The sequence below is a fragment of the Actinomadura sp. 6N118 genome (assembly GCF_044326415.1).
Lineage (GTDB): Bacteria > Actinomycetota > Actinomycetes > Streptosporangiales > Streptosporangiaceae > Spirillospora.
In genome coordinates, this window is sequence record NZ_JBIRAZ010000006.1 from 1 (window position 1) to 115,343 (window position 115,343).

Below are 115,343 nucleotides of genomic sequence, written 5' to 3' on the forward strand. Positions count from 1 at the left end.
GCTGATCAACGCGCTCAGCGAGGGGATGGTGCGCGGCGGCGGGGGGCGGGGGCGCCGCCCCACCCTGGGCCGGCGCCCCCGGCACGTTCAAGATCGGCTTTTGGATCAACGGGGTGACCAGCTCCACCTGGGTTCACCGGGGTGACGGCTCCACCTGGAAGGACGGCGACGCGCAGGCACCGTCTGCGAGACTGGGCGGCGTGACCTCCCCGCCTGCTGACGAACCGGCCGACGGCGGGCCGACCCGTGAGGAGCTCGATCAGCAGGTGCGCGACCACTACGGGACCTGGCGGGACCAGCCCAAGGGTCTGGCCTGCGCGGTCATCGTCGCGTTCCTCGTGCTGACCACCGTGGCCTTCGGTCTGGCCGTCCTCGCCGTCGTGCTCGCCGCCGGCTGACATCTTGTGCGGCCCCGCCGTACATCTTGTGCGGCCCTGCCGTACTCCGCGCGTTCTCCGCTGGGCTATTCGGGGAAGCTCGGGTGCGGGCCGAGCGCCCAGTATTCGTAGAGGCCGTAGCCGGTCCCGGCGGCGGTCGGAGCCGCCCCGTCCACGTACTCGTAGCTCGCCACGGCGTCGACCAGCCCCCACATGCGGGCGGCGTCCTCCTCCTTGCGGGTGTCGTAGGTGACGCCCTGCACCTTGAGCTCCGGGCCCTGGTACATGCCGTGCTTCCAGTCGGGCTCCAGGCCGTACCCGGTGCCGACCATCAGGTGCACGGGCAGGATGGGCGTCGCCCGTATCTCGAACGGTTTCCCGCCGGGTGGGTTGAACGCCAGCGTCGCGGTGACGACGTCCCGGGTGCCCTCCGCGTAGACCGGGGCGTAGTCGATACGGCCGAGGTACTCGGGGTCGCGTGACTCGTCCGGCCAGACGCGGACGGCCTCCTCCATGAGCCTGCGGCCCTTCTCATCCTCCTGGATCATGCCGAGGATCGTGTGGTCCTCGAACTGGATCGGCGTGTAGAGCCAGTAGAACGTCCCCGCGTTCTTCACCTGGATGCCAGGTGGTTCCGGCTCGCCGACCGGCCGGACGCCCCATGAACGATCCCGGGAGCCCCACCAGCGGTCGGGGGTGACGTCGATGCGCTCACCGTCCATGACGATCGTTCCGGTCCAGCGCCCGGTCTGGGCGAGCCGCTGGGTGTTGAACGTGAGCCGTTCCTGCCAGCGCAGGTAGTGCCGCGGTTCGAGCTGCGCCGGGATCGCGCCCTCCCAGGTGAGGTCGAACGCGAGGCCGTGCTCGTTGTCGTCCAGGACGACCCGCAGCTTCTTGAGGCCCTCGATCACCTCGACGTGGAACGGGCCGACGTTCGTGTCCATCCGGTCCAGTCCCAGCTCGCGCGAGGCCCGGACGACCTTGTGCGCCGGCCCGCGCCGCACGACGGCGAACGCGTCCATGACGCCGAGGTTCGGGTACTGACCGATGCCGATGATCAGCATCAGCTCGTCCGAGCAGGCGTGGACGTTGAAGTAGTAGCGGTCGTAGAAGTTGCGGTCGGACGTGGTGACGTGCCGCATGACCTCCGGAGCCTGGTGGATCGGGTAGTCGTCGAGCGGGGAGAGCGTCACTGGAGTCCTCCGAGGATCTGCGCCAGGAGCCGGGTGCAGTTGTTGTTGTAGGGGAAGTCGTTGTCGCGCTCGATCCAGCCGAAGTCGATCATCGCCTGCCCGACCCGGGCCATGATGACCGAGAACTTGAAGCCCGAGAGCACCTCGTAGTAGTCCATGTGCCGCAGCGGCCGACCGAGCAGCGCCTCGTACCGCGCCACGGTGTCCTCGTAGGACGGGAATCCCGCCAGCCGCGGCACGCCGATCCCCTCGGAGTGGTGCCGGTCGAGGAACATGTACCAGGCCAGATCCTCTTCCGGAGCGCCCAGCATCGCCGTCTCCCAGTCGAGGACCGCGCGGGGCTCGCCCTTGTGGAAGATGACGTTGCCGATGCGGGCGTCGCCCCACAGCACGGCGGGCGGGCCGGACTCGTCGACCTGGTTGGCCCGCAGCCACTCCAAGGCCTGGAGCGCCGTCTCCTGCGGCCCCTCGTACGCCCATTGCAGGTAGTGCTCGTAGTAGTTGAGGCGCTGGTCGAGCCCCGTGGCGCCCCAGGCCGGCTGGTCCAGGAAGCCGAGGCCCAGCTCTGCCACGTCCAGCTTGTGGAGCTCCGCGAGGATCTCCAGCGGCGACCACCACATCGCCGCGCGTTCTTCGGGCGGGACCTCGGTGACCCAGCCGTCCTGGTGGTAGGGCGGCATGTCGGTCGGCACGTCGCCGTCGATCCGGCCCATCACGAAGAACGGGGCGCCGAGCGGCTCGGACGACGGCTCGTACCACCGGATGGGCGGCACCGGGATGGTGGTCCGTTCGTCGAGGATCCGCATCAGGCGGTACTGCTCCTCGAATCGCGGCTCGGGGAAGATCTGGTAATGCGCGGGCGCCACGCGGACGACGAACGGCTCGTGCCGCTCGGTGCCGCCCTGAGAGCCGCCCTCTGCGTCTCCCCCCGGACCGCCCTCCGTCCAGGACGCGTCGAACATCAGGGTCTCGCTGGAGAACCCGCTGGTCTTGGGCGTCTCGATCGTGGGAATGCGGACGCCGGGCAGATGCCGGTCCAGCCATTCGGTGAGGATCCGCCGGGTGAGCTCGGGATCGCGCTGGTCGGGAACGGGCATCGCCGCCTCCAAGACAGAAACTGAAACGTGTTCTATCAACCGGGCGTTGGCGGGTCAATTGGCCAAGCGCTCGTTTCGTCATGGGCCGTGGCAGTGCCGCCGCGGCGACGTGAAAAAATCGGTCAATGCGCCTCACCAAGTTCGGACACGCGTGCGTACGGCTGGAGAAGGACGACCGGACCCTCGTCATCGACCCGGGGGCCTTCAGCGAGTCCTCCGCCCTCACCGGCGCCGACGCGGTCCTGATCACCCACGAGCACTTCGACCACTTCAATCCGGACGTACTCCGCAAGGCCATGGCCGACGACCCGCTGCTGGAGGTGTGGACCTCCCGCGTCGTCGCCGAGAACCTGGCCGACCTGGGGAGCCGCGTCCACCAGGTCGGGCACGGCGACGCCGTGACGGCCGCCGGCTTCGAGATCCACGTGTACGGCGAGGACCACGAGATCCTCCACCCGGACGTCCCGCCGATCCCCAACGTGGGCTTCCTTGTGGACGGGGAGGTCTTCCACCCGGGGGACGCCCTGACCGTTCCGGCCGAGCCCGTTCCGACGCTGTGCCTGCCCGGCAACGCGCCCTGGATGAAGATCCCGGAGCTGTACGAGTACGCGCGCGCCGTCCGTCCCGAACGCGCCTTCGTCATCCATGACGGGCTGCTCAACGACAACGGCCTCATGGTGATGGAGACCCACGTCGGCAACGCGGGCAAGGAGGCCGGCAAGGACTTCCGCCGCCTCACGCCGGGCGACTCCGTCGAGCTGGGCGCCGCGTGAAGATCGAAGCCGTCTTCTTCGACATCGGCGAGACCCTCGTCAGCGAGGGTGAGATCTACGGCCGCTGGGCCGACTGGCTCGGCGTGCCCCGGCACACCTTCCTGACCAAGCTCGGCGCCGTCCTGGTCACCGGCGGCACGCACATGGACGTCTTCGAGTACTTCCGGCCGGGCTTCGACCTGGCTGTCGAGGAGAAGAGGCGGGCCGAGGCGGGCATCCCCAACGGCTTCGGGGCAGACGACCTCTACCCGGACGCGCGCGACTGCCTGGCCCGCCTCCGCGCCCAGGGTCTCTACGTGGGGATCGCCGGCAACCAGCCCGCCGAGGCCGCCGAGCAGTTGGAGGCGCTCCACCTCGACGCCGACGTCATCGGAATCTCCGATATCTGGGGCGTCGAGAAACCCGCTCAGGAGTTCTTCGAACGCTGCGCACAATTGGCGGACCTGCTTCCCGAACGCGTGCTGTACGTGGGTGACCGCATCGATAACGACGTACGCCCGGCCCTCGCGCTCGGAATGCAGGTGGCCTTCCTCCGGCGCGGGCCGTGGGGGCACATCCAGGAGGACGACGAGGCCCTCGCACGCTGCCGTTTCGTGCTCGACGACCTGACCGGACTCCCCGCCCTGGTGGTCCCCTAAGGGTGATCCCCTAATCCCGGAGTATGGGATCAGAACAGGCCGTTCGGCCGATACATGTCTGCCTTTCCGATTCGTACCGTGGAACACGTAGCCGCTGCTCAGCGGATACCTACGGAAGAACCTGAAATGGGGAGAACGACATGAACGGCCTTTACCGTCCGCGCAACGGCCGGATGATCGGCGGGGTCTGCGCGGGCCTCGCACGGCGGTTCGGGATGAGTGCCTGGGCCGTCCGCCTCCTCGCGCTGCTCTCCTGTGTGCTGCCCGGCCCGCAGTTCGTGATCTACCTGGTCCTCTGGGTCATGGTGCCGAGCGAGGACAAGTACCGCGCCCGCACGTCCTACTGATCAAAGGACCGCAGACCCTCTTGGAGTAGGGCATTCCGGGGTGTTAGATCGGTGCACAGAGTTCGCTCAGGCGAGAGGTGTCACCGTGCCGGACCAGGGCCCGCTCCGCGAGCCTCCCAGGCCGCACTCGCGGCCGGGGGGCGGGGGGCGGCGTCACCGCGACATGCCGTGGCCGCCCCCCGGAGCGCCGGAGGCCCCGCAACAGCTTCCTGAGGCGCCTCCAGCGGCCGCCAGGCCGTTCTACAGGGCGGGCACAGCAGGCCGGCTGCGCCGGGCCGAGGGCGCCCGGGCTGAGGGCGCCCAGGTTGAGGGTGGCCGGGCTGAAAGCGGCCTGGTCGAGGGTGGCCAGGCTGAAGGCGCCCAGGGCGAGGGCGGCCCGCCGTCCGGGTCGTATGAGCCCTCCGGGCCGTATGAGCCGTACGGCATGTCCGATCAGGCCGCCGAGAACGAAGGGACCGTCGCGCCGTCGCGCGATGCGGTCCGGGCGCCGCGCGACGGCGTCCGAGGGCCGCGTGAGACGGGTGTGGGACTTCACGGCGGGGCCGGGGTGGCCCGCGAGGAGAACGGGCCGCTGCAGGAGGCCACAGCCGTCCTGCGGTACCTGCGCGAGCTGTCCCGGGCACGGCGCGGGGTCGCACGCGATGTCGACGCGTACGGGCAGGTCCACTGGCTGGCGGAGCTGCCCGGGGACGTCTACGTCGAGGCCGAGGCGGCTCCCGGAGACGTGCTGTTCAGCATCCCCTTGATCCCGCTGGCGCCGCCCGCCGTGATCGAGGAGTTCGACGGCTGGCTGGCGATGCGGCACTGGTACCGGACGCTGCGGGATCTGGCCGCGCAGGGACAGGAGGTCGTGCTGGCCACCGGACTGCTGACCTGGCAGCCCGGGGAGGGGCCGGCGGTCCGCGACCATCTGCTGACCACGCCGGTGCGGATCGTGGTGGACGAGCGGACCGAACGGGTGGACGTCGTCCTCGCCGGCCATACGTCGCTGCGGGATCGCGAGCTGCTCGGGGGAGTGCCGGGCTTCCGGCCCGCGCGTACCGACTGGGTGTGGGACGCCGTCCAGGCCGGGCAGGGATTCGGGCTGCGCGCCTCGGTGTCCGACGTGCTCCGCAAGTGGTGCACGGTCGCGTTCGCCGGCAGCGATGTGGCGGCCGTCTTCCGCGAGGACTGGATGCCCGGACAGGGCGCGGCGCCCATACCGCAGCTCCGCCTGGCGCCCGCGATCGTCGTTCGGCCGCCTGATCGCGGCGGGCTGGCGGATCACTACGAGGCGCTGCTGGCCTGGCTGGCCAGGCCGGGCGCGCGCGTGCCCGGCGGGATCGCCCGGCTCCTGGAGCCGGGCACGGGAGCACGGATCCTGCATGTCCCCGAACGCACGCCACGTACGGCGGCGGACCTGCTGACCGGATTGCTGACGCGCGGGCGCCGTGTGCTCGTCGCCAGCCCCGAGGCGGACCGGTTGCACGCGGCGTTGCCGGCGGAGATCGGGATGTTGTGCGCGACGACCGACGAGGCCGATGTCCTCGAGCGGCTGCGGTCGCGGGGCGTCGCGCACGACACGGGACGCCACCGGGCATGGCAGGAGAACCTCGCCGAACGCGGCGCCGCCGCCGACCGGACCGTGGCCGAGCTGCGCGAGCGGCTGGCGCTGACCGAGGCGACCGACGTGGTCGATCTCGCGCCGGGCTACCGCGGGGCGCGCGCGGAGCTGGAACGGCGGCTGGCCGCCGAGGCGCCCGAACACTCCTGGCTGCCGCCACTGAAGGGGATGCCGGAGAAACCTCCGATCAACAGGGCTCAGGCGGCCGAGCTCCAGCGGCTCCTGGGCGAGGAGACGCCCCGGCGGCGCGCCCGTACCGGTCAGCGGGACGTCGATCCCGGCTCGCTGCCGAGCGCCGCGTACGTCCGGACCCTGATCGACGCCGAGGCCGCCGCCGCCGAACGGGCGGAGCGGTCGCAGACCGAGCTGTCGCGGCGGTTGCGGCAGTGCGACGTCACGTTCCTCGCCCGGCTCGACGGATGCGCCGCCACCGTGACCGGCGCCCTCGAACGGCTGGGCCTGGCGGGCCATCCACGTGACTGGGACCCGGGGGATCCGGCCGCCCGCGCGTTCAGCGACGCGCTGAGCAACCGCCGCCCGACGGTCTGGGCACGAGTCGCCGAGATGGCGCCGCAGGCCGAGTGGGCGCGGCACGCGCTCGCGTCGATCGCCGGTCGCGACATCCGGCTGCCACCCGGCGAGTCGCATCTCAGGCAGCTCGCGGCCGCGGCGCAGGAGCTGCGCAACCATCTGGCCGACGGCGGCACGCTCAAACGCGGCCCCATGCGTTCCGCAGCGCAGCGGCAGGCCGAGCCGCTCCTGACGGGCGCGAGGGTGGACGGCCGGCCGCCGACCACGCCGGAACTGCTGGACGTGATCTTCGTCCATCTGATGGTCCGCATGTCGTGCCAGGAGCTGCAGTACGTGTGGGAGGCGGCCGGCGCGACGTTCCCCGATGTGCCGGAGGAGGAACGGGTCACGTTCTTCGCACGCGCGCACGACCGCCTCGCCGTCATCAGGGAGGTGCTGCCCGCGATCGAGGAGTCGTGCGGGCTGCTGGCCGGCATCGGCGTCCAGGTTGCCCACCCGCTCCAGTGGCACGGCTTTCTGGTCGCGCTGGACAACGCGCTGCTCGGCCTCAAGGTCAACCGCGCCACCGCCGACCTGACCGCGCTCCGCGACTCGATCGGCAACATTCCCGAGGGTGCGCCGCCCGAGCTGGTCGCCGCCGTGACCGCCATCGACAACCGCGACGCCGCCGCGTACGCGTCCGCCTTGGCAGCGCTGGCCGAGGTACGGCATGAACGTGCGCTCCAGGTCCGCTGCGAAGGATTGTACGAACGGCTTCGCGCGGCGCACCCCGAGCTCGCCGGACTCCTCGCCGGAGGCCCGCCCGTACGGCGCTGGGAGGAGGCGTGGGCGTGGGCGTACGCCTCGTCGCGACTCGCCGAGCTGCCCCGGTCAGCCGCCGAGAGCCGCCTCCGTACCGCGCTCGCGGAGGCGGAGGCGCAGCTGGAAGGCCTCACGGACGCGCTCGCCGGCGCACAGGCGTGGGAGGCGTGCCTGGCGCGCTTCGACCCGGCGGCGCCGGCCGTCCCGGCCTGGATCGCTCCCCTCTGGCAGATCCCCGACCTCGTCTCGGTCGAGCCCGACGCGTTCGACGTCGTCATCATCGACGGCGAGCACGAGGCGGGTGCCGAGGCGCTCTTCCTCCTCTGGCCGGCGCCCCGCGTGATCCTGGTCGGTCAGAGCGGTGACCCGCTGCCCGCACCGGAGGACGAGGTGCCCGCCGTTCTCCTCCCCGAGGACCTGCGCGAGCTCATCACGCCGACGGCACCGCTGTTCGAGATCCTCCTGACGCGCTTCGTTCCGCCGACGCCCGGTGCGCTGGGGCCCGCCCCCACGCCGCCGCCCGAGCCGGAGCCACCGGCGCCCGCCGGGCCGGTCACCGTGGAACGCGGCCGGTCGATCGTCGCGTACAAGAGGCCGGAGCTCATCCAGATCGTGGGCCAGATCGCCGCGGCCGAGCCGGGCCTGTCCGATGACCAGCTGCTCGAACGGGCACGGGACACGCTCGGCTGTCCCGAGGACGAGGACCTGCTCGTGGGGGCGCGGCTCCGGTACGCGGTCGAGGCCTACCGGGAATCGTCCTGATCTGGCCTGCCTGGGGTGGATCAAATGGGATGCCCGGTGTCGGAGGCATAAGGCATGATCCGTGCCGTGGAGACGATCGAGATGGTGGACGTGTGGCGTCGCGTCATCGTGGGCGACGAGAAGTCGTGGGTGTTGTTCGAGAACGGGACGTGCGTGATCCTCATGGACCCCGAGGACGATCTGGCCGCGCAGGCCATCGAGATCCTGCGGGAGTACGGGCCGGTGCACCCCGGCAGCCCGGCCGCCGACTTCGGCACCATCGACCTGGAGGCGGCGCCCGGCTGGGTGGTGTACGGGCACCACAACGACGTGCTCAACTACGTCTCTCCCGAAGAGATCGAGGCGCCGGAGGACGTGGTGATCGGGCTGCTCGGCAGGTCCAAGCGGGACCAGGACGGCAAGGGGCTCACGGTCGTCCACGTCGAGGACAAGCGGCCGGATCGGTGATTTCTCCGCATACGTCAGCGTCCATCCCGAAGATTTAGTGTCCATCCCGAAGATTCAGCGTCCGTCACAGGGGTTCTGTACAAAGGACTCGTGACCGACTGGGACGAAGGCGCGCTGGGGGCACTGCGCGGTGCGGCGAGTCTGGGGCGCGGCGCGGCCGGGGTCGAGCTGTTGCAAGTCCGGCCGCTGGAGCCGGTGTTGCAGTACGCGGGCGACGTCCTCGTGGCCGCACTGGGCCAAGCCGTTCCGGGCGCGTCGCCGTTGGCCGAGAAATGCCTGCAGGCGCTGAACGCGCGTGGCGAGGCGGGCGACCGCGAGCTCGCGATGGAGCTCGTCCATGCACTCGGCGGCGGTGCCGGCGACGTGCTCGGGCGGGTGCCGGTCGATCTGGGTGAGCTCGCGGGGGCGCTGCACGGGCGCCTTGGTGACGGCCCGTTCGTCATCGATCTGGCGCGTGGCGACATCCTGCCGATCGACGAGGCGCCCGCGGAGGCCGTGGACGGGGAGTGCGGCGAGCCGAGTCCCGGCCAAGACCACGAGCGATGGCTGATGGTGTCGCCCGAGGCCGCAGCCCCTGCGGCCCCTGAAGTCCCTCGCAGCCCTGATGCCCCTGCGGTCCCAGCTGACGAGTCGCCGGGCGCCGACTTCGTCCGTGAGGAACGGGAGCGGGGCAGGGCCCGGCTGTGGCTGGCCGCCTACGGTCTCAGCCCAGCCCCGCGCCACCTCTGAATCCGGGAGCCTCCGGTCAGGAGCCTGGGCGTACGAGGGGGAACGGGATCGTCTCGCGGATGCTGCGTCCCGTGAGCGTGATCAGCAGCCGGTCGATCCCCATGCCCATGCCGCCCGCGGGGGGCATCGCGTATTCGAGGGCCCGCAGGAAGTCCTCGTCCAGTTCCATCGCCTCCGGGTCGCCGCCCGCCGCCTGGAGCGACTGCTCGGTGAGGCGCTGGCGCTGCAGCACCGGGTCGATGAGCTCCGAGTAGGCGGTGCCCAGTTCGAGGCCGAAGACGATGAGGTCCCACTTCTCCGCGAGGCGGGGATCGTCACGGTGCGGGCGGGTGAGGGGAGAGGTCTCGGCGGGGTAGTCACGGACGAACGTCGGCGCCTTGAGGTCCTCTTCGACCAGGGCCTCGAAGAGCTCCTGGACGACCTTGCCCTGGCCCCACTCAGGGGCGAAGTTGAGCCCGGCCTTCTCGGCCAGGCGATGCACGGCCGGGAGGGGGGTGTCCGGCGTGACCTCCTCACCGAGGGCTGCGGACACCGAGCCGTAGACCGTGATCTCCTGCCAGGGCTGGGACAGGTCGTACTCCACACCGTCGTGCACCACCACGGTCGTGCCGAGCGCCGCCTTGGCCGCGTCGACGACGAGGTTGCGGGTCAGCTCGGCCATGGTGTCGTAGTCGCCGTACGGCTCGTACGCCTCCAGCATCGTGAACTCGGGGTTGTGCTTCTGTGAGACACCCTCGTTCCGGAAGTTGCGGTTGAGCTCGAAGACCTTGCCGACGCCGCCGACCAGCAGCCGCTTGAGGTAGAGCTCCGGCGCGATCCGCAAGTAGAGCTGCATGTTGTAGGCGTTGATCCGCGTGGTGAACGGACGGGCCGTCGCGCCGCCGTGGATCGGCTGCAACATCGGCGTCTCGACCTCAAGGTAGCCGCGGTCGCGCAGCCCGTCCCGCACGGCCGCGACGGCGTCACCGCGCATCCGCAACATGTTGCGGGAGTCGTTGTTGACGATGAAGTCGACGTACCGCTGCCGGACCTTGGCCTCGGGGTCGGACAGGCCGCTCCGCTTGTTGGGGAGCGGCCGCAGGCACTTGGCGGTCAGAAGCCAATCCGACGCCAGCAGAGACAGCTCGCCGTGCTTGGACGTGACGACCTCGCCGCGCACCCCGACCTGGTCGCCGAGGTCGATCAGCGACCGCCAGGACTGGAGGGATTCGGTGCCGAGCGCGTCGGCGGTCAGCATGACCTGCAGGTCGGCGGTCTCGTCGCGCAGCGTCACGAAGATCAGCCTGCCGTGCTGGCGGGCCAGCACCACCCGGCCGGCGATCGCCGCCGTGGTGCCCGTGCGGGCGTCGGGCTCCAGACCGGCGAACTGGGCACGGATATCGGTGGCGAAGTCGGTGCGCTTGAAGCCCAGTGGATAGGGCTCCATGCCCGCTTCGCGGATCTGCGCCAGCTTGGCGTGCCGGACCCGCTCCTGTTCCGACAGCCGGCGCTGCGGCGCGCGGGCGGCGTCGGCGGCCTCCTCGATCTCCTTGATCTTGGCGATGAGGGAGGCCGGCGGCGCGGCGTTGGCCACCCGCTCCAGCTTGGGGCGGTTGAGAGAGGGCACGAAGCCCTCGGCGCGCGCGTACGCCAGGCCGAGCCGCACCAGGTCGCGGCTCTGCATGTAGCAGATGTAACGCGGGTACCAGTGCGGGTTGTACTTGGAGTTGGAGATGTAGAGCGACTCCAGCTGCCAGAACTTCGAGGCGAACGACAACATCCGGTAGTAGCCGCGGGCGACCGGCCCGGCGCCGATCTGCGAACCGCGTTCGAACGCCGACCGGAGCATCGCGAAGTTGAGCGACAGCTGCTGGGCCCCGACGGTCGCGGCCCGCTCGGCCAGCTTGGCGACCATGAACTCGTTGAGCCCGTTCTCCGCCGACCGGTCCCGGCGCATGAGGTCCAGCGACAGTCCCGTACGGCCCCAGGGCACGAAGCTGAGCAGGCCGCGCAGCTCGCCCTTGGCGTCGAACGCCTCCAGCATCACGCAGCGGCCGTCGGTCGGGTCGCCCAGCCGGCCCAGCGCCATGGAGAACCCGCGTTCGGTGTTCTCCCCGCGCCAGGCGTCGGCGCTGCGGATCAGCTTGGCCATCTCCCAGTCGGGGATCTGCGAGTGCCGCCGGATCCGGACCGTGTAACCGGCCCGTTCGACTCGCCGCACCGCCTGACGGACCTGCCGCATCTCGCGGCCGTCGAGGTTGAAGTCGGTGAGGTCGATGATCGCCTCGTCGCCCAGCTCCAGCGCGTCGAACCCGTGCCGCCGGTAGATGTGGGCGCCGCGCTCGCTGACGCTCACCGCGCCGGGGATCCAGGCGTGGTTGCGGCACTCGCCCAGCCACGCCTCGATCGCCTGGTCCCAGGACTCAGGATCACCGAGCGGATCACCGCTGGCGAGCGAGACCGAACCCTCTACCCGGTAGGCGAGGCCGGCCTTGCCGTTGGGTGCCGTGATGAAGTCCTTGTCGCGGCGCAACGCGAAGTAGCCCAGCGAGTCCTGGTCGCCGTACTCCGCCAGCAGCGCCCGCGCCGGAAGCTCCTCCTCCGGGCTGAGCACCGCGTCGCGGCTGCCCGGTTTGAACAGCGCCCAGAGCGTGATCAGCAGCAGGCCCGTGCCCAGCACCCACAGGATCCCGTCGACCCAGTCCGGGACGCGGACGGAGATCGGTGCGCCGGTGACCCGGGGGCCGAGGACCGTCTGCGCCAGCACGTACAGCGGATGGGTCCAGAAGCCGCCCTTGGGATCCTTATCCGTCAGGGTGACGAGCATGGTGCCGATGCCACCGGTGACGATCAGCAGCAGGGAGAAGACGATCGCGGCCATCCGCCGGTTGGCCCGGTCGGGCACCGTGGTGAACTGGCCGCGCGCCGCGACCAGCAGCCCCACGACCGACCCGTAGAGGACCGCGGTGATGAGCAGGGCCACCAGTTTGGGCTGGCCGGGGTCCTGGTTCCCGCCGAGCAGGCTCGACAGCACCCCGAGGAGGCTCACGGCCGCCAAGAAGCCGTACAGCAGCATCAGGATCCGCCAGGCGGCCTTCTTGCGCCGCCGCACGCCCATCGAGAGCAGGATCCACATCAGCGCGACCGGCACGCTCGGCATGATGAAGAGGAAGTTGAGCCACTTCAGGGCCCAGAACTCCAGCAGGTCGACGATCAGACCGTACGAGATCCACGAGATCAGCGACAGGATCCCCGACAGGCGCGTGTACCAGAAGAAACCGGTCGGCACCGCCTCGATGAGGCGCCGCCAGCCGTCACGCAGGCCCGTCTCCGCCATCGTCCCCCCGTTGCGGTTCTGCCTTGCTCTTCTATTTGTACCGGGTGTCACGGGCATCACGCTTCTGTCGATCTTCAGTGCCCGCGAACCTCTGCGGTAGTACGGGCGTCGTAGTGAAAGAGTTGAGGTGAAAGAGTTAGGGGACTCGGCCAGCGGGCCGGGTAAAAGGTTGACACCAAAAGTCGGTATGGTCGCGGATATGCCGAATGACACCACCGGGGAGCGGTTGCTCGCTGGCCGCTACCGCCTGGGGACCCAGGTCGGTCGCGGTGGCATGGGCACGGTCTGGCAGGCTCACGATGAGGTCCTCGGTCGTGACGTTGCGGTGAAGGAGGTCATCCTGCCGCATGGTCTCACCGATGAGGAACGCAGCGTCCAATACAAGCGCACTTTCCGTGAGGCGCGCACCGCCGCCCGGCTCGGCCACCCCGGCGTCGTCACCGTCTACGACGTGGTGGAGGAGGACGGCCGGCCGTGGATCATCATGGAGCTCATCCATGCCCGCTCCCTCGACCAGGTCATCAAGCAGGAAGGACCGCTGGAGCCCCGCCGTGCGGCCGAGATCGGCCGCCAGATGCTCGCGGCCCTGCACGCCGCCCACGACGCCGGCGTGCTGCACCGCGACGTCAAGCCCAGCAACGTCCTGATCACTCGCGGTGACCGCGCCGTCCTGACCGACTTCGGCATCGCCACCGCGTCCGGCGACGCCACCCTCACCCAGACCGGCCTGGTCATGGGTTCGCCCGCGTACATCGCCCCGGAACGAGCCCGCGGCCGCATCGCCGGGCCCGCCTCCGACCTCTGGTCCCTGGGCGTCACCCTCTACGCGATGGTCGAGGGCAAGTCCCCCTTCGAACGCGCCGAGCCCATGGCCGCCCTCGTCGCGATCATCTCCGACGACCCGACCCCCTCGGCCAACGCCGGCCCGCTGACCCCCATCATCGAGGGCCTCCTCAAGAAGAACCCCGACCTGCGCATGGACGCGATCGAGGCCGGCGCCCTCCTCGACGAAATCGTCCGCCGCGAGACCGTCGACACCCAGCGCACCCTCGCCGTGGAGGTCTCCCTAGAAGACCTCATGGCCGAGTATTCCGCCGCCGCCCCCGCATACGACGAGCCTGCATACGACGAGCCCACGTACAACGAGCCCACGTACAACGAGCCCACTTACAGCGAGCCTGCGTATCCCGAGCCTTCGTACGCCGAGCCTCCCCCCGAGCCGAAGACCCTCCTCACGCCCAGGCCGGAGCAACCGGAGATCCCCCCAGAGACCGAGCCGGTCTCCAAGCCCCCCGCCCTCCGCGGCCCCGCCCTCCCCCTGAGCCGCAACGCCCTGATCGTCATCGGCGTGGTCGTGGTCGTCCTGGTATTCATCATCGGCTTCGCCCTGGCCCAGTCGGGCGACAAGGGGACGCCCTCCGTCACTCCGACGACCAGCAAGGGCACGCCCACGCAGTCCGCCCCGTCCAACACCCCCACGGCCACCAAGGCGGCCAGCGGAATCCCCGCAGGCTTCCAGCGCCACAAGGACGACTCGGGGTTCAGCATCCTCATCCCAGACGACTGGAAGGGCCCGAACAAGCGTGGTTCCTCCTCCAGCAGCGTCTTCTTCGACGCGCCGGACGGGATCAGCAGCATCCAGGTCGACCAGACCTCGAAGCCCAACCCCAGCGCGCTCGAGGATTGGGAGAAGCAGGAGCCGATGAGCCGCGGGAACTTCGACGGCTACGACAAGGTCACGATCAAGCCCGTCGTCGAGGGGAAGCCGGTCGCCGACAAGACCGGTAAGAAGGCCGCCGACTGGGAGTGGACCTACAACGGCAAGGGCCGCCGCATGCACGCGTTGAACCGCGGCTTCGTGATGAACGGCATGGGCTACGCGATCGTGCTCTACGCGCCCGACAAGGACTGGGACAAAACCCTCGCTGATCTTGCGCCGGTCTACGAGTACTTCACGCCCGCGAAGTGACGGTCCGTAAGCCGTATCTGTTCCGATCTGTTGTCGCTGGTCGGTATGGTCGCCATTCATGGCGGCGGGGACGCTGGTGCTGCCGGACGAGGTGGAGTGAGTACGGGCTGATGAACCTTGGGACAGGCGAGGGCGTCCCAGATACGACAGTTGCCGGTGAGGTGTGCGCGGGGCGTTCCTCTAGGCAACGCTCCGTGCGACGGGGGACCATTTAGCCATGAGAGAGGGACATCTGCTCGGCAACCGCTACCGCCTGGAGGCGGTGGTGGGCCGTGGCGGGATGGGCACGGTGTGGCGCGCGTACGACGTCATGCTGGACCGCGAGGTCGCGGTCAAGGAGGTCGTGCTCCCGCCGGGGCTGAGCGATTCCGAGCGCGATGTCCTGTACGAGCGCACGTTCCGGGAGGCGCGGGCGTCGGCGCGGCTCAGCCATCCGGGTGTCGTCACCGTGCACGACGTGGTCGAGGAGGGTGGCCGGCCCTGGATCGTGATGGAGCTCGTCCGCGCGCGTTCGCTGCAGGACCTCATCGAGGAGGCGCGGCTGACTCCGAGGCGGGCGGCCGAGATCGGGCTGCAGATGCTGGCGGCGCTGCGGCACGCGCACGAGAAGGGCATCCTGCACCGCGACGTCAAGCCGAGCAATGTGCTGATCACCGAAGCCGGGCGGGTGGTGCTGACCGACTTCGGCATCGCGCAGGTGGAGGGTGACGCGACGCTCACGCAGACCGGCCTGGTGATGGGCTCTCCCGCCTACATCCCGCCCGAGCGGGTGCAGGGCGAACGGGCGGTGCCCGCGTCGGACCTGTGGGCGCTGGGGGCGACCCTGTACGCGGCGGTCGAGGGCCGCTCGCCGTACGAACGGTCCGACGCGATGTCCTCGCTGTCCGCGGCCCTGAGCGAGGCAGTGCCGCCGCCGCGCAACGCCGGGCCGCTGTCAGCCGTTCTGGAGGGCCTGCTGGCGCGCGAGCCGCGGCACCGGATGACCGGCCCGCAGGCATTGCCGCTGCTGACCGAGGTCGCCACGATGCCGGTGGCGGCGCCGCGACCGGTGGACGAGACCGTGCTGGACGAGCCGCCGAGCCGGCGTCCGGCGGATATCGCCGCGGAAACGGTGCTGGACTCGAAGGAGTTCGAGGCCATCACACGCGAGGACGGGTCAGGTGGACATCCGAGCGGAGGCCAGTGGCCGGGCTCTGGCCCGCAACCGAGGTCTGGCCCCCAGCCGGGATCTGGCGCCCGGCCGGGATCTGGCCCCCCGCCCGGAGCTGGGCCGCAGCCCGGAGCCGGGCCGCAGCCGGGGCCTGGATCCCAGCGGCGATCTGGCGCGCAGCCGGGGCCTGGCGCGCAGCCCGGATCTGGCGCCCAGCGGGGATCTGGCTCGCAGCCGGGGTCTGGCGTGCAGCGGGGATCTGGCGTGCAGCCGGGATCTGGGTCGGAGCCCGGAGCTGGGCCGCAGCCAAGGTCTGGGTCCCAGCCGGGATATGGGGCACAGCCCAGGTCTGGGTCGCAGTCGAGTGGGGGTTCTGGCGCGCCTTATCGAACGGGGCCCGATCCCGAAGCTCAGACGCTGGCTGAGACCGACTGGGCACCGCCGCCCGATCCTGGCGCGCAGCCGGGATATGGGGCACAGCCCAGGTCTGGGTCGCAGTCGGGCGGGGGTTCTAGCGCGTCTTATCGGACGGCGCCCGATCCGGAAGCTCAGACGCTGGCTGAGACCGACTGGGCACCGCCGCGCGATCCTAGCGTGCGGTCGCCCTGGGAGGCGCAGCCCGCACAGTGGTCACAGCCGATCGACCCCTCGCAGGAGCGCCGGCGTGAGCGTACAAAGACGATCGTCATCGTCACGATCGCGGTGATCCTGGTGGTGGCGGCCGTTCTCGCCGGAGCGTTCATCCTGCGCCAGCAGCGGACGGCGTCGATGGCGGTGCAGAGCCACGACTCGGCCCTGGTCCTCGAGTCGACGCCCTAGGCCTGGACGCGTTCAGGCGCCGGCTACGAGGGCGTCCAGGGTGCTGCGGAGCTCGGCCGCGTGGGATTCCAGCCGTTCGATCGAGCCGGAGGGCAGGTCCGGTGGTGTCTCGGCGCGCACGCGCGCCAGATCGTCCTCGATCAACGCGATCTGCTGGTGGAGGTTCTTGAGCAGCTGCTCGCAGGAGGGCAGGCCGGTGTCTTCGGCGATGGCGTGGCGGAGTGCCGCGGCCTGCCGGTGCAGCTGGAGGTTGCGCTGGTGCAGCTCGACGAAGACGGACACCTTGGCGCGCAGGAGCCACGGGTCGAACGGTTTGGTCAGGTAGTCGACGGCGCCCGCCTCGTAGCCGCGGAACGCGTGGTCGCCGTCCGAGCCGGCGGCGGTGAGGAAGATGATCGGGATCTCGCGGGTCCGGGCTCTGCTCTTGATATGCCCGGCGGTCTCGAAACCGTCCATGCCAGGCATCACGACGTCAAGCAGGATCAACGCGAACTCGTCCCTGAGAAGCTCTCGCAGGGCCTGGTTGCCCGAGGTCACGGGAACGACCGTCACCGGCAACGAATCGAGTACGGCGGTGAGCGCCACCAGGTTTTCCTCGCGGTCGTCGACCGCCAGGACCTTCGTGTTGTGCGGCACCGAGTTCCTCCTCTCGCTGCCGACAGTGTGCATTTCGGAATCCACCCTGTCATGTCCTTGCCGTACGTGACAGTCAATCCTCGCAGAGTCACGGCGTTTCTGCGCAGGATGAGAATTTTCAGGACAGCCAGCCCGGCTTGACGAGCCCGGACTCGTAGGCGAAGACGACCAGCTGTGCCCTGTCACGGGCGCGGAGCTTCACCATCGTCCTGCTGACATGTGTCTTCGCGGTCGCCGGGCTGACGACCAGTCGTGCCGCGATCTCCTCGTTGGTGAGTCCCTCGCCGACAAGGGTCATGACCTCGCGTTCACGTTCGGTGAGTGCGTTGAGCCGCGGGGAGGGTGCGGGTTCCTTGGCCCGGGTGGCGAACTCGGAGATCAGCCGCCTGGTGACGCTGGGCGAGAGCAGCGCGTCGCCCCCCGCCACCGCCCGGACGGCGTGGATCAGCTCGACCGGCTCGGTGTCCTTGACCAGGAACCCGCCGGCGCCGCCGCGCAGCGCCTCGAAGACGTACTCGTCCAGCTCGAACGTGGTGAGAATCACGATGCGCACCCCGTTCAGGCGTTCGTCGGCGGCGATCTGCCGGGTCGCGCTGAGCCCGTCCAGACCCGGCATCCGGATGTCCATGAGGATCACGTCCGGACGCAGCCGGCGGGCCTGCGCCACGGCCTCCTCGCCGTCGCTCGCCTCCCCGACCACCTCGATGTCGGGCTGGGCGTCCAGAAGCGCCCGGAACCCGGCCCGGACGAGGACCTGGTCGTCGGCCAGCAGCACCTTGATCATTGTGCTTCCCTCTCGGGCTCGTCCGCGATGGGCAGCGTCGCACGGACACGGAACCCGCCGCCCGGCCGGGCCCCCGCGGTGAACGAACCACCCAGCGCCGTGGCCCGTTCCCGCATGCCGCGGATGCCGCTCCCGGTGCCGGCGTGGTCGTCCAGCAATGAGACGCCTCGCCCGTCGTCGTCGACCTGTATGGAAATTTCATGCTCACCGTAGGCGATCCGGACCTCGGCCGTCACTGGCCCGGGCCCGGCGTGGCGGCTGACGTTGGTGAGCGACTCCTGCACGATCCGGTATGCCGCCAGGTCCGTCCCGGCGGGCAGCGGCCGTTGGTCGCCCTCGGTCTTGGCCGTCACCGGCAGCCCGGCGTTCCGGGCACGGTCGAGCAGTTCCTCCAGGCGGGACAGCCCGGCGGTGGGGGAGCGGGGTGCGGTCTCGCCCTGGGCGCGCAGCGCCCCGATCACCGAGCGCATCTCGGTGAGCGCCTCCTTGCTGGCCTCCTTGATCGCTGCCAGCGCCGTCCTCGCCTGCTGCGGGTCGTCGTCCATCAGATGCAGGGCGACCCCGGCCTGCACGTTGATCATCGAGATGTTGTGGGCGAGGACGTCGTGCAGCTCGCGCGCCATCCGCAGCCGCTCCTCGCTGGCCTGGCGCCTGGCCTCCTCGGCCCGCGCCCGGGCCCGTTCGGCAAGCTGGGTGCTCCGCATCCGGACCAGCTCCGCACCGGTGAGCACCACCAGCGCCCATCCGACCACCATCGTCGAGCCGCCCCACTCAGGCTTGCTCACGGGCAGCGGATCATCTCCGCCGAGCAGCCACGTGATTCCCAGCATCCCAGCGAGCGTCACGACCGTGCCGGCCCAGGCTAGAAGCCGATGCCCGGCCACGACCGCGGCGACGAGTGCCACGCATAGCGACAGGAAGACCGGTCCGGGGGCGTGGTCGGCCAGTATGTAGGTTGCCGTGACGGCCGCGACCGCGACGAGCGTCTGCCGCGGATACCGGCGGCGGAACAGCAGCAGAGCCGGCCCGGCGATCAGAAGCGCGATGCCCCAACCGTTCAGGGGAGCGAAGGCGGAGTTGACAGCCTCCTCCTGGAGCCACGGCGGCCCGTGGTCGTCCCGCCCACGCTGCGCACCGAACGAGCCGATGATCTGGATCGGCTGGATCAGCAGCGGGACGACCCAGACCGGCCATTCGGCGGGCCGCGGCCAGCGTGGGTGGTGGGGCGACGAGGTGCTCATTCCTGCACGTTAGGTCACCGGCACCCGGCACGGCGTCGGCTCAGAGGCGCGTTCGCGGATACTCCTCCGGGCGTACGCCGTATCGGTTCACAGCATCCGATTCACAGCATCCGGTTCACTGCTCGGCCCGGAGGTGGCGGGCCAGCCAGTCCGCGACATGCGGGAGGTGGCCCTGCCAGCCCTTGAGGGTCTCCGGGGACGCCGCGAGCGCCAGCTGTTCGGCGCTCATCGGTGGCCGGACGAGCTTCACGAACTGAGCGGCCTCCTCCGTCGTATGAGGGTCGTCCTTGCCCACGGCGGCCAGGAACGAGATCGGCGGGGCGGGCAGGTTCTTGAGCCGCCACAACAGGTCGTTGTCCTGCTGGTAGGCCTTGCTGCCGCCGTAGTAAGGCCCCTGTGCGGGCGTGAACAGCCCGGAGACGCTCGCCGCCGCGGCGAAGCGGTCCGAATGCAGCATCGCCAGCCGGGCCGCGCACTGGCCGCTCTGGCCGAAACCGGCGATGCCCCACCCCTGGCGTCCCTGCGGCAGCCGGTAGGTGTCGCCGAGCGCGACCGGAAGGTCCTGGGCGAAGAACGTCTCGGCGCGGCCTCCACGCTGCCCTGGCACGTCCAAACAGGCGTTGGGGCGGCCGGGTGCGGGTTTGCCCGCATGCGGGAGGCCCTTGGCGCCCTCAGGCCCGGCAGGCGGTTGCTTCACCGGGGAGAGGCCCCGCGTTGAACGGATCATCACGGAGATCATGGGCGGGCCGGCGGCGCCGTCGGCGGTGCTCCGGGGCAGCCGGGCCTGCTTGATCCAGGCCAGCCGGTCGTCGGACGGCGCGCCGGACATGAAGATCGTGACGGGCAGCCGCCTGGCCGTGTGCCCGGGCTTGAAGTACTCCGGCGGGAGGTAGACGTACGCCTCGCCCTGCAGGCCGCTCCGCGCACCTGTGATCTCAAGCCGGTCGACCTGGCCGTCCTTGACCGGGTCGTGCTTCCGGCCGCGGCGCGAGGGCCCGAGGTCCGTTGAGGTCCGCCGGACCAGCGACGCCGGGTCCGCCTCCTTGCCCTTGCTCTGCTGCACCTGCTTGACCTGGACGTTCACCCGGTCGCTGCCGAGCAGGTCCTTCCAGGTGGCGTAGAAGACGAAGTACCGGTTGGAGATCAGGATGATCGCCGCCGTCAGCGTCACCTGGCAGGTGAGCAGCAGTCCGGCGCGGCCCAGCAGTGGCCCTGCCCCGCGTCCGGTCAGCCGCGGCCACCGCCGTACCGACAGCACGAAGACGGCTGCGGCAAGCAGGCACACCGGGAGAATGAGTCCCGCGCTCGTGGGCTCCAACGAGGTCACTGGCCTTCTCCTCGCAGGTGCGCGCTCAGCCATTCGATGGTGGGCGGGATGTATTTGCGGAACGTCTTGAAGTTGTGGCCGCCGGTGGGCAGCAGCACCTTGTCGACCAGCAGCGGCGGTCGCGCCGCCTGCATGAACAACTTCGCCTGCGAGTAGGTCTTCTCGCCGATGCTGGCCGAGGCCACCAGGACGGAGACCGGCGGCTGGGGCAGGTTCCGCAGTCGCCAGAGCAGGTCGTTGTCCTGTCGCAACTGCTTGCTGCGGTCGTAGAGCTGCCGCGTGGTGGTGTCGAGGATCGCGCGGAAGTGCCCGGCCAGGCTGGCCGAGGCGGTGAACCGGTCGGAGTGCAGCATCGCCAGCTTGACGGCGCAGTAGCCGCCCGCGGAGTAGCCCGCGACCCCCCAGCCGTGGCGGGACCGTGCCGTGCGGTAGGTGTCGAGGATCGCCTCGGGCACGTCCTGGGAGAAGAACGTCTCGACCTTGGGGCCGCCCGGCACGTCCGCGCACTCGGTGTCCCAGCCCGGCTCGACCGTCGGCCGCATCATCACGTAGATCATCGGCTGGATCCGGCCGGCCGCCCGCTGCCGTGCGGCCTCCTCGGGCAGGTGGCCCTTCTCGATCCAGGTCAGCCGGTCCCGCGAGGGGTAGCCGGCGATGAAGAGCGCGACAGGGAAACGTTTGGCCGCGTACTGCGGCTGGAAGTACTCCGGCGGCAGGTAGATGTACGCCTCGGAGGTGATGCCGCTCCGAACCCCGCTGATCTCCAGGTGCTGCACCTGCCCATCGCGGGTGGGCTTCGCGCCCTTGCGCGGGCCGAGCTTGGCCTGCACCGTCTTGACCACCCGTGTGGCCGCAGCGGCGTTCGGGCCGGCCCCTGGCTGCGGGTGCTGCCGCACCTGCGCCTTGCCGCCGGCCGCCCCCATCAGGTCGGTCCAGGTGCCGTAGAAGAGGTAGTAACTGTTCACCCCGACCAGCAGGGTGAGAATGATCATCAGCTGGCCGCCTGCCAGCAATCCCGCCCGTATCGCCGTGGTCTTGAACCCGGCGGACGCCAGCCGTGGCCAGGCCCACACCGTGCCTGCCAGGCAGGCGGTGGTGATCAGGGAAAGCAGTCCGAGCAGCCCCCAGCTCGTCAGTCCCAAACCGTGCACTCCTTGTCCGGTCCGTTTGTCCGATCCGACCCGGCCCCCGACGGCCAAGGCGCACCACTCAGCTGATCGACCCAGCTGACAATGAGAATTCAGCTGACATTCAGGAGAGTTCCAGCGAACGTGTGGCAAACGGTCAAGAACCTAACGGACAGGGCGTCGCCGGATCGTCTTCGGAATGTCTGTGTCTCGTCACGCCTGGGCATTTCAACTGGTTGCGCACCCTCTGCTGTGAGGTACGTCTCACACGCCGCGGAGGGATCAGGCGTCCGAAGCCGGACTGACGTCAGACGGGTGCCCAGCGGACGTCAGACGGGTGCCCAGCGGACCGGCAGGTGCTCGAAGCCGTGCCGGGAGGTGGAACGGAGCAGCACGGGCTCGCCGGCGAGCTCCAGCCGGCCGGGCCGTTCGAGGATCGCGGCGATCATCGCGCGCAGATGGACGCGCGCCAGGTGGCCGCCAAGGCAGGCTCGGGTGCCGTAGCCGAAGCTCAGATGCTGCTCGCTCCCGGTGACGAACCGTTCAGGGAAGAACCGCCCCGGCTGGACGAAGACCTCGTTGTCGTGGTTCGCCGCGGTGAGCCACAGCGCCACCTGCTCGCCGGTCCGCAGCGGCACGCCGCCCATCTTCGTGCTGCGCCGGACGAACCGCCGTACCTGCATCACCGGCGTCCACCAGCGCAACATCTCCTCGATCGCGCTGTCGATGAGAGTCTCGTCGCCGGAGCCCGCCCGCAGCCGTGCGTACTCCTCGGGGTGCCGGAGCAGTGCGTACGCGCCACCGGCCACGGTGTTGCGCAACGTCTCGGGCATCCCTTTGAGGACACCCGCGATGAGATCGATGCTTTCCTGCCCTATCCGGCTCAGCAGGGACCGGGCAGGCGGGTCCATGTCGATCGTGAGGCCCGCCGCTTCGGCCTCGTCCGGAATCGCGACGGGACCATGCAGGGTCTCCAGGGGGAGAGGGCAGAACAACTCGGGCCGGGACAGCGCGCGCCGCACATCGGCGTATCTCAGCACCGCCCACGACCCCGGCTCGCCCGCGAAGCGCCCGTCCAGCCACACCACCGGCGTCCTGGCGCGCAGGCGGTCGAGGCAGTCGTACGGCACGCCGCGCGCGTAGGTGTCGGGGCAGCTGAGGACCTCAGCGTCCGAGATGGGCAGGGCGCCTCGTCGTTGAGGCATGGGACCTCCTCTTCCTATGCGGAAGTTAACGCGTCCCGGCTCTCCCCTCCATGTCCGGTTTCGGTCGTGGCAAGCATGCAACTCGACCGATGCTCCAGGCGTCGTCTCAGCCGACCAGCCATTCGCCGGTCTCCACGCTCACCAGGCCGTGCCGCGCGGCCTCGATCACGGCCTCACGCTGGGAGTGCACGCCGAGCTTGCTCAGCACGCTCTGCACGTGGCTGCGCGCGGTGCTGCGGGTGACGCCCATCGCCTTGGCGAGCGCCTGGGTGGACTCGCCGCGGGCGAGCCGGGTGAGGACCTCACGTTCACGCGGGGTGAGGAACTGCGCGACCTTCTGTGCCTGGCTGCGCGGCCGGACGTCCAGCACGTCCCGGCGGGTGCCCTGGTCGATCACCACCTCGCCCCCGGCGACCCGCCGCAACACCGTCAGGATGTCGCGGCTCTGCTGGCCCTTGTGCGTGAACCCACGGACGCCCAAGGCGAGACCGGCGTCCAGGACCTCCTGATCCAGGTAGCCGGTCAGCACCACGAACATCGTCTCGGGTGACGCGGCGCGCAGCCGCGGCATCCAGTCCAGGACCGTGCCGCCTGGGAAGTGCAGGTCGATCAGGCATACGTCGGCCCGCCTGCCGCGCAGTACGGGAAGCACGTCGTCGGGGGAGTACGCCACCCCCACGACGACGTGTCCTGCGTCGGTCAGCACCAGCGACAACGAGTCGGCGAACACCGCGTGGTCGTCGCAGACGATGACCCTCACGGATGGAGCTGCCAGTCGTCGGTGGGCAAATGTGTTGTTTCCATGGGATCGGTCATCTCCACGGGCGGGGCGGAGGGCAGCAGCATGCGCACACTCGCGCCGCCCATCTCACATGTTCGGATCTCCAGGCTGCCGCCGTAGCCCGAGATGAGGTCGTGCACGATGCCCAGCCCGAGTGAGGCCAGCCCTCCCGTGCCCGCGCCGAATCCCGGCCCGTCGTCGTCCACCTGGATGGTCACCCAGCCCTGGTCCACGCTGACATGGACGTCGACGCGGCTCGCCGCCACCCGGCAGGCGTTGTCGAGAACGTTCCGCAGCGCCCGCCAGAGCGCCACCGGGTCCATGTGCGCCCAGGCCGCGGTGCCCTCGAGGCCCACCGCGTGCGAGGTGGCGAGGCGCATGCCGGTGACGACCTCGGCGGTGAGGTCGTCGACCCGGATGCGCTCCGGGAGGGCCATCGGCTGGGTGGTGATGTCGTCGTCGTTGTCCTCGTCGAGCTGGCGGATCAGGTGGTCGAGCCACCGGGTCTCGCCGAGCAGCTGCTCGATGCGCTCGCGGCTGCCGGCGCCGATGTCGTCGGCGACGACCACCGCTGACGCGAGCATGATGATGGTCCCCAGTTCGTGTCTGATGTCGTGCCGTAGCCGTCGCCGCCACAGGGCCGAGTCTCCAGGCTCGGGTTCCTGCGGGCTCACACCGGTGAGCGTCGCGACGTATTCGGGCGTGTCCATCGGTGATGACCGAGACTGCCCGTTGTTCATGGAAGGACCCCCGTCCGTATTACCAGCACCATGATGACCGTCGCCCTTAAAGTCATCTCTGTCCAGACAATTGACCGCAACCGACCTGGGCATGGCCGGAAGTGGACATGGCCGAGTTGGGGTAAACCCTCCCCTTTGTTGAGGCGTCCAAGCCAGGATTGTCGGTTTCGCTTCCGTTCGCTTCCGCCATTTCTTTCATACCTACGGCGTAGCCACCTTGCGCATTCCGGTGGGTGTGAACACCATGCCCTGGAGCGACAGTCTTGGTATGCCGACGGTCACCTTTCTCGGACACGCCGGGCTGGCGGTCAAAGGAAGCACGTTCAACCTGCTCATGGACGCCTGGCTCGCACCGACGGGCGCCTTCCTCGGGGCGTGGCACCAGTACCCGAGAAACGATCATCTTGACGTTCCCGCGGTGCTCGATGCCGACTGGGTCGCGGTGTCTCACGAGCATCTAGATCATTTCGATCCCTGGGTCATCGCGCGCCTTCCCGAGCGGACCAGAATCCTCATTCCGCGCTATCCCGGTCCTGCCTTCCTGGAACGGATGCGGGAGGCAGCTGGAGCCCGTCAAGTAATCGAGATACCGGCCTGGGAGAAATTCCCTCTCGACAATCGCGGATCGTGGATCACCGCGATTCCTGAGCTGTCCCCGATGTGTCATGACGCGGCTTTTCTGGTGGTTGCTGACGGGCGCGGGATCCTGCACTGCAACGACGCCCGGCTCACCGCCGCGCAGGCCCGCCGCGCCAAGCTCCAGGCCGGTGGACGGCTCGACATCATGGCCCTGCAGACCGCGGGGGCCTCGTGGCATCCGATCTGCTACGAGTACCCGCCGGAGGAGATGGCCAAGATCTCCATGGACAAGCGTGTGGCCAAGCTGCGCGCCGCCCAGCGGCTCGTCCGGCAGACCGCACCCGAACTGGCGGTCCCGTTCGCCGGGCCGCCCTGCTTCCTGGGTCCGGAGGTCGAGCACCTCAACTGGGTGCTGGACCAGGCGGACGGCGCGTTCTGTGAGGCGTCCGTCGCCACCGAATGGCTGCGCGAACATCTTCCGGCGCAGCGCTGGGAGTACTTCAAGCCGGGCGACGCCATCGATTTGGACACCGGCGAGGTCACGCTCGACCCGACCTCGGCGGAGTTCGAGTTCAGCGACGCCACCCGGCCGGACTACCTCGCTCGCTACACCGCTGACCGCGCCGCGCACATCGACCAGGTCCTCGCCGAGTACCCGGTGCCCGACGAGGGGTTGTTCGACCGTTTCGTGGCCCACTTCGAGCACCTCGGCGGCCTGAGCGACTACTTCCTGCGCCAGATCAGCATGGTGGTCCGCTTCGAGATCACCGGTCCGAACGGCGGCGTCTGGGACGTCGACTTCTCGCCGGACGGGCTCACGGTGGGCGAGGCCCGCCCGGGCACCCGGCCGCACTACCGCATCACCACCGCGGGCCGCTGGGTGGACGGCATCCTCCAGGGCAGGCTCGCCTGGGAGGATCTGCTGATCTCGTTCCGGCTCAGCCTCTACCGCGATCCCGACGTCTACAACGACTATCTGGTCGGTCTCCTCAAGCACGCCAACGCGCCCGCGCTCCAGGCCGTCGAGGAGTACGAGACGGGCCGCGACGAGTCGGAACGCATCGTGGTGGAGTCGGCCGGGCACTCCTACGACATCCCGCGTTACTGCCCGCACGCGGGCGAGGACCTGTCGGTGGGCGCCGTCATCCGGGACGGGCAACTGCACTGCCTCGCCCACAACTTCGCCTTCGATCTCGCCACCGGCGTGTGCGTCAACGCCCGGTCGGCCAACCTGACCAGCCGCCAGTTGTCGTGATCGCGAGGTGACCCCAAGTCGCTTCCCCTGTTCCCGTACCGGTATCGTTTGCCCCTGCTTGAAACGGGTTTCAGGGGGAGTGTCAGGGGATGGCGGGCAAGAAGGCCGCGCCGGCGACCACGCTGGTGGGCACGTTGGTGGGCACGATCAGGAAAATCGATGTACTGAACACGCCGAAGCGGATCGGCATGCTGATCGCCGCGTTCGTCGTGGTGGTCGGGCTGCTCGAGGTGGCCGCGCTGCAGTTGGGTCACGTGGAGGTGCCGATTCTCGGCAGCGTGGACAAGGGCACCGCCGCCGGCGGTCGATGACGCGGGTTTGACGACGCGGGGATGGACAACGCGGGTAGACGACGCGGCTCCGGCCACGGTCAACTCGCGTTGTGCTCCTTGAGGAGCGTCTGCAGGTCCGGGCGTCCGTTACGCCCGTCGGCGTCGGCGAGCGTGGGGCAGGCCCACTCGCCCTGGTGACCCCACGAGTACGCGATGTCGAACGGCGGGCGCGGGACGAGCCGGTCCCAGCGCCGCAGCAGTTCCCGGAACTGGTCCGCCGTCGGCAGCCAGTAGTGCCGAGGGCCGTTCGAGCATTCCGTGCCGAACGCCTGGAAGACCGGCACGATGGCGCGGCGCGGGATGCCCGCGTCGTCGGCCATGCGCACCATGCGGTCGATCGCGTCGATGTTGCAGTCCGCGCGGGCCTTCGAGGCGCCCTTGCAGGGGTACGGGTCCAGGCCGACGAGGTCGACGTTCACCTTCTTCGGCGTGACCGGCTTCATCGGGAAGTCGGTGAGCGAGATGAACGTGACCTGCCCGGGGGCGTGCTGCTTCACATAGTCGGCGCGGCGGCGGATGTCTCCAGCGATCTTGGGGCACGTGCCCGGATCGGGTTCGTCCGACAGGTACCAGCCGTACACCTTGGGGTGGCTGCTGTACTTCCTGACGGCGGCGGTGAACGCGTCGTACGAAAGCTCGAACTCGTCACACTGGAAGTTGCCGACCCAGAGCAGGGCCCGCATCCCCGCCGGGAGCGCGGCGAGGTCGCCGTCGTCGGGCTTGACGTCGGCTAGGTCGTATCCGAGCTGTTGCAGCCGCGGAAAGTCGGCCGGCGTGGTGTTGAGCGTGATGTGCATGGTCGTTCCGGGCTTTGCCGCGGCCAAGCCCGGACTGGCGAGAGGGCCGCGGTACGGCTCGTGGCCGTCGGACGCGCTGCGCTGTATGTAGAAGAGGAAGCCCGCTACGAGTACGAACGTGGCGACCACGGCCGAGACCTTGAAGCGGATGTCCATCGACGATGTCCTTCCCCGAGACCGAACCTTCAGGCGGCTGAGCCCGGTTCCTCCACCCGCTGGGTCTCGGCCTTCGGCGGCTGCGCGGGCGGTTCGGTCACGGTGCCTTCCGGCGTGACCCGCAACGGCGGGATCTTGAATCCGAGAACGTGCCGCACGGTGTCCCAGAGCGCCCGGAAGGTGGCGCGCATCGACGGATCGTTCAGGTAGAACGCGTCGACCTGGACCCGGGCCGGGACGATCCGTTCGATGTAGTTGGCCAGGTCGACCTCCTCGCCCGGCGGGAGCACGTCGAAGTCGCGGAAGCGCACCTCCGAGACGCCCGTCAACCCGGGCCGGTGGTCGAAGATCCAGCGACAGCGCGCGTCGTAGTGCACGGCCAGGTCGTACGTCTCGGGCCGCGGGCCGACCAGCGTCATGTGGCCGCGCAACACGTTCACCAGCTGCGGCAGCTCGTCCAGCGACCATTCCCGCATCAGCTTGCCGACCTTGGTCAGCCGCGGGTCGCAGTTGGCTGTGACGGTCAGCCCGCCAACGCCCTGCCGCATGGTGCGGAACTTGTACATGACGAAGGGCCGTCCGCCCTGCCCGACGCGCTTCTGCTGGAAGATCCCCGGTCCGGGGCTCGTCACCCGTACGAGCAGGTAGAGGAGGAGCAGCGGGACGCTCAGCAGCACCAGACCGGCGAGCGCTCCGGCGATGTCGAGGACGCGGCGGCCCGTGGAGGGTGCGATGCCCTCCGACGGGTCGATGGAACGGGTCTCAAGGCCCTTCTCGGCGGACATGCCCTCACCCCTTCTGCTCGGGGAGCTGCTTGTGCGGGGGACGCGCGACATTTGAGGACGCGACATGGAAGAACCACGCCAGCAACGCGGCGGTGGTGGCGACGAAGGACAGCGCGGTGGCGATCGCGGCACCCTCGGCCTCGAACGGCGGGATCAGGAACACGCCGGAGACGACGACCACCACGAGACCGATCGCCTGGCCGGTGGAGGCGGCGCCGGGCCGTCCGACGCCGTACAGATAGGCCATGATGAGCCCGGTGACGCCGAAGGTGACGACCCCCGCGAGCCGGATGTAGGTGGGCACCACCGCGTCCTCGAAGACATCGCCGAACACCCACGGCAGCGCCGTTCCCGCGATGGCCGCCAGCGGCAGTGCGGCCAGGACGGACACGGCGAACGCGGGGAGAATGAGCTTGCGTGTGCGGCGGGTGGCCTCCGCCCGGTCCTCCTTGGCGAAGTCGGGATAGAGGACGTAGTTGACCGCCAAGCCGGGCAGCTGCACGAGTTCGGCGAACTTGCTCGCGACCGTGTAGACGCCCAGCACCTTGGGCCCCGCGAGCGCGCCGAGCAGCGCCATGTCGAAGCGCAGCTGCAGCAGGTCGATGAGCTGGCCCAGATAACCGCGGAAGCCATAGCCGGAGATGGTGCGTGCCAGCCGCAGGTCAGGGCGGCCCCATCCGGCGAAGAACCCGCGCCGTGCCAGCCGTACCGCGATCCAGGCGGCGGCGGCCACGTCCGCGAGCACCAGCCCGGTGATCAGCGCGCCCGGCCCGTACCAGCCGAGCAGGATCACCAGATAGATCGGCAGGAAGATGAACTCCTCGACCGCGATCGCCAGGCTCGCGCCGCGCATGTCGTCGGTGCCCTGCAGCAGCCCCTTGCCGACCGAGACGAACCCTTGGGTGAACGCGGGGACCGTCGCGGCGAGCGCCACCCAGTAGCCGAACGACGTGAAGAACCCCAGATAGATCAGCGGACTGAGGGCCAGCCAGGAGAGCCCGCCGATCAGCGCGCCCACGACGGTCAGCCACGCCAGCGTCGGCCGGACCCGCGACTGGTCGTACTCCGGGCCCGCGAGGAAATACGGCGCCGCCCCGGGCAATCCCGCGTTGGACAGATGGCAGAGCAGGCCCGGCAGGATCCGTACGAGCGTGAACGCGCCGACCAGGGCGGGCCCGCCGATCCGGGCGACCATGACGGTCGCGATGCCGAGCGAGGCGAGCGCGCCGATCCGGCCGGCCATGTTCCCGGCCATCAACCGGGCGAGCCTGCCGGTGATCGTACGGGCCGGGGCCTCGACCGGTGGAGTGCCTGTGCCCGGCATACGGGTGTCGGTCATGCGGACTCCCTCCGGCCGAAGAGATCCAGTGCGGCGATCAAGCCGAAAACCGCCCAGCCGTGGCGGTAGTGCAAGGTCTCGTAGAAGAGCCCGGAGATGAGGAACACCGCGACCAGGGCGCCGAAGAGCTCGGGCCTCGGCACCAGCCGCGCGTACTCGGGTTTGAGCACGTCGCGCCGGGCGATGCGCGTGCACTTGAGCAGCAGCACGAAGACCAGCACGATCAAGGCGATGCCGCCGAGGAAGCCGCGTTCCAGGACCGCCGCGATGTAGTCGTTGTGCGCCTCGCGGACGTAGGTCTCCTGGTTGATGAGCATCGCCTTCTCGGTGTGACCCGGGCCGATGCCCCACGGATGCGGCTGCTCCTCCATCATCCGGACCGTGGTGCCGAAGACCGTGCTGCGCGACTCGGTGCTCTCGCCGGTGGTCCGGCCGATCGAGTCGCGCAGGATGGGCGAGGTGGCGCTGGCCCGGTCGAGGAACGGCTGGATGTCGACGACCGAGAGCAGGGTCACTCCTCCGCCGCCGAGGAACACGGCGAGCGTGCCGGTGGCCAGCGCCTGGTGCACCTTGCCCTCACGGAACAGGCGGAAGAGGTGACCGAGCACGATCGCGCAGCCGAGCGCCAGCGCGCCGCCGTTGGAGCCGGTCAGCACCTCGGCGACGAGGAGGATCCCGCAGACCGCGTACCGGTGCACGTTCTTCTCCGGGAACCGGCACGCGCGAGAGATGAAGAAGATGCAGATGAACCAGTTCGAGGCGTAGTTGGCGTCGCCGAACGTGAACATCGCCCGCTCGCCGTCGATCTGCTTGCCCGACAGCGTGTCGTTCCCGATCACGAAGCCGAAGATCATCACCAGTGCGTAGAACGTGCCGATCCAGACCCAGGCCTTGATGGCGGTGCGGAGCAGCGCCGGGTCGCGGCCGACGTTGGCGAGGCTGACCGCCCACAGCAGGACGAACAGGTCCTTGATGAGGGTCAGCGCGCCGATGCCCTCGTTCGCGAGCGAGGCGATGCCGCCCGCGATGATGGTCAGCAGGGTGGGGATGAGGAACGGCCAGCGGATCGCCTGCTTACGCGAACCGGCCCACAGCAGCACGACCGCCGTCACCACGATCAGTGCGGCGTCCGGCAGGCCGGTGTTGCCCGGCCCCGGGCCCATCCCGAACGGCATCAGCATCGGCAGTGACGCGATGCCGAGCACCGTGACGATGCCGGCCAGTGACCGGCGCCGCCGCAACTCCGGCTGCGGGGCGGGCTCCGCTCCGGGGGGCGCTGCGGGCAAGGTCGTCGCCGCCGCGGTCGGCGGCGGTGTGACCCGCGGAGCCTTGGTGGTCGGCGACATCGTGCCTCTCTCCGTCACTTTTGGCGGTGCGTCACTTCTGGTAGGGCCGCGTGGAGCTCCCTCGATAGGTGTCGTCGAGTGCGCCGCCCAGGTACTCCGGTGAGAACCAGTCGCCGACCCGGTCACGGGCGCGTTCGGCCATCCGGGCGGCCGTCACGGGGTTGTCCAGGAGGTGCCCGATGGCCAGGGCGAGTTGCCCGGCGTCCTCCGGCGGCACGAGGAGGCCTGTCTCCCCGGCGAGCACGAGGTCCTGGTTGGACGGCACGGCGGTGGCGACCAGCGGGATGCCCGCACTGATCGCCTCGACCAGCACGCACGGCAGGCCCTCCCAGCGGCTGGCCATCGCCATGAGGTCGAACGCGGGCAGCACGTCGGCGACGTCGTCGCGGTGGCCGAGCCAGCGCATCCGGTCCTCGACGCCGAGCTTGGCCGTCAGGTCGGCGAGCTTGCCGGCCATCGGCCCGCCGCCGACCCACAACCCGAACACGTCGTCGGGCAGATCGGCCAGCGCCCGGACGAAGATGTCCGGGCCCTTCTGGAACGTGAGCCGGCCGACCGAGCCGACGACCTTCACGCCGAGGGGCAGGTCGAGGCGGCGGCGTGCCTGCGCACGCGAGCCCGGCGCGGTCGTGTACGCGGAGGTGTCGACGGCCGGCCAGGACAGCCGTACCCGCTCCGGCGTCGTCAGGCCGAGGCGCAGCGCGGTGGTGATCGTCTCTGAGCCGATCGCCAGGAAGGCGTCGGTGTGCTTGGCCGCGACGCGTTCCAGCGCGATGTAGGCGCGGCGCCGGGCCCACGACTGGAACTCGTTGAAGGGAAAGCCGTGCCAGGTGTGCACGATCCGCGGCACCCCGGCGCGAGCCGCCGCGACCCGGCCGATGACGCCCCCCTTGGCGCTGTGCGTGTGCACCACGTCGTACCGGCCCTCGGCCAGAACGTGGGTGAGCGTGCGCAGTGCGGCCAGGTCGTCGCGCGGCGAGATCTGCGGGACGAGGGGCTTCACCTGGACGATCTCCATGCCGGCCGCGTGGGCCTGCGGGGTGAGGTCGCCGGCGGCCGCGTTGGCCACCGCCTCGTCCCCGTACAGCACCTTGTCCGTCGCTTCACCGGACCTGTTGGTCTTGCTGTCGATGCCGACGCCGCCGGTGATGACGGCGCGTTCGTAGTCTCCTGGCGGCAGGGCGAGGGCGCCGTTCAGCGCCACCTGACCGGCGCCGCCGTTGAACCTCGTGATCACGGTGGCCACTCTGAGCTTGCGGCTTGTACCCATCGAGCACCTCACAGGCCGGGCGGATCGGGGCTGCACCCCGCGTCGCAGAGCGGCGTGTCGCCGCCCGGCTCACGTTGGGGGCGCGGGCGTCGTACGGGGTGGTACTCGGGGAGCAGCCGCCGCAGTTGCAGGCGCACCTCGTCGTCGTCGCCGCTGCCCGCGGCGTCGCAGAGGGCGTCGAGCAGTTGCGGGAGCCCGGCGGGAGGGGGTGCGGGCCGGGTGGCCCAGATCTTGGGATGCGCGGTGCGGATGCGCCGCTCGGAGTCGGCGAACGTCTTCTCGGCCAGCTTCTCGCCCGGCCCGAGCCCGCTGAACCGGATGGTCACCTCGGGCAGCCGGAGTTGTTCGGCGTAGCGGTGCACGAGCTCGATCACCGGGACGGGACTGCCCATGTCGAGCACGAACGTCTCCGCCTCTTCGGCGAGCGCGGCGGCCGCCAGGAGCAGCCCGGCGGCCTCGTCCACGGTCATGAAGTGGCGCGCCACCTCCGGATGGGTGATGGTGACGGCCTTGCCCGAGGAGATGCGGTGCGCGAGCGTGCTCAGCAGCGCGCCCGGCTCGCCGATGATGTTGCCGATCCGGACGGCGGCGAAGCAGGTCGGGCCGCCGGTCGCGCTCTGCGTGAGCAGCTCGCCCAGCCGCATCGTGGCGCCGAAGACCGACGTCGGGTCGGCAGCCTTGTCGGACGACACGAACACCAGCCGCGCCACCTCGTGCCGGACGGAGGCGTCCACCACGTGCCGGGTGCCGAGCACGTTGGCGGTGATACCTCGGCACGGTTCCACCTCGAGCTTCGCCAGCTCGTTCTGCCCGGCGATATGGAACACCAACTCGGGATGGACAGCACGGAAGACGTCGTCGACGGCTTCGCGGTCGCTCACGTCGGTTTCGGCGAGGACGATCCGTTCCGTGTCGAGATGGCCGGTCATCTCGTGCCCCAGCCGGCGCAGCCGCGGGCCGTCCCGGTCGACGAGGCACAACGCGGCCGGATCGAGCTCCTTCACCTGATGGCAGAAGGCCGAGCCGACCGTCCCGCAGGCGCCGGTCACCAGGACCCGTCTGCCCGAGATGAGCCGGTGGCCGCGCAGCCCGGTCAGGACCACCTCGTCCCGGCCCATCAGCCGGGCCAGCGGGCTCGTCTCGGCGGGCGCAGCCGGGGTCAGCGACTCACCCCCGCGGCGGAGTCGCCACGGGGGGCGCGGGGGAGCGTCCCCCCTCGGGAGGTTCTGCGCGCCGCGCCGGAGGAATCTGGGCACGGTCAGCCTCGGGTCCGCAGGGCCTCGGTGATCGCGGTGATGACGCGGTCCTGGGCGGCGGCGGACAGACCGGGATAGAGAGGCAGCGAGAGCAGTTCGTCGGCGACCCGGTCGGTGACCGGGACCGCCGCGCACTCCTTGGGACCGAGGATCGACTGGTATGCGGTCATGTGACTCGCCGGGATGAAGTGCACCGACGTCCCCACGCCCGCCGTCTCCAGCTCGGCGATGACCGCGTCCCGGTCCGGTACGCGCACCTGATAGAGATGCCAGGCGTGCTGAACGCCGTCGAGGTCGCGTTGGGGAAGCGTCAGATTCGGCAGGCCTGCCAGGGCCGCGTCGTAGCGGGCGACGAGCTCGCCACGTTCGCGCTGCCATGCGGGCAGGGCGCCGAGCTGGGCCCGGCCGATGACGGCCTGGACATCGGTCATGTTGGCCTTAAGGCCGACGTTCTTCACGTCGTAGCGCCAGCTGCCGCCGGGCAGGTACCGGCGCCACGAGTCCTTGCTCATGCCGTGCAGCCGCATGGACCTGACCCGGTCGGCGAGCTCCTGGTCGCTCGTGGCGACCGCCCCGCCCTCGCCGATCGGCATGTTCTTGGTGGCGTAGAAGCTGAAACAGGCCGCGAACGAGTGGGCGCCGACGGGGACGCCGTCGCGGGCCGCGCCCGGCCCGTGCGCGGCGTCCTCGATCACCCGCGTGCGGTCCAGGCCCGCGGCCTCGGTCAGTGCCTCCACGTCCACCGGGTAGCCGCCCTGGTTCTGCGTGATCATCGCGGCCGGCGCGCGGCGGGCGGCTGCCGCAGCGACCGTCTCCGGGCTCGGAACGAGGGTGTCCTCGTCGATGTCGACCAGGACGGGCCGGTGCCCGGCGTGCAGGATCGCGTTGATCGCTCCGCAGAACGTCAGGCTCGGCGTGAGCACCGCCGATCCCGGCGGCAGGTTCATCGCGCGCAGGCACAACTCCAGTGCGGCGGTGCAGGAGGCCACGGCGACGACATGTGCCGCGCCCAGGTGGTCGGCGAAGTCCTGCTCGAACGCGCCTGTCTGCGGGCCGGTGGTGATCCAGCCGGAGCCGAGCACCTTCGCGACGGCGTCGGGGACCTCGCTCGCCACGGTCGGGATGGCGAACGGGATCGTGGCCTGCTCGGGTTTGTCGGCGGTTGCGCTCGTGCTCGCGGTTGCGCTTGCGCTCGCGGCTGCGGTGTCGGCGGCGGGGCTGTCGGTGGTCATGCGGCTACCTCTTCATCTTCCGTGCCGTGGCGGCGACCCCGAGCAGCGGCCAGCCGGACGCAGTGATCAGATCCCGGACCGAGTCCAGGCCCGTGACCAGGGTCACCGGCCCGACCACCGCGACCACGCCGACCCTGTCGTCGGATCCCGGGTCGATGTCTTCGAAGGCGTGCACATGGCAGGTGGCGCGCACCGGAATCTGCAGCGGCTGCGTCAGCTCGCTGGCGGAGACGGCCTCGCTGCCTGACGGCTTGGGCTTGAGCGCCGTGCTGCTGCCGGCGCGGACGACCGAGGTGCCGCTGGACGAGGACGGACCGTCACCCTTGTCGGTGCCCTTGTCCTTGCCTGCGTCCTTGACCTTGCCGTTCGCTGCGGCCTTTGAGCTGCCGTCGTCGGTGTCCGCGTCGTCGCCGGACTTCCCAGCGGGCTTCCCGGTGGGCTTTCCAGGTCTGTCCGGGTTGCCGGCCTTCGACTTCACGGTGCCGGGGCGGGCGCTCGTGACGACCTTGGTCTCGTCCCCGTACACCGCTGCGGCCACCTTGGAGACCAGCTCCGGCGGCAGCGGCTCCTTGCCGGTCCCGACCAGCGTCACCTGGGTGACCCCGGCGCGCTTGGAGGCGAGACGGATGCGGCGCCCGAGATCGACGAGCTCGGCGTCGGTGCGGTCGGCCCAGCCCAGCAGCGGCGCGTCCAGCCGCTTGGCCACCCGGCTCTGGCCGGGGATCGTGGGCCGGAACATCTCGGTCACCACCGCGATGAGGATGCCGAAGATCAGCCCGGCCAGCCCGCCGATGGCCGACATCATGACCACCGGGTTGGAGGGCGGGGCCAGCACGGCGGGCTGGACGACCGAGGCGGTGCCGGTGGTCGTGAGCTGGGTGCGCAGGTCGCTGCGGTTGGAGCGCAGGTCGGTCAGCTCGGTCTGGACGCGTTCACGCTCGTTGGCCGCGCTGATGTCGGGCCGCGGGACGGCGCCGGCCTGGCGCGACAGCGGTCCCAGCCGCTTCTCCAGCGTCCGGATGCGCTTGTCGAGCTCCTTGATCTGGCGGGTGATCGCGCCCTGGTTCGACTCGTTGATCTCGTCGACGACCGCGCTTGCGATGGCGTCGGTGAGCCCGCGCGCCACAGCGGCGTCGGCGTCCTTGATCGACATCTCGACCATCGTGGACGTGCCGAGGCCGGTGACCTCGATCTGCTTGGCGAGCTTCACCGGGTCGCGGTTCACGTTCTGCGCCTGCATGACCCGCAGCAGCAGGGTGTTGCTGGTGGCGAACGCCTTGACCTGGCTCACCACGATGCTCACGCCCGCGTCCCCGGGTGCCGCGTCGGTGGCCCGGCTGCTGGCCTGGATCCGGGACTTGGCGACGTGCGGAGGTTCCTGCCCGCTCATCACGTACCCCACGAGCAGCAGCGGGAGAACCGTCATGACCAGCAGGAGCGCCCAGTAGCTGCGGATGACGCGCGCGGCGACTTCGTCGATCTCCACGATCTTCCCTCCGAGCTGTACGTTGGCCCGAGCGTAGGAAGCGCATGCGGAGATCGAATCGCCCATCGAGACGATGGCCCGCTACGTCGTTTGCACCACAGCCCCCCGAGGCCCTGCACCACAGACCTCCAGAGGCCTGCACCACAGCCCTCCGAGGCTCTCGGCACGCGTCCTAGTCGCGGCGGCCTGGGCGCATACCGGCGCGCATCGCGAGAGTGATGGCTTCCAGGGCCGAGTGCATGTCGAGTTTGGCCAGCAGGTTCTGGGTGTGCGTGCGGACGGTGTTGGCCGACAGGCCGAGCCGGTCCGCGATCTCCGCGCGGTTGAGGCCGTCGACCATGCACTGGAGCACCTCGCGCTCGCGCGGCGTGAGTTCGGCGAGCTGCTGGGCGCCGCCGTTCGGCTCCGGATCGTCGCCGACGAGCCGCCGCAGCACGTCCCCCAGGACATCGGGCGGGATCCAGCCGCCCCGGCGGGCGGCGGTGCGGATCACCTGCGCCACCAGGTCCGCGCTCTCGGTCTTGGACAGCCAGCCGACCGCGCCGCGCCGGATCGCCTGCACGATCGCGTCCACGTCGCTCATCGCGGTGAGGACCACCACCCGGACGTCCGGATGGTGCTCGCGAACCCTGTCGAGCACGTCCAGGCCGTTCTCGGGCCCCAGCGTCAGATCGAGGACGATCACCTCCGGCCGTTCGGTCGCGGTCAGCGCGAGGGCACGCCGGATGTCGGCGGCGACCGGGAGGATCACCAGGTCGGGCTCGCGCCCGAGGCGCGCGGACAACGCCTCTGCGAACAGGGCGTGATCGTCCACGATGAGGACGCGGATGAGCTGCATGTCCATGACGATGACGCGTCCGCGGCCGAAATGGATCCCCCAAACGCTGTACGTCGTGGACAGGATCGAATCGGCCGTATCGGCCTGTCCGCAACACCCGGGCGGTTCGCGGGAACGCGCTCGCCCGACGGATCCGCGCGGACGCCCGGCAGTGCGTGCCGGTTGACGCGAGTCCGGAGCCGGTCACTTGGACGACGCGGCGTTGACCACCCGCCACTGCCTGTTGATCCTGTGCGTACAGATTCAGGGGAGCTCAACGTATTTCAGGGGAACACCGTGAAGGTCCTGATCACTGGGGGTGCCGGGTTCATCGGCAGCACGATCGCCTCGGCTTTCGCCGAGCGCGGCGTGACCCCCGTCGTGCTCGACAGCCTCATCACCGGCCGGCCGGAATTCACCGAGGGAAAGATCTTCTACCAGGGCGACATCGCGGATGGAGACCTGGTCGACCAGATCTTCCGCGACCACCCGGACATCACCGTCACCGTGCACTGCGCGGCGCTCATCGTCGTGCCCGACTCCATGACCGACCCGTTGCGGTACTACCGGGTCAACCTGGCCAAGACGCTGGAACTGGCCGGGCACCTGCACCGCAACTCCCGCGACCGGATGATCTTCGCGTCCACCGCCGGCATGTACCGGCCCGAGGCCGACCTGTCGGTGACCGAGGAGTCCAGCCTGGAACCGCAGAATCCCTACACGCGCTCGAAGATGATGGCCGAGCTGATGCTCGACGACTTCGCGACCGCGTACGGCCTGCGGGTCATCTCCCTGCGCTACCTCAATCCGATCGGCGCGGATCCGCAGCTGCGCACCGGCCTCCAGAACAGCAAGCCCACCCACGCGCTCGGCAAGATGATCGAGTCGTACCAGCTGGGCGTCCCGTTCAGGATCACCGGGGTGAACTGGGAGACCCGCGACGGCACCGCGATCCGCGACTACATCCACGTCTGGGACATCGCCCGCGCCTTCTACGAGGCAGCGGACCGCTTCGACACGATCGTGCCGCCGCTCCAGCCGGCCGACCGGCAGCGGGCCTACGAGGTCATCAACCTGGGCACCGGCGACGGCACCACGGTGCGGGAGCTGGTCACCGCGTTCCGGGACGTCGTCGGCGACGGCTTCCTGGCCGAGGAGGCCCCGGCGCGTCCCGGCGACGTGGTCGGCGCCTTCGTCAACCCGGCCAAGGCTCGTGACCTGCTCGGCTGGAAACCCGAGTACACCATCGAGGACGCCATCCGTCACTCGCTGCTCTGGGCCGAACGGCGCAGCGAACTCGACGTCGCCTAGGCAGCGAACTCGACTCGCCTAGGTAGCGAACTCGGCGTCGCCTAGGTCGATCTCGACAGCGCCTAGGTCGATCTCGACAGCGCGGCGCCTTGTGACCGGCAAGTCGTTCCCGGCAGTGGTCAGTCAGCTTCTCCCCACTGCCGGGGACGTCGGCCGCCGGGTCAGGGAGATGGGGAACGAGCTCACGCCGCGGAAGAAGGCGTTGCGGAAGATGCGCGGTCCCTCGGTGTCGGCCCATTCGGCGGTGTCGACGCGGGCGAGGTACTCCTCGAAGAAGATCTTGAGTTCGAGCCGTGCGAGCGAGGCGCCGAGGCAGAAGTGGGCACCGAGGCCGAAGGCGATGTGGTCACCCGGCGTGCGGGTCACGTCGAACGTCTCGGGCGCGTCGAAGACGGTCTCGTCTCGGTTCGCCGAGCCGTACATCAGGAGCACCTGCTCGCCCGCCGGGATGGGCACGCCGTGCAACTCGGTATCGTGCTTGGGCACGCGGCACATGTTGAGGATGGGCGTCGTCCAGCGGATGAACTCCTCCACCGCGTCCGGGATGAGCGACGGATCGTCGCGGAGCAGCCGCCATTGGTCCGGATGCCGGATGAGCGCGTCGATCGCGGTGGCGATGACCGTCCGGGTCGTTTCGGCGCCGCCGACCAGCAGCAACAGCGCCTCGTGGGCGAGGTGCTCGTCGTCGTAGGCGGGCTGGCCGGGTCCCACGTTCGACCAGATGGACAGCAGGTCGTCGGTCGGGCAGGCGCGGCGTTCCTTCGCCATCTCCAGGGCCGCGAGTGCGAACTCACCGGCCGCGATCGTCGCCGCGTCGGTGATGTAGCGGCGGCCTCCGCCCGCGAGCCCGGCCGTCTCCGACCACTGCACGATCTTGGGCCACGCGTCCTCGGGGAAGCCCAGCAGCCAGCCGATGACGCGGGCGGGCAGCGGTGCGGCCAGCCCGGCGACCGCGTCGACCGTGCCGGCCTCCAGCGCGGTGTCGACGCACTCGATCGCGGTGGCGCGGATCCTGTCCGCGTAGCGGGCCACCCCGCGCGGGGTGAAGCGGTCGTAGACGAGGCGGCGCCGCTGCATGTGCTCGGGATCGTCCTGGCCGATCATGGACGGGTCCGAGGGGAGCTGGGGCCGGTAGCCGCCGGCGCTGCTCCACAGCTTGGCGTCGCGTTCGATCGCGAAGACGTCGGCATGCCGGGAGATCCCGTACAGGCCGTTCTCCGCGTCGTGGTAGACGGGCGCCTCGGCGCGCAGCCGCGCGTACATCGACCATGGGTCGGTCGCGTACATCTCCCCGTCGAGCAGATCCACCTTGAGGTCTGTCATCAGCGTGCTCCTAGGGCTTCCAGGCTGAGGTCGGTCGCTCCTCGGGAGTGCCGTCGAGGGCGCCGGCGCCGAACATGGGCTCGAACATGGCGCGGAAGTCGGGGCCGCGGCGCAGATGGTGGCCGCCGTCGACGTTGATGACCTGGCCGGTCACCCAGGACGACTCGGGGCCGGCGAGGAAGCGCGCGGCCTCCGCGATGTCCTCCGGCTCGCCGACGCGGCCGAGCGGCATGCAAGCGAGGTAGTCATCGAGGATGGGGCCCGGCTCGGCGATCCCGGCGACGAGCTCGGTCCGGACGAGACCGGGCCGGATGCCGTTGACGCGTACGCCTGCGGTGCCGAGCTCATCGGCGGCGAGCGCGACGAGATGGTCGACGGCGGCCTTGGAGACGCCGTACGCGCCGAACCAGCGGTGGGTGTTGGAGCTCGCGATCGACGAGATGGCGACGAAGGCGCCGCCGCCCGAGCGCGCCATCTCGTTCGCGGCGTGCTTGAGGGTGAGCATGGTGCCGGTCGCGTTGAGTTCGAGGGTCGCGCGCCAGGCGTCGGTGTCGAGTGCGCCGACGGGGCCGATCGAGGTGGATCCGCCCGCGCTGTGGACGACCGCGCGGAGGGGTGCGGGCTCGGCGGCGAACGCGACGGCGGCCGCGATCTGCTCCTCGTCGGTGACGTCCGCGACGATGTGCCGGACCTTGATGTCCTTGGCGCCGATGTCTCTGCCGCTGATGTCCCTGTTGCCGATGTCCTGGGCGATCTCTTTGGCGGCCCGGGCGAGGCGTTCCTCCGTACGGCCGCAGATGGTCACGATCGCGCCGTCGGCCGCGAGGCGGCGCGCGCAGGCCAGGCCGATGCCGCTGCCGCCGCCGGTGACGAGCGCGGCGGTTCCGGCGAGGGATGTGGTCATGGAGGGCTCCTCTGTCAGTGGTCCACCGCGGTGGTACCGCCGTCGACGGTGAGGTGTGTCCCGGTGATGAACGAGGCGTCGTCGCTCATGAGGAAGCGCACGGCCTTGGCGACTTCGGACGGTTCGCCGAGACGGCCGAGCACCGCCTTGGTGGAGAAGCTCGCGATGAGGTCGCCGGGCGTGGTGCCGCGCAACATCGGGGTGTCGATGTAACCCGGGCAGACCGCGTTCACCCGGACGCCGTCGCCGCCCAGCAGGTGGGCGAGGGAGCGTGTGAGGCCCAGCAGCCCGGCCTTGGACGAGCAGTAGGCCGGGATGAACGCCTGGCCGAGGAACGCCTCGATGGAGGCGATGCCGACGATGGCGGAGCCGGGGTTGGCCTTGAGGTCGTCGAGGAGTTCCTGGGCGAGGAGCGCGTGGGCACGCAGGTTGACGTCGAGGACGGAGTCCCAGCGTTCCTCGGTCAGGTCGCCGACCGGATGCGGGCCGGGCGTGCCGGCGGCGTGCACGAGGCCGCCGATGGTGCCGAGGGCGGCGCGGGTCGCGGCGACGGCCGTGGGGAGGGCGGCGGTGTCGGTGACGTCGATGGTGACGGGGTGGGCGGCGACACCGTACGTCCCGGCGATCTCCTTGGCGAGCGGGGTGGGGTCGGCGAGGTCCCAGAGCGCGACGGGGCGACCGGCTTCGGCCAGGGCGCGGGCGCTGGCGGCCCCGATGCCGGAGGCGCCGCCGGTGACGATGACACCGGTGGTGGGGGAAGGGGTGAGGGAGGGCGTGGGGGAGGGCGTGGCATAGGGCTGCTGCTGCACGGGCGGCTCCCTGGGGTGAGACCTCGGTCTAGGCTAATGTCTCAACCAAGCAAGCGGTAGGCCGGACTTTCAGTCATCCTGACGTCACCGGCGGCAGGCGACAAGGGGCTGCGCCATCGGCCAGATGTGGTCGCGGGCGGGCCAGGGAATCCGGCATCGGTTTTCCTTTTCCGCTTGTTTCATGAGCTGTGTGCGACCGAGACGAAACAAATGTGCGAGAAGATAGGGGTGGCCACATATAGGAGGCGACTTGACCGGCGATGTGCGGATCACCGTTACGCGGACGCTGAGCAAGGATCAGCAGGCCCGGCGGGAACGGCTGCTCCAGTCCGCCCGCGAACTCGCGCACGAGGGCGGCTACCCGGCCGTCACCATGCACGACGTGGCCGACCGCGCAGGCGTCGCCAGGGCGACGGTGTACCGCTACTTCGCCACCAAGGACCACCTGCTCACCGAGGTCGCCGCCACCTGGGCGCACCGGGTCACCGACGACATCGACGCGCTGGCCATCGGGGACACCCCGGCCGAGCGGCTCACCGCACTGCTGGAGCGCATCGTCGAGGTCGCGGCCTCCGAGCTCACCCTCACGTCGGCCATCATCCAGGCGGTGACCTCGGACGACTCCAGCGTGGACGATGCCCGCACGGTGCTGTTCCTGTTCGTCCGCGACCGGCTGTCGGTGGCGATCGGCGACCCGGTGCCCGACCTCGACGACGTGGAGATCGTGCTCGGCCACATCCTGCTCGCCGCCCTGGTCAGCCTCACCGCGCTGCGGCGTCCGACCGAGGAGGTCACCCGCATGGTCCGCATGTCGGGACGGCTCGTGCTCGCGGGCGCCCTGGCAGTCGGACCCGCGCCCGCCGGAACCTGAGCCGATCGCCTGGGGCAACGTCTGGGCCGATTGCCTGCGCCGACCGCCTGAGCCGATTGGTCCACGACAGGCGGGCCGGTTTGGCTCTCCTCAAGATCCAGTGAGACTCGTAATGTCCGTGACATGACGAATCCGCTGCTCTTTCTGCTCGCGGCGACGACGCTGGTCGTCATCCCCGGGCCGAACCACCTTTACATCACCACGCGCAGCATCGCGGAGGGCCGGCGCGCGGGGATCGCGTCCGCCCTCGGCGTGGAGACCGGCACGCTCGTGCACATGGTGGCCGCGGCGGCGGGGCTGTCGGCGGTGATCGCGGCCTCTTCGACCGCGTTCGGAATCGTCCGGTACGCGGGCGCCGCGTACCTGGTCTACATGGCGATCCGCACGTTCCGCAGCCGGGGCGACCATGACGCGCCCGACCTCAAGCCACAGCCGCTCGGCCGGGTCTACCTGGACGGCGCGCTGGTCAACGTCCTCAACCCGAAGGTCATCCTCTTCTTCCTCGCGTTCCTGCCGCAGTTCGTGGACCAGAACGCGGGTGCGGTGCCCCTGCAGATCCTGGTGATGGGACTGATCACCGGCCTGATCGGGCTGGTCAGCGACATCCTGTACGCGCTCGCGGCTGACTCGATCGCCGGCTGGCTGCGGGCGAGGCCGGCGTTCCAGCGTCGGCAGCGCTTCGCCACCGGGTTCATCTATCTCGGGCTGGGCGCGGCGGCGGTCTTCGCGGGCCCGGGGCACCGGCGCGTCTGACCGGGTCTTGTCACCCGGATGACAATTCAGTGAGTTCTTTGCTTCACATGCGGTGAAGTGCTGCGGATCACGCCGAGGTAACTTCCGAAAGGCCCCCGCGTTCCTGTGCAGGGGGCAGGAGGTGCGGACGGTGACCATGGCGATTGAGGAACACTCGCCCCTGAAACCCTGGGCTGGGGTGCCGGGCGAGCTTTCCGACATCTTCCGGCCCCATCTCGCCGAGCTGGCCGACGAGATGATCGAGGAGATCCTCGCCGGGATCCCGGAGTACGACCGGCCCCAGGACGAGGAGTACGCCCGTCTGGTGCGGCTCGCGGTGGAGGGCGCCCTGCGGCAGTTCGTGGATCTGATCGTTGACCCGGACGCGTCCTGGGAGCCCGTGGCCGCGGTCTACCGGGAGATCGGCTGGGCGGAGGCCCGGGAGGGGCGCAACCTCGACGTCCTGCAGGGCACGTTGCGGCTGGGCGCCCGGGTGGCGTGGCGGCGGCTGGCCGCCGAGTCCGAGCAGATGAACGTCCCGCGCCGCCACCTGGCCAGCATCGCCGAGGCCATCTTCGCGTTCCTCGACGAGATCGCGCGTGCCGCGACCGAGGGGTACACCAAGGCGCGCGAGCAGGAGGCCGGCGAGCTCGAACACCGCCGCCGGCGCCTGCTGGATCTGCTGCTGGCCGAGCCGCCCGCGTCACCGCAGGCGATCGCGGATCTTGCGCGCCTCGCACAATGGCGCGTTCCACGGACGGTCGCCGTGGTCGTGCTGTACGAACGGAGCCAGCACCCGTTCTCCCACCCGTCGTTGCCGCCCGACGTGCTCGCCGACGTCAACCGGCGCGAGCCGTGCCTGATCGTTCCGGATCCGGAAGGACCGGGGCGCGGGCGCCTGCTCGACTCGTCGCTGCGCAACTGGGTCGCCGCGATGGGGCCCGCGGTCCGTACCGAGGACGCGTCCAAGTCGCTCCGCTGGGCGCGCGAGGCGCTGCCCCTCGCCCGGCGCGGCATCCTGCCGTCGGACCAGCTGATCCGCTGCTCGGAGCACATGCCGACGCTCGTCGTGTTCAAGGACGAGGAGCTCGTCCGCGCCGTCGCCGACCTGCGCCTCGCGCCGCTTCGCTCCGTCCGCCCGCGCCACCGCGGAAGGCTCGCCCGCACCCTGCTGGCATGCCTGCAGAGCGGGTTCAACGCCACGGAGGTGGCGACCCGGCTGCACGTCCACCCCCAGACGGTCCGCTACCGGCTGCACCAGCTGGAGGAGCTCTTCGGCGAGGGCCTCTACGAGCCGGAGAGCCGCCTGGAGATGGAGATGGTGCTCACCGTGTGGCTCACCCCACCCGTGGACCGCCCTGCGGACGCGTCCGAGCTGGACGGCCCGCGCCGGACGGCCTAGTCGGCCAGGCGGAGGAGCCGCTTGGTCACCGGCGGCTCGGTCAGCTCCGCGCCCAGCACCAGCGGCACGCGCGACGCGCCCGCCGTCACCGTGCCCAGCTGCGTGCCCTGTGCGGCCTTGTGCGGCGCGTTCGCCTCGATCTTCACCGGCACGGTGAGCCCGGGCCAGCCGATCACGGTCAGCGGGGCCTTGGTGGTCACCGGGGTGGTGCCGCCCATGCCGTCGTCGACCTCCGCGACCTGCTGGCCCGCCGGGGCCAGCGTGACCGAGACGAGCGCGCCTTCGGCGCCGGCGACGAGGTTCTTGGCCGCGTCGATGGCGCCCACCGCGCTCGCCGAGCGCTGGCCCATCACCGCGCCGACGATGAGCGTGTTGACGTCGCCGACCCGCTTGCGCGCGGCGAAGACGTAGTTGCCGCCCGCCGCGTCGGTGAAGCCGGTCTTGCCGCCGACGACGCCGAGCTGGCCGAGCAACATGTTGCCGCCGATTCGCACTGGGCCGCCGGTGTCGGGCACATACCTCCGCTTGGCGACGATCTCGGCGAACGCCGGGATGCGCATCGCCGCGCGGAGCAGCTTGACCTGGTCCGCCGCCGTGCTGACCGTGCCGGAGTGGTAGCCGCTGGGGTCGGTGTAACGGGTGTTGTTCATGCCCAGCTGCTTGGCCGCCGCGTTCATCTTCGCGACGAACGCGGCCGGGTTGCCCGCGTCCCACCGGGCCAGCTCGTGCGCCACGTCGTTCGCCGAAATGATCATCAGTGCTTCAAGGGCCTTGCGCTGGGTGAGCCGCTGACCCGCCGTGACCTCCAGTAGCGACTCACCGCGCCGCTTCTGCCCGACGAGCCGCATCGCGGCCTCCCGGGAGACGGTGTACGTGGGACCGGGCTGCCCGCTGGCGAGCGGGTGGCTCTTGAGGAAGACATACGCGGTCATCACCTTGGCCACGCTGGCCGTAGGCGTGGGAACCCCGCCGCCTGCCGCGCCCATGGTCCCGATCCCTTCGACGTACAACGCCGACTGCCCCTGGCCGGGCCAGGCGAGCAGGGGCTTGGCACCGTCGAAGGTGTGACTGGTCTTGGACAACGTCAATGAGAGCGTGGGCTCGGGCAGTGGGCGCAGCAACTGGCCCCCCACCAGCCCACCGGCCAGAAGCACCAGTACCAGCACCGCAGCGATCAGCCGACCGCGCCGCTTCTTCTTCTTGGGCGGCGCCTCGACTTCTGGCCCTGCCTGCTGCGGCGCCTGGGCTCCCCACGGAACCGCCCACTGGCCCGAGTCCGTGGATGCGGGCGGCGCCGGCGTGGACGAGAGCGGAGTCTCGACAGTCGGATCCGTACTGCGCATCGGCAGATCCGTCTGAGTGGTGGAAGCCGGGTCGTCCGCAGCCCTCCACCCTTCCTGGAAGGACGGATCGGGGTGAACGGACGGCGCGGGGGGAGCCCCCCACCCCTGATCCTGCCCAGGGTCCGTCCGAGGCGGCGCGACCGCGGCCCTCCACTCTGTGACCTGCCTGAGCGTCGGAGGCGCCTGATCGTCGGTAGTCCGATCCGGATCAACCGCCCCCTCCTGCCGCCACTCCGCCCCCGGCGCAGCCGGAGCAGGCGCCCCTGGCGTGGACTCAGGCGGTGCAGAGCGCCTCGACGCCGGGCCCGACGGTGCGGGAGCCGACGGTCCGGGCGGGGGTGAGGCAGGCGCCGCGTGCTTGGGCGCCGGTGGTGTGGGGCCATCCGCCGTAGGCGTGGGTGGGGCCGACGCCGCGTGTTTGGGGGCTGGTGGCGCGGGTCGCGTGGACTCGGGCGCCGCCGGTGTGGGTGCGGGCGGTGTGGGCGCCGGTGGCGTGGGGGGTTCCGGTGTGGGGGCCGATGGTGCTGGCGTCGGAGGTGTGGAGGCCTCCGGTGAAGGCGTGGGTGGGGCAGACGCCGCGGGTTTGGGGGCTGGCGGTGTGGGTGGCGCAGACTCAGGCGCGGCCGACGCGGGGGCCGGTGGAGAGGCAGGTGCCGCGTGCTTGGGCGCCGGTGGTGTGGGGTCCTCCGGTGTGGGTGGGGTCGGTGCCGCGTGTTTGGGGGCTGGCGGTGCGGGTGCCGTGGACTCAGGCGCCGCCGGTGTAGGTGTCGGCGGTGTGGGCGCAGAATGCGTGGATTCCGCCGCTGTGGAGGTCGGCGGTTCGGGCGCCGCCGATGTGGGCGCTGGCGGTTCGGGCGCCTCCGATGCCGGGGCCGGTGGTACAGGAGTCTCTTGTGTGGGCGCTGGTGGTGTGGAGGGCGGCGGTGACGCAGGGCCTACGTGCTTGGGAGTTGGCGGTGCGGGTGCTTCGGCGTTGGGCGCAGGCGGTAGTGAGCCGGGCGCCGCGTGCGTAGGCGTTGGGGGTGCAGGTGGCGCAGATTCGGGCGCCGCTGATGTGGGTGCGGGCGGCTCCGATGCCGGGGCCGGTGGTGCTGGCGTTGCTTCGGTGGGCGCCGGTGGTGTGGTGGCCTCTGATGTCGGTGAGGCAGGCGTTGTTTGTTTGGGAGTTGGCAGTGCGGGTGTCGGAGACTCCGGTGCTGCAGCTGCGGGTGCCGATGGTTCGGAGGTCGGCGGTTGTGGCGCTTTGGGGGCTGTGGGGGTGGGCGGCGGCGGGACGGGGTCGGTTGCCGTACGGTCCGGGTCGATCGTCTCCGGTTCCGATGGTGGCTCTGCTGCGGGCTTGGTCGGGCTGGGGTCGTCCAGGAACTCCGTCAGCGCAGCCGTGACGCCGGGGTCTTCAATGGTCCACGAACCGCGATCAGGGTCCGCGTCGGGCGCGGGAGATGGTGCGGAGGGCGTGGGCTCTTCGGAGGGGGCCTCTGCGGACTCGGCTTCCGTTGCGGCTGGGGGCTCGGGCTCCTCTGCGGGCTCGTCCTCTTCCGCGGCGGCGTTCGGCTCGTCCTCGGGTGTGGTGGGGACGCCCAGGAGGGCTGAGATCTCCTCGCCGTCCGGGGTCACCTCGTCCGGGTCCGCGGGGGTTTCTTCCTCCGCGGCGGGCTTGGGGAGGGGGAACTCGGCAGTGTCCGCACGGCTGGCGTCGTCGCCCGCCGGGTCCGTGCCGGTCTCCGTGGAGTCTGCGGGCTTGCCCGCCGACTCCGGCCCGTGCCGGGTTTCCTTCACCGCGCGACCTCCTCGACGACTGTTCCGGGACAGGCAGACGGAGCGGTCTCGCCGGCGACCCCCCGTGCACCATTGAGGATGCGCAGCTTAGCCCGAAAGTTCACCTTGTTACGCATTGGTGATCAAAGTCGGAGCTGGTCAGGGACGGCGCGGCGAGTGCGTGTCGATGGTGGCGAAACCCTGTACGGCGTGGCCGAACGCGGCGGGCTGGCTCCCGGAAAGGGCCGTTGAGCTGGACCGCTGTGAAGACCACAGAGCGACGGGCGCGGCGGAGACCAGGGCTCGGTGCGTACCGGGGCGCGATCATGGCCGTCGCCGCGGAGTCGAAGATCGCCAGGCAGGCGATGTGGACCGTGGTCATCTGTGCGAGGAGCCTTCCAGAGTGTGCCAACCGTCCGGGCCGGGCAGCCGTTCGGCCGAGGCGGGGCCGTCGGTGCCGGGCTTGTACGGCTCGGGCGGATCTCGCGGGTCGAGGATGTCCTGGATGATCCGCCAGGACTCGTCCACAAGATCGAAGCGGGCGAACAGCTCCGGATCGCCGGACACAGCGGCGCTGAGGATGTGCTCGTACGGCATCTCACCGGGCCCGAGTACGTCGGAGAAGTCGACGGCGACCGGGACCGGCACGGGCCGGTCCTCGTTGCCCGGTTGCTCGACCAGGAGGTCGAACGTCATCCCCGCCTTGGGTTCGAGGCGGAAGCGGATGAGGTTGGGCGGCGCGGTGCCCTCGGACGTCTGGAAGAGCGTGACCGGCGGCTTGCGCAGCTCGACGATGACCTCGGTGGCGGAGATCGACATGCACTTGCCGGAACGGATGTGGAACGGGACGCCCTCCCAGCGCCAGTTGTCGACGTACATACGCAGCGCGATGAACGTCTCGGTCGTGGAGCCCGGTTTGACGCCTTCGACGTCCTGATAGCCCACGTACTGCCCGCGTACGACGTCGGAAGGGGAGATGGTGCGGGCGGCGCTCAGGGCGCGCCACTTCTCGTTCAGCCAGCAGCCGGCGTCGGGCTTGGCCGGCGGATCCATGATCAGGTACGCGCACACCTGCAGGAGGTGGTTCTGGACGACGTCGCGCAGCGCCCCGACCGAGTCGTAGAACGAGCCGCGGTCGGCGACGTCGAAGTCCTCTGCGAGCGTGATCTGCACGTTGTCCACGTACGACCGGTTCCAGAGCGGTTCGAGCAGCGTGTTGGCGAACCTCGCGATCATCAGCCCGTCGACCGGTTCGCTGCCCAGGAAGTGGTCGACCCGGAACAGGTGGTCCTGGTCGAAGTACTTCTGCAGCTCGGCGTTGAGCGCGCGCGCCGATGCCAGGTCGTGGCCGAACGGCTTCTCCACCACGAGCCGGGCGTTCTCGTTCAGCCCCACCCCGGCGATCCGTTCCGCCACGGTCTCGAACAACGTCGGCGGGATCGCCAGGTAGTGCGTCAGGAACCCGTAACCCTCGGCGGCGTCGCGGAGCCGGGAGAACGTCTCGCCGTCCCGGTAGTCGCCGGTCACCATGCGCAGGCGCCCGGCAAGCCGCCCGAACACCTCGTCATCGATCTCGTGGACGGCGGCGATCGCCTCGCGCGCGTGCGAGCGGAGGGCCTCGTCGTCCCAGTCGGACCTGGCCACCCCGATGATCGGGATGTCGAGCTCGCCGCGCGCGGTCAGCCGGTAGAGCGCGGGCAGCAACATCTTCTTGGCGAGGTCGCCCGTGATGCCGAAGAGGACGAGCGTGTCGGCTTTCTCGGCGTTGGCCTCCATGTCCCCGGTCGTTCCCGGCATTCCGCTGCCGACCCGTCGGAGGGACCGAGACTTTGCCGAGTCGTGGCGTGAACCCGGATCGGGGGTTGTGGCGATACATCCCCGTACGAGATCCCCAAGTGACGGGAAGGCCGGTCTTCATGTCATGGTGTCCGCGATGACCGCTCCCCCCACCGGTGCGCGCGCCGGTGTCCCCGCAGCCACGCCGGCCGACGAAGCCGGTGCAGTCGGCCCAGTCGGTGCCGCTGATGCCCCTGACGCCGATCTGATCGAACGGTCGCGCACGGATCCGGAGGCGTTCGCCGCGCTGTTCGACCGCTACAGCGGCATGCTCTACAGATACGTCTCGCGGCGGCTGGGGCCCGAAGTGGCCGAGGACCTGGTCGGTGAGACCTTCCTCGTCGCGTTCAGCCGCCGTGGCCGGTACGACCTGAGCCACAGGGACGCGCGGCCATGGCTGTTCGGGATCATCACCAAGCTCGTCTCCCGGCATCACCGCAGCGAGGCGGCGCGCTACCGGGCGCTGCGGCGCAGCCCCGTGGACGGCCATGTCGAGGGGCCTGCGGACCGGGTCGCCGCCGGTGTGACGGCGACGGCGTCGCGGCCGTTGCTGGCCGAGGCGCTGGCCGGGCTGCCGCGCCGTGACCGGGACGTGTTGCTGCTGGTGGCGTGGGGTGATCTGGCGTACGGGGAGGTCGCGCAGGCACTCGGCATCCCCGTCGGCACGGTCCGTTCGCGCCTCAGCCGCGCCCGCCGCAAGGTCCGGGCCGTCCTGGGCGACACCAACCCGATGAACGAGGAGGAGTGACCATGGACGACCTCGACCTGCTTCGCGACCTTGGTCACGACCTCGAACACGAACCCCCCGCCACCCTCGTCCGGCAGCGGCACCGTCTCGCCGAGGCGATCGCCGGGCGGACGGGCCGCCACCGTGGCCGGGGCCGGATCCTGATCGGCGTGGCCGCGGCGGTGACGGCCGCGCTCATCCTCGTGCCGACGGTGCTGCTGCGCGGCGGCGGGAAGGGCACGGAGGGCCCGCTCGGAGGATCCACGAACCGTGCTGGAGAGACCAAGGCCCTGAACATCCTGGTACTCGGGACTGACGGTCGCGGCGACAAGTTCGCGCCGCGCTCGGACACCATCGTGCTGCTGCACCTACCGAGGGACAGCGAACGCATCTCCGCTGTCAGCATCCCGCGCGACCTCATGATGCCCTTGCCGTCCTGCAAGACGAGGTCGGGAGAGCCCACGGCGGCGCAGATGGGCCTGATCAACAGCGCGTATACGGCCGGTGGTCTGGGTTGTTCGGTCCACGCTGTGGAAAAGCTGACAAACGTCCCCATCGATCATGCGATGTCGATCGACTTCACCGGCTTCAAGCGGATCGTGTCCGGGATGGGCGGGGTGGAGGTCGTGGTGCCGAGAGCGATGAGAGACCCCAAGGCCGGGCTGAACCTCAGCCCCGGACGGCAGATGATCCGAGGTGACCAGGCGCTGGCGTACGCACGGGCACGGCAAGGCCTCGGCGACGGCTCGGATCTCGAACGCATCAAACGGCAGCAGCAGCTCATGGCAGCCATGTTGAAGAGGGCCAAGGAAAAGCAGATGCTGAGCCCGGTGCGGCTGCCGACGTTCCTCAAGATGATGGCCGGGACCATGGAGACCCACGGGCAGTTGAGCCTCCCCGTGATGAAGGAGATCGCCCGGATCCTCGAAAGGACGGAGACGGACACCGTGCGGTTCAGCACCATCCCCGTGCGGCCGCATCCGGACGATCCCAATCGGCTGGCCCTGAACGAGCCAGCCGCCCGCAAACTCCTCCAGACCTTCAGGAATTAAGGGAGCGCAGCCAGCAGGCGGTCCAGTTCGTCTTCGGTGTTGTAGTAGTGGACCGACGCCCGTACGGCGGACGGGACCGCGTGCGGGTCGAAGCGCTGGTGGGCGCCGTCGGTCGCGCTGACATTGACGCCTCGTTCGCGCATGGCGAGCTTGACCGCCATCGAGTCGTGCCCCTCCACGGTGAACGTGACGACGCCGGAACGCCGCTCGCCCCGGTCCAGCAGCCTGATGCCGGGGCGGGCGGCGAGCTCACCGCGCAGGAGGGCGGCGAGGCCGGTCACCCGTTCCTCGATCGCCTCGATGCCGATCGCGGCGGTGTAGTCGGCCGCGACGCCCAGGCCGACCTGTCCGGCCACGAAGCGTTCCCAGGTCTCAAAGCGGCGCGCGTCATCGTGCACCTCGTACGTCTCGGGCGTGATCCACTCGGCGGACTGGAGGTCGAGGAACGGCGGCTCCAAGATCTGAATGACGTCGCGCCGTACATACAGGAAACCGGTGCCACGAGGGCCGCGCAGGAACTTGCGCCCGGTCGCCGACAACATGTCACAGCCGATCTCGCGGACGTCGACGGCGAGCTGCCCCACCGACTGGCAGGCGTCCAGCAGGTAGAGAGCGCCCGCTTCCCGGGCCAGCCGTCCGACCGCGGCGGCCGGGTTGATCAGGCCGTTGTGGGTCGGGATGTGGTTGATCGCGACAAGCCGGACTCCACCCCTGGCGAGCTCGGTGGCAAGCGCCTCCAGCGAGATCTGCCCGTGCTCGTCGTCCGGGACGACCTCGACGCTCACCCCGCGTGCGGCCGCGATCTGGTGGTACGCGATGGCGTTGCTGGCGTACTCGCTCGTCGTGGTCAAGATCCGGTCGCCGCGTTCGAACGGGATGCCGTAGAACGCCATGTCCCAGGCCCGGGTGGCGTTCTCCACGTAGGCGATCTCCTCGGGGACGGCCCCAATCAGCTCGGCCACGGCGCCGTAGAAGCGGGCGATCGCGGTGGCGTTCCGTTCGGCGGCCTCATAACCGCCGATGGTCGCCTCGAGTTCGAGGTGCGCGAAGACGGAATCGGTCACCGGACGGGGAGGAAGCGAGGCCCCCGCGTTGTTGAGGTGGACGACGCCTGCGCTGCCGGGGGTGTCGGCGCGGACCTTTTCGATGTCGATTCCCATGGTCAGAGGCTGCCCGATGAGTTTCGGCGGCGCAAAGTGTCATACCTGTGGGAGACCCTGGTGAAAGCCGGGGAGTTGACCTCAATCAATGTTGAGGTTGCATCCTGACCACAGGTCGCCGGACGGCGGCCACTGAGCCCCCTGACAAGCGATGGTGTGCCATGGATATGGAAGTGACCGCGTGGATGTCCTTGCACCACGCGATGAACGCGCAGGATGACAAACGGCCGTTCTCGAAGGCCACGTTGAAGCGCATCTGGGGCTTTGCGCGCCCGCACCGCGCTTGGCTGGGCTGGTTCCTGCTCCTCAGCGTCATCACCGCCGTCCTCGCGGTGGCGACCCCGGTGCTGGCGGGCCGGGTGGTGGACGCGATCGTCAAGGGCTCGTCCTCCTCCACGGTGGTCTGGCTGGCCGTGATCATTGCGATCATCGCCCTGGCCGAGGGCGGGCTGGCGCTGCTCAACCGCTGGTTGTCGGCCAGTATCGGCGAGGAGTTGATCCTTGACCTGCGCACCGCCGTCTTCGACCATGTCCAGCGCATGCCGGTCGCGTTCTTCACCCGGACCCGCACCGGAGCGCTCGTCAGCCGGCTCAACAACGACGTCATCGGTGCGCAGCGGGCCTTCAGCGACACCCTCTCCGGCGTGGTGGGCAACCTGGTGACCCTCCTCCTGACTTTGATCGTCATGCTGGGCATCTCCTGGCAGATCACCGTGCTCGCGCTGATCCTGCTGCCCGTCTTCGTGCTGCCCGCCAGGCGGATGGGCTCCCGTCTCGCCCGGCTTCAGCGTGAGGCGGCCGCGCACGACTCGGCGATGAGCACCCAGATGACCGAGCGCTTCTCGGCGCCCGGCGCGACCCTGGTCAAGCTCTTCGGCCGCCCCTCCCGCGAGTCCGCGGAGTTCGCCAGCCGCGCCCGCCGAGTCCGCGACATCGGCGTGCGCACCGCGATGGTGCAGTACGTCTTCATCACCGCACTCACGGTCGTCTCAGCCCTGGCCCTCGCTCTCGTCTACGGCATGGGCGGCTTCTTCGCTCTCAAGGGCAGCCTCGACGCGGGCGCCGTGGTCGCAATGTCCTTCCTCCTGGTCCGCCTCTACGCCCCGCTCACCGCCCTGGCCAGCGCCCGCGTGGAGGTCATGAGCGCCCTGGTGAGCTTCGAGCGCGTCTTCGAGGTCCTCGACCTCAAACCGCTGGTCGCCGAAAAGCCAGTCACCAAGCCCGTCCCCGAGGGCCACGTCTCGGTCGAGTTCACGAACGTCCGCTTCGCCTACCCCTCCGCTGACAAGGTCTCCCTGGCCTCGCTCGAAGAGGTCGCCAACCTGGACACGCGCGGTGGCGTCGAGGTGTTGCACGACGTCTCGTTCAGGGCCGAGCCGGGCCAGATGATCGCCCTGGTCGGCTCGTCCGGCGCCGGCAAGTCGACCATCGCCCAGATGCTCCCGCGCCTCTACGACGTGGACGAGGGCGCCGTCCGATTGGGCGGAGTGGACGTCCGCGACCTGAGCTTCGACACCATCCGCGACACCCTGGGCATGGTCACCCAGGACGGCCACCTCTTCCACGAGTCCATCCGCGACAACCTCCTTCTCGCGCGCCCCGAAGCCACTGAGCCCGACCTCTGGGACGTCCTCCGCCGCGCCCGCCTGGACGACCTGATCAGGTCCCTCCCCGACGGCCTCGACACGATCGTCGGCGAACGCGGCTACCGCCTCTCCGGCGGCGAACGCCAGCGCCTCACCATCGCCCGGCTCCTCCTGGCCCGCCCCCGCGTGGTGATCCTGGACGAGGCCACCGCCCACCTCGACTCCACCTCCGAGGCCGCGGTCCAGGAGGCCCTGACCGAGGCGCTGGACGGCCGCACCGCCATCGTCATCGCCCACCGCCTCTCCACGATCCGGGCCGCCGACCAGATCCTGGTGGTCGAGGCCGGCCGCATCGTCGAACGCGGCACCCACGACGACCTCCTGGCCGCCGACGGCCGCTACACCGAGCTCTACCGCACCCAGTTCGACCAGCAAGACAGCCCGCCCAAGACCCCCACCGGAGAACCCTTGGAAGCAATCGCCTAAGACCCACCAGCGGGGCCGCCCGAAAGCGGCCCCGCCACCCGCTGGCATGCCCCTTCGCTCCGTGCGGGCTGCCGCAATGAGCCTTCGTCGCAGCCCCCAGCAGACGTTCCACCGCCAACGGCAGGTCCCTCGCTCCGCTCGGGGCTGTCCCCATTGGGGCTCCGCCCCAAGCCCCAGCAGGGGCTCCGCCTCCGCACCTCCGCCCCTTCATCGATGGCACTACAGAGGAAACGACGTCACGACGACGTTCAATTGGAGCACCCAAGCCCTCACCGTGGGATGGGTATTCCGGCGAGCGGATTGTGTGTCACGACTTGCCCTGCGTGCAGACGGCTCAGAAAGACCTTCTGGCGCAGACCCTGATGACGCCAGTGTCGCTGACTTGCCGCTGCACCGTGACCGGTGCGGTGGGCGGGCATGATGGCGTCGTATGGCCCTACACATCACTCTCCGCAGCCGCCCGACTTTCGCCGATGGCGGGGCTTGACTCTGAGCTTGACCCATGACTGAACCCGGCCATTGTGGATGGGTTTGTTGATCTCTGTGTCTGTGTACATGACCATGTAAATGCGGAATATGCGCAACGCCGCGCTCGAGCGCAAACGCATCTGGGAGCTGATCGGCGTGGCAGGTCGCACGGATGGTCTTGAGTGGCCCGAGACTCTTGACGTCGATGCGCTCCGCGCCTCCGGATGGCGGCCCGTTCCCTTCCAGCAGTTCATTTTGAAGGTGCACAGTCGCTGCAACCTCGGTTGTGACTATTGCTATATGTACGAGATGGCGGATCAGGGGTGGCGAAGCCGTCCGCGGCGTATGTCACCTGCCATCGTCGACCGCACAGCGACTCGGATTGCCGACCACGTGCATGCCCACGGGCTGACCGCGATCGAATTGATGCTTCACGGCGGGGAACCCCTGCTGGCAGGCCCCCAGTTGATCCGGCAGGCCGTGACCGCTGTTCGCGCGGCGGTCGGTGAGGGCGTGACGGTACGGGCGCTTGTCCAGACCAACGGTGTGCTGATCGACGACGACTTCCTTCGGCTCTTCGACGAACTGGATGTGTCGGTCGGGGTAAGCCTGGACGGCGATGCGGAAGGCCATGACAGACACAGGCGCCATGGAGACGGCCGGGGAAGCTACGCCGAGGTACGGGCGGGGCTCGAACGTCTTTCCGCCTATCCTCACCTGTTCGCCGGGCTGCTCAGCACGATCGATCTTCGCAACGACCCACGGACCACCTTTGAGGCGCTGGTTTCCTTCGGGCCTCCGGCGGTCGATTTCCTGCTGCCCCATGGCAACTGGGAGACAGCTCCTCCGTTCCTCGACGGCTCGTCACCGCTCTACGGGGACTGGCTCATCGCGGTCTTCGACCGCTGGTATGACGCGCCGGTCCGGGAGACGCGCGTTCGCCTGTTCGGCGAGATCATACGAATGTTGCTGGGCGGCGCCTCCGGCACCGAGGCGGTCGGCCTTTCTCCGTCAGTACTGGTCGTGGTGGAGACCGATGGAAGCCTCGAGCAGGTCGACAGTCTCAAGTCGGCGTACGAAGGCGCGGCCGGAACCGGCCTTCACGTCCTGAGGAACGGTTTCGATGCGGCGCTCGAACTTCCGTCGGTGGCCGCGAGGCAGCTCGGGGAACAGGCCCTTTCGAGCCAGTGCCGTGCCTGCACCGCACGCAGAGTATGCGGTGGAGGCATGTATGCGCATCGCTATAGAGCGGGCAGCGGTTTCCTCAACCCATCCGTCTACTGTCGAGACCTTTTCCGGCTTATCAACCATATTCATGGGCGAGTCACTGATGATCTGACGGAAGGGCGCCGATGAAACGCCACCGAATACCAAGAAAGGTGTTCGATGCGCTGGCGGCGGGCAGCGGTGGCGCTCATGCGGTGGGATACCTCCAAGTCGCGCAGTACAGCAGACGACTCCTGCTTCTCCGCGGTGTGCAGGACGCTGCGAAGACCCAGGAACCGAAGCGTGCCCGGCGAGCACGTCAAGCGTTCGCTCTGCTCGCGGAGATCCAGGAACTGGCGCCTGAAGCCGTTGAGGCGACGATCTGCTACCCCACCGTGGGTGCGTGGGCGCGCGACGTCCTGGTGGGAAAGGGTGACACGGGAGGGTTGGCCGCCTTGGCGGCGGCCGCGGCGGTGCGTGCCGGCTTTCCTCGTCCGATCGAGGTGCCCGCCTCCGATGGCGTGGTGGTGTTGCCGTCGCTCGGACGCGCGATCTTGCCGGACTGCAGGAGTGCGGTCGTGCGGCCAGATGTCGCCATGGTGACCGCGCATGGCGCGGGCGTGCGCATTCCCGCGGATCCGTATCGAGACGCGCCTGGTTGGCAGGGGCTGCGACGCCTGGAGGCCGAATATCACGGCATGGCGATCCGGTTCCTGCTCGACGAAGGCGACCCGTACCGGATGCCCGGTGCCGAGGTGCTCCATACCCGGTTGTCCCCCACCGAGGTGGAGAAGTGGCGTGCCGGAATGCGCCGGGCATGGCGTCTGCTGGTTCGCTTTCACTGGACCGCAGCCGAGGAGATCGCCGCTGCGATCTCCGTGGTGTCACCGCTCGTGCCCCACGGGGAGGAGCACACCAGCGCCACGGCACATCACACCTTCGGCGCTATCGGCCTCTCGCTCCCGCCTGACGAGCACGCTTTCGCCGTCACTCTGGCGCATGAGGTGCAGCACACCAAGCTCGGCGCCCTGATGGATCTGGTGCCGCTCACCCGCCCTGACGACGGCAGCCGTCACTATGCGCCCTGGCGTGACGATCCACGTCCAATCAACGGCCTGCTGCACGGCGCGTACGCTCATCTCGGCGTTGCCGGCTTTTGGCGCCGGCAACGCGCGCATGAGCGCGGGGCGACCACGATGCGGGCACATATCGAGTTCGCCCGCTGGCGGGACGCGGCAGCTCTCACGGCTCGCACCCTTGCGGCAAGCGGGCGCCTCACCGACGCCGGTGAGACATTCGTGGCCGAAATGGCGCGAACGCTCCGTTCCTGGTGCCGCGAACCAGTCCCGCAGGTCGCCTTGGATCACGCACGTACCGTTGCTGGACGCCATCGAGCTAGATGGCGCCTGCGGAACGGCGCTGATCCGACCGACTAGCCGGGCTCAGAGCCGGTTAGCGGGACTCAGAGCCGGTTAGCTGAGCCTAGATGGGAGGCGGGTCGAAGTCGCAGTCGAGGTGACGACCTGCTTGCGCAACGACCACATCTGGGTGATCCGCAGCGAGCACTCGCGCGTACCGGTCAAGCGTGTCCTCGAAGAGTTTCGTGCCCTCTTCTTCCGCGCCGTCCGCCTTCATGTCTGCCGCAAGGTTCGCCGCACAGGCCAGCGTCATGGGGTGATCCATGCCCAGTACGACACGCAAGCGACGCAAGGTTCCTTGTCCTAGTTGGCGGGCAGACGCCAGATCACCCAGCGCGGCCAGGTCGCTGGCGAGGTTGGTGGCGACAGTGAGCGAGTAATGGTGGTCGCGCTTCAGGTTGGTCTCGAGCCCGGCCAACGCCCCTTCGTTGAGCTGGCGTGCCTTGGCCGCTTCGCCGCGGACCCGGTGTAGGAGCGCGAGGTTCCCCGCGCAGCCGTGGTAGTACGGGTGGTCGGAGCCGTACATGTCTGGATAAAGCTCGACAGTCTCGGAGACAAGTTCAAAGGCCTCGTCGATCTGCCCGAGCGAGCGCTGAATATTGGCCAGGCACATGGCTGAGGCGAGCGAGTCCGGTTGGTTGGGGCCGAAGAGCCGCAGGTAGCGGCCATGGACCTCCGAAGCCAACTCGAGCGCCCTGTCGTAGTCCCCTGCTCGCCGAAGCGCGATCGCCAGGTCCTTGGCGGTACGAAGCGTCCACGGGTGCTCGGCGCCCAGCTCGTCCACCCCGAAGCTGTGCGCGTCCTCACCCAGATCGCAGGCCTCCTTGTAGGCGCCGCAGAGCCGAACGGCCCGGGCGAGCCCGCTCCATGAGCTCAGGACGTCGGCGCGGCCGACCCCGCGCCCGCCGGGGGCGAGCCCTTGGTAACTCCGTGCGTGCGCGTCGCGGGCTTCGCTGTAGAGACTGACCAGGCCATAGTCGAGTGCGAGGTTGTTGACTGCACGGAGGGTGCGTCGCTCATCGGGACCGTACGCGTCTTCGTGCCGGCGTACAGACTCCTCGTCGTGCTCGCGAGCAGCGATGAAGTCACCTCTCGCCCGCAAGTCGGCCCCGAAGCTGTTGAGGACGATCAGCCGTGCGTCTCTGAGCTCATCACTGCCCTGGGCCATCCCGTCCATATGGGCCGCGGTGGCCTTGTCGATCTCGTAGGCCTCGTTGTAGCGGCCCAGCTCGCGCACGATGATCCCGCGCTGTACGCGCGCTCGCAGTACATCGAGGTCGTCAGGGCCAGAGTCGAGCGTCCACCGCTCCTCGAACCGTTCGACGAACACGAGCGCGGACCGGTAGTCACCGGAGATGTAGAGATAACGAACGAAGTCCAGGGCGAGCGCGCGTACCGACTCGTCGCGGTTTTGATCCAGGGCGGAGGGCGCCACATGAGCGAGCAGGCTCGCATACCGCGCCCAGTCGGCCGTGTTGTCAGGACTCTCGGGAGTGGTCGCGACGAGGATCTGGTGCACGTCGGACCGGCAGCGCTCTTGTTCGCTCGGTGAGAGTCCGTCACGGACCAGCGCTTGAATGAGCCGATGCACCTGGATGGTCCGGCCAGGTGCATCGATGCGGGCGAGAGCGAAGCGGCCGAGCTCTCCAATGGCGCGGCTGCGTCGGATGGGGTCGCGCAGGAGAGAGGACAGCTCTGGCGCGATCCCGTCAGGCGCAGCGTTGAAGACAGCGCGAGGAATGGGCTCGGGGCCGAAGAAGGCACAGCAGCGGAGCAGCTCGATCGCTTCGGGCAGCTTCGCCATCAGACTGGCTACCGACAGTCCCCAGGCTGCGGTCATCGATTCCGGATACTCGGTCGGCTTGCCTTCCGCCAGTAGTTGCGCTGTTCGTTCCTTCAGGAGGGGGAGGTACTCCTCCACCGTCATGCCTGTCTCGGCCTGCACCGCGCCCGCCTGCTCCAGCGCGAGTGGCAGGTCGCCCAGTGCCTCGGCCAGTGCGTCGGCCTCCTTGGAGTCGATCCCGCGGACACGCTTGCACAGGAAATCCACACTCTCGGCACGGGAGAAGACGTCAATCGGGATCGCGTTCGCCTCGGCCTGCCATCGGGGATTGCGCGAAGTGATCAGCACATGTCCCGGCCCGCCGTCGGGGATGATTTCCTTGATGTCCTCCGGCTGATCGGCGTTGTCGAAGATCAGTAGCCACTTCGCGTAGGGCTCGCCCCGGCGTAGCGCGCTCAGCACCGCCTTCGCGGCGTCCTCGATGCCTGTCGCGGTCGCCGAGGGCAGGCCGAGGTGTGGAGCAAGGCCCGCCAACGACGAACGCACAAGGATGGGCTGGTCGGATGGAATCCACCAGACCAGGTCATAGTCCGACCGGTACCGCCAGGCGTATTCGACCACCATCTGGGTCTTGCCGACGCCGGCCAGCCCGTGCAGTGCCTGCGGCTCGACCCGCGACACGACGGCAGTGATCTCCCCGGTGATGCTCGCGCGGAGCTCGGCGAGAAGCTCCTCGCGGCCAGTGAAGTTCCGGTTGCGCGGCGGGACGTTCTCCCATACCTCGGGTGCTGGGCCAGGCGATCGTCGTTGATGTGGTGAATTCATCACGCGTACCGCCTTCGCGTCATTCTGTCGTCCGGCCCCCCGCGCGCCATCTTATGCCGCGAAACAGGCAATACCAGTGTCACGTGACAGAGATCGTAAAATCGGGAAGATCGACATGTAATGATCTCCTTCTCGAGTGAGGCGGGCCTCTATTACGGATGCAATAGAGGCTGTCTTTGGGGTTGTCCGTAATTGATTCCCCGAAAGATCAATGATATCTCTGCGTATTGTTGGAATCGTCTACTTGTCCGGCTGATACGTCTCTGGCGCAATCTGGACAGGTTCGCCGGTAAGGGATTGGGAAGACCCGTATCCGAGACCGGCGGACGCCGAGTGGAGGACTGGTATGCGCGAAGACGTCGAGCTCGGTGGCATCGTCCCGGATCTGTCTGAGGTCGCTCTGGGTGATCTGGACAGGATCGTTCTGGCGCAAGAGTTGTGCGAGCTCAGCGAGTCGCTGGGCGAGGAGGGCATCGCCAGGTTCAACGCCGGCCCTCCGCTGAGGCAGGACGCCAGGCCGCCGCTGAGGCAGAACGCCAGGCCCACGCTGAGGCAGTGAGTCGGCCGTGTCGAGCTGAGCCGACCGTGAAGGGGCGACCGCCATGAAACCACTTTCCGCCCCGCCCGGATTTCGGCGATCCATTCACTGGATCTTGTGGGTTGCCGTACCATTTGATGGCCCTACGATGAAAGGGCCATCGTGAATGAGGGTCGTCCGCGTGGCGAAGCCGACGCCATGAGCGTCGTCGGACGCCCGCCCGATGCGTGGTCAGGCCCCTACGTGGGTCGGCGGCCTTTCACGGAAGCTGATCGGAAGTTCTTTTTCGGGCGAGAAGACGAAGCGCGCGCGGTCGCTCACGCGTGGCTGACCAATCGGCTGACCATCCTGTCGGGCGCTTCTGGCGCAGGTAAGACCTCTCTTCTTCGGGCAGGCGTGGTCCCGGCTCTGGCGTCGGAGCCCGCGAACGTCCTCCCCGTCGGGCGCGTGTCCCATGGCTCGACCTTCCCGATGGCCGCCGTTCCGGAGCAGAATCCCTACACGCTCGCGCTTCTGGCATCGTGGTGGCCGCAACAGACACTGACCCGGGTCTCGATGTTGTCGATCGCCCGGTTCCTGCACCACCGGCAACTGACCGACCGGTATGGCCGGCGGCTTCCGATGCTGGTCGCCATCGACCAGACTGAGCGGCTCTTCCACGCCGCCGACTCGCGGCACCGCGTGCGCTTCCTCGAAGAGTTGCGAGAGGCGATCGAGGATCGGCCGCGAATCCACCTGTTGATGGCCGTACGTGAGAATCACCTCGACGAGGTCATGCGGGTCACCGAGGAACTGGCGCCGGAGAGAGGCGACCCGTACGTGCTCCGGCCATTCGATCGCCGACGTGCCCGGGCGGCTGTGACGGGCCCGCTGGAGGCGACTGGACGGACCTTCGATCCGGATGTCGCCGCTCGTCTGGTGGACGACCTGGCAGCGGGGCCGGCGGCGTCGGCTCGCGGGCGCTTCGCCGAATCCTCTGCGGTCACGGCGGACGAGTCCGAGGCCTTGGTAGAACCGGTCCTCCTGCAAGCCGTGTGCCGAAGGATGTGGGAAGACCTCGCGGACGACACCGCCGTGGTCTCTGCCGGGCTGCTCCCGGACAGCGACCGGGCGCTCGCCGATTTCAGCCGTCAGACGCTCTCAGCGGTGGCATCCGACCATGGGGTACGTCCGGACGAGTTGTCGACCTGGCTGCGGAATCTGCTCAGTGGGGCCGGGCCCGCACGCCTGTCCCTTTCGGACTCGGTGATCCGGGCAATGGAAGACCAGCATCTGATCAAACGCAGGGCTGGCGCCCGTTCCTACGAACTCCAGCATCCACGGCTGATCGAGCCCATCTGGCGGCTTGGTGAGGAGCGCTGGACCGTACGGCGTCCCGAACCCGCTGGTCTCCTGCGCGCCGCCGAGGTGGCTCTGTCAACGGATGAGCCTGATCTCGCTGAGCAACACGTCAAACAGGCAGTGCGCGCATACGGCGCGGGTGACATGCGTGAACGGGCCGAGGCGGAGTCCTTCCTTGGAAACGTCGCTCTCCAGCGCGGTCAGCTTGAAGCGGCCACCCAGCACTACAGCGCGGCGGCGGTGATGTACGAGACGCTGCAGGCCAACGAGAACGTGGGATGGATGCTCGCTGCCGTCGGCATGCTCAAGCTTGACTTGGGAGACCGCGGCGCGGCGGTCGAAAACCTGAAGGCGGCGGTCAGGCGCATCCCCAACGATGCGATGCTTCAGACGGAGCTCGGGCAGGCCTTGTGGATCGCCGGTCAGCCACAGACGGCACTGGCCGTCCTCGGCAGTGTGCTCACCCGTGAGGGTGACACTGCCGAAGCGCTACGAGCCAGAGGAGAGATACTCGCCGATCTGGGCGACGCCGAATCGGCGCTTCGTGACCTCGATCGCATCGAACGGCGTCCTCGTCCGTCCACGCGGGCGGCGCGAGCACTTGCTCTGGCCACGCTCTCGCGTGTGGAGGCGGCCAGGCAGGAGCTCAAGGAGATCGATGCCGAGGCCACCGATGACGGCTCGGTGCTCTTTCGGGTCGCGCGGGTACAGCGGCTCACCGGCGATGTCGGCGCGGCCACCGAACTGGCGTCCCGCGCGGTGAAGGCCAGTGATCCGCCGCTCCCTCCCCATCAGAAGGCAGCGGCCCTGAGACTCCTGAGTGAAATGTGACAGTGGTCACTGTATTGCGTGGAAGACTCGAATCATCCTGACGGTATGCAGGACACCGCATGGGTCGCGCTGGCGAGTGGCGTCACGCTCGCTCTCAGCGCGGGCTGGCAAATTCTGGGTGAGGGCCGGCGTGCGGCTCACGAACTCCGCCGCAAGCGGGATGCCCGGGAATTCAAGCAGATCGCCGCTCGTGAGCTGCGGCTCCGCGGTGCACTCGACGAAACGAGGTCCGCAGTGCTCCGCCTCGCCGTCACCGTGCGGGTCTGCATGAGCATGCGCGGCGTTGAGCACGGGTTCGCCAGGATGGACAACGACGATTTGAAGGTCGTGGTCAATCGTGCCCGGGCGGAGTACCTGGACGCGATCGTCGCGATCGAGGCGCTCTGGATACTGATCGGAGAAGAGGCTCGCCCCTCCGCCGACCAGTTGCGGTCCGACGTGAGCCGCGCCTATGGGCATGTGAGTTCGCTGGCCGCCCCGCTGGGTGACGCGGACGGGATGGAAGAGGCTGTGAGATCGTCGCTTCGCTTGCTGAGCGTGCAGGTGTCCGGCGCTCCGGCGGCTGCCCTGCCGGGTAAAGGGTCCGGCAGGAGGTCGTGGCTGTTCTGGCGGAGGCGATCGGCAGGGACGAACGTGTGACCCATCGGGAACTGCTCGTCCCCAGGTATCTCCTCGTCCCCAGGTATCTCTTGGACGACCTTTCCCGGCACGATCCTGGTCCGCTTCACAGGAACGTCAGGGCGATCGTCGGTCGGGGCCAGTTCGGGTCGTCCAACCCATGACGGCCGGACGGGAATTGATCGGCGGCGGACTGTGATGGCGATGGCCAGCGCGCCGATCACAGCGCAGACGACCAGTGACGCATGGAACGGGCCCATGACCGAGATGCCGTAACCCGCGCAGATCGTGCCGAGGGGGACGGCTCCCAGCGACAGGAACCTGTTGGCGCTCGTCACCCGGCCGAGAAGTTCCGGCGGAGTCGTCATGGCCTGATGCGTGGCGATCGTGACGTTCATGTGCGCGCCCATGAAGCCGACACCGGCCCAGGCGACGAACCACACAAGGGGATTCGCGGACAGGGCGATGACGCCGGTGAGACCGAACCAAACCCAGACACATGCCGTGACCACGGCCGGGGGCCTGATCCGTTTCAGCGAGGCCGGTGCCACCAGAGTGCCCACGAGCCCGCCGAGTCCTGGAGCCGCGAGGAGCACACCGATCACGAGCGTGGACAGGCCTCGCTCTCTCGAAGCGATGACCAGCAGCAAGATGATCGCCTGGAAGAGGAAATTGGTCACGAAACAGACGAACATCGCCGTCCGGAGGAAACGGACTTCCCAGAGCCACCGTATGCCTCCGCCCATCTCGTTGATCAATGATCGGGCGGTGTCGGTCCGGCTGGTGCGGGCCTGCGTGTTCTTCTGGTGCCGGGTAAAAGCCGGCCGGAGGTGCCGCGTTCGCATCAGCGCGATGGTCACAGCGGAGACCAGACAGGAGAAGGCGTCGGCTGCGAACGGCAAGACCCGATCCAGGCCGTAGATCAGGCCGCCCAGCGGACGCCCGAGCAGCAGAGCCAAATGATTGCGCGCTTCGTTCGTCGCCATGGCCTGCGGCAGCCGGCTCCGTGGAACGATCATCGGAACGACACCCACCTCGGCCACCCCGTGGAAGGTGACGCAGATGCCGCTGATGGCCACCGAGAGAAGAAGCAGCGGGATCGAGAGTTCGTCGACGAAGAGAAGCGCTCCCGCCGTAGCCGCGACCATTCCACGCACGATTTGGCTCACCAGCATGGTCCATCTGCGGTCAAGCCGGTCTGCCACGATCCCCGCGGGTATTTGGAGAAGGAGATGGGGCAATGTTCCCGCCGCCACGATCCAGCCCGTCGCGACGGCCGAGCCCGAGAGAGTGAGAGCCACCAAAGGACCGGCCAGGGTCGCGCCCATACCGCCGAGCATCGAAATGGCGCTACCACTCCACAGCAGCTTGTAGTCACGCTGCCAGGCCGGATCGTTACGTGCTTCCAGCGGAGGGCGAAATACCATGGTAGTGGTCATCGTGTCTGCGATTCCCTCCACCACACATCGATCGAATTGCGGTCCACGGAAGCGAGCAAGACCCATGCCGTGACGGGGGAGCCGCCGGGGCACGGGCCTGGGGTTTCAAAGACTGGCGGCGACCCCTCGTCGGGTCTTGATTCCCTTTGTCGTAAGGGCTAGGGGCCGCCGCACGTCAAGGTACACGGGCCCGCCCGGGCCGCGTGCGGGAACCCGCCGAACAAAGATCGCGTCACTGCCCGCCACCTGGTTCGTGTCGTTCATAGAGCCATTGGTCATGCCAGGAACTGCCCAGAAAGACGTGCGACAACGCCAGGCCGATGCGGCGGAAACCGTTCTTTTGCAAGACCCGGACCGAGCCGGGATTGTCGGTGCGCACAGAAGCCTCCACCCGGTGCAGCCCCAGCGTGCCGAAGGCCACGTCCAAGCCGAGCGCCACGGCGCTGGACGCGATCCCGCGGCCACAATGCCGTTCCGCGACCCAGTACCCCAGCTGGCAGCTCTGCAACGCGCCGCGAACGATGTGGTTGAGCGCCAGGAATCCGACGTACTCGTCACCTTCGTGGATCAGTGACGCCCAGCGTCTGCCCACCTGCCGGAGGCGCTGGGCCTCGGCGAGGAGTTCGCGCTGGTGGCCGGGTTCTAAGAACGCATCGTCGCGTTCTGGCTCCCACTTCTGCAGGTGCGAGCGGTTTTCACGGTAGAGCTGCGCCAGCGCCTCGGCTTGGCCGACGTGGAGTTCGTGCAGCGCGACATCCATGGATCTCTCCGATGAGCCCCGTGGCCGGCGTTCCATGCCCGCCTGCTGATTTAGAGCGTCGCCGGGATCCGCGGGTTCGTATCAAGGATCGATCGATATGACCGCTTCAGGCCCCGTTTTCGGGAACGCTCGAAGTCCAGGCGTGTCAGATCCAGCCCGCTTCACGGGCTATGCGGGCGGCGTCGGTGCGGTTGCGGGCGTTGAGCTTGGCGACGACGGCGGTCAGGTAATTGCGGACGGTGCCGGCCGTCAGATGGAGGCGTTGGGCTATCTCGGGGGCCTCGGCGCCCTCCGCGGCCAGCCGGAGAACGTCGGTCTCGCGCGGGGTGAGCGGGTTGTCGGTGACGTCCCAGGCGGTGAGGGCGAGACTCGGATCGAGGACCCGGCGGCCTTCGGCGACGGCGCGGATGGCGGCCACCAGCTCGTCGGGGGGAGCCGTCTTCAGCAGGAAGCCGCTCACCTGCGCGGTCAGCGCACGTCGCAGGTGCCCGGGTTTGCCGTGGCCGGTGAGGATCAGGACGCGGCAGGAGGGGAACTCGGCGTGGAGCTCCGCGGCCGCGGCGAGGCCGTCCAGGCCCGGCATGTCGACGTCCAGGACGGCCACGTCAGGGCGGTACGAGCGGGCGGTGGGGACGACCTTGTCGCCCGCGTCGACCTGCGCCACCACGGTCAGATCCGGTTCCAGGTCGAGCAGCGCGGCAAGGGCGCCGCGCACGACGTGGTGGTCATCGGCGAGCAGCACGTTGATCACGGCCCCATGTTTATCAAGCCTCAGGTCATGCCGGGGCCAGAAGGGCGCGGATCAGGGCCACCAACGGGCCGCCGGGCTCGGGCTCCTCTGCGGGCGGCGGTGTGTCTTTGGCCGGCCCTGTGTCGTTGGTTGGCCGTGTGTCCGCTTCCTCGTTCTTCGGCGGGTCCTGCGGCGCGTCCTTGGCGAGAAGTGCGTTGGTGGCGGGTGCCGTCAGCGCTTCGTTCATCAGAACGAGGTACCGGGTGGACGCCCAGGCGAGCCGGCCGTCGGACAGGAGGAGCTGCGCCCACCTGTCCTTGGTCTTGCCCGTGCCAGGGACGATGACGCCGCTCTTCAGGAAGCCGACCTGCCTGAACTTCTTGGTGTCAGGGCCGGACCGGACGTTGACCCCGGGCTTCCCCTGCACCTTGTAGACGGTGCCGGACGCCTTGGTGAGGTGAGTCGATGGAATCCAGGCGGAGCCACCGGTCGAGAGGAAGACCTCCGACCAGCCTCGCGAGTTGCGCCCGGACGCGGCCAGCAGGGCGCCCGCCTTGTGCAGGCCGGCCACCTTGAACTTGGTGCCGGGGCCGGTACGGGTGTTCACCCCGTCGGGGGTAATGCGGCTGGGGATGACGCGGTAGATCCCCGGCTTGTGGACCGGCGCGGGCGCGGCGGCCAGGGCGGACGCCGGGGTCGCGGCGCCGGTGAGACCCGTGGCGATCGCCACGGCGATGATTCGCTTTGTCGAACGCATCCTGGGACTCAACCAGCACTCCACCGCGATGGGCCCGCGTGCCGGGCGCCGTTTGCCCGAACCATTAATGATCTGGGATGAACTCGAGGGTCAGGGCATTGCTCGCTGGCGGGTAGGAGACTGTCTGGGGGACGCGCCATGATTCGAAAGGCGGTTCGCATCGCGGCCTGGGTGCTGGCTGGACTCTTCAGTGCCGGCACTACCGGTCTGCTGCTGATGTTCACGTTCTACGTCCAGCCGAACGGGGCGGTGCAGGCGTGGTGGGCGTTCGCCGTCTCCGTCGCGTCGATCGGGATCGTCCATTGGCTCGTCGCCTTGGCCGTCGGCAGGCTCAAGCCCGGAGCGCTCGGGCCGGCGATGGCGGTCACGGCCGGGGTCTTCTGCGCGGCGTCCTGGAACGCCTTCGGTGGACTGCTCATGTACCGGGCCTGACCCGGTTCGCTCGGTCCAATAGCAAGATCAGCGAATGCGGGACGCGGGGGCACGCAGGTGCAATAGTGTGGCGAACCTCCCCTGATCATTTTCCTCGTCGCAGGAGCCGCACCCCATGTCCGAAGCCGATCCTCTGCGCCCGGACGACCCCAGGGAGGCGGGGCCCTACCGGCTCACCGAGCGGCTCGGGATGGGCGGTCAGGGCGTGGTCTATCTCGGCTTGACGGCCGAGGGCACGCCGGTGGCGGTCAAGCTGCTCCGCGAGGAACTCGCCGCCGATCCGCGCGTACGCGAGCGCTTCATGAAGGAGATCGCCGCGGCCCGCCGGGTCGACCCGTTCTGCATCGCGCAGGTCCTCGACGCCTCGCTGGAGGGGCCGCGTCCGTACATCGTCACCGAGTACGTCGAGGGGCCGTCGCTGCAGCAGGCGGGAGCGCGGGAGAGCGCGGCCGCCATCCAGCGGCTCGCCGTCGCCACCGCGACCGCGCTCGCGGCGATCCACGGCGCCGGCATCGTGCATCGCGACTTCAAGCCGTCCAACGTCCTGCTCGGGCCGGACGGCCCGCGCGTCATCGACTTCGGCATCGCCCGCGACAGCGCCGCGCCGCTGACGATGACCAGCAGCATCATCGGCACCCCGGCCTACATGGCACCCGAGCAGTTCGCGGGCGAATTCGTCGGCCCTGCCGCCGACGTCTTCGCCTGGGGCGCCGTCGTGGCGTTCGCCGCCACCGGCAAGCCGCCGTTCGGTGCCGACAGCCTTCCGGCGATCATGCACCGCGTCCTGCAGGGCGAGCCGAAGCTCGGAGAGCTGTCCGAGCCGCTGCGATCCCTGGTCGTCGCCTGTTTGGCGAAGGACCCCGCCCAGCGGCCCACGATGCAGGACGTGGTGCTGCGCCTGCTCAGGGCCCGTTCGGCGCCGACCGCACCTCAACCACCCATCCCGGCTCCTGGCCCGGGCCCGGGCTTTGCACAGGCGCCCTTCCCTGTTGCGGAGCCGCAGTCGACCGGCCCCCAGCCATCCGGGACCGGCCCGCAAGCCCCGGCGTCCTTTCCGCAGCCGCCGGTCCCCGGGCCGCAACTGCCGGTCCCCGGGCCGCAGCCGTTGGCCTCTGGGCCGCGGCCGTTGGTGTCTGGGCCGCAGGCACCCGGGCCTGGGCCGCAGCAGCCGGAGACTGGCCCGCAGCGGCCGGAGGCTGGCCCGCAGCAGCCGGAGACTGGCCCGCAACCGCTGGGGGCCGGCCCGCAACCGCCGGGGTCCTTTCTGCAGCCGCCTGGGGCTGGTCCGCAGTCGACAGCCCCGGGGGTACAGCCGCTGGCGACTGGCCCGCAGGCACCCGCTCCCGTGACGCGCGCGTCCGGGGCGGCTTCGCCGCCGCTTCCCCTACCGATGCCCGGCGCTCGGCAAGGCAGGCAGGGCAAGCAGGGGTCGCCGGGGCAGAACAAGGTGCTTGTCCTCGCGGTCGCCGCCGCTGTCGTGCTGGCGATGGCCGTCATCACCACCGGGGTCATCTTCTGGCCCGGGCAGTCGGACGCATCCAACTCGGCCAAGGGCAACGGCTCCGGCTCGGACGGTGGTGCGCCTGGCACACAGAACGGCACAACTGGGCCCAATGCGGGCAATGCCGGAAACGGCGGGAAGGGCAACCGGTCGGGCAAGCCCTCCCCGGGCACGAGCGGTTCGCCCAGCGCGAGCGGTAAGCCGAAACCGGGGTCCAGCGGGAAGCCAGGCCAGCCGGGTAGTAGTCCTGGTCCAAAGCCTTCGAGCGGCGGGGGCGGTGGCGGAGGCGGCGGTGACAATGGTGGAGGCGGAGATAGTGGTGGCGGAAACAACGGCGGCGGCGGTGGTGGCGGCAGCGGGGGCAGTGTCAATGTCATCTCGCTGAACGGCGACTGCAACAGCGCCCGCTACTACTACGGCTATGCGATCAGAGAGCCCAGCGGCGGCTCCCGCTATGACTACGGCGTTTACGTGGACGGCGCGCGGGTCGACGGGGGCAGCCACAGCGCGGGCAGCTCTGCGGAGGAGGGGCAGGGCAACGGATCGTTCAACGGCCGGGCGAGGGTCACGGTCACCGTGAAGGTGTCCGGGCCCATCTCCGACCAGAAGAGCTTCGAGATCTGGACCTGCTGACGTTCACGTTCGGTTCCGGTACGCGAGACGCAGCTCGAACATGTAGCGCTTGGTGATCCGTCCGCGGAAACGGTCGTCGATGAGGCGCCCGATGCAGTCGAGGAGCTCGGCCAGCGTTCCAGGCGGCAGGGCTCGGTGTCCGGAATAGGTGCGGAGCACGTCGAGGTATTCCGAGGTCGTGTACGAGATGTCCAGCTCGTGCCGCCGGAAGATCGCCGTCCCGAAGAGCCCTGACCGGTCCACCTCGGTGCTGTCCCGGGGCACCTCGTACGCGGGAGACAGGCGCAGCCCCTCCGGCGTCTCCGGGTCGTACCGCTCGTAGTAATCCTGGACCTCGGCGAAGAACGCCTCCGTTCCGCCCGCCACGTGGTGGGTCTCGACGGTGGCCAGCGCGCCCCCGGGCCGGAGTGCGGCGGCGGCCTTGGCCACCCTCACCTCCGGGTCGACCCACTTGAACGCCGTCGCCGCGAACACCAGGTCGAACGGCTCGTCCGGCAGCGGCCACTCCTCGACCGTCGCGTTCACCACCTCGACCGAGGGAAAGCCCTTCAGGTTGCGGCGCGCCACCTCGGCCATCTCCGCGCCCAGCTCGACGGCGACGACCTCGCAGCCTCGCGCGGCCAGTGGCGCCGTCGCCTGGCCGGTACCGCAGCCGATCTCCAGCACGCGGCAGCCCGGTCCGGTCCCGGCCAGCGCGTCCAGGTCGTTGAAGATCCCGGCCGGGTAGTGCGGCCGGGCCCGGTCGTAGAGGGCGGCGTCTTCGGTGAACGTCCTGCGCAGCGTTCGGCGGTCGGCCATGCGAAAAGGCTATCCCGCCGTGGCCAGTGGGTTTCGCTAAAGAACTGACTCGGTTAGAGTGCGGGCCAAGGGAGGTCCGGATGGCGATGGCCGAGCACGGAACCGGAACGGCAGACGCGAGGCGACCGGGAACGGCGAGCGCGGGACGACCGGGAACACCGGGGGAATGGCGGGCCAGCGCCTGCATCCTGTGCGAGTGCAACTGCGGGATCGAGATCCTCGTGGGCGCCGGCGGCAGGTCGTTCGACAAGATCCGCGGTGACAAGGAGCATCCCGCCTCGCACGGCTACACCTGCAACAAGGCCCTGCGCCTCGATCACTACCAGAACGGCCGGTCCGGCCGGATCACCCGGCCGCTGCGCCGGCGTCCCGACGGCACGTTCGAGGAGATCGACTGGGATACCGCGATCGCCGAGGTGACGGCGCGGTTCAAGGAGATCGAGGCGGCCCACGGCGGCGAGACGATCTTCTACTACGGCGGCGGCGGCCAGGGAAATCACCTCGGCGGCGCGTACGCGCCCGCGACGCTGCGCGCGTTCGGCATGCGGTACCGCTCCAGCGCGCTCGCGCAGGAGAAGACCGGCGAGTTCTGGGTGAACGCGCGGATGCTCGGCCTGCCCAACCGCGCCGACGTCGAGCACTGCGAGGTCGCGCTGTTCGTCGGCAAGAACCCCTACCAGTCGCACGGCTTCCCGCGTGCCCGGTCGGTGCTCAAGGAGATCGCCAAGGACCCGGACCGCTCGATGATCGTGATCGACCCGGTCCGTACCGAGACCGCCGAGCTGGCCGACTTCCACCTCCAGGTGCGTCCCGGGACCGACCTCTACCTGCTGACCGCGCTGGCGGCGATCCTGGTGCGGGAGGGCCTCGTCGCGGCGGACTGGCTCGCCGAGCACGCCGACGGCCTGGAGGCGGTGACGGCCGTGCTGAACGACGTCCCGATCGCCGCCTACTGCGAGATCGCCGACGTGCCCGAGGAACTCGTCCGGGCAGCCGCACGGAGGATCGCGGGCGCGTCGTCGGTGGCGGTGCTCGAAGACCTCGGCGTGCAGATGAACCGCGACTCCACGCTCGTGAGCTACGTCGAGAAGCTGATCTGGCTGCTGACCGGCAACCTCGGCAAGGAGGGCGCGCAGTACGTCTTCTCCAGCATGGCGGCGATCGGCCGGGACCGTGGCCATCCCGCCGGTGAGGGCCCCAAGAGCCCGGTCGCCGGGGCGAAGATCATCGGTGGCCTCGTTCCGTGCAACGTCATCGCCGAGGAGATCCTCACCGACCATCCGGACCGTTACCGGGCGATGCTCGTCGAAAGCGCCAACCCCGCCCATTCGCTCGCCGACTCGGCGCGCATGCGCGAGGCGCTCGAAGCTCTCGACCTCGTTGTGGTCATCGATGTGGCGATGACCGAGACCGCCCGGCTGGCCGACTACGTGCTGCCCGCGGCCACGCAGTACGAGAAGTACGAGGCGACGTTCTTCAACTTCGACTTCCCGCGCAACATCTTCCATCTGCGCCACCCGGTGGTGGAGGCCCCCGAGGGCGTACTGCCGGAGCCCGAGATCCACGCGCGTCTGGTGGAGGCCGCAGGCGCGCTGAGCGAGGACGACTACATTCCGCTGCGCGAGGCCGCGGCCAAGGGGCGGCAGGCGTTCGCCGAGGCGTTCCTAGGCGCGCTTGCCGAAAGGCCAAAGCTCATGAGGCTGGCCTCCGTACTCCTATACCGAACGCTCGGCCCCACCTTGCCGAACGGAGCCGCGGCCGCCGCCGCCCTCTGGGCCCTCGCGCACAAGTGCGCGCAGGACAACCCCGCCGGAGTGAAGCGCGCCGGTTACGGCGAGGGCTTGGAAGCGGGCGAACGGCTCTTCGACGCCATCGTCTCGAACCCGCACGGCGTGGTCATCACCGACGACGAGCAGGACGAGACCTGGCGCCGTCTCGGCGACCGGCGGATCCAGTTGGACGTACCCGAACTCCTCACCGAGGTCGCGGGCCTCGCCACGCGCCCGCGGCCGGACCCCGAGCCGGACTGGCCGTTCGTCCTCTCAGCGGGCGAGCGCCGCGCGTTCACCGCCAACACGATCATCCGCGACCCCGGCTGGCGCCGCCGCGACCCCGAGGGCACGCTGCGGATGAACGAGACGGACGCCAAGCACCTGGGCGTGGTCGCAGGCGACCGTGTCCGTCTGACCACACGGCGCGGAAGCGTCGAGGTCCCCGTGGACACGACCGACCGGATGCGCCCGGGACACATCTCGCTGCCGAACGGCCTGGGCCTCGCAGTGCAAGACCCGGACGACGGCGCACCGAGGGTCACCGGCGTAGCCCCCAACGAACTCACCGCATCCGAAGACCGCGACGAGTTCGCAGGCACCCCCTGGCACAAACACGTCCCCGCACGCGTCTCGCCCCTGTCAGAAACCGCCACCAGAGTGGCCGCCGGTGTTGCCGGTGTTGCCGGCGAAGCGAGGTAGTTCTTCGGCTCGTTCGCGTAGGCGTTCGGGGAAGCCAGGGCCCAGCTCTGGCCGGACGTTGTCGTGCACGAGGGGTTCGTGGCACTCGGAGCAGACGATCTCAGCGTGCGCGGTGTGGCCGCAGGCGGCGTGGCGGATCAGAACGGGCGGGCCGCTGTCGTCGGCCATCCACTTGTCGCCCCACCGCATCATCGCCATGAGCACCGGGAAGAAGTCGCGGCCCTTCTCCGTGAGGTGGTATTCGTGCCGGAGGGGCCGCTCCTGGTAGGGCACCCGTTCGAGCAGGCCCTCCTCGACGAGGCGGTTGAGGCGCTGGGTCAGGACGTTCCGCCCGATCCCCAGGCTCTTGGCGAAGTCGTCGAAGCGGACCACCCCGTAGAACGCCTCGCGCAACACCAGCGGCGTCCACCAGTCGCCCAGGATGTCGACGGTGCGGGCGACGGAGCAGGGCCAGCGGGAGAACGGGGTGCGCTTCACCCCGTCCATCCTAGTCGGTTGCCCTATCGAACCTACCTACCGAACCTACCTACCGAACCTACCTACCGAACCTACCTACCGAACCTACCTGTCGATCGCACCGGCCGCTCGGTCGCCCAGGCCGCTCACTTGAGCTCGCTGCCCTTCTTCCACTTGTCCCACGGCATCTCCCAGAAGGACCACCCGTTGTCCCAGGAGAGGTCACGACGCGTGCCGGTGACGACCACGACGTCGCCCGGCTGGACGGTGCGGTAGAACCAGACCGCGTCCTTGGCGGGCTGGCGGACGCAGCCGTGGCTGCAGTTGGCCTCGCCGAGGCAGTAGTACTCGCCGGCTGTCTGGTGGAGGTACTCGCCGCTGTTGGAGATCCGGACCGCGTAGTTGATCAGCAGGTCGTAGTAGCCCGGGTCACCCTTCTTGCGGCCCGGAGAGATCATCCGCGTCGGGTTGTCCTTCTCCATCGCCAGGTGGGTGCCGCTGGTGGTGGTGTATTCGAGCGTGGTGCCGTTGCCGCCGCTGACCGGGACCGTGCGCACCTTCTTGCCGTCGACCTTGACGGTCATCTTGTGCTTCTTGAGGTTGACGGTCGAGATCCGGGACGCCCCGATCTTGAACGTGCGGGTCAGGTCCTTCGTCCCGTACACGCCCTTGGCCGCCCGGACGCCGGCCAGGTGGGCGACGAGGGTGACCTTCTGGTGCGCGGGCCAGTAGCTCTTGGTGCGGTAGACGACCTGCTGGTTGCCGATCCACCGCCAGGCGCCCTCGACGGGCTTCTCGGCCTTGACCTCCAGCGCCCTCTCGACCTGGTCCTTGTTGCGGACCTCACGGTCGAAGTTCAGGATGATCGGCGTTCCGACGCCGTACTTCTCGCCCTGGTTGCCCTCCAGGATCCAGTCCAGCGAGGCGGCGACGGTCTCGTCCGGCTTGAGCGTCTTGAACTTGCTGCCGGCCTGGGCAGCGACGCCGTCGGCGTTCTTGGCGCTGGCGGAGACCTCGTAGGAGGTGTTGGGGGAGAGCGTCCACTTGGACTTCCACTCCGTGCGTGCGGCGTTGAACTCGCCCACGACGTCCTTCGATCCCGCCTTCACGCTGACCGTGTCGAGCTTGCCGCCCGCCGCCGTCACCGTGACGCCGCTGTCGGGACGCGCCTTCTTGGTGTTGGCCGCCGGGGTGATCGTCACTTTGACCGGGGCTGCCTTCGCCGATCCGCCCCCACCCCCGCCTCCGCCGCCCGGCCCGCCCGAATCGGACTGGCACGCGGACAACGTCAGACCTGTGGCCAGCAGGAGTCCGAGAAACCGAGATCGCTTGCTTACAACCAACGTTCGCCCATCCTGCTGACCGGCCGGGGGCACCGACCCGGGAAATCCGAAAAAGAGAGCCTGCTCAGCTTTGATGGCAAGTTACCCGGTTTGGTTCATGCAACTCTAGAGTTATCGCACAGTTCCTTAGAGTTATTGCAGAATGCCCTTGAGGTAGACCCACGCGCCGTCGTGGCGGACGAAGCGGCTCACCTCGTGCAGTGCCCCCGCCTGACCTCCTTTGGCTGAGTACGACGCGCGAAACTCGACCGTCCCTTTCGTGTGGAACGGCGTGCCCTCGGTCGCGTCCAGGATTTCGAGGCGCTCCCACCGCATGCCGGGCTCGAAGTCGATCGACGGCGGCCGGGTCGCCGGGTGCCAGCTCTTGATCAGGTACGCGGCGTCCTGGACGGCGAACGCGCTGAACCGCGAGCGCATGAGCTGCTCCGCCGTCGCGGCCTGTGCCTCGCCGCGATGCAGCCGCCCGCAGCAGTCCTGGTAGGAGGCGGGGAGCCCGCACGGGCATGGAGCGGCGTCGCGGCGTTTGGACATGCTTCTATTCTGGGTCAGGACGTCCCCGGACAGGCGGCGGGGGGAACGGGTGGACGGAATCCGCACCGGCATCCATGGTCCCGTCGGCACGCGTGCCGCGCGTGGTCTCGTCGGCACGCGTGGTCTCGGCCGCATCCGTGAGATCGATGCACTGCGCGGCCTGGCCCTCTGCGGCATCCTGCCGGTGAACATCGTCGGCATGACTGGCCTGCCCGTGCACGGCCAGCAGTTGTACGAGACGTTGTTGCACCAGCGGTTCTTCCCGATTTTTGCGTTCCTCTTCGGGGTGGGCTTCGCGCTCTTCCTCCGTGCGGCATCTGCTCGCACGAGCCATCCCCGGCTGGTGATGCTCGCCCGGCTCGGCTTCCTGATTCCGATCGGTCTCGCGCACCAGATGGTGCAACCGGGCGAAGTGCTGCTGCCGTACGCGATCTTCGGCGTGCTCGTACTGCTGCCGGCCTCGTTCCTGCCCCGTTCCCTGGTGCTCGGGACGGGCATCACCGCCACCGCCGCCGCACTGGCGTTCGCCGAAGGCGGGATCGAATTGATCCCAGGCCTCTTCCTGCTTGGCCTGGCCACCGTCGACTACGGCGTTCTCAACAACCTCGATCGGCACCCGATCGGCGCCGTCTTCGTCGCGAGCGTGGTCGTGGCTGTTCCGCTGAACGTGTGGCAGTTCGCTGCCGAGCCACCTCGCATCCCGGCCGTCGCAGGCGTCGTCACTGCGACCGCGTACGCCACGGGCTTGCTCCTCGTTCTGCGAACCCGCGTCCGCCCCGCGCTCTGCTACGTCCTGGAACCGCTCGGACGGATGGCCCTCACCAATTACCTCTCCGCGACCATCATGATTCTGGTCGCGGGCCGCACCCTGCCACTCATACCGCTCACGTTCGCGATCCTGCTCGTTCAGGTGACGGCGAGCCGGTGGTGGCTGGGCCGGTTCGCATACGGGCCTGCGGAGTGGGTGTGGCGAAGCCTCACTTGGTGGCGGCTCAGGCCGCTCACCGGACCGCTCACTGGACCTTGTAAAGGCGACCCGTGCCCTCGTTGCTCACCGTCTTGTACGAGTAGCCGAGCGAGCCGTCCTTCTCGTACGTCAGCGTGATCGTCACCGTCGGCGTGCACGGGCCTTGGCTGATGTTCTCCAAGACCCGCAACCTGGATTCGGTCACCTCCCGCAGTGTCAAGCTGCCACTGCAGTTGAGCGAGGCGTAGTCGCTGCTGCCCACGACCTTGCTCACTTTCCCACGGCGGATCGTCATCACCGCATCGAACGTGGAGACGACCTTTCCTCCACGCCGGTGGTCGACGCTGCCGGTCCACGTTCCGACGTACCGCGCGAAGACGTCGCCGCCCGTCCGAGGCGGACCGGTCTGCTGCTCATCGCCGGCCCAGGGCTGGACGATGAGCGCGACGATCGCGGCGACGATCGAGGCCGCCGCGATGCCCACCGCCAGCAGTCCGGACTTGTCCGGACGATCGGGTCGTGTCAGCCGTGTGGTCGGCGGTAGCGTGGCACCGCCGGAACGAGGGCGCCCCGCGAGGCGTTCGAGCAACTCCGGCACCGACGGCCGGTCGGCCGGATCCTTCGCGAGCGCCGCCTCCACCACCTCGCGCAGCGCGGGATCGAGCCCGTCGAGGCGCGGCTGCTCGTGCACGACCTTGTAGAGGATCTCGGGAACGAACTGGCCCTCGAACGGGCTGTGCCCCGTGCCCGCGAAGGCCACGACACACCCCCAGGAGAACACGTCCGACGCCGGCGTGATCTCCCCACCGGTCAGCAGTTCCGGCGCCATGTACGCGGGCGTGCCGACGGCCTGCCCGGTCGTGGTCACCCCGGTCTGGGCGTCCAGGGCCCGCGCGATCCCGAAGTCGATGACGCGCGGGCCGACCGCGGACAGCAGCACGTTGGCGGGCTTCAGATCCCGATGCACGAGACCCGCGTCGTGGATCGCAGACAGCGCCGTGGCGACTCCCACCGCGAGCCCGTCGAGATTGGAGCCACGCAGCGGCCCGCCTTCAGTCATCGCCTGGTCGAGGGTGGGCCCGTCGATGTACTCGGTCACCACGAAGATCGGGTCGCCCTCCAGCGACGCGTCCAGGACGGGCGCCGTGCAGAACCGCCGCACCCGCCGGGCCGCCTCCACCTCGCGCACGAACCGCTCGCGGAACACCGGATCCCCGGCCAGCTCGGTGTTGATGACCTTCAGCGCCACCCGATGGCCCTCGGGGTCCTCGCCGAGGTACACGGTCCCCATGCCGCCGCGCCCGAGCCGCCCGCTCAGCAAGTACCGGCCGAGCATCAGCGGATCGTTCGCCTGCAACATCTCGCTCATCCCGGCCCATTTCGTTGATCAGTGACCGCACGAGCTTACGAGGTGCCCGAGGTGCACGCGGCCCCCGAGGCACGCGAGGCGCGCGCGACTCGCGAGGCGCCCGCGGCGCGCGCGTTCAGTTGTTGATCGGGAAGTTGCCGCGGAAGACGCCGAGCGGGTCGCGGTCGCGCTTGATGTCGCGGAGCCGGGACAGGGTGGCGGGGGAGAACGCGCTCGCGGCCTTCTCGCCCGGGGCCAGGAACGTGTACGGCTTGCGTCCGCTGGTGGAGGCCGTGAGGGCGGTCGCGAGCTCGGCTTGCCGGTCGCGGATGGCGGCGCCGCGTTCCGGGGTCGCGGGGATGCCGAACATGTAGAGCAGGTAGGGCTCGGTGATCCGGCCGCTGGCGCCCGCGTTCCCGTCCGGGCGGGCCAGCGCGCCGCCGAGGTGGCGGAGCTGGACGCTGAGCAGCGGGTCGATCGGCTTCTCCAGCAGTACCGCCGCCACGTCGTCGGTCAGCTCGGTCAGCAGTTCGGCGCGGGACCGGCCGGGGGCGGGGTCGGTGGGTTCGGCGGTGATGGAGCCGAGCTCGGCCACCGGCAGCACGGCGCGGTTGTCGTTGAGGACGCCTCCGATCTTGTCGAACGGGGCGAGCAGCGCGGCCGCGTCGGCGGCGTCGCCCAGGTAGGTCGAGTCCACGGCGACCAGCGGGGCCGCTCCGGGGAACTGAAGCAGGTCGAACCAGACGGCAAGCTCGTCGGGCGCCGTCGCGCTCACTTCCCGGAAGGCCGCCAGTACCTCGGGGGCCTTCGCGGCGGGCCACATCAACCGGCCGCCGTAGAGCTGCGGCGCAGGGAAGAGGTCGAACTCGATGGCGGTGACCATGGCGAAGTCCCCGCTGCCGCCGCGCAGCGCCCAGAAGAGGTCCGGGTCGGAGTCGGCCGTCACGCGCGCCTTGTCGCCGCCGGCGTCCACGATGTCGAACGCGCGGACCGCGTCGGCACCGAAGCCGTGCATGCGGCTGAACCAGCTGAGTCCGCCACCCAGCGTGTATCCCGTCACGCTCACCACAGGAGAGCTCCCGGCGAGGCCCGCGAGACCGTGCGGGCTCGCGGCCTCCAGCACCTGGCCCCACTTCACCCCGGCGCCCACCCGGGCGATCCGTTCGGCGGGCCGGACGTCGAGCTCATTGAGGCGCCCAGTGCGCAGCAGGATCGCGCCTTCGACGTCGCCGGTGGCGCCGTGGCCGCTCGGCTGGGCCAGGACGGTCCGCCCGTTCAGCCGTGCGTAGCGGACGAGCGCGGCCACGTCGTCGGCGTCGGCGGCGTCCACGACGGCGTCGACGGGTTGGGGGACCGCGACGTTCCAGGGCCGGGAGGCCTGCTCGAAGCCCTCATCACCCGCTGCCAAGACCTGACCCTTGATCGTGTTGCTCAGTTCGTGTGCGATGTTCATGATCTCTTCCCTCCGTGTCGATGGCCCTAGCTTCGGCCGACAGGTCTGGGGTTGAGCTGGGATCGAGCTGAGGCCTGAGCTGAGGTCCGGGCTGGGGCGGTCCTATGCTGTGGACGCCTGGAGCTCAATCAACGACGCGGGGCTCAATCAAGATCGAGGTGGATATGCCGGCCGGCCTGTCGATCGGGCTCTTCGGCCCGTTGGAGGTCACTGACGGCTCGGGGACCCGCCTCGATCTGGGCACCCGCAAGCAGCGCGCCCTGGTCGCGATGCTGGCCCTGGAGCCCGGCCGGGTGGTGTCGCTGGACCGGTTGATCCAGGAGCTGTGGGCTGGGGAGCCGCCCGCCGGGGCCACCCGTACCCTCCAGGCGTACATCGCCCACCTGCGCAAAGTGCTGGAGCCGGACCGGGCGCCCCGCACACCGCCGCAGATCCTGCTCACCCGCGAACCCGGTTACCTGCTGGCCGTCGCCCCCGGTCAGGTCGATCTCGAACGCTTCGCCGCGTGGGCCGAGGAGGGACGCCGCGCGCTGGCACGGGGCGCGCACGCCGAGACGTTGCAGATCCTGGACCGGGCCCTCGAGCTCTGGCGTGGGGAGCCGCTGGGAGAGTTCGCCGACCAGGAGTTCGCGCAGCCGGTCATCACGAGGCTCACCGAGGTGCGGGCGGCGGCGCGGGAAGACCGGCTGGAGGCCCGGCTCGCGCTCGGCGCGCTCGGTGAGGCCGCGACCTCCGTTCCGGAGCTCGACGCACTCGTCGAAGAACACCCGTATCGGGAACGTGCCTGGGCCTTGCTCGTTCTCGCCCTCTACCGGACGGGCCGCCAGGCCGACGCGCTCGCCGCGCTCCGCCGTGTCCGCACCCGGCTGGACGACGACCTCGGCCTGCAGCCGGGCCCGGAGCTGCGTCGGCTGGAGCAGGCGGTCTTCGATCAGTCGCCAGAGCTGGAAGCCCCAACCGCCCCGCATTCAAGGTCCACGCCCGCGCCAGCGGAACAGCTTGAGGAACGGAGGGCCGCACAGCTTGAGGAACGGAGGGCCGCGTCCAACCGGCTCATCGGCAGGGAGGGCCAGCTTTCCCGCGCGGACGAGCGGCTCAGCGAAGTGCGGCGTGGCCGCGGCGGTGTGCTGCTGGTGACCGGGGAGGCGGGGATCGGGAAGTCCCGGCTCGCCCGGGAGATCGCCGAACAGGCGGTGGCTCGCGGTTTCCGGGTCGCCCAGGGCGGCTGCGTGGACGGCACCGCTCCCGCGTTCTGGCCCTGGATCCAGGTGCTGCGCGACGCGGGCGCCGACCCCGCCCTGCTGTCGAGCGAGGTGCCGGGGGAGTCCGCCGATCCGGATGCGGCGCTGTACGACGTGTACGAACGGGTCGTCGCGGCGCTGTCTGGATCCGGCGGCGGAGGTCCGCTGATGGTGGTCCTGGAGGATCTGCACTGGGCGGACGTGTCGTCGTTGCGCCTGCTCACGTACGTCGCGGACGCGGTCGCCCGGCGGCCCGTGCTCATCGTGGCCACGTTGCGCGCGGAGCCCGGCGACCACCCGGAACAGTTGCGCGACGCCCTCGGCTCGCTGTCCCGGTTGGAAGGCACCGAGTACGTCGAGATGCCCCCGTTCGACGCCGGAGACGTGTCGGCATACCTGCGGGCGCGCGGGATCGCCGAGCAGCCGGGGTTGGTGGGCGTCTTGCTGGAACGGACCGGCGGCAACCCGTTCTACCTGGGTGAGGTGCTGCGGCTACGCGAGAGCGAGCGCGGCCTGCGCGAAAGCGAACGCGGTCTGCCGGAGGCCGTCCCCCAGGGCGCGCGTGAGGTGATCGAACGGAGGGTCACCAAGCTCCCGGAGGAGACCCGGCGGCTGTTGCGGGCTGCGGCGGTGGTGGGTGCCGAGGCTGACATCGATCTCCTTGAGGTCGTCACCGGGACCACGGCCGAGGACGTGATGATGGCCCTCGAACCTGCGGTCGCGGCAGGGCTGCTCACCGAGCCTCCGAGTGGATCGTTCGGGGACGCCGACTACAGGTTCAGCCATGGGCTGGTGCGTCAGGCGCTCTACGCGGGGCTGAGCAGGCTCGAACGATCGCGCCTGCATCTGAAGGTGGGCGAGGCGCTGGAGCCCGTTCTACCCATGGCGGAGTCGGCGACCCTCGCGCGGCACTTCGGCAGGGCGGCGAAGGTCGGTGGTGCGGCCAAGGCGGTGGAGTACGCGTCGCGTGCTGCCCGGCACGCCACCGGGCAGCTCGCGTACACCGAAGCGGTGGAGTTCTGGGAGCTGGCATTGACCGGGCTTGGCCCGGCCGAGGGGCCGGGGCGAGCTCGGCTGCTCACCGAGTTGGGGAAGGCCCGTCGTGCCGTGGGCGACGCCGCGGGTGCCGGACGCGACCTGGACGAGGCGTTCGACCTGGCCCGGCAGGCGGACGACGAGGAGGCGCTGATCGGTGTCCTCACCGCCTTCAGCGGGCCGACGTTGTGGACCTGGCGGCCGTTCGGCGTCGTCAAGCAACCCGTCGTCGAGGCGATCGAGGAGCTCCTGGCACGCCCCCTGGACGACCGCGACCGTGCCGGCCTGCTCGGGGCGCTTGGCGTGGAGCTGTACTACGGCCCGCGCCGGGCTGAGGGAGAACGCCACGCGGCGCAGGGCGTCGAGCTCGCCCGCAAGGCCGGGGACCCGGCGCTGCGGGCGCAGACCCTCAACAACCTGCTGCTCGTCGCGTTCGTCCCCGGCGGGACGGCGACGATGCGCCGGGCGGCCGAGGAGATGGCGGAGCTGCCGGACATTCCCCGGTCCACCGAGCTGATCGCGCGCATCTTCCTGATGTCGTGCCTGCTGCGGTCAGGGGACCTGGCCGGATGGGACCGCGAGATGGCGCGGTGCCGCGTGCTGCTGGGCGAACGGCCGCGCCCCGAGCTGGAGTCGATGGTGCGGGTCGCCGAAACGGCCCGGGCCACGCTCGACGCGCGGTGGGCGGATGCCCAGGCGCTCGTCGGCGCGTACCCGACCCTGCGGTTCGGTTCGACGCCGTGGGGTTTGCGGCTCCGGATGTTGCTGACCACGTACACATGCAGGCGCGGCCAGGGCGCTGGGGCCGAGATGGTCGACGACCTCGCAACGGCCGCAGACGCGCCGGACCTGGTGCCGCTCCGGCCCGTCGCCGTGCTGGCCGCTGCCGAAGCGGGCCGAACCGACCTCGCCCGCGAGCTGATCGCGCGCTGGGGGACCGAGATCGCCGAGACCTGGATCGCCGACTTCCTGATCCCGGTCTGGGGCCTGGTGGCCGCCCGGCTCGGCGTCCCCGACCCGCAGCCCCTGTACGACCGGCTGGCTCCGGTGGCGGACCAGCTGATGGTCGCCGGCATGGGCACCGCCGCATGGGGATCGAACCACCTGGTCCTCGCCGAGCTCGCCGCGAGCATGGAACGTACGGACCAGGCCATCGAACACGCAAAGGTCTCCCTCGCCGTACATCAGCGGCTCGGCCTCGCCCATTGGGAACAGCAGAGCGCCCAACTCCTGAGCAGGCTCAGCGCAACGTTGCGCTCCTAGTACGCCTCGCCGAGCCATGCTGCCACCCGCGGGCGGCGGTCCCTGGGTGGAGGGCCGCGTCTCCCGCGGGTGGCGGCTGTATCTGCCCGCCGGACGGGCTTAACGGCTGGCCTGCGGCTCCTTCTCTGCCTTCTTGTCGGCGGCCTTGTCGGAGGCGGACGCCCTGGCGGGCTCCCTTTCGTACGACTCCTCGTACTGGTCGGAGCCCTCCTTCTGTGCCCTCTCCTCGGCGGCGAGGCCTTCCTCATGCGTCATGACGACCTGGCTGTCACGGATCTCGCCGCGCCAGCCCTCGATCTCGTCGGCCTTGAGCAGGCTCTGGGTCATCACGTGCCGTCTGAAGTTCTTGAGCTCCAGGCGAGCACGGCGTCCCTGTGCCCGCCACAGGTTGCCGGTGCGCTCGAAGAAACCCTGCGGGTGGTACTCGAGAACGAGCAGCACGCGCGTGAGGTTCGGGGCGATGCGGTGGAAGCTCACCGCGCCGTCGACGTGGCCCTTGGGTGCCTTGGAGCGCCATACGATGCGCTTGTCCGGCAGTTGTTCGATGATGGTGGATTCCCAGGTCCGGCTGGACCAGAAGATCTTGGCCTTCCAGTTGAGCTTCTCCTCGGAGGGCTGCTCGACGCTGACGATCTTCTTCATGAACGTCGGGAAGTCCTGGAACTGTGTCCACTGGTCGTACACCAGCCGCCGGGGCGCACCGATGTCGATCTCCTCGACGATGTTGGTGACCTTGGTCTTCTTGCCGCCACCGCCGCCCTTGGACAGCTTGGCGAGAACGCCCTTCTTCTCGCCGCCGCTCTCCTCCGGCTGGTCGCTCTGCTGCTTCGAGGTCTCCGCCACCTCGCTGCTGGACGACTTGGGCGCGGACGAGGACTTGGACGAGGACGCGGAATCGTCGTCCGACGACGAGTCGCGCCGGCTGTTCTTCATGCGGCTGACGGCCTGGGTGGCCGCGACGGCCGCCCCGGCGCCGACCAGCGCGCCTCCTGCCGCGCCGGTGGCACGGCCACCCGGCAGCTTCTTGAGTGCGCCGGTAGGCACGTTCTTCGTGATGCGGCTAAGGGTCGACTGCTTCCGGCCCGGCAACCGCTTTGCGATGGCTCCTACTGGGACTCTCATGGGTGGTACCTCCGCCTCTCTAGGCGTCATGAAGTGTTCTGAGATGCCGTGACGACCTGGCTGTGGCGGATCTCACCGCGCCAGCCTTGGATCTCTTCGGGATGTGACAGGGATTCGGTCATCACGTGCCGTCTGAAGTTCTTGAGCTCCAACCGGGCGCGGCGTCCCTGCGCCCGCCACAGGTTGCCGGTGCGCTCGAAAAGGCCCTTGGGGTGGTACTCGAGAACGAGCAGCACGCGGGTCATGTCCGGGGCCACCTCATGGAAGCTCACCGAGCCGTCGACGTGGCCCTTGCGCGCCTTGGAGCGCCACACGATGTGCTCGTCGGGCAGTTGTTCGATGATGGTGGATTCCCAGGTCCGGCTGGACCAGAAGATCTTGACCTTCCAGTTGAGCTTCTCCTCGGAGGGCTGCTCGACGCTGACGATCTTCTTCATGAACGTCGGGAAGTCCTGGAACTGCGTCCACTGGTCGTACACCAGCCGCCGAGGGGCGCCGATGTCGATCTCCTCGACGATGGAGGTCAACGTGACCTTCTTACGCCCGCCGAAGATGCCCGCGAGCACGGCCTTGAACGCCGCCCATCCCGCGCTCAGCACGGCGCGGACCGGCGACTTGCCCTCGGCGAGCGCCCTGGCGCCCGCGAGGGCACCCTTGATCAGCGGCCCGCCGGTCTCCGCCATGGTGGTGAGCCGTCGCACCGCCTGGTCGAGCTTCGCCTCGTACCGGGTGACGAGTGCCCCGTGCAGGCGCCCGCGCAGCCGCCGCACGGCGGCCCGGGCGGTCAGGTAACCCGTGGCGCCGACGACCACGCCGGTTCTGAAGTTCATCGGTTCTTCACCTCGTCGAAGTCCCTGGTCTAGCGCGGGTTACCCGCACAAAGAGCGACAAAACGAGAGGCCGAGCCCGGGCACCATCCCCCATCCCCGGCCGGGACCGTCAGCGGTCGCCCTCGGGTTTCATTCAGGGCTGATCGTGCGGTTTGGGACGATCCGCAACGCCGTGCGGCGTACGCTGTGAGGCCGGAGTCAGTATGCGCGGCTGGTGGGAGAAACGGTGACAGAGGAACGGCCGCGGCCGAGCGAGTTCGACCCGAGCGTTCCGAACATCGCCCGGATGTACGACTACTACCTCGGTGGTAAGGATCACTACGAGGTCGACCGTGCCCGCGCCGACGAGGCGATCGTGGCCGACCCCACGCTGCTGAACCTCATCAAGGAAAACCGGGCGTTCCTCGGACGTGCCGTGCGGTACCTGGCCCAGCAGGGCATCGACCAGTTCCTCGACATCGGCACCGGCCTGCCGACGCAGCAGAACGTGCATCAGATCGCCCACTCGGTGAACCCCGACGCCCGGGTGGTCTACGTCGACTACGACGAGCAGGTGGTCACGCACGGGCGGGCGCTGCTCGCCGGCCTGGGCGAGACCAGGATGGTCCAAGCCGACCTGCGCCGCCCCCAGGAGATCCTCGACCACCCCGACGTCAAGCGGACGCTCGACTTCAGCAAGCCGGTGGCGCTGCTGCTGGTGGCCACCCTCCATTTCGTGCCCGATGAGGACGACCCGGCCGGCATCATGGCCGCGCTGCGCGACGCGCTGGCGCCGGGCAGCCATCTGGCGCTGACCCACGCCTCGGCCGACGGTGTCCCCGACGTGGTCGCCAAGGTCGTGGAGGTCTACAAGAGGACGTCCGCGCCCGGCACGCCGCGTACCGGCGACCAGGTGACGGGCCTGTTCGGCGACTTCGAAATGCTCGATCCCGGTCTGGTGTGGGCGCCGCTGTGGCGTCCCCAGCGCCCGGTGAGCATGGACGAGGCCAAGCGGGTCTGGTTCTACGCGGGCGTCGGCCGGAAACCCTGAAGGTATTGGCAGGCCGTCCCGGATCAGTGATCGTTATGGCATCACAGGGGCGAGGGAGGGCCACATGCGGGCGATGACGGTCGGAAACGTGCTTGACGACGCGGTCGCGCGGGACAAGGTGTTCCTTCACGACGGGGACGACACCATCACGTTCAGGGAGTTCGGCGAGCTGGCCGACCGGGTCGCGGGCGGGCTGCTGGCCCGCGGGATCCGGCGGGGTGACCGGATCGGGCTGCTGGGTCTCAACACGCCGCAGTGGCTGGCCGCCTTCTTCGGCGCGGCGCGGATCGGCGCCGTCATCGTCCCGCTCAACGTGCGCTACCGAGAGCGTGAGCTGACTCACATGCTCGGCCAGAGCGGCGCCCGGATGGTCATCAGCGTCGACGCCACCCCTGACTTCGACTTCGCGGCGTCCTTCAAGGATCTCCGGGCTCAGCTTCCCGGGGTGAGCGACCATGTGTTCTTCGGTGATGGCGGTGGCCAGGCGGGCTCGTTCGACGAGCTCATCGCGACGCCGGCCGACCCTGAGGCGCTGGCGGTGGCGCGCCGGGCGGTGGATCCGGCCGACCCGCTGGTGATCCTTTACACCTCGGGAACGACCGGGCGGCCCAAGGGTGCGACGATCACGCACCGCAGCATCCTGGCGTCGGCGTCGGCGCAGGCGGATCACCTGGGGATGGACGACACCGACGTGCTGCTCGGGCACCTGCCGTTCAACCACGTCGGCGGCATCACCTGCACCGTCATGGCCGCGCTGGTCAGCGGCGGGTCGGTGGCCCTGCTGCCCGCGTTCAGCCCGGACGCCGCGCTGCGCGCCATCGAACGCCACAAGGTGACCTTCCTCGGCGCGGTGCCGACGATGTACGTGCTGATGCTCGGCCGGAAGGACTTCGCCGACCACGACGTCTCGTCGGTGCGGATGTGCACGGCGGGCGGGTCCAACGTGGAGCCGGCGCTGGCCGATGCGATCCGGCGCGCCTTCCCTGGAGCGCCGCTGTACGGGCTGTACGGCTTGTCGGAGTGCTCGGGGGCGTGTGTGCTGTCGAGGACGGACGACGACCCGGAGACGGTGTCGCGCACGCTGGGCGTCATGATCGGGGACTTCGAGGCCCGGGTGACCGGGCCGGACGGCACCGTCCTGCCGCCGGGCGAGACCGGCGAGCTCCAGGTCCGCGGCGACTGCGTGGTCGCCGGCTACTGGGAGATGCCGGCGGAGACCGCCGAGGTCTTCCTGCCGGACGGCTGGCTGGCCACCGGCGACATGGTCACCATGGAGCCGGACGGGCATCTCGTGCTGCGCGGCCGCAAGAAGGAGATGTACATCCAGGGCGGCTTCAACGTCTACCCGGTGGAGATCGAGAACGTGCTGGCCACCCACCCGAAGGTCGCCATGGCCGCCGGTATCGGCGTTCCCGACGAGGTGCTGGGCGAGGTCGGCCGGTTCTACGTGGTGCCGCGCCCGGAGATCGAGCCGCCCAGCGAGGCGGAGCTCACCGCCTACTGCCGGGACCGGCTGGCCGACTACAAGGTCCCCCGGCAGTTCGTCGTCACCGTCGAGGTCCCGCTGACCCCGGTCGGAAAGATCCACAAGGCCCTGCTGAAAGAACGCTACGAGTCAGACCAGTAGACAGCTCAGCCCCGCCAACTTTGTTCTCTGAATTCGCCTGTTGGCTGAGGACTACGACAATTCGCAGCCCTCAGCCGATGGCAGTCGTCGGTTACCGGTTACCGATTGCCGCAGAGGGCGTGGTCGGTGAGGTTGTTGGCGGCGGTCAGCTGCGCCAACTTGACCTTCTCCTCACCGGGCTGGGTGGGGAGCATGATCTCCACGCTGGTCCGGCCGTCGGCGGAGACGGAGTTGACGCTGGCGACGCCGAACATGCTGCCGCCGTGATACCAGGCCCAGGTTCCGCACGAGGTCCGCCGTTTGGCCAGGCCGAGCCCGTAGCCGGCCTCCTTGTAGAGGATCTGCCATTCCTTGGCTTCCACGGTGTCCTTCATCTGCGCCAGCAGCGCCGGGGAGAGCAGCTTGCCGCCGAGGAGGGCCCTCAGGAACCGGTTCATGTCGTCCGTGGTGCTGATCAGCGCACCGTCGGCATGGCCGTCGCTGAAGATGGACACGTCCACGAGCGGCCCGCCGGGCTTGAAGCGTTCGTAGAAGACGGGACGCGGCTGTGGCACGTAGGCGGAGGTACCGGGGTTGTAGGTGTGCTGGAGGCCGAGTGGCGCGATGATGCGTTCGTGGACCTCGTGCTCCCAGGGGTTGCCGGTCGCCTTCGCGATGATCATCCCGGCGAGGATGTAGTTGGTGTTGGAGTAGTTCCAGCGCCGTTCGTCCGGCGGGAACTCCGGTGCGTGCCGCATCGCCATCTTGACCAGTTGCTGCGGCTGGTACGACCGGAACCGCACCTTGCGATAGGTCTCAGGGGTGTGGGACACGTCCTGCGGCAGGTAGTAGCTGTAGTCGTACAGGCCGCTGGTCTGCCGTAGCAGATGCCGCACCGTGATCTTGCCGCCGTCGTTCCCGTTGCCCTTGACCAGGCCGGGCAGCCAGCGCTCCACGGTGTCGCTCAGCTTGACCTTCCCCTCGCCCACCAGTTGCAGCATGACGGTGGCGACGAAGGTCTTGGTGTTGCTGCCGACGCGGTAGTAGCTGTCCCAGGGGACTGGTTGCCGGGTGCGAACGTCCGCGACACCGCTGCGCGCCTTCAGGCTCCGCCCGTTGTGGTTGACCTGCGCCAGCACCCCGGTCGTTCCTGTGTCCCGGATCGCGTCGACGTCACGCTGCAACTGTGCCCGCGAATAGCTCGGCGCACCTGAGGCAGGCGCGACGAAGGCGGGCGCGAAAAGCGCGGCCGCGCTGACCCCGACAGCGCAGAAGGCAAGTCTCTTGACCATGTGGACTCCGCATCTTTGATGATCGTCCACGCTAGGAAGCCGCGCCGCTCGGGGCGATCGGGCCACCTCCAGAACGCCGGTAGGGATAGCCTCACCCCGGCCCCGGCCGCCCCCCGGCCCCGGCGACTGCCGGATCCACTCGTTCAACCGTTGTCGTGATCGCTCCACCATCATCACTTAGAGTGACAAGGTGAACGCAGAATCCAACGTGGACGGCGAGCGCGACAGGATCGTCGAGGCCGCGATGCAGCTGTTCTCGGCGCTGGGCTTCGACGCGACCACGACAGAGCTGATCGCCGAGTCGGCAGGCGTCGGCACCGCCACGGTGCGCACGTCGTTCCGCAGCAATGCCGAGTTGTACCGGGCGGTGATGCGGAGAGCCGCCAAGGCCGAGCAAGAAGCGCTCAGGGAGGCCGTGGAGGCCTTCACTCCGACCCGCCAGGCGATGAACCGGCTCCTGGACGACTACCTGGACCTCTACGCCGCCCGGCCCGACCTGCTGGGCCTGTGGTTGCATCGGCGCACCGGTGATGCCGCCGACACAGCTGACATCGACGAGCACCACGTCCAACCCCGCCTGGGCTGGCTCGTGCGCACTCTCAGAGAGCACGTTCTCGATCCCGACCAGCTGGATTACGCGCTCTGGAGCTTCCCCTGGGTCGTCTCGGGCTTCCTGGGCCACGGCATGATCCACACCGACGAGAAGCGTTCGCGAGGCCCGGGCCAGCCCGTCACCGACCGCGAGCTGGAAGCCTTCCGCACGTACCTGCACACCATGGCGGACCGCCTGCTGGGCCTACCCGACGCTCAATAGCCCGGAATGCAACAGGGGCCCCCGCACGGGAGGCCCCTGTCACCTACAGAAACTAGTGGCGATCGAAGTAATCCGGCTGAGTCTGCGTGTTCAGCTCACGCAGCCGGACCTTCTTGCCCTTGTCAGTACGCGGGTCCCTGACGTCGACGACGTCAAGGCCCTTCTGGATGTCGCTGGAGAAGATGTAGCCGTTGTAGTAGTACGCCGACCAGGTGCCACCCAGGGCGAACCCGGGCGGGAGCGGGCCACGCTCGAAGAAGCCGATCTCCTTCGGCTTGCGCGAGTTGGTGAAGTCCCACACCGAGATGCCGCCCTGGTACCAGGACTGCACCATGATGTCCTTGCCCTTGACCGGGATCAGCGAGCCGTTGTGCGCGACGCAGTTCTCGGTGTCGGCGTTCGCCCGCGAGATCTTGTAGTAGCTGCGGAAGCGCAGCTTGCGCTTGTCGCCCTTGCCGACGATGTCGTAGATCGCGTTGGCGCCCTTGTTCGGGCCGACGGCCGCGTTGCAGGTCGCGGCCGAGCCGCCGCCGAGCTCGTCGGTGAAGACGACCTTGTTGGCGCGCTGGTTGAACGTGGCCGAGTGCCAGAACGCGAAGTTCTTGGTGTCCCGGACAGTGGTGATCACCTTCGGCTTCTCCGGGTTGCGGATGTCGAAGAGCGCACCGTCACCCATGCAGGCACCCGCGGCGATGCCCTTGTCCGGGTAGGCCGTGATGTCGTGGCAGCCGGTGGTCGGCACCCAGGTGTCGTCACCTGGGACGGGGTTGTCCGGCCGGCCGGGGTTGCCGGGGTTGCCGCCGTCAGGGAACAGCACCGGCGTGGCCACGACAGCAGCCGTGGTGGGCGCCTTCAGCGGAACCTTGACGATCGAGATCTTGTCGAACGGAGCCTGGCAGTTGGGGCCCTGGTTGGGCGTTCCGACAAGCCAGGTGGGCAGGATGTACGACGACACGTAGATGTACATCGAACCGCGCTTGCCCGGCACCAGCGTGTGGGTGTGCGAGCCACACTGGGTCCGGACGGACTTGATGTAGCGCGGGTTGGCCTTGTCGCTGATGTCGAAGATCTTGATGCCCTCCCACGCGGTCGGGTCCGACACCGGCTTGGCCGTGCTCTGGCACGAGTCGTCGCTGCGTGACGAGTCGGTCGACAGGAACAGCAGCTTCCCGTCGGCCGCCACGGACACGTCGTTCTGCGACCCGACACAGCTCACCATGCTGGTGATCTTGGGTGCGCTGGGCTTGCTGATGTCGTAGATCGTGAAGCCCAGGTAGTTGCCGGAGATCGCGTACTTCCCGGTGAACGCGATGTCGGTGCCGAACGCCGTCGGCCCCGCGAACGGCCCCTGCTTGGGGACGTTGGCGAGGTGCTTGACGTTCGAGCTGGTCACGACTTCGTCGACCGGAGGGATGTCCGCGGACGCGGCCGGCGCGACGAACAACGCTGACAGGACCATGATGAGGCCGGTCAGCGATCCCAGCAGTGTTCGTCTGTTCGATCTCTGTTTGAGGCTAGAAGCCACGTTCGCTCCTTCTCGTCACCTATGACGCTCCCCCGAAGATTTTCGGTCACCGGAGTATTGCGTTGATTTGTCAAGTAAGGCCAGACCTATGACCTCTTGCGGCGATTTAACAGCCGAAACTGGCCGTTGAGCAGGAGACTCGGCGACACACCGTGACAACGACAATGCTCACGATCATGAAGCGGACCAGCGTCTTCGAGGGCCAGAGCTGACGACTGGCTCCGATACACGAGGTCGTTTGGTATTGCCGAGAGTGGGCACGCCCGGCGCCATGTCCGTTCCGAAACCACAACCTCAGCCGCCAGGCCCGTACCCGCCGCCCATGCCGTCGCCGGTGCCCGAGCCCGAACCCGCACCGCCGCAGCCCGAACCTGTGCCGCCCGGGCCCGTACCGCCGCCACCGCCGACCCCAGAACCAGAACCAGAACCCGCTGGTCGGCAATGGTGACCGGGGATATCACCCAGGCCTGACTGAACGCGCATCCCGCTGCTCCGCCCGAATGATGGCCACCGCATCGGGTAGGGCGGGGTAAAGATCGGCTTAGTGGGCGGCGATCCGGCCAGGCCGCCGGGGTGCGGTCGTTACTGTCCGACGGAGTTGCGGGGAGCGCGTGACATGAGACCTCTCCTCGAAGCGCTGGCCTGGTGGGGTGCGCTCACTGTCGGCTACCTGGCGGTCGTGTCGTCCGTCTCGCTGACGGAGGTTCTTGTCGGGACGGGTGCCGCGGCGGCCGGAGCCGTTGCGGCACTGGCGGCACGTCGCGTACTCACGCCGGATACACCCGAGCGGCATGGACGGTCACCGGTCCGGCCAGGTGCGCTGGCGCTGCTGCCGGTGCGGATCGTGGAGGACACGGTGCGCGTTCTCTGGTCACCACAAGGTGTCTGGGGGGAAATCCGCGTCGGGCGCGGGGCTCAGGGTGCGGTCACGCTAGTCGTGTCGGCGTCTCCGGGAGCCTATGTGGGCGCGGTCGATCCAGAGCACGGGCGGCTGGTGGTCCATCGCACTGGCGGTCGCACCTCGGCTTTGGAGAAGCGAATGGTGGGAGGCGCATGACTCTTGTGGCGACCGTGGTGCTGGCTGGGGCGCTGCTGCCCACGGTCCTGACGACGCTGTACGGCCGTCCTGTCGATCGGCTCGCGGGTCTCATGCTCGTCGGGCCGCTGGTCACGTTGGTGCTGATGGTGCTCGCTGCCGGGTATGGGCGATCGGCCTATCTGGATGTGGCGTTGGTGCTTTCGGTGTTGTCGTGCGCCGGTTCGCTGGTGTTCGCGCGGTTCCTGGGGAGGACGTTGTGAGCACGGTCCTTGTCTGGGCGGGCGCAGGGGTCGCGGTGTTGTGCGGCCTGCGACTGCTCGTCACCCGCGATCCGGCTGCGCGGCTGCACGTGATCGCGCCGGTGACGGTGTTGGCCGCGCCGTTGATGACCGCCGGCCTGGCGCTGCGGTCGTGGTCGTCGTGGCATGAGGTGGCGAAGCTGGTCGTGATCGGCGCGCTGCTCGCCGCGACCGGGCCGGCGACCGTGGTCACGGCCGGGCTCGCGGTCAGGAGGTCCCGTGACTGATCCGCTGATCGCCGTCGTGCTGGGGCTGGTGGTCCTCATGGCGATGGGGGTCGTGCTCACCCGTGAGCCGGTGCGGCAGGCGATCGTGCTTGCGGTGTACGGGCTGACGCTCGGCGTGTTCTTCGTGGTCGTGCAGGCCCCGGACGTGGCCATGTCCCAGTTGGCGGTCGGCACGGTCGTGCTGCCGCTGATCGTCGTGCTGGCCATCCACGCCTCCCGCCGCCATCGCGGGGACCGATGAGCGACCGCGTCCGGATGATCGTGTTCGCGTTGGGGGCGGTGGGCATGGCTGTCCTCTTCACCGGCGGATTTCTGCGGCTGCCGGACTTCGGCGGCGCCTTCCACCCCTACGGCGACCGGGCGGTGCGGGAGGCACTGCGGCAGGGGACGCCGAACGTCGTCTCATCGGTCAACTTCGACCAGCGGGCGCTGGACACCGTCGGTGAAGAGCTGATCCTCTTCGCCTCCGCCCTCGGAGCGGTGGTGCTGCTGCGTGCCGTCGGCCGTGAGGAGACCGAGCCGGGCAGGCGGCACGGCCACGGGATCGCCGAAGTGTTCGACGCGCTGCGCCTGGTCGGTGTCGTGCTGTTGCCGATCACGTTGGTGACCGGTGTGTACGTCATCGCGCACGGGCACCTGTCGCCGGGCGGAGGTTTCCAGGGGGGCGTAGTGCTGGGCACCGCGATCCACCTGGTCTATCTGTCCGGGGACTATCCCGCGCTCGCGCGGCTGCGCCCGATACCGCTGTTCGAGGTGGGGGAGGCGGTGGCGGCCGGCACGTTCGTGGCGCTGGCTCTGCTGGCCGCGGGCGCGGTCCCGGCGTTGAACGTGGCGGTCGGGATCGAGGTGGGCTGTGCGCTGGTGCTCCTGATCGCCAAGTTCCTCGACCAGGCCCTGCTGGTGAGGGAGGACGCCGGATGAGGACGCCGGATGAGTGACATCCTCGATCACCTGCCCTATCTCGCGGCGGCCTGGATCATGCTCGTGGGCGTCTACGGCATCGTCACCAGCCGCGATCTGATCCACGCCGTGGTGTGCCTGTCGGTTACGCAGTCGGGCACGTACGTGCTGCTGCTGGCGATCGGTTACCGGAAGGACGCGACCGCTCCGGTGTTCTCCGACGTCCAGCCGGGACAGGCCCCGGTGGTCGACCCTGTCGTTCAGGCGATGACGCTGACCGACATCGTGGTCGGCGCGACCGTGACGGCGCTGCTGCTGGCCCTCACCGTGCAGGTCGCACGTCGGCGCGGCACGCTCGATCCTGACGAGCTGAGATCGCTGGAACCGTGATCCTCCAGATCCTGGTCGCGCTCCCGGTCGCGGTCGGGGTGCTGCTGGCGGCGGGCGGCCGGTGGCTGCCGCGGCCAGTGGTCGACGCCGCCGCGACAGCGACCGTCGTCGCGGTGACGGTGCTCGCAACCGTGGTGCTCGTGCGATCCAGCGGGTCGCCAGAGGTGACCTGGCTGGGCGGCTGGAAGCCCGACACGGGCGTGGGCATCCCGTTGGTCGCCGACCCGTTCGCCGCCGGACTCGCGTTCGTCGTCGCGGTGCTGACGCTCGCCGCGCTGATGTTCTCGTGGCGGTTCTTCACCGAGGTCCATGCGATCTTCCACACCCTCATGCTGCTCTTCCTGGCGGCGATGTGCGTCTTCGCGTTCACCGGCGACCTGTTCGACGCCTTCGTGTTCTTCGAGTTGATGAGCGTGGTCGCGTTCGTGCTCGCCGGTTACCGGTCGGAGGAACCGGCCACGGTGCACGGTGCGCTCAACTTCGGGATCGTCAACTCGCTGGGCGCCTACCTCACCCTCACCGGCATCGCCCTCGTCTACGCGCGGACCGGCCAGCTCGGCTTCGCCATGGTGGGGCAGACGATCCCAAGGCACGACGACGGGCTCGTCACCACCGCCTTCGTGCTCATCTGCACGGGCTTCCTGGTCAAGGCCGGCGCCGTTCCGTTCCATTTCTGGCTCGCCGACGCGCACGCGGTGGCACCGACCCCGGTCTGCGTCCTGTTCTCCGGAGTCATGGTGGAACTGGGCGTGTACGCGGTGGCGCGCACCTACTGGACGATGTTCGACGGGCTGGTGCCGCTGCGTGGCCTGGCCATCCTCGGCGTTGCGACGGCCCTGCTGGGCGGCGTGATGTGCGTGATGCAGCGGCACATCAAACGGCTACTAGCGTGCTCGACGATCAGCCATGTGGGATTCATGACCACCGCGGTGGCCATGGCCGACCCGCACGCCCTCACCGGGATCGCCTTCTACCTCGCCGGGCATGCCGGGGTGAAGAGCGCGTTGTTCCTCGGGGCCGGAGCACTGCTCAACCGGTTCGAGACCGTGGACGAACACGAACTACACGGTCGGGGCAGGGACATGCGCGTCACGAGTGTGGTCTTCCTGTTGGGCGGGCTCGGCCTGGCGGGCCTGCCGCCCTCGGGGATGTGGGCCGGGAAGGCGCTCATCGAACACGCGTCGCTGGAAGCCGGCTGGTGGTGGCTCGCTTTGGGCGCCGCGCTCGCCTCCGCGCTGACCGCCGGCGCGGTTCTGCGGGTCTGGGCACGCGTCTTCCGGGGAGCCGGGCATCGCGACGCCCACACCGAGGAGCACGAGGAGCCGGAGACCCAGACGCACACGCCGCTGCTGCGCCTGCCGTGGACGATGCTCGCGCCGGGCCTGCTGCTGCTCGGCGCGGCGCTCGTCCTGGGCCTCGTCCCGGGTCGCGGGATCGCGTCCGCTGCGGAGTCCTTCGCCGACCCCGGTGCCTACGCTGCGCTCGTCCTGCATGGCGTCGCGCCGTCCACCACCGCCGAACCGCCGCATCCGTGGACGATCAGCGGTCTGTTCACGGCGGCGGTCTCGATCGGCCTCGCCGTGCTCGTCGCGGCGCTGGGTCTGCGTGGCCTCCGACGCTATCGGCCCGTCCGGGCGGTCGCGGCGCGACTGCACGACCTGCACTCAGGCCATGTCGGCGACTACGCCGCCTGGCTCGTCGCCGGCGTCGCCCTCCTCGCGCTGCTGACCGCCGTTTAACCGACCCGGCTAACCAGCTGCCTTAACCGGCCCGCCTTAACCGGCCCACCGCAGAGGCCACCGCAGATCGATCGCGGGCTTGGTCGTGACTATCCCTCCCAGTCCGGGGTAGCGCCGTCATATGAAGGAGTGAGGGGCAGGCACATGTCGCTTCGGAGTGATCTCGTCGCTCGGGTGAACGGAGAGGTGCGGTTCGACGAGGGAACACTGGCCGCCTATGCCCACGACTCGTCGAACTACCGGCAGACCCCGGTGGGCGTGGTGGTTCCGCGCACGGTGGACGCGGGTGTCGAGGCGGTGGCGGTGTGCCGGGAGCACGACGTCCCGCTCCTTTCACGCGGCGGTGGAACGAGCCTGGCCGGGCAGTGCTGCAACGAGGCCGTGGTGATCGACTGGTCGAAGTACTGCACCCGGCTGCTCTCGGTCGAGGACGACCGGGCCGTCGTGGAGCCGGGAGCGTGCCTGGACGACCTCAACCGCGAACTCGGCGACCGGAACCTGATGGTCGGCCCCAAGCCGTCCACGCACGACACCTGCACCATCGGCGGAATGATCGGGAACAACTCGTGCGGTGCCTCCGCGCAGGCGTTCGGAAAGATGGCCGACTCGGTGCTCCGGCTGGAGGTCCTCACCTACGACGGGACGCGCATGTGGGTCGGGCCGACCTCCGACGAGGAGTACGAGGCGATCGTGGCCTCAGGAGGCCGGCGCGCGGAGATCTACCGGAAGCTGCGGGAGTTGCGCGACGACGGCATGGCACTGATCCGGACGCGCTACCCCGGCATCCCCCGGCGCGTGTCGGGCTACAACCTGGATTCGCTGCTGCCGGAGAACGGCCTCAACGTGGCGCGCGCCCTGGTCGGCAGTGAGTCCACGCTGGTCACCGTGCTGCGGGCCGAGATCAAACTGTTCGAGGTCCCCGCCTGCCAGGCGCTCGCGGTGCTCGGCTACGACGACATCGCCGCCGCCGGGGATGCCGTGCCGCGCATCGCCCGGAGCCGGCCGCTCGCCCTGGAGGGCCTTGACCACACGCTGGTCGACCTGGCCCGCGTGGAGCACGTCGCTGGTGAGGGCGTGCTGGAAAAGCTGCCCGAGGGATCCGGCTGGCTGATGGTCCGTTTCGGCGGCGACACGCAGGAGGAGGCGGACGGCAAGGCGCGGCGGCTCATTGACCAGGTCAGGGAGTACGGCGTCCACACCGCCCACCTGGACGACCCGGACGTGGAGGAGCGGGTCTGGAAGGTGCGCGAGGCCGGGCTGGGTGCGACCGCGTACCCGCCCGGGCATCCCGACACGCACGAGGGCTGGGAGGACGCGGCCGTGCCGCCGGAGCGGCTCGGCGACTACCTGCGCGACTTCCAGGCGCTGCTGCGCGAGTTCGGCTACAGGGACTGCTCGCTGTACGGGCATTTCGGCCAGGGCTGCGTGCACACCCGCACACCGTTCGATCTCGAGGACGCGGCCGGCGTCGCGGAGTACCGGCGGTTCGTGGAGCGCGCGGCGCGGCTGGTGGTCTCCTACGGCGGCTCGCTGTCGGGCGAGCACGGAGACGGCCAGTCGCGCGGGGAGCTTCTACCGATCATGTTCGGGGACGAGGTCATCGCGCTGTTCCGGCGTTTCAAGTCGATTTGGGACCCGTCCGGCCGCATGAACCCCGGCAAGGTCGTCGACCCCTATCGCCTGGACGAGCACCTCGACCATCTCGGCTACGACCCGGAGGAGCCTCCGACCCACTTCACCTACCCCGCTGACCACCACCGGTTCGCGCACGCCGCGTCCCGGTGTGTGGGAATCGGCAAGTGCCGGTCGTCCTCCGGCGGCGTCATGTGCCCCAGCTACCGGGTCACCCGCGAGGAGAAGCACAGCACGCGCGGCCGGGCCCGAATCCTGATGGAGATGATGCGCGGGGAGACCGTGTCTGGCGGGTGGCGGTCCAAAGACGTCCATGAAGCCCTGGACCTGTGCCTGGCCTGCAAGGGTTGTAAGAGCGACTGCCCGGTCAATGTGGACATGGCCACCTACAAGGTCGAGTTCCTCTCGCACCACTACCGGTGGCGGCCCCGGCCCCCGGCGCACTATTCGATGGGCTGGCTGCCGCTCTGGGCGCGCCTGGCCTCGGCGGCGCCCGGGGTCGTCAACCGGGTTGCGCACGCGCCCGGTGCGGGGCGCGTGGTGAAGGCGGTGGCCGGCATTGACCAGAGGCGGGAGCTTCCGCGCTTTACCGGCCAGAGCCTCGTCGATTGGTTCGGTGAACGCAGCCCGCGGGCAGAGAGCGGTCAGGCAGGCGGCGATCCGGTGGTGCTCTGGCCGGACACCTTCACCAGCAACTTCGCCCCTGAGATAGGCAAGGCCGCGGTGCGGTTGCTGGAGGCGCACGGCTACCGGGTCGAGATGCCGCCGGTCGCGGTCTGCTGCGCGCTGACCTGGATCTCCACCGGCCAGCTCGGAGTCGCTGAACGCGTCCTCACCCGGACGATCCGGGCGCTGGCGCCCAGGCTGCGGCAGGGCGTGCCGATCGTGGTGCTGGAGCCGAGCTGCGCTGCGGTGTTCCGTTCTGATGCGCAGGAGTTGCTCTCGGACAACCCGGATGCACAGATCCTGGCCGCCAGCACCACCTCGCTGCCGGAGCTCCTCCTTGACCGCGCCGAACCCGCGCCGCTCCCGGGCACCGGCGTCCGCGTGCTGGCCCAGCAGCACTGCCACCAGCACGCGATCTGGGGGTACGAGGCCGAGACCAGGCTGCTTGACCGCGTCGGCGTCCAGGTCGAGGTGCTGGACGAGGGGTGCTGCGGGCTCGCGGGCAACTTCGGGTTCGAACGCGGCCACTACGAGGTGTCGACGGGCGCTGCCGAACTCGGCCTCTGGCCCGCCGTCCGCGCCGCGAGCGACGGAACGCGCGTCCTGGCCGACGGTTTCTCCTGCCGGACCCAGATCGAGGCCGGAACATCCGCACGCCCCGTCCACCTGGCCGAACTCCTCGCCGAGGTGTTGCTGTAGAGCGCCGCACCATTGCCGCGCCGCGCCGCGCTGCAATGTGGCTGCGCCGCGCCAAGCTGTCGCCGCGCCGGGCTGTTGTGTAGGGCTGGTCAGCCGACCCGATATTTCTCCGCGTCCGGGCGGCGCAGCTCCAGACCGTGGCCGGGGGCGTCAAGCCGCGGCCTGACTGAGCCGCCAGCCGGGTCCAGCACGCCGTCGAAGAACATCGACTCGATGCGGGTGTGGTCGTGGAACCATTCCAGGTGCCGGATGTTCGGCGTCGCGGCGGCGGCGTGGGCGTGCAGGTGCGGCGCGCAGTGCGCCGAGATCTCCAGCCCGTGGGCGGCCGCGACGGCGGCGACCCGCAACCACTCGGTGATGCCGCCGCATCGGGTGGCGTCCGCCTGGAGGCAGTCCACCGCTCCGGCCTCGCACATGCGACGGAAGTACACCAGGTCGTAGCCGTATTCGCCCGCGGTGACATCGGCGTGGACGTTCTCGCGTACGTGGCGCAGGCCGTCCAGGTCGTCGGACGAGACCGGCTCCTCCAGCCATCGCACATCCAGGTCCGCAGCCCCTGTCATGACGCGGATCGCCTGCTTGCCCGTGTACGCGCCGTTGGCGTCCACGTAAAGCTCCGCCTCGTCGCCGATGATCTCGCGGGCCCGCCGCATGCGCGCCAGATCCCGCCCGGTACGGGTGCCCCACGACTCGCCAATCTTGATCTTGACGCGCGGGATCGCCTGCGCGTCCGTCCACCCCGTGAGCTGCTCGGCCATCCGGGCGTCGTCATAGCTGGTGAAGCCGCCACTCCCGTACACGGGCACGTCGTCGTGGACGGTCCCCAGCAGCCGGTGCAGCGGCAGGCCGAGCAGCCGTGCCTTGAGGTCCCACAGCGCCACGTCCACGGCGGAGATCGCATAGCCGACCGCTCCCGGACGGCCGTCGTTGCGGACCGCCCGTACCATCTCCTCCCACGCCCCCGCGACGTCGAGAGCGGGACGCCCGCACACCAAACCGGAGAGCTTGCCGCTGACCACCGAGGCGCACGCCGCCGATCCGTAGGTCCAGCCCAGCCCGGTCGCCCCGGCGGCACGCACCTCCACCACGATCATCGTGGTGGAGTCCCACGCCAACGTGCCGTCCGCCTCCGGCGCGTCGGTCGGAACGGTGTAGACGCCGGCCTCACACGCGGTGATCAGCGCGTCGGCGCGACCGGTCATCGTCGCGTCGGATCGTCCCGGCGGGGGAGGAACTCCTGCACCTTGGTCTTGACGCCCTCCCGGATGACGCCCCACCGGTCCTCATCACCCTTGATGATCGACTCGGCGGTGGCCTTCACCTGCTCGAACGAGGCGTGAGGCGGGATGGGCGGGACGTCCGGGTCGACGCGTACGTCCAGCAGCGCCGGCCGGTCGGCGTCCAGCGCCGCATCCCAGGCGGGCCCGACCTGCTCGGGCTTCTCCACGGTGATGGCCTTGAAGCCGATGCTCGCGGCGAACGCCGCGTAGTCGCACTCCGGCAGCGTCTGCGACTGCGGGAACTTCGGGGCCCCCTGCATGGCGCGCATCTCCCACGTGACCTGGTTGAGATCGTTGTTGTGCAGGACGGCGACCACGAACCGCGGGTCCAGCCACTGCTCCCAGTAGTGCCTGATCGTGAGGAGCTCTGCCAGGCCGTTCATCTGCATGGCGCCGTCACCCTCGAAGACGACCACCGGCCGGTCGGGGTGGCCGAACTTCGCGCCGATCCCGTACGGCACACCCGGCCCCATGGTCGCCAGCGTGCCGGACAGCGAGCCGCGCATGTCGCCGCGGAAACGCAGGTTGCGCGCGTACCAGTTGGCGGCCGAGCCCGAGTCGGCGGCCAGGATCGTGTTGTCGGGAAGGCGCGCGGAGGCCTCGTGGAACAGCAACATCGGGTTGATCGGGTCGGCCTCGACCATCGCCTCCCTCTCCACGGTCTCCCACCACCGCGCGACGCTCGACTCGATCTTCTCGCGCCAGTCCCGGTCGCTCTTGCGCTTCAGCAGCGGGATGAGCGCGCGCAGTGTGGCGGCGGCGTCGCCGACCAGGTTGACCTCGTACGGGTAGCGCATCCCGATCATCTTGGGATCGATGTCGATCTGTACGGCCCGCGCCTGGTCGAGGCCTGGCATGAACTGGGTGTACGGGAAGCTGGAGCCGACCGTGAGCAGCGTGTCGCACTCGTTCATCATCTCGTAGCTCGGCCGCGTGCCCAGCAGCCCGATGGCGCCGGTCACGTAAGGCAGCTCGTCTGACAGCACGTCCTTGCCGAGCAGCGCCTTGGCGACTCCAGCGCCGAGCAGGTTGGCGACCTGCTCCAACTCGGCGCGCGCGCCGCGCGCCCCTGCACCGGCCAGTATCGCGACCTTCTTGCCGGAGTTGAGGACATCCGCAGCGCGCCGGATCGCCTCGTCGTCGGCGGAGATCGCGGGCCAGTCGATGCCCAGACTGGACGGCACCATCTTGAACGCGTGCCCGGGCGGGGTGTACTCCAGCTCCTGCACGTCCGCCGGGATGATCACGGCGGTGGGCGCCTGCTCGGCCAGTGCGACCCGGATCGCCCGGTCCAGCACGTTGGGCAGCTGCTCGGGCACCGTGACCATCTGCACGTAGTCGCTGGCCACGTCCTTGTAGAGCGACAGCATGTCGATCTCTTGCTGGTACGAGCCGCCCATCGCGCTGCGGTTGGTCTGGCCCACGATCGCCACCACCGGGACATGGTCCAGCTTGGCGTCGTACAGCCCGTTCAGCAGATGGATGCCCCCGGGGCCGGATGTCGCGGCGCACACACCCACGCGACCGGTGAACTTGGCGTAGCCCACCGCCTCGAACGCGCTCATCTCCTCATGCCGGGCCTGCACGAACTGCGGTTCGTCACCGGCCCGGCCCCACGCCGCGAGGAGACCGTTGATGCCGTCCCCGGGATAGCCGAACACCTTCTCGACACCCCATTCGCGCAGCCTCGCCAGCACGTAGTCGCCGACGGTCTTCGACGCCATGAACGGCCTCCTCTCGCCTCTTCGCGGTCGGCCGCCCCCGCGGCGGCCATGGGCCCCACGTACCCGGCGATCCGCACACCTATCGGTGATGGCCCGCCGAATCGGGCAAAGAGGAGTAAATGACTCTGCCCGACGCGGTGCGTCAGCCCTTGCTGCCGGCGGCGACCAGGCTGCGGATGTCGTTGGGCAGGGCGTCGAGGATTTTGTTCATCATGCTGCCGCCGGTGGCCTCGCGCACGACCTCCAGGACGACCCGGATCAGGTATGCGGCCTGCGGGTCGTCCACGCCTGCCCGGGACGCCACTCGGGCGATGAAGTCCTGGCGGTCGAAGCGCTCGCCGCTCCCTGCGCCGCCGTAGACCTCGGTGCGCCTGAGGTGCTCACCGATCTCATGCGGGAGCTGGGCGGCGAGGTTGTCGGCCAGCCCCTCGGGGATGCGCTCACCCAGCGTCTCCAGCGTGGCGCGGCAGGCTCGTTCGGCCTCTCCGTGGCCGGCCAGTTGCGCACGGGCCTGGACCTGTCCGATCAACTCTTCGTGCTGCATGGTGTTCCCCCTCATATGTGTGCCTCGGTACCGCCCTTCCCATGGCATTGCGGACATAACAGGTGATCGCGCGAGCGCACCGCATGACGCGCCTCAGCGCAGCGACGTCGAGGCGAGAAGTTTCGCGAGGGCCAAGACTTCTCGCTGGTGCGCACCGGCAGCCGGTGAGACGCGCAGCACGGGAGTGGGCATGTCACCGCGCACCGGCCGCCCGCCGCGTTCGCCCCAGCCGTGGGTCTGGAACGTCGGCGGGAAGGCGTCCGGCCCGGCGCCCTCGGCCAGACCCGGGACGATGACGAATCCGGAGCCGCGCGGGCCTGCGAGCCACTTGCGCGAGGTACCGACGTACGCGTCGGCGGTCACACCGGCAACCTCGACATGTCCCAGAGACTGGCAGACATCGAGCACCAGCGGCACGCCCGCGTCCCGGCACAGCCGCCCGGCTGCGGGCGCTGGTTGCACAACGCCGCGGTGTGAGGCGATGTGCGGGAAGACCACCAGATCAAGCCCGCTCGACAACGCCGCCGTCAAACCATCCAGGAGAATTCGGGAATCATCGTCGACGGGCAACTCGACCAGAGACCACCCACGCTGCGTCGCGAGGCGCTGCATCATCAGCCGATTGCTGCCGAACTCCGATCTCACCACGCCGACCCGGGCGCCCTCGCGAAGCCGCCACCCGCCCAGCACCGTGGCCATCCCAGCCGTGCCGCTCCCCACGAACCGTGCCGCCGCCCCCACGTAGGCCGCCAGGGCCGCCCGTCCGTCGGAATGGCCTGCGCAGCGGCCTCGTAACCACCCATGGCACGTTCTCGATGCAGATGTTTCACGACGGCCGTCATGACGCGGTCGCCGGGCACATTGCACGCCGCCGCGTTCAAGTAGCCCGGGGGATGCGACGAGCGCGTGTTCCGCCAAGCCTCGCCGATCTCCTCGCCCGGCCACGGGATCGACGGCCCGAACTCGCCCTCTTCGACAGACATCATTTCCTCTTCTGGCGTGTGGTCAACGGCGGGCTTCGAACAGGGCCATCGAGCCGTGGATGGTGAGCCGGTGATGGCTGAAGCGGCGTCCCAGTTCCGTGTCCAGTTCGGTCGCGGTGTCGTCGAGGTTGTGGAAGACCTTGCGGGCGTTGAGCAGGCGTGCGGCCAGGGTGGAGACAGGAGTGTGGTGCACGCCGCGGGTGAGGATGGTGCTTCCGAACACACGCCCCTCGTCGCTCAGGTGGTGCAGTATCCAGTCGAAGATCACGGCCTTTTCCGCGATCGGGCCTGGAACGCAGTGGAGCAGCATGTTGAGCCCGGCCGAGTCGAGGCGTTCGTTGCCGAGTTCCAGTGGTTCCAGGACGTTCCGCAGATGGGTGTCGGGTGTGTAGCGGGCCAGCCGCCGGCCTACAAACCGCACATGTGCGAAACCCCGGTGACTGCTGTCGAGGCAGGTCAACCGGGGTTTTTGCTGATCTTGGAGGGTGCCCCCTGCAGGATTCGAACCTGCGCACACGGCTCCGGAGGCCGTTGCTCTATCCCCTGAGCTAAGGGGGCGTTGCGCTGAGGTCGCTCGGCGCGGAATGAAGGCTACCAGGGTTCGTGGGCTTGCGCGCACCTGGGCGTTCCTCGTGCGTTGCTGTGTGGAGTCGACTAACTTCGAGGCCGTGACCAAGCCACTGGGACGCGTGCTGGTTGTCGACGATGACGAGGTGATCAGGCAGCTCATCGCTGTGAATCTGCAGCTTGAGGGGTTCGAGGTGGCGACGGCGGTGGACGGGCAGGACTGTCTGGAGAAGGTGCGGGACATCCAGCCCGATGTGATCACGTTGGACGTGATGATGCCCCGGTTGGACGGGTGGGTGACGGCGGTGCGGCTGCGGGAGGACCCGGAGACCGAGCACGTGAAGGTCGTCATGATCACCGCGCGGGCGCAGGAACATGATGTGCGGCGGGGGCACGAGATCGGCGTCGACGCCTATGTGACCAAGCCGTTCGACCCCAACCAGCTGATCCAGACGGTGCGCAAGCTGGCTGCGTTGTCCAGATAGTGGTCGGATAGTCTCACGGGCGTGACCCCAGCCGATGTCAGCAGTGCCATCGCGCGTGCCGTCGGCGTGCGCGAGGTGCCGGTGAGCTGCCTGGGAGCGGGAATCTACGGCACTCCCGTGGCTTTGCGGATGGGGCTGGATCCCGAGCGTGTCGCGGAGCGGGTGCGGGGAGAGCCGGGGATCTTGGGTGTTGAGACCTCCAGGGGCTTTCTGACGGTCTCGGTGGGGGTCGCGGAGACCGTTGAGGGTGTTCTGGCCGAGGGTGAAGCGTATGGGCGCGCTGAGGTGCCACGGGGTGGGTGGCCCGACAGGCCTCGGATTTTGGAAAATCCTGGATTCCGGGTGCGTTATGCCTATGCGCGGGCCGCTGCCGTGGGGAGGCGGGCCCGGGATATCGGTTTGCCTGGGGGAGTGGCTGAGGGACTACGGGCCGAGGAGCTTGCGGTGGTGGGTGCTCTCGGTGACCTTCCGGGCCGGGCCGCGCAGGCTGAACGGGAACGTGATGTCGCTGCTGTTGAGAAGTGTCTCGAACGGCTCGCGGACGCTTTTCATGGTGCCTACGAGCGGTGCCCGGCGCTTCCCCAGGGAGACGAGAAACCCGGGGCGGTGCACGCGGCCCGAGTCACTCTGGCGGAAGCGGCGCGCATCGCCCTTGGCAATGGCCTGAACATGATCGGTGAGACCCCTAGAGAGCGGATATGAGCAGAGTTCACCCGGCCGGGCCCCGGCACGCGGACGTGTTGCCCGAAGACCACCCGATGCCTCCGGCGGAGGATTTGAACGCCCTGGACCCGACTGTCTGGCCGCGTGGCGCCAGGCGGGAGGAGGGCGTCCTGGCGGTCGGCGGGATCGATGTACGGGATCTCGCGGCGGAGTACGGGACGCCGTTGTACGTCTACGACGAGGAGGACGTACGGGCGCGGGCGCGGGAGTACGCGGCGGCGTTCCATGACGGCGACGTCCACTATGCGGGCAAGGCGTTCCTCTGCACGGCGGTGGCCAAGTGGCTGAACGAGGAGGGCCTCGGCCTGGACGTGTGCAGCGGGGGAGAGCTCGCCGTGGCCCTGGCCGCGGGCTTCCCGGTGGAAAGGATCACGCTGCACGGCAACAACAAGGCGCCCTGGGAGCTTGAGCGCGCTTTGGAGGCCGGCGTCGGGCGGATCGTCCTTGACTCGTTCGAGGAGATCGCGCGCCTGGGCTTCCTGGCGCGGGAACGCGGCGTACGGCCGAAGGTCATGATCCGCGTGACCACGGGCGTCGAGGCGCACACGCACGAGTTCATCGCGACGGCCCATGATGACCAGAAGTTCGGGTTCTCGAGGAGCTCCGGCGCGGCGCTGGAGGCGGTACGGCGCGTTCTGCAGCTCGAGCAGCTGGAACTGGTGGGCCTGCATTCCCATATCGGGTCGCAGATCTTCGAGACCGACGGCTTCGAGGTCGCAGCCCACCGGCTGGCCGAACTCCTTGTCGCCATCCGGGACGAGCACGGGATCCAACTGCCCGAGCTCGACCTCGGCGGAGGCTACGGCATCGCCTACGTGCCCGGGGACGAGCCGCACGACCCCAAGGCGATGGCGGACGGGCTGCGGGCGATCGTGGCCCGCGAGTGCAAGTCGTACGAGCTGAGCATGCCGCGCCTGACGGTCGAGCCGGGGCGCGCGATCACGGGACCAGGCGGGGTTACCCTGTACGAGGTCGGCACCGTCAAGGACGTCGAGGGCCTGCGGACGTACGTCTCGGTGAACGGCGGGATGAGCGACAACCTGCGTACCGCCCTCTACGGCGCCGAGTACACCTGCGTACTGGCCAGCCGGGCCTCCGATGCGCCCCCCATGCTCAGCAGACTTGTCGGTAAGCACTGCGAAAGCGGCGACATTGTCGTGCGTGACCTGTGGTTGCCCGCAGATCTTGCGCCGGGGGACCTGGTGGCGGTCGCGGCGACCGGTGCGTACTGTCGGTCGATGGCCAGCAACTACAACTACGTCCCCAAGCCCGCTGTGGTGGCGGTCAAGGACGGCACGTCCCGCGTCATCGTCCGCCGCGAGACCGACGATGATCTGCTCAGGCTCGACGCGGAGGCCAACGCCTGACGCCGAGGCCAACGCCTGACGCGGGCGGAGGCCAACGCCTGACGCGGGCGAGGGCTGACGCGGGCGGGCGGAGGCTGACGCGCGGGCGGAGGCTGACGCGGCGGGCGGAGGCTGACGCGGGCTGGCGGAGGCTGACGCGGGCTGGCGGAGGTAGAGGCGGAGGCGAGGACGTGAAGGTGGAGGCGAGCGCGTGAAAGTAGGAGCGCGGGCGCATAGAAGTGGTGGCAGGCGCTGAAAGCAGGAGTTGTGGCAAGCGCTGAAAGCGGAGGCGGACGCGTGAAAGCGGAGGCAGGCGCGTGAAAACGGAGGTAGGACGGTGAAATCCGAACGGGCGCCGAAACCTGGAGAGGCGCTGCGGGTGGCGCTGCTGGGCTGCGGCGTAGTCGGCACCGAGGTCGTACGGCTGCTGAGCGAGCAGGCGGACGACCTCGCGGCGCGTGTCGGCGCCCCGCTGGAGCTGGCCGGGATCGCGGTGCGGCGCCTGGACCGGCAGCGCGAGGGCGTGGACCCGGCGCTGGTCACCACCGACGCGCACACCCTGGTCACCCGGGACGACGTCGACATCGTCATCGAGGTGATCGGCGGGATCGAACCCGCCCGGACGCTCCTCCTCGAGGCCATGAAGGCCGGCAAGTCGGTGATCAGCGCGAACAAGGCGCTGCTGGCCGAGGACGGCGAGACGCTCTTCGCGGCCGCCCGGGAACACGGGGCCGACATCTACTACGAGGCCGCCGTGGCCGGGGCGATCCCGCTGCTCCGGCCGCTGCGCGAGTCGCTGGTCGGCGATCATGTGCACCGCGTGCTCGGCATCGTGAACGGCACCACCAACTACATCCTCGACCAGATGGACACCCATGGGGCGGGCTTCAACGACGCGCTGGAGGATGCCCAGGCGCTCGGGTACGCCGAGGCCGATCCGACGGCCGACGTCGAGGGCTTCGACGCGGCGGCCAAGGCGGCGATCTTGGCGCAGCTGGCGTTCCACACCCGCGTGACCGCCGCCGACGTGCACCGCGAGGGCATCACCGAGGTCACCGCCGCCGACGTGGCCGGCGCCCAGGAGATGGACAGCGTGGTCAAGCTGCTGGCCATCTGCGAACGCGTGCCGGCGGAAGACGGCCGGAACGGGCGCGGCGTCTCCGTACGCGTCCACCCGGCCATGATCCCCCGATCACATCCTCTGGCGAGCGTCCGCGAGGCGTACAACGCGGTGTTCGTCGAGGCCGAGTCGGCCGGCTCGCTCATGTTCTACGGCGCGGGCGCGGGCGGCGCACCCACCGCGTCGGCCGTGCTGGGAGACCTGGTCGCCGTGGCTCGCAACCTGGTCAGCGGTACGTCCGGCCCGGTCGAGGTGACGTACGCGAAGCTGCCCGTTCTCCCCATGGGGGAGACGGTGACGCGCTACTACATCCAGCTCGACGTGGCCGACCGCCCCGGCGTCCTGGCCACGGTCGCCGAGGAGTTCGCACGCCACGGGGTGTCCATCCGTTCCGTACGCCAGGAGGGCCTCGGTGAGGACGCCCAGCTCGTGGTGGTGACCCACCGGGCCTCGGACGCGGCGCTGTCGGCGACGGTCGAGGGCCTCCGCAACCTTGAGATGGTCCGCGAAGTGGCGAGCGTCATGCGCGTCGAAGGCGACGAATAGCCGTCGAAAGCGACGAATAACCCTGAACGAGAAGTCCTGCACCTGAACGAGAAGTCCTGCACCCCTGAACAAGGCGCCCTGCGACCGTGACCGGGACGTGCGGCCGACCGGTAGAATCCGCACAACATCGCAGGTCATCGAGGAGACGACTGTGAACCCGACCGCTCGCCGTGCCTGGCGTGGACTGATCGAGGAGTACCGCGACCGGCTCCCGGTGACGGACCAGACTCCCGTGGTGACCCTACTGGAGGGCGGCACGCCGCTGGTGCCCGCCAACCGGCTGTCCCAGCTCACCGGCTGCGAGGTCTACCTCAAGGTCGAGGGCGCCAACCCCACCGGTTCGTTCAAGGACCGCGGGATGACGATGGCCATCAGCAAGGCCGCCGAGGACGGCGCCAAGGCCGTGATCTGCGCGTCCACCGGCAACACCTCCGCCTCAGCCGCCGCCTACGCCGTACGGGCCGGGATGACCTGTGCGGTGCTCGTGCCGCAGGGCAAGATCGCGATGGGCAAGCTCGCGCAGGCCCTGGTGCACGGCGCGCGGCTGCTGCAGGTGGACGGCAACTTCGACGACTGCCTGGAGCTGGCCCGCAAGCTGTCCGTGGACTACCCGGTGGCGCTGGTCAACTCGGTCAACAAATACCGCCTGCAAGGCCAGAAGACCGCCGCGTTCGAGATCGTCGACGCGCTCGGCGACGCGCCGGACGTGCACTGCCTGCCGGTCGGCAACGCGGGCAACATCTCTGCGTACTGGATGGGTTACAAGGAGTACGCGGCCGACGACGTGTCGTCTCGTACGCCGCGAATGCTGGGCTTCCAGGCCAGCGGCGCCGCCCCGTTCGTCAAGGGCGAGCCGGTGCTCAAGCCGCAGACCATCGCCACCGCCATCCGCATCGGCAACCCGGCCTCCTGGGACCTGGCGATCGCCGCGCGCGACGAGTCCGGCGGCGCCATCGACTCGGTCACCGACCGGCAGATCCTGCGTGCCTACCGGATGCTGGCCTCCGAAGAGGGCGTGTTCGTGGAGCCGGCCTCCGCCGCGAGCGTGGCCGGTCTGCTCCAGGCCCACGAGCAGGGAGTCGTGCAGTCCGGCTCCAAGGTCGTCTGCACGGTGACCGGTAACGGCCTCAAGGACCCCGATTGGGCGATCTCCGGCGCGCCCGCCCCGACCACGGTCAAGGTGGACGCGCACGCCGCCGCCTCCGCCCTGGGCCTCACATGAGCCCAGCGCACGCCGAGCAGGACCCCCAGGACCCTCAGGACCCTCAGCACGAACCCCCGAACGCCGCACACACACCCCAGAACGCCCAGCACGAACCCCTGACCGCCCAGCAGGAGCCCCTGAACGACGCGCACGCCCCCTCTGGGGGCGGCTGGCCTACGGAACCAGTGATCGTCCAGGCTCCGGCCACCAGCGCCAATCTGGGGCCGGGATTCGACACGCTGGGGCTCGCACTCACCCTGTACGACGACGTCGAGGTCGCGGTGACCGATGGCGGCCTGTCCATCGAGGTCGAGGGCGAGGGTACCGAGGTCGCCGACCGCGGCGAGCGTCATCTGATCATCAAGGTGCTGCGGCGCGCGTTCGACCTCATCGACCAGTTGGCCGGGTCCGGCCTCGACCGCCCCGCACTTGGACAACCGCCCGGACAGCCGCCCGCGCAACCGCTCGGGCAGCCGCCCGGGCTCCGGCTGCGATGTACGAACCGCATCCCGCACAGCCGTGGCCTGGGCTCTTCCTCGGCGGCGATCGTCGCCGGGATCACCGCGGCCCGTGCCCTGCACCCGTACGGAAAACTCCTCGACGACGAGGGTGCGCTGCGGCTCGCCACCGAGATCGAGGGGCACCCGGACAACGTCGCACCTTGTCTCGTCGGCGGGCTGACCATTGCCTGGACCACCCAGACGGGGCCCAGGCTCGTACGGCTCGACCTGGATCGCCAGGTCGTGGCCTTCGTACCGGACCAGCGTCTCGCCACCGAGCAGGCACGTGGGCTGCTGCCAGGGGCCGTGCCCCACAAGGACGCGGCCGCCAACGCGGGCCGGGCCGCGCTCCTGATCGCGGCGCTGACAAGGGACCTGCCGCAGGACATACTGCTGGATGCGACCGAAGACCGGCTGCACCAGGACTACCGGGCGCCCGCCATGCCCGAATCCGCTGCGCTGGTCGCCCGCCTGCGCGCGAACGGGGTGCCGGCGGTGGTTTCCGGGGCAGGTCCTACTGTCCTGGCCTTCACAAGCGCATCACAAGTTGATTCGATAGGCGCGGAAGTGGGTAATGGGTGGCACATACACCCGCTGAACGTTGCCCCCCACGGCGCCTGCGTTCGGCTCGACGGTGCGTAGGTCCGTCCTTGAGATGTCCCGCGTGAGCGGGGGTTGGTGGAGTGCTCCGGCCAGGTGCAATGATCCAGCTAGGTAAAATGCGAAGACATCGACCTCTGGGGAATAGCAGTGTGCCCTGGTGATGTTAGGCTGAATGCCGCACCAGATGCCCCGTTCGGGGCTGTGTGCTCGTCAGCCACGCGTCGCCTGTTCGACCCTTCGGTCGTGTCGGTCCCGCGTACTAGGCTCCCCGACACCGTGACATCCCGTTGTCAGGCACTCCAGCGAAACTTCGGACGTAGCGGTACGGGGGACACGCACGAGCGAACCGTCCCGACCACCATCTGGCTGTGCCCAGAAAACGCAGATCGCGGCACCATCGTGATCAGCGGAGCCCGACTCGGCGCCCCCGCCGGGCCGCATCACCGGGTTGCTTGGCCGACCGCCGGCCTACGCCCGCTCCCTGGGAAGGACCCTTAGTGAGCGAATCCAGCGAACTCCTTACGGACGCATCCAGCACGGCACCAGCCGCCGAGGCCACGGAGGCCGGTGGCGCGCAGGCTGCCACCCCCCGGCGCCGCCGGACCGGCACCGGCCTGTCGGCCATGGTGCTGCCCGAGCTCAAGGCGCTCGCGTCCAGCCTCGGCATCACCGGTACGACCGGGATGCGCAAGAGCCAGCTCATCGCAGCCATCCAGGAGAAGCAGGGTGGCGCGGGGCAGGGCTCGGCCGGGGGCGAGCAGGGAGCCGCTGCCACCGTCAAGGCCGAGCGCCCGCGCCGCACCCGTACGGCTGCGGCCAAGCGGGAGCCCGCCGAAGACCAGGTGACCATCGCCGACGCCGCACCGGCCGTCGAGAAGGACGCCGCACCTGCCGTCGAGAAGCCCGTCAAGGCCGACAAGACGGACAAGACGGACAAGGTCGAGAAGGCCGAGAAGGCAGGCAAGGGCGCCACCGACAAGGCGACCGACCGGCCCGAGCGCGGCGAGCGGCAGTCCGACCGTGGTGAGCGGGGCGAACGCGGCGGCAAGTCCGACGGAGCTGGCGAAGACGGCGAGGTCCAGGGCGGCCGCGACGGCGGTGGCCGGGACGGCGGTGGCCGTCAGCGCAGCCGCAACGGCCGTGAGCGCGGCGAACGTGGCGAGCGCGGCGAGGGCCGTGGTGAGCGCGGTGAGCGTGGCGAGCGCGGCGAGGGCCGTGGTGACCGCGGTGAGCGCGGCGAGCGTGGCGAGGGCCGTGGCGAGCGCGGTGACCGTGGCGAGCGTGGTGAGCGCGGTGACCGTGGCGACCAGCAGGGTGGCCGTCAGCGCGGCCAGGGTGGTCAGGGCGGCGGCCAGGGTGGCGGCCAGTCCGACGACGACGGCGAGGGCGGCGGCAGGGGCCGGCGCGGGCGCCGGTTCCGCGAGCGCAACCGCGGCCGCGGCCAGGGCCGGGACCGTTACGAGGAGCCGGTGATCAGTGAGGACGACGTCCTCATCCCGGTGGCGGGCATCCTCGACATCCTCGACAACTACGCGTTCGTCCGCACCACGGGCTACCTGCCCGGTCCGAACGACGTGTACGTCTCGCTGGCCCAGGTCCGCAAGAACGGCCTGCGCAAGGGCGACGTGATCACCGGCGCGGTCCGTCAGGCCCGCGAAGGCGAGCGGCGCGAGAAGTTCAACGCGCTCGTCCGCCTCGACACCGTGAACGGCATGGAGCCCGATCAGGCCAAGGGCCGCGTCGAGTTCTCCAAGCTGACTCCGCTGTACCCGCAGGAGCGGCTGCGGCTGGAGTCCGACGCGGGCATCCTGACCACGCGGATCGTCGACCTCGTGTCGCCGATCGGCAAGGGCCAGCGCGGCCTGATCGTGTCGCCGCCCAAGGCCGGCAAGACGATGGTGCTCCAGTCGATCGCCAACGCGATCACCAAGAACAACCCCGAGTGCCACCTGATGGTCGTCCTGGTCGACGAGCGTCCGGAAGAGGTCACCGACATGCAGCGGACGGTGAAGGGCGAGGTCATCCACTCGACCTTCGACCGTCCGGCAGAGGACCACACCACGGTCGCCGAGCTGGCCATCGAACGTGCCAAGCGCCTGGTGGAGCTGGGCCACGACGTCGTCGTGCTGCTCGACTCGATCACCCGGCTCGGACGCGCGTACAACCTGGCGGCACCGGCGTCCGGACGCATCCTGTCCGGTGGTGTCGACTCCACCGCGCTCTACCCGCCCAAGCGGTTCTTCGGCGCGGCCCGCAACATCGAGAACGGCGGCTCGCTGACCATCCTCGCCACCGCGCTGGTGGAGACCGGGTCCCGCATGGACGAGGTCATCTTCGAGGAGTTCAAGGGCACCGGCAACATGGAGCTCAAGCTCAACCGAAGTCTTGCCGACAAGCGGATCTTCCCGGCCGTGGACGTGGACGCCTCCAGCACCCGCAAGGAGGAGATCCTCATGGCGCCGGAGGAGCTGCGCGTCGTCTGGCAGCTGCGCCGGGTCCTGCACGCCCTCGACACCCAGCAGGCGCTGGAGCTCCTTCTCGAAAAGATGAAGGAGACCAAGTCCAACGCCGAGTTCCTCCTCCAGGTCCAAAAGACCACCGTCTCCGACGACCGCTGACGCACCACGTGATGCGGCGCCCCGGGAGTCCCACTCCCGGGGCGCCGCCGCATCTCCACCCCCTAGCCCCGATCTTCTTGGGCGCCGTTCGGGCGTGACGGCGTCGGCGCGCCACTCATTGTTGATCGGTGGCCTCAGGTTGCACGCGAGTGCGCTACCTGAGCCGGAGCGAGCGCTAGCGAAGCTTCGCGCGAAGATCGCGAAGCGATGTCGCACTCCCTCCCGCTACACCCCCCACCCAGCCTCCCTTTCAGCGGACAAGCTTCGCTTGGCTGCCGCTTTTGCGGTTTGGGTCCGAGCCGCCAGGCAAGGGCCCAAGGCCGTAAAAGCAGTTAGTAGGGCTAGCCCTACCTCGGGTCGGCGGTGGGCCGGATGGTTGGCGGGAGGTGGCTGGACCAGGCTGGGATCGTACGGTGGACTCGGCATGGGAGGGACGATGTGGGCGAGCTGAAGAGTGCCATCTCGGGTGGCGGGGTGACCGCCGCGCGTGAGCGGAACGTGGCGGCCGGGTCGTGGCGGCCGCTGGCGATGGTCCGGTCGTCGCTGTCCTGGCGTTCGGCGATCTACCTGGCGGTGAGCCTGACGTTCGGACTGAGCTGGTTCATCGTGCTCACTGTGGGCACGGCGCTCTCGCTCGGCCTGCTGATCATCTGGGTGGGCGTCCCGCTGGGGCTGCTGCTGATGATCGCTTGGCGTGGCGGGGCGATGCTGGAACGGCTGCTGGCCAAGGCCGCGTTCGGTGTCGACATCCCGACCCCCTACCGGCAGATGCCGAAGGGCGGGAATCCGCTGCGGAAGCTGCGGGTGCTGGCCGCCGACCCCGCGACCTGGAAGGACTTCGCCTACCTGGCGTTGCTGTTCCCGATCTCGCTGGCCGAGTTCGTGGTGTCGATGGTGGTGTGGGCGGCCACCGCGACGTTCCTCTTCCTGCCGGTCTGGGTCCTGGTCGACGGGGGCGTGGAGATCAACTTCGGGGTCTGGGCCTACTGGGCGGGCAATCCGGTGACCGCGCTGCCGTGGTCGGTCGTGGGCTTCGGGCTCATGCTGCTGGCGTTGTACGTGACGCGGGTGATCGCCATCGGGCACGCGTTCTACGCGCGCTTGCTGCTCGGCCCGAGCCGTTCCCAGGTCGAGAACCGGGAGCTGCGGGCGCGCACCGAGCACCTCCAGGCCAGCCGGGCCAGGGGCGTGGACGCGGTGGAGGCGGAACGGCGCCGGATCGAGCGCGATCTGCACGATGGGGCCCAGCAGCGGCTGCTGGCCGTGGCCATGGACATCGGGCGCGCGCGGGCCAAGCTGGTAGATGATCCTGACGGCGCACGGACGCTGATCGAGCAGGCGCACGCGGGCACCAAGGAGGCCATCTCGGAACTGCGCGACCTCGCACGCGGCATCTACCCGGCGATCCTCACCGATCGGGGCCTGGATCCAGCGCTGTCAGGGCTGGCGGGCCGCGCTCCGGTGCCCGTCGAAGTGGACGTCGACCTGCCGGAACGCCCGCCCGCGGCGGTGGAGAGCATCGCGTACTTCATCGTGGCCGAGTCGCTGGCCAACATCGCCAAGTACGCCCGGGCCACGCGCGCCTCCGTACGGGTCGTGCAGGAGGAGGGCTGGGTCGTCGTCGAGGTGATCGACAACGGGGTGGGCGGCGCGGTCGCCCAGCCCGACGGCGGGCTGGCCGGTCTGGCCGACCGCGCGGCCACCATCGACGGGATGCTCATCGTGGACAGTCCGCCCGGCGGGCCCACGATCATCCGTGCCGACCTCCCCTGCACCTGGTAGCCCGCAGAGTGGTCAAGTCTCGTCCGGCAGGCGGAGGACCGCAGGCCGGACGAGCCCGATAATGGTGGAATGCGGGTGGTGATCGCCGAAGACTCGGTGCTGTTGCGCGAAGGGCTCGTCCGGCTGCTCGGTGACGCCGGGATCGAGACGGTGGCCACGGTGGGCGACGGGCCGGGCCTGCTCGGCATCGTCAAGGAGCACAATCCGGACCTGGCGATCGTGGACGTACGGATGCCGCCGTCGTTCACCGACGAGGGGCTCCGGGCGGCGCTGGCGGTGCGGGAGAACCGGCCCGGCACGCCGATCCTGGTCCTCTCGCAGTACGTGGAGGAACGGTACGCCACCGATCTCATCGGCGGCGGCACCGAGGGCGTCGGCTACCTGCTCAAGGAACGTGTCTCCGACATCGAGGAGTTCATCGACGCCGTCCGGCGGATCGCCGAGGGCGGCACGGTGATCGACCCCGAGGTGATCGGCCAGCTGCTGGGGCGGCGCCGGGCCGGAGATCCCCTGGCGTCGCTGACGCCGCGCGAACGCGAGGTGCTGGGCCTCATGGCCGAGGGCCGCTCGAACGCCGCCATCGCCCGGCGTCTGGTCGTCTCGGACGGGGCCGTGGAAAAGCACATCTCCAACATCTTCGCCAAGCTGACCCTCCCGCCCACCGGGGATGATCACCGCCGTGTGATGGCCGTCCTGGCCTACCTGAAGGCAGGCTGACGCTAACCTGAGGGCTGCTGACGCCTACCTGAAGGCGGGCTGACCTCGCGGCCCCCGAGGTCGTGGATCTACCCGGGCAAGATCGGGAATGCCCGATGACCTCGGCACGTTCGGGTATCTGGCACACTTGGAGTGCAACCGCTGCGGTACCGGTTCACGCTTCCCACACCTCCCACGTGTCATCGTGCGAGCCCGGGGCGCCCGGCGACCGCCAAACGGCGAGGAGAAAACCCATGAAGCCCGACATTCACCCGACCTACGT

At 69.4% G+C, this 115,343-nt stretch carries 95 protein-coding genes and 1 tRNA gene (1 of these 96 running past the window's edge); 48 read left to right on the forward strand and 48 right to left on the reverse strand.

Translation table 11 applies throughout. From position 1 onward, the window contains the following. The first annotated feature begins 113 nt into the window (after positions 1 to 113). Positions 114 to 398: a hypothetical protein gene (locus ACH34W_RS16345; protein ID WP_395961728.1), complete on the forward strand. Its 285-nt coding sequence runs from the start codon at positions 114 to 116 to the stop codon at positions 396 to 398. A gap of 65 nt (positions 399 to 463) precedes the next feature. On the opposite strand, the gene ACH34W_RS16350 is transcribed toward ACH34W_RS16345, so the two are convergent. Continuing rightward, on the reverse strand, positions 464 to 1,570 hold the full coding sequence (locus ACH34W_RS16350; RefSeq protein ID WP_395961729.1) for a hypothetical protein: 1,107 nt from the start codon (positions 1,568 to 1,570) through the stop codon (positions 464 to 466). Then, complete coding sequence (locus tag ACH34W_RS16355; RefSeq protein WP_395961730.1) at positions 1,567 to 2,667, reverse strand: phosphotransferase family protein; 1,101 nt, start codon at positions 2,665 to 2,667, stop codon at positions 1,567 to 1,569. The genes ACH34W_RS16350 and ACH34W_RS16355 overlap by 4 nt, the downstream gene beginning before the upstream one ends. 125 nt (positions 2,668 to 2,792) lie before the next feature. On the opposite strand from ACH34W_RS16355, the gene ACH34W_RS16360 reads away from it, so the two are divergent. From ACH34W_RS16360 to ACH34W_RS16385, 6 genes are all read left to right on the forward strand, one after another. Further along, positions 2,793 to 3,440 carry an MBL fold metallo-hydrolase gene (locus tag ACH34W_RS16360; protein ID WP_395961731.1) on the forward strand — a complete coding sequence of 216 codons (648 nt, stop codon included), beginning with the start codon at positions 2,793 to 2,795 and terminating at the stop codon, positions 3,438 to 3,440. Then, positions 3,437 to 4,078 carry an HAD family hydrolase gene (locus ACH34W_RS16365; RefSeq protein WP_395961732.1) on the forward strand — a complete coding sequence of 214 codons (642 nt, stop codon included), beginning with the start codon at positions 3,437 to 3,439 and terminating at the stop codon, positions 4,076 to 4,078. Before ACH34W_RS16360 ends, ACH34W_RS16365 begins: the two co-directional genes overlap by 4 nt. A 140-nt stretch (positions 4,079 to 4,218) precedes the next feature. Next, the gene (locus ACH34W_RS16370) at positions 4,219 to 4,425 is read left to right on the forward strand and encodes a PspC domain-containing protein (protein WP_395961733.1); all 207 of its coding nucleotides are present in this window, start codon (positions 4,219 to 4,221) and stop codon (positions 4,423 to 4,425) included. Between the two features lie 85 nt (positions 4,426 to 4,510). Then, the gene (locus tag ACH34W_RS16375; protein WP_395961734.1) at positions 4,511 to 8,122 is read left to right on the forward strand and encodes a hypothetical protein; all 3,612 of its coding nucleotides are present in this window, start codon (positions 4,511 to 4,513) and stop codon (positions 8,120 to 8,122) included. Positions 8,123 to 8,188: 66 nt separating this feature from the next. Then, positions 8,189 to 8,569, forward strand: coding sequence for a hypothetical protein (locus ACH34W_RS16380; RefSeq protein ID WP_395961735.1), 381 nt, complete (start codon positions 8,189 to 8,191; stop codon positions 8,567 to 8,569). Positions 8,570 to 8,659: 90 nt separating this feature from the next. After that, entirely contained in the window at positions 8,660 to 9,298 is a 639-nt protein-coding gene (locus ACH34W_RS16385; protein ID WP_395961736.1) for a hypothetical protein, read from the forward strand. A gap of 16 nt (positions 9,299 to 9,314) precedes the next feature. Here ACH34W_RS16385 and lysX read toward each other — a convergent pair whose 3' ends face one another. Then, entirely contained in the window at positions 9,315 to 12,614 is a 3,300-nt protein-coding gene (gene lysX / locus ACH34W_RS16390) for a bifunctional lysylphosphatidylglycerol synthetase/lysine--tRNA ligase LysX (RefSeq protein ID WP_395961737.1), read from the reverse strand. A gap of 199 nt (positions 12,615 to 12,813) precedes the next feature. On the opposite strand from lysX, the gene ACH34W_RS16395 reads away from it, so the two are divergent. Together ACH34W_RS16395 and ACH34W_RS16400 are read left to right on the forward strand one after the other, a co-directional pair. Continuing rightward, positions 12,814 to 14,583 carry a protein kinase gene (locus ACH34W_RS16395; RefSeq protein ID WP_395961738.1) on the forward strand — a complete coding sequence of 590 codons (1,770 nt, stop codon included), beginning with the start codon at positions 12,814 to 12,816 and terminating at the stop codon, positions 14,581 to 14,583. 217 nt (positions 14,584 to 14,800) lie between these two features. Further along, complete coding sequence (locus ACH34W_RS16400) at positions 14,801 to 16,552, forward strand: protein kinase (RefSeq protein ID WP_395961739.1); 1,752 nt, start codon at positions 14,801 to 14,803, stop codon at positions 16,550 to 16,552. A gap of 12 nt (positions 16,553 to 16,564) precedes the next feature. On the opposite strand, the gene ACH34W_RS16405 is transcribed toward ACH34W_RS16400, so the two are convergent. The 8 genes from ACH34W_RS16405 to ACH34W_RS16440 all read right to left on the reverse strand — a co-directional run bounded on the left by ACH34W_RS16405 (position 16,565) and on the right by ACH34W_RS16440 (position 24,363). Next, on the reverse strand, positions 16,565 to 17,188 hold the full coding sequence (locus ACH34W_RS16405; protein WP_395961740.1) for a two-component system response regulator: 624 nt from the start codon (positions 17,186 to 17,188) through the stop codon (positions 16,565 to 16,567). Positions 17,189 to 17,306: 118 nt separating this feature from the next. After that, positions 17,307 to 17,972: a response regulator gene (locus ACH34W_RS16410; RefSeq protein ID WP_395961741.1), complete on the reverse strand. Its 666-nt coding sequence runs from the start codon at positions 17,970 to 17,972 to the stop codon at positions 17,307 to 17,309. Further along, entirely contained in the window at positions 17,969 to 19,213 is a 1,245-nt protein-coding gene (locus ACH34W_RS16415; RefSeq protein ID WP_395961742.1) for a sensor histidine kinase, read from the reverse strand. The genes ACH34W_RS16410 and ACH34W_RS16415 overlap by 4 nt, the downstream gene beginning before the upstream one ends. Before the next feature lie 115 nt (positions 19,214 to 19,328). Beyond that, positions 19,329 to 20,540, reverse strand: coding sequence for an alpha/beta hydrolase (locus ACH34W_RS16420; protein ID WP_395961743.1), 1,212 nt, complete (start codon positions 20,538 to 20,540; stop codon positions 19,329 to 19,331). Next, a complete protein-coding gene (locus ACH34W_RS16425; RefSeq protein ID WP_395961744.1) occupies positions 20,537 to 21,682 on the reverse strand; it encodes an alpha/beta hydrolase in 1,146 nt (381 codons plus the stop codon). The genes ACH34W_RS16420 and ACH34W_RS16425 overlap by 4 nt, the downstream gene beginning before the upstream one ends. Before the next feature lie 314 nt (positions 21,683 to 21,996). Next, positions 21,997 to 22,872 carry a cytochrome P450 gene (locus tag ACH34W_RS16430; protein ID WP_395961745.1) on the reverse strand — a complete coding sequence of 292 codons (876 nt, stop codon included), beginning with the start codon at positions 22,870 to 22,872 and terminating at the stop codon, positions 21,997 to 21,999. Positions 22,873 to 22,978: 106 nt separating this feature from the next. After that, on the reverse strand, positions 22,979 to 23,632 hold the full coding sequence (locus ACH34W_RS16435) for a LuxR C-terminal-related transcriptional regulator (RefSeq protein ID WP_395961746.1): 654 nt from the start codon (positions 23,630 to 23,632) through the stop codon (positions 22,979 to 22,981). Beyond that, positions 23,629 to 24,363, reverse strand: coding sequence for a sensor histidine kinase (locus ACH34W_RS16440; protein WP_395961747.1), 735 nt, complete (start codon positions 24,361 to 24,363; stop codon positions 23,629 to 23,631). The genes ACH34W_RS16435 and ACH34W_RS16440 overlap by 4 nt, the downstream gene beginning before the upstream one ends. A 298-nt stretch (positions 24,364 to 24,661) precedes the next feature. Here ACH34W_RS16440 and ACH34W_RS16445 point away from each other — a divergent pair, with 298 nt between their 5' ends. Then, positions 24,662 to 26,227, forward strand: a complete 1,566-nt coding sequence (locus tag ACH34W_RS16445; RefSeq protein ID WP_395961748.1) for a Rieske 2Fe-2S domain-containing protein — start codon at positions 24,662 to 24,664, stop codon at positions 26,225 to 26,227. Between the two features lie 89 nt (positions 26,228 to 26,316). After that, a complete protein-coding gene (locus tag ACH34W_RS16450; RefSeq protein WP_395961749.1) occupies positions 26,317 to 26,538 on the forward strand; it encodes a hypothetical protein in 222 nt (73 codons plus the stop codon). 59 nt (positions 26,539 to 26,597) lie between these two features. Here the strand turns inward: ACH34W_RS16450 and ACH34W_RS16455 are convergent, their stop codons facing one another. From ACH34W_RS16455 to ACH34W_RS16495, 9 genes are all read right to left on the reverse strand, one after another. Further along, on the reverse strand, positions 26,598 to 27,512 hold the full coding sequence (locus ACH34W_RS16455) for a hypothetical protein (RefSeq protein ID WP_395961750.1): 915 nt from the start codon (positions 27,510 to 27,512) through the stop codon (positions 26,598 to 26,600). Between the two features lie 29 nt (positions 27,513 to 27,541). Further along, positions 27,542 to 28,297 carry a sugar transferase gene (locus tag ACH34W_RS16460; RefSeq protein ID WP_395961751.1) on the reverse strand — a complete coding sequence of 252 codons (756 nt, stop codon included), beginning with the start codon at positions 28,295 to 28,297 and terminating at the stop codon, positions 27,542 to 27,544. Between the two features lie 4 nt (positions 28,298 to 28,301). Further along, positions 28,302 to 29,636: an oligosaccharide flippase family protein gene (locus ACH34W_RS16465; RefSeq protein WP_395961752.1), complete on the reverse strand. Its 1,335-nt coding sequence runs from the start codon at positions 29,634 to 29,636 to the stop codon at positions 28,302 to 28,304. Continuing rightward, positions 29,633 to 30,982 carry an O-antigen ligase family protein gene (locus ACH34W_RS16470; protein WP_395961753.1) on the reverse strand — a complete coding sequence of 450 codons (1,350 nt, stop codon included), beginning with the start codon at positions 30,980 to 30,982 and terminating at the stop codon, positions 29,633 to 29,635. The genes ACH34W_RS16465 and ACH34W_RS16470 overlap by 4 nt, the downstream gene beginning before the upstream one ends. A gap of 31 nt (positions 30,983 to 31,013) precedes the next feature. Further along, positions 31,014 to 32,219, reverse strand: a complete 1,206-nt coding sequence (locus ACH34W_RS16475) for a glycosyltransferase (protein ID WP_395961754.1) — start codon at positions 32,217 to 32,219, stop codon at positions 31,014 to 31,016. Between the two features lie 41 nt (positions 32,220 to 32,260). After that, positions 32,261 to 33,508 (reverse strand): SDR family NAD(P)-dependent oxidoreductase, encoded by a 1,248-nt coding sequence (locus ACH34W_RS16480; RefSeq protein ID WP_395961755.1) that lies wholly within the window; start codon positions 33,506 to 33,508, stop codon positions 32,261 to 32,263. A 2-nt stretch (positions 33,509 to 33,510) separates the two neighbouring features. Then, a complete protein-coding gene (locus tag ACH34W_RS16485; RefSeq protein ID WP_395961756.1) occupies positions 33,511 to 34,740 on the reverse strand; it encodes a DegT/DnrJ/EryC1/StrS family aminotransferase in 1,230 nt (409 codons plus the stop codon). A gap of 4 nt (positions 34,741 to 34,744) precedes the next feature. Next, positions 34,745 to 36,226, reverse strand: coding sequence for a hypothetical protein (locus tag ACH34W_RS16490; protein WP_395961757.1), 1,482 nt, complete (start codon positions 36,224 to 36,226; stop codon positions 34,745 to 34,747). A gap of 172 nt (positions 36,227 to 36,398) precedes the next feature. Beyond that, positions 36,399 to 37,064, reverse strand: coding sequence for a response regulator (locus ACH34W_RS16495; RefSeq protein ID WP_395961758.1), 666 nt, complete (start codon positions 37,062 to 37,064; stop codon positions 36,399 to 36,401). 276 nt (positions 37,065 to 37,340) lie between these two features. Between ACH34W_RS16495 and galE the strand changes: the two genes are divergently transcribed. Continuing rightward, positions 37,341 to 38,354 (forward strand): UDP-glucose 4-epimerase GalE, encoded by a 1,014-nt coding sequence (gene galE / locus ACH34W_RS16500; protein WP_395961759.1) that lies wholly within the window; start codon positions 37,341 to 37,343, stop codon positions 38,352 to 38,354. Positions 38,355 to 38,477: 123 nt separating this feature from the next. Here the strand turns inward: galE and ACH34W_RS16505 are convergent, their stop codons facing one another. From ACH34W_RS16505 to ACH34W_RS16515, 3 genes are read right to left on the reverse strand one after another with little or no spacing between them, the layout of a single operon-like run. After that, positions 38,478 to 39,677: a cytochrome P450 gene (locus tag ACH34W_RS16505; protein ID WP_395961760.1), complete on the reverse strand. Its 1,200-nt coding sequence runs from the start codon at positions 39,675 to 39,677 to the stop codon at positions 38,478 to 38,480. 10 nt (positions 39,678 to 39,687) lie between these two features. Beyond that, positions 39,688 to 40,581, reverse strand: a complete 894-nt coding sequence (locus ACH34W_RS16510) for an SDR family oxidoreductase (RefSeq protein ID WP_395961761.1) — start codon at positions 40,579 to 40,581, stop codon at positions 39,688 to 39,690. Positions 40,582 to 40,595: 14 nt separating this feature from the next. Continuing rightward, positions 40,596 to 41,390, reverse strand: coding sequence for an SDR family NAD(P)-dependent oxidoreductase (locus ACH34W_RS16515; protein ID WP_395961762.1), 795 nt, complete (start codon positions 41,388 to 41,390; stop codon positions 40,596 to 40,598). Positions 41,391 to 41,640: 250 nt separating this feature from the next. Here ACH34W_RS16515 and ACH34W_RS16520 point away from each other — a divergent pair, with 250 nt between their 5' ends. From ACH34W_RS16520 to ACH34W_RS16530, 3 genes are all read left to right on the forward strand, one after another. Beyond that, positions 41,641 to 42,261 carry a TetR/AcrR family transcriptional regulator gene (locus tag ACH34W_RS16520; protein ID WP_395961763.1) on the forward strand — a complete coding sequence of 207 codons (621 nt, stop codon included), beginning with the start codon at positions 41,641 to 41,643 and terminating at the stop codon, positions 42,259 to 42,261. A gap of 123 nt (positions 42,262 to 42,384) precedes the next feature. Further along, positions 42,385 to 43,014, forward strand: a complete 630-nt coding sequence (locus tag ACH34W_RS16525) for a LysE family translocator (RefSeq protein WP_395961764.1) — start codon at positions 42,385 to 42,387, stop codon at positions 43,012 to 43,014. A gap of 136 nt (positions 43,015 to 43,150) precedes the next feature. Continuing rightward, positions 43,151 to 44,395 (forward strand): PucR family transcriptional regulator, encoded by a 1,245-nt coding sequence (locus ACH34W_RS16530; RefSeq protein ID WP_395962227.1) that lies wholly within the window; start codon positions 43,151 to 43,153, stop codon positions 44,393 to 44,395. On the opposite strand, the gene ACH34W_RS16535 is transcribed toward ACH34W_RS16530, so the two are convergent. Both ACH34W_RS16535 and zwf read right to left on the reverse strand, forming a co-directional pair. Then, positions 44,392 to 45,738 (reverse strand): D-alanyl-D-alanine carboxypeptidase family protein, encoded by a 1,347-nt coding sequence (locus ACH34W_RS16535; RefSeq protein WP_395961765.1) that lies wholly within the window; start codon positions 45,736 to 45,738, stop codon positions 44,392 to 44,394. The genes ACH34W_RS16530 and ACH34W_RS16535 overlap by 4 nt on opposite strands. Positions 45,739 to 47,874: 2,136 nt before the next feature. Beyond that, positions 47,875 to 49,293 (reverse strand): glucose-6-phosphate dehydrogenase, encoded by a 1,419-nt coding sequence (zwf, locus tag ACH34W_RS16540; RefSeq protein ID WP_395961766.1) that lies wholly within the window; start codon positions 49,291 to 49,293, stop codon positions 47,875 to 47,877. A 136-nt stretch (positions 49,294 to 49,429) separates the two neighbouring features. Here zwf and ACH34W_RS16545 point away from each other — a divergent pair, with 136 nt between their 5' ends. Together ACH34W_RS16545 and ACH34W_RS16550 are read left to right on the forward strand one after the other, a co-directional pair. Further along, positions 49,430 to 50,080: an RNA polymerase sigma factor gene (locus ACH34W_RS16545; RefSeq protein ID WP_395961767.1), complete on the forward strand. Its 651-nt coding sequence runs from the start codon at positions 49,430 to 49,432 to the stop codon at positions 50,078 to 50,080. Positions 50,081 to 50,082: 2 nt separating this feature from the next. Next, complete coding sequence (locus ACH34W_RS16550; protein ID WP_395961768.1) at positions 50,083 to 51,111, forward strand: LCP family protein; 1,029 nt, start codon at positions 50,083 to 50,085, stop codon at positions 51,109 to 51,111. Here the strand turns inward: ACH34W_RS16550 and ACH34W_RS16555 are convergent. Continuing rightward, the gene (locus ACH34W_RS16555; protein WP_395961769.1) at positions 51,108 to 52,271 is read right to left on the reverse strand and encodes an aminotransferase class V-fold PLP-dependent enzyme; all 1,164 of its coding nucleotides are present in this window, start codon (positions 52,269 to 52,271) and stop codon (positions 51,108 to 51,110) included. The genes ACH34W_RS16550 and ACH34W_RS16555 overlap by 4 nt on opposite strands. Positions 52,272 to 52,432: 161 nt before the next feature. On the opposite strand from ACH34W_RS16555, the gene ACH34W_RS16560 reads away from it, so the two are divergent. The 3 genes from ACH34W_RS16560 to ACH34W_RS16570 all read left to right on the forward strand — a co-directional run bounded on the left by ACH34W_RS16560 (position 52,433) and on the right by ACH34W_RS16570 (position 57,453). After that, on the forward strand, positions 52,433 to 54,343 hold the full coding sequence (locus tag ACH34W_RS16560) for an ABC transporter ATP-binding protein (protein ID WP_395961770.1): 1,911 nt from the start codon (positions 52,433 to 52,435) through the stop codon (positions 54,341 to 54,343). A gap of 576 nt (positions 54,344 to 54,919) precedes the next feature. Then, positions 54,920 to 56,167, forward strand: a complete 1,248-nt coding sequence (locus ACH34W_RS16565) for an FxsB family cyclophane-forming radical SAM/SPASM peptide maturase (RefSeq protein WP_395961771.1) — start codon at positions 54,920 to 54,922, stop codon at positions 56,165 to 56,167. A 23-nt stretch (positions 56,168 to 56,190) separates the two neighbouring features. Continuing rightward, positions 56,191 to 57,453, forward strand: coding sequence for an HEXXH motif domain-containing protein (locus ACH34W_RS16570; RefSeq protein WP_395961772.1), 1,263 nt, complete (start codon positions 56,191 to 56,193; stop codon positions 57,451 to 57,453). A 46-nt stretch (positions 57,454 to 57,499) separates the two neighbouring features. Here ACH34W_RS16570 and fxsT read toward each other — a convergent pair whose 3' ends face one another. Then, on the reverse strand, positions 57,500 to 60,043 hold the full coding sequence (gene fxsT, locus ACH34W_RS16575; protein WP_395961773.1) for an FxSxx-COOH system tetratricopeptide repeat protein: 2,544 nt from the start codon (positions 60,041 to 60,043) through the stop codon (positions 57,500 to 57,502). A 346-nt stretch (positions 60,044 to 60,389) separates the two neighbouring features. On the opposite strand from fxsT, the gene ACH34W_RS16580 reads away from it, so the two are divergent. Continuing rightward, positions 60,390 to 60,602, forward strand: a complete 213-nt coding sequence (locus tag ACH34W_RS16580) for a hypothetical protein (RefSeq protein ID WP_395961774.1) — start codon at positions 60,390 to 60,392, stop codon at positions 60,600 to 60,602. A 177-nt stretch (positions 60,603 to 60,779) separates the two neighbouring features. Continuing rightward, on the forward strand, positions 60,780 to 62,753 hold the full coding sequence (locus ACH34W_RS16585) for a tetratricopeptide repeat protein (RefSeq protein WP_395961775.1): 1,974 nt from the start codon (positions 60,780 to 60,782) through the stop codon (positions 62,751 to 62,753). Between the two features lie 6 nt (positions 62,754 to 62,759). Here the strand turns inward: ACH34W_RS16585 and ACH34W_RS16590 are convergent, their stop codons facing one another. The 5 genes from ACH34W_RS16590 to ACH34W_RS16610 form a co-directional block, all read right to left on the reverse strand. Beyond that, a complete protein-coding gene (locus ACH34W_RS16590; protein WP_395961776.1) occupies positions 62,760 to 63,212 on the reverse strand; it encodes a hypothetical protein in 453 nt (150 codons plus the stop codon). Beyond that, positions 63,203 to 64,810 carry an MFS transporter gene (locus ACH34W_RS16595; protein ID WP_395961777.1) on the reverse strand — a complete coding sequence of 536 codons (1,608 nt, stop codon included), beginning with the start codon at positions 64,808 to 64,810 and terminating at the stop codon, positions 63,203 to 63,205. The genes ACH34W_RS16590 and ACH34W_RS16595 overlap by 10 nt, the downstream gene beginning before the upstream one ends. Positions 64,811 to 65,042: 232 nt before the next feature. Continuing rightward, on the reverse strand, positions 65,043 to 65,570 hold the full coding sequence (locus tag ACH34W_RS16600; protein WP_395961778.1) for a GNAT family N-acetyltransferase: 528 nt from the start codon (positions 65,568 to 65,570) through the stop codon (positions 65,043 to 65,045). A gap of 145 nt (positions 65,571 to 65,715) precedes the next feature. Continuing rightward, entirely contained in the window at positions 65,716 to 66,321 is a 606-nt protein-coding gene (locus ACH34W_RS16605; protein ID WP_395961779.1) for a response regulator, read from the reverse strand. 25 nt (positions 66,322 to 66,346) lie between these two features. Further along, a complete protein-coding gene (locus ACH34W_RS16610; protein WP_395961780.1) occupies positions 66,347 to 67,057 on the reverse strand; it encodes an SH3 domain-containing protein in 711 nt (236 codons plus the stop codon). Between the two features lie 138 nt (positions 67,058 to 67,195). On the opposite strand from ACH34W_RS16610, the gene ACH34W_RS16615 reads away from it, so the two are divergent. Both ACH34W_RS16615 and ACH34W_RS16620 read left to right on the forward strand, forming a co-directional pair. Continuing rightward, positions 67,196 to 67,489, forward strand: coding sequence for a hypothetical protein (locus ACH34W_RS16615; RefSeq protein WP_395961781.1), 294 nt, complete (start codon positions 67,196 to 67,198; stop codon positions 67,487 to 67,489). A gap of 115 nt (positions 67,490 to 67,604) precedes the next feature. Beyond that, positions 67,605 to 69,623, forward strand: coding sequence for a serine/threonine protein kinase (locus ACH34W_RS16620; RefSeq protein WP_395961782.1), 2,019 nt, complete (start codon positions 67,605 to 67,607; stop codon positions 69,621 to 69,623). A 3-nt stretch (positions 69,624 to 69,626) separates the two neighbouring features. Here ACH34W_RS16620 and ACH34W_RS16625 read toward each other — a convergent pair whose 3' ends face one another. Further along, entirely contained in the window at positions 69,627 to 70,421 is a 795-nt protein-coding gene (locus tag ACH34W_RS16625) for a class I SAM-dependent methyltransferase (protein WP_395961783.1), read from the reverse strand. An 80-nt stretch (positions 70,422 to 70,501) separates the two neighbouring features. On the opposite strand from ACH34W_RS16625, the gene ACH34W_RS16630 reads away from it, so the two are divergent. Then, entirely contained in the window at positions 70,502 to 72,892 is a 2,391-nt protein-coding gene (locus ACH34W_RS16630; RefSeq protein ID WP_395961784.1) for a molybdopterin-dependent oxidoreductase, read from the forward strand. On the opposite strand, the gene ACH34W_RS16635 is transcribed toward ACH34W_RS16630, so the two are convergent. The 3 genes from ACH34W_RS16635 to ACH34W_RS16645 form a co-directional block, all read right to left on the reverse strand. Beyond that, positions 72,833 to 73,369 carry a winged helix-turn-helix transcriptional regulator gene (locus ACH34W_RS16635; RefSeq protein ID WP_395961785.1) on the reverse strand — a complete coding sequence of 179 codons (537 nt, stop codon included), beginning with the start codon at positions 73,367 to 73,369 and terminating at the stop codon, positions 72,833 to 72,835. The genes ACH34W_RS16630 and ACH34W_RS16635 overlap by 60 nt on opposite strands. 125 nt (positions 73,370 to 73,494) lie before the next feature. After that, on the reverse strand, positions 73,495 to 74,550 hold the full coding sequence (locus tag ACH34W_RS16640; RefSeq protein ID WP_395961786.1) for an Ig-like domain-containing protein: 1,056 nt from the start codon (positions 74,548 to 74,550) through the stop codon (positions 73,495 to 73,497). Between the two features lie 273 nt (positions 74,551 to 74,823). After that, positions 74,824 to 75,222, reverse strand: coding sequence for a YchJ family protein (locus ACH34W_RS16645; RefSeq protein ID WP_395961787.1), 399 nt, complete (start codon positions 75,220 to 75,222; stop codon positions 74,824 to 74,826). 49 nt (positions 75,223 to 75,271) lie between these two features. Here ACH34W_RS16645 and ACH34W_RS16650 point away from each other — a divergent pair, with 49 nt between their 5' ends. Continuing rightward, complete coding sequence (locus tag ACH34W_RS16650; protein ID WP_395961788.1) at positions 75,272 to 76,327, forward strand: DUF418 domain-containing protein; 1,056 nt, start codon at positions 75,272 to 75,274, stop codon at positions 76,325 to 76,327. Here ACH34W_RS16650 and ACH34W_RS16655 read toward each other — a convergent pair. Beyond that, positions 76,236 to 77,558 (reverse strand): serine/threonine-protein kinase, encoded by a 1,323-nt coding sequence (locus tag ACH34W_RS16655; protein ID WP_395961789.1) that lies wholly within the window; start codon positions 77,556 to 77,558, stop codon positions 76,236 to 76,238. The genes ACH34W_RS16650 and ACH34W_RS16655 overlap by 92 nt on opposite strands. Before the next feature lie 115 nt (positions 77,559 to 77,673). Next, entirely contained in the window at positions 77,674 to 78,990 is a 1,317-nt protein-coding gene (locus ACH34W_RS16660) for an FAD-binding oxidoreductase (protein WP_395961790.1), read from the reverse strand. Positions 78,991 to 79,154: 164 nt separating this feature from the next. Here ACH34W_RS16660 and ACH34W_RS16665 point away from each other — a divergent pair, with 164 nt between their 5' ends. After that, positions 79,155 to 82,529 (forward strand): BTAD domain-containing putative transcriptional regulator, encoded by a 3,375-nt coding sequence (locus ACH34W_RS16665; protein ID WP_395961791.1) that lies wholly within the window; start codon positions 79,155 to 79,157, stop codon positions 82,527 to 82,529. Positions 82,530 to 82,628: 99 nt separating this feature from the next. Here ACH34W_RS16665 and ACH34W_RS16670 read toward each other — a convergent pair whose 3' ends face one another. Together ACH34W_RS16670 and ACH34W_RS16675 are read right to left on the reverse strand one after the other, a co-directional pair. Beyond that, complete coding sequence (locus ACH34W_RS16670; protein WP_395961792.1) at positions 82,629 to 83,573, reverse strand: SRPBCC family protein; 945 nt, start codon at positions 83,571 to 83,573, stop codon at positions 82,629 to 82,631. 104 nt (positions 83,574 to 83,677) lie between these two features. After that, positions 83,678 to 84,481 (reverse strand): SRPBCC family protein, encoded by an 804-nt coding sequence (locus tag ACH34W_RS16675; protein WP_395961793.1) that lies wholly within the window; start codon positions 84,479 to 84,481, stop codon positions 83,678 to 83,680. A 226-nt stretch (positions 84,482 to 84,707) separates the two neighbouring features. On the opposite strand from ACH34W_RS16675, the gene ACH34W_RS16680 reads away from it, so the two are divergent. Continuing rightward, positions 84,708 to 85,511: an SAM-dependent methyltransferase gene (locus ACH34W_RS16680; RefSeq protein WP_395961794.1), complete on the forward strand. Its 804-nt coding sequence runs from the start codon at positions 84,708 to 84,710 to the stop codon at positions 85,509 to 85,511. 64 nt (positions 85,512 to 85,575) lie between these two features. Beyond that, positions 85,576 to 87,138, forward strand: a complete 1,563-nt coding sequence (locus ACH34W_RS16685; protein ID WP_395961795.1) for a class I adenylate-forming enzyme family protein — start codon at positions 85,576 to 85,578, stop codon at positions 87,136 to 87,138. A gap of 98 nt (positions 87,139 to 87,236) precedes the next feature. Here ACH34W_RS16685 and ACH34W_RS16690 read toward each other — a convergent pair whose 3' ends face one another. Continuing rightward, entirely contained in the window at positions 87,237 to 88,409 is a 1,173-nt protein-coding gene (locus ACH34W_RS16690) for a serine hydrolase domain-containing protein (RefSeq protein ID WP_395961796.1), read from the reverse strand. 190 nt (positions 88,410 to 88,599) lie between these two features. On the opposite strand from ACH34W_RS16690, the gene ACH34W_RS16695 reads away from it, so the two are divergent. After that, a complete protein-coding gene (locus ACH34W_RS16695; protein ID WP_395961797.1) occupies positions 88,600 to 89,223 on the forward strand; it encodes a TetR/AcrR family transcriptional regulator in 624 nt (207 codons plus the stop codon). Between the two features lie 52 nt (positions 89,224 to 89,275). Here the strand turns inward: ACH34W_RS16695 and ACH34W_RS16700 are convergent, their stop codons facing one another. Next, positions 89,276 to 90,682, reverse strand: coding sequence for an LVIVD repeat-containing protein (locus ACH34W_RS16700; RefSeq protein WP_395962228.1), 1,407 nt, complete (start codon positions 90,680 to 90,682; stop codon positions 89,276 to 89,278). A gap of 682 nt (positions 90,683 to 91,364) precedes the next feature. On the opposite strand from ACH34W_RS16700, the gene ACH34W_RS16705 reads away from it, so the two are divergent. From ACH34W_RS16705 to ACH34W_RS16740, 8 genes are all read left to right on the forward strand, one after another. Next, positions 91,365 to 91,805 (forward strand): hypothetical protein, encoded by a 441-nt coding sequence (locus tag ACH34W_RS16705; RefSeq protein ID WP_395961798.1) that lies wholly within the window; start codon positions 91,365 to 91,367, stop codon positions 91,803 to 91,805. After that, entirely contained in the window at positions 91,802 to 92,047 is a 246-nt protein-coding gene (locus ACH34W_RS16710; RefSeq protein ID WP_395961799.1) for a monovalent cation/H+ antiporter complex subunit F, read from the forward strand. Before ACH34W_RS16705 ends, ACH34W_RS16710 begins: the two co-directional genes overlap by 4 nt. Further along, on the forward strand, positions 92,044 to 92,313 hold the full coding sequence (locus tag ACH34W_RS16715) for a monovalent cation/H(+) antiporter subunit G (protein WP_395961800.1): 270 nt from the start codon (positions 92,044 to 92,046) through the stop codon (positions 92,311 to 92,313). The genes ACH34W_RS16710 and ACH34W_RS16715 overlap by 4 nt, the downstream gene beginning before the upstream one ends. Then, positions 92,306 to 92,554 carry a Na(+)/H(+) antiporter subunit B gene (locus tag ACH34W_RS16720; RefSeq protein WP_395961801.1) on the forward strand — a complete coding sequence of 83 codons (249 nt, stop codon included), beginning with the start codon at positions 92,306 to 92,308 and terminating at the stop codon, positions 92,552 to 92,554. Before ACH34W_RS16715 ends, ACH34W_RS16720 begins: the two co-directional genes overlap by 8 nt. After that, on the forward strand, positions 92,551 to 93,234 hold the full coding sequence (locus tag ACH34W_RS16725) for an MnhB domain-containing protein (RefSeq protein WP_395961802.1): 684 nt from the start codon (positions 92,551 to 92,553) through the stop codon (positions 93,232 to 93,234). The genes ACH34W_RS16720 and ACH34W_RS16725 overlap by 4 nt, the downstream gene beginning before the upstream one ends. 9 nt (positions 93,235 to 93,243) lie before the next feature. Beyond that, positions 93,244 to 93,603: a sodium:proton antiporter gene (locus ACH34W_RS16730; protein ID WP_395961803.1), complete on the forward strand. Its 360-nt coding sequence runs from the start codon at positions 93,244 to 93,246 to the stop codon at positions 93,601 to 93,603. Further along, a complete protein-coding gene (locus ACH34W_RS16735; RefSeq protein WP_395961804.1) occupies positions 93,600 to 95,342 on the forward strand; it encodes a complex I subunit 5 family protein in 1,743 nt (580 codons plus the stop codon). The genes ACH34W_RS16730 and ACH34W_RS16735 overlap by 4 nt, the downstream gene beginning before the upstream one ends. 144 nt (positions 95,343 to 95,486) lie before the next feature. Then, positions 95,487 to 98,339, forward strand: a complete 2,853-nt coding sequence (locus ACH34W_RS16740) for an FAD-binding and (Fe-S)-binding domain-containing protein (protein WP_395961805.1) — start codon at positions 95,487 to 95,489, stop codon at positions 98,337 to 98,339. A gap of 89 nt (positions 98,340 to 98,428) precedes the next feature. Here the strand turns inward: ACH34W_RS16740 and ACH34W_RS16745 are convergent, their stop codons facing one another. The 6 genes from ACH34W_RS16745 to ACH34W_RS16770 form a co-directional block, all read right to left on the reverse strand. Next, a complete protein-coding gene (locus tag ACH34W_RS16745) occupies positions 98,429 to 99,541 on the reverse strand; it encodes an enolase C-terminal domain-like protein (protein ID WP_395961806.1) in 1,113 nt (370 codons plus the stop codon). Further along, on the reverse strand, positions 99,538 to 101,343 hold the full coding sequence (locus tag ACH34W_RS16750) for a thiamine pyrophosphate-requiring protein (protein ID WP_395961807.1): 1,806 nt from the start codon (positions 101,341 to 101,343) through the stop codon (positions 99,538 to 99,540). The genes ACH34W_RS16745 and ACH34W_RS16750 overlap by 4 nt, the downstream gene beginning before the upstream one ends. Positions 101,344 to 101,485: 142 nt before the next feature. Next, positions 101,486 to 101,887 (reverse strand): DUF2267 domain-containing protein, encoded by a 402-nt coding sequence (locus ACH34W_RS16755; protein WP_395961808.1) that lies wholly within the window; start codon positions 101,885 to 101,887, stop codon positions 101,486 to 101,488. A gap of 93 nt (positions 101,888 to 101,980) precedes the next feature. Beyond that, entirely contained in the window at positions 101,981 to 102,832 is an 852-nt protein-coding gene (locus tag ACH34W_RS16760; RefSeq protein WP_395961809.1) for an aminotransferase class V-fold PLP-dependent enzyme, read from the reverse strand. A gap of 60 nt (positions 102,833 to 102,892) precedes the next feature. Continuing rightward, positions 102,893 to 103,291, reverse strand: a complete 399-nt coding sequence (locus ACH34W_RS16765) for a hypothetical protein (protein WP_395961810.1) — start codon at positions 103,289 to 103,291, stop codon at positions 102,893 to 102,895. A 65-nt stretch (positions 103,292 to 103,356) separates the two neighbouring features. After that, a tRNA-Arg gene (locus tag ACH34W_RS16770) sits at positions 103,357 to 103,428 on the reverse strand. Positions 103,429 to 103,559: 131 nt separating this feature from the next. Between ACH34W_RS16770 and ACH34W_RS16775 the strand changes: the two genes are divergently transcribed. The 10 genes from ACH34W_RS16775 to rpmE all read left to right on the forward strand — a co-directional run. Then, positions 103,560 to 103,922: a response regulator transcription factor gene (locus ACH34W_RS16775; protein WP_151564351.1), complete on the forward strand. Its 363-nt coding sequence runs from the start codon at positions 103,560 to 103,562 to the stop codon at positions 103,920 to 103,922. Between the two features lie 129 nt (positions 103,923 to 104,051). After that, positions 104,052 to 104,624, forward strand: a complete 573-nt coding sequence (locus ACH34W_RS16780) for a DALR anticodon-binding domain-containing protein (RefSeq protein WP_395962229.1) — start codon at positions 104,052 to 104,054, stop codon at positions 104,622 to 104,624. Further along, positions 104,621 to 106,012 carry a diaminopimelate decarboxylase gene (gene lysA / locus ACH34W_RS16785; protein ID WP_395961811.1) on the forward strand — a complete coding sequence of 464 codons (1,392 nt, stop codon included), beginning with the start codon at positions 104,621 to 104,623 and terminating at the stop codon, positions 106,010 to 106,012. Before ACH34W_RS16780 ends, lysA begins: the two co-directional genes overlap by 4 nt. Before the next feature lie 358 nt (positions 106,013 to 106,370). Continuing rightward, positions 106,371 to 107,657 (forward strand): homoserine dehydrogenase, encoded by a 1,287-nt coding sequence (locus tag ACH34W_RS16790; RefSeq protein ID WP_395962230.1) that lies wholly within the window; start codon positions 106,371 to 106,373, stop codon positions 107,655 to 107,657. Between the two features lie 151 nt (positions 107,658 to 107,808). Next, entirely contained in the window at positions 107,809 to 108,879 is a 1,071-nt protein-coding gene (gene thrC, locus ACH34W_RS16795) for a threonine synthase (RefSeq protein WP_395961812.1), read from the forward strand. Next, positions 108,876 to 110,003: a homoserine kinase gene (locus ACH34W_RS16800; protein ID WP_395961813.1), complete on the forward strand. Its 1,128-nt coding sequence runs from the start codon at positions 108,876 to 108,878 to the stop codon at positions 110,001 to 110,003. The genes thrC and ACH34W_RS16800 overlap by 4 nt, the downstream gene beginning before the upstream one ends. Before the next feature lie 458 nt (positions 110,004 to 110,461). After that, positions 110,462 to 112,582 carry a transcription termination factor Rho gene (gene rho, locus ACH34W_RS16805; protein ID WP_395961814.1) on the forward strand — a complete coding sequence of 707 codons (2,121 nt, stop codon included), beginning with the start codon at positions 110,462 to 110,464 and terminating at the stop codon, positions 112,580 to 112,582. A 438-nt stretch (positions 112,583 to 113,020) separates the two neighbouring features. After that, positions 113,021 to 114,364: a sensor histidine kinase gene (locus ACH34W_RS16810; RefSeq protein ID WP_395961815.1), complete on the forward strand. Its 1,344-nt coding sequence runs from the start codon at positions 113,021 to 113,023 to the stop codon at positions 114,362 to 114,364. 69 nt (positions 114,365 to 114,433) lie between these two features. Continuing rightward, complete coding sequence (locus ACH34W_RS16815) at positions 114,434 to 115,081, forward strand: response regulator (RefSeq protein ID WP_395961816.1); 648 nt, start codon at positions 114,434 to 114,436, stop codon at positions 115,079 to 115,081. 233 nt (positions 115,082 to 115,314) lie between these two features. Then, positions 115,315 to 115,343 carry the beginning of a 50S ribosomal protein L31 gene (gene rpmE, locus ACH34W_RS16820; protein ID WP_395961817.1) on the forward strand. It continues 196 nt past the right edge of the window, so the window shows 29 of its 225 coding nt (coding positions 1-29); it begins with the start codon at positions 115,315 to 115,317; its stop codon lies beyond the right edge, outside the window.

Coding starts and splice junctions, on each gene's coding strand:
- ACH34W_RS16355 (WP_395961730.1), bottom strand. CDS start 2,667: ATGCCCGTTCCCGACCAGCGCGATCCCGAGCTCACCCGGCGGATCCTC.
- ACH34W_RS16360 (WP_395961731.1), top strand. CDS start 2,793: ATGCGCCTCACCAAGTTCGGACACGCGTGCGTACGGCTGGAGAAGGAC.
- ACH34W_RS16370 (WP_395961733.1), top strand. CDS start 4,219: ATGAACGGCCTTTACCGTCCGCGCAACGGCCGGATGATCGGCGGGGTC.
- lysX (WP_395961737.1), bottom strand. CDS start 12,614: ATGGCGGAGACGGGCCTGCGTGACGGCTGGCGGCGCCTCATCGAGGCG.
- ACH34W_RS16395 (WP_395961738.1), top strand. CDS start 12,814: ATGCCGAATGACACCACCGGGGAGCGGTTGCTCGCTGGCCGCTACCGC.
- ACH34W_RS16400 (WP_395961739.1), top strand. CDS start 14,801: ATGAGAGAGGGACATCTGCTCGGCAACCGCTACCGCCTGGAGGCGGTG.
- ACH34W_RS16410 (WP_395961741.1), bottom strand. CDS start 17,972: ATGATCAAGGTGCTGCTGGCCGACGACCAGGTCCTCGTCCGGGCCGGG.
- ACH34W_RS16415 (WP_395961742.1), bottom strand. CDS start 19,213: ATGAGCACCTCGTCGCCCCACCACCCACGCTGGCCGCGGCCCGCCGAA.
- ACH34W_RS16430 (WP_395961745.1), bottom strand. CDS start 22,872: ATGCCTCAACGACGAGGCGCCCTGCCCATCTCGGACGCTGAGGTCCTC.
- ACH34W_RS16440 (WP_395961747.1), bottom strand. CDS start 24,363: ATGGACACGCCCGAATACGTCGCGACGCTCACCGGTGTGAGCCCGCAG.
- ACH34W_RS16445 (WP_395961748.1), top strand. CDS start 24,662: ATGCCGACGGTCACCTTTCTCGGACACGCCGGGCTGGCGGTCAAAGGA.
- ACH34W_RS16450 (WP_395961749.1), top strand. CDS start 26,317: ATGGCGGGCAAGAAGGCCGCGCCGGCGACCACGCTGGTGGGCACGTTG.
- ACH34W_RS16455 (WP_395961750.1), bottom strand. CDS start 27,512: ATGGACATCCGCTTCAAGGTCTCGGCCGTGGTCGCCACGTTCGTACTC.
- ACH34W_RS16460 (WP_395961751.1), bottom strand. CDS start 28,297: ATGTCCGCCGAGAAGGGCCTTGAGACCCGTTCCATCGACCCGTCGGAG.
- ACH34W_RS16465 (WP_395961752.1), bottom strand. CDS start 29,636: ATGACCGACACCCGTATGCCGGGCACAGGCACTCCACCGGTCGAGGCC.
- ACH34W_RS16470 (WP_395961753.1), bottom strand. CDS start 30,982: ATGTCGCCGACCACCAAGGCTCCGCGGGTCACACCGCCGCCGACCGCG.
- ACH34W_RS16485 (WP_395961756.1), bottom strand. CDS start 34,740: ATGACCACCGACAGCCCCGCCGCCGACACCGCAGCCGCGAGCGCAAGC.
- ACH34W_RS16495 (WP_395961758.1), bottom strand. CDS start 37,064: ATGCAGCTCATCCGCGTCCTCATCGTGGACGATCACGCCCTGTTCGCA.
- ACH34W_RS16505 (WP_395961760.1), bottom strand. CDS start 39,677: ATGACAGACCTCAAGGTGGATCTGCTCGACGGGGAGATGTACGCGACC.
- ACH34W_RS16510 (WP_395961761.1), bottom strand. CDS start 40,581: ATGACCACATCCCTCGCCGGAACCGCCGCGCTCGTCACCGGCGGCGGC.
- ACH34W_RS16525 (WP_395961764.1), top strand. CDS start 42,385: ATGACGAATCCGCTGCTCTTTCTGCTCGCGGCGACGACGCTGGTCGTC.
- ACH34W_RS16530 (WP_395962227.1), top strand. CDS start 43,151: ATGGCGATTGAGGAACACTCGCCCCTGAAACCCTGGGCTGGGGTGCCG.
- ACH34W_RS16535 (WP_395961765.1), bottom strand. CDS start 45,738: ATGCGCAGTACGGATCCGACTGTCGAGACTCCGCTCTCGTCCACGCCG.
- zwf (WP_395961766.1), bottom strand. CDS start 49,293: ATGCCGGGAACGACCGGGGACATGGAGGCCAACGCCGAGAAAGCCGAC.
- ACH34W_RS16545 (WP_395961767.1), top strand. CDS start 49,430: ATGACCGCTCCCCCCACCGGTGCGCGCGCCGGTGTCCCCGCAGCCACG.
- ACH34W_RS16550 (WP_395961768.1), top strand. CDS start 50,083: ATGGACGACCTCGACCTGCTTCGCGACCTTGGTCACGACCTCGAACAC.
- ACH34W_RS16555 (WP_395961769.1), bottom strand. CDS start 52,271: ATGGGAATCGACATCGAAAAGGTCCGCGCCGACACCCCCGGCAGCGCA.
- ACH34W_RS16560 (WP_395961770.1), top strand. CDS start 52,433: ATGGATATGGAAGTGACCGCGTGGATGTCCTTGCACCACGCGATGAAC.
- ACH34W_RS16565 (WP_395961771.1), top strand. CDS start 54,920: ATGCGCAACGCCGCGCTCGAGCGCAAACGCATCTGGGAGCTGATCGGC.
- fxsT (WP_395961773.1), bottom strand. CDS start 60,043: ATGAATTCACCACATCAACGACGATCGCCTGGCCCAGCACCCGAGGTA.
- ACH34W_RS16580 (WP_395961774.1), top strand. CDS start 60,390: ATGCGCGAAGACGTCGAGCTCGGTGGCATCGTCCCGGATCTGTCTGAG.
- ACH34W_RS16585 (WP_395961775.1), top strand. CDS start 60,780: ATGAGCGTCGTCGGACGCCCGCCCGATGCGTGGTCAGGCCCCTACGTG.
- ACH34W_RS16590 (WP_395961776.1), bottom strand. CDS start 63,212: ATGCCCATAGGCGCGGCTCACGTCGGACCGCAACTGGTCGGCGGAGGG.
- ACH34W_RS16595 (WP_395961777.1), bottom strand. CDS start 64,810: ATGACCACTACCATGGTATTTCGCCCTCCGCTGGAAGCACGTAACGAT.
- ACH34W_RS16600 (WP_395961778.1), bottom strand. CDS start 65,570: ATGGATGTCGCGCTGCACGAACTCCACGTCGGCCAAGCCGAGGCGCTG.
- ACH34W_RS16610 (WP_395961780.1), bottom strand. CDS start 67,057: ATGCGTTCGACAAAGCGAATCATCGCCGTGGCGATCGCCACGGGTCTC.
- ACH34W_RS16615 (WP_395961781.1), top strand. CDS start 67,196: ATGATTCGAAAGGCGGTTCGCATCGCGGCCTGGGTGCTGGCTGGACTC.
- ACH34W_RS16620 (WP_395961782.1), top strand. CDS start 67,605: ATGTCCGAAGCCGATCCTCTGCGCCCGGACGACCCCAGGGAGGCGGGG.
- ACH34W_RS16625 (WP_395961783.1), bottom strand. CDS start 70,421: ATGGCCGACCGCCGAACGCTGCGCAGGACGTTCACCGAAGACGCCGCC.
- ACH34W_RS16630 (WP_395961784.1), top strand. CDS start 70,502: ATGGCGATGGCCGAGCACGGAACCGGAACGGCAGACGCGAGGCGACCG.
- ACH34W_RS16645 (WP_395961787.1), bottom strand. CDS start 75,222: ATGTCCAAACGCCGCGACGCCGCTCCATGCCCGTGCGGGCTCCCCGCC.
- ACH34W_RS16655 (WP_395961789.1), bottom strand. CDS start 77,558: ATGAGCGAGATGTTGCAGGCGAACGATCCGCTGATGCTCGGCCGGTAC.
- ACH34W_RS16660 (WP_395961790.1), bottom strand. CDS start 78,990: ATGAACATCGCACACGAACTGAGCAACACGATCAAGGGTCAGGTCTTG.
- ACH34W_RS16665 (WP_395961791.1), top strand. CDS start 79,155: ATGCCGGCCGGCCTGTCGATCGGGCTCTTCGGCCCGTTGGAGGTCACT.
- ACH34W_RS16675 (WP_395961793.1), bottom strand. CDS start 84,481: ATGAACTTCAGAACCGGCGTGGTCGTCGGCGCCACGGGTTACCTGACC.
- ACH34W_RS16685 (WP_395961795.1), top strand. CDS start 85,576: ATGCGGGCGATGACGGTCGGAAACGTGCTTGACGACGCGGTCGCGCGG.
- ACH34W_RS16690 (WP_395961796.1), bottom strand. CDS start 88,409: ATGGTCAAGAGACTTGCCTTCTGCGCTGTCGGGGTCAGCGCGGCCGCG.
- ACH34W_RS16700 (WP_395962228.1), bottom strand. CDS start 90,682: ATGGTCCTGTCAGCGTTGTTCGTCGCGCCGGCCGCGTCCGCGGACATC.
- ACH34W_RS16705 (WP_395961798.1), top strand. CDS start 91,365: ATGAGACCTCTCCTCGAAGCGCTGGCCTGGTGGGGTGCGCTCACTGTC.
- ACH34W_RS16710 (WP_395961799.1), top strand. CDS start 91,802: ATGACTCTTGTGGCGACCGTGGTGCTGGCTGGGGCGCTGCTGCCCACG.
- ACH34W_RS16725 (WP_395961802.1), top strand. CDS start 92,551: ATGAGCGACCGCGTCCGGATGATCGTGTTCGCGTTGGGGGCGGTGGGC.
- ACH34W_RS16730 (WP_395961803.1), top strand. CDS start 93,244: ATGAGTGACATCCTCGATCACCTGCCCTATCTCGCGGCGGCCTGGATC.
- ACH34W_RS16740 (WP_395961805.1), top strand. CDS start 95,487: ATGTCGCTTCGGAGTGATCTCGTCGCTCGGGTGAACGGAGAGGTGCGG.
- ACH34W_RS16745 (WP_395961806.1), bottom strand. CDS start 99,541: ATGACCGGTCGCGCCGACGCGCTGATCACCGCGTGTGAGGCCGGCGTC.
- ACH34W_RS16750 (WP_395961807.1), bottom strand. CDS start 101,343: ATGGCGTCGAAGACCGTCGGCGACTACGTGCTGGCGAGGCTGCGCGAA.
- ACH34W_RS16755 (WP_395961808.1), bottom strand. CDS start 101,887: ATGCAGCACGAAGAGTTGATCGGACAGGTCCAGGCCCGTGCGCAACTG.
- ACH34W_RS16780 (WP_395962229.1), top strand. CDS start 104,052: ATGGGGCTGGATCCCGAGCGTGTCGCGGAGCGGGTGCGGGGAGAGCCG.
- lysA (WP_395961811.1), top strand. CDS start 104,621: ATGAGCAGAGTTCACCCGGCCGGGCCCCGGCACGCGGACGTGTTGCCC.
- ACH34W_RS16800 (WP_395961813.1), top strand. CDS start 108,876: ATGAGCCCAGCGCACGCCGAGCAGGACCCCCAGGACCCTCAGGACCCT.
- ACH34W_RS16815 (WP_395961816.1), top strand. CDS start 114,434: ATGCGGGTGGTGATCGCCGAAGACTCGGTGCTGTTGCGCGAAGGGCTC.